Source organism: Streptomyces atratus, assembly GCF_040655115.1.
Lineage (GTDB): Bacteria > Actinomycetota > Actinomycetes > Streptomycetales > Streptomycetaceae > Streptomyces > Streptomyces atratus_D.
Genome location: NZ_JBFAJH010000035.1, coordinates 1 through 83462, shown reverse-complemented (window position 1 = coordinate 83462; position 83462 = coordinate 1). Strand labels below are relative to the sequence as shown.

The window sequence follows — 83462 nt, the reverse complement described above, 5'->3', positions numbered from 1 at the left end:
CGCCCATTCCGTCAGGTTCATACACCAGATCATACGACACTCGTGACACCTGAAGGACACTCATGGACACTTAGTCGAGAGCAGTTCCTGACCCCTGATCAACGTTTTCAACGCGCGTCGAACAGGCCTGTCTGGCTTTGTTCACGACTCGCAGGATCAGGCTCAAATTTCGTGAGGACGCCTGTCAGGAGGGCGAGGGCTCAGAGTCGTCCCATTTCCATCCGGTTTCGGGGAACTGCTCGAGCAGGGCAGAGAACAAAGGTGCCTGGTGGATGGCGGACGACCAGTCTTGAGCGGAGACGTCGAGTAGGAGCAGATACGGGGGTTCCTGCCGAAAGTCGTAGGTGAGCATTTCGCGGCTTCCGTCCCCGTCGATGACGACGCTCCCGGGGAAGCGTTCCTGGAAGTCGCCAGCCTCATTGACTTCGATGAGCTCCGCAACGGCATTGATCATCAGGTAGTCGTCCGCAGGAGGAACGAACCGGGCCATGATCCCGTCCGTGGGCAGGAAGTGTCGGTAGTCCTCGGGAAATCGGACTCCGAAGCGGCACTCGACCTGCGAGATCCGGGCGTCGTTCGAACTCATGAGGCCGTTTCTATCAAGGCCGGTCATGCCTGGTGGTGGCGGCTGCCCCGGTGACCTGCCTGTTCGGCGAAAGTACGCCGCGACAACCAACGTTCTCGCAGTACAGCTGCCGCACCGTCACGGCGTCCTTGGTGCGCGTGCTTGAAAGCGGAGATCCGGAGTACAACGGTGCCCGTGCCGGATGCCACACGACGTCGTAGCGCGTGCCGAGACCACATCCGCTCATTGCCGCCCCACCTGCTGCCGGCGTGCTGTCTCACAACCAGCCGCGGCGGGCGGCGATCACTCCGGCCTGGAAGCGGTTGGCGGCGCCGAGGAGGTCGTGCAGGCGGCTGATGCGGCGGCGCATGGTGCGGACGGACCAGCCGAGTTGGCGGGCTATCGCCTCGTCCTTGAGGCCGCTTACCAGGAGGGTGAGCACGAGTCGGTCCTCCTCGCCGAGGGGGTCCTCGGCGGGGGCGTTGAGGGGCAGAGCCTGCTTCCAGCACATTTCCCAGTAGCCGGTAAGGGCGTCGAGCAGGGTGGACGGGCGGATCACCGCTGCGCGGACGTCGTTGAGGTCGAGGGAGAGCGGCATCAGGGCGAGCTTTCGGTCGGCGATGGCGAGTTTGATGCCCAGGCCGGGCAGGACGCGGGCCTGTTCGCCGTGCCGGACCAACTCGCGGATGTCGTCGAGGACGCCCGGCCATTCCAGGGCCTCGGGGGCGTAGACCGCACGGTACCGTACGCCGCGGCCGAGCGCCGTCGCCTCCACCGGGTTGGAGGTGGTCAGGGCGTACGGCGGCCGGTCCAGGGTCATCACGTCCTCGTGAGCCTCCTGCTGAAGGCGGACGAACCAACGGCCGAGCGCCTCGCTGCCGGTGGTGATCTCCACCTCGTCCTCATAGGTCGCGCCGGTGCGCGCGGCGGCGAACAGCCGGGACAGCTCGTCGGCCGCCGAACGGACTCGCTCCAGCTCATTGCTTCTGGCCCGTACCAACGCCTCGACGGCGGCGCCCGGCTCGATCGCGGCGTACCGGCGACGGGAGCCGGCGAGCCGGCCGACCAGCCCGTGGTCGCGGAGCCGGTCCAGCGCCCTGGCGACGCGCTCGGTCGAACAGTCGAGATCCGCGGTGAGTTCGGCAGGGGCCGCCGTCCGCCGGGTCAGGACGGCGCGGTAGACGCTCTCGTCGAACGGATCGATGCCTGCCGCCGTGAGTTGCGGTGTCTCGGGTGTCATGGAGGGATGGTGGCCCAGTTGTGCCAGCGGCAGCAATGGGCCACGGAGATCAGTTGTGCGGCAAGTGCCCTCACCACTAGGACCTTTACGCATGGCAATGAAGTCACGAAGATCGCGTCATGCCGCCCTCGCCGCCGTTGTTCTCGCCGGCACATTGGCGGCGACACCGGGTGCCGCCAACGCGTCCCCGCCCGACCCGTCGCAACGAGTGCTCGTCGAACTGTCCGGGAACCCGGCGGTCACCGCCGCGCCCGGTGGATCGCTGCTGTCCGCCGAGGCCGCCCGCGGCGTCGGCGCCGCCCGCCGCGCGCTCGACGCGCGGCAGGAGACGTTCCTCGGTTCGGCGAAGAACGCCGGGCTGCACCCTTCGGCGACCCGTAAACTGGGTCTGCTCATCGATGCCGTGGCGATGACGGTGCCCGCGTCCGAAGTGGGGCGGCTGTCCTCGCTGCCGGGCGTCACCGCCGTCCGCCCCGACACCAGGGTGCTGACGAAGACGGACGTGAGCGTGCCGCTGATCGGCGCACCCGGCGTCTGGCAGCGCAAGGACCCGGCCGGAAGCCGCGTCACCGGCAAGGGGACCACCGTCGCGATCCTGGACAGCGGCGTGGACTACACCCACCCCGACCTGGGCGGCGGACTCGGCAAGGGGAACAAGGTCGTCGGCGGACACGACTTCGTCAACGGTGACGAGGACCCGATGGACGACAACGGCCACGGCACCCACGTCGCCGGCATCATCGCGGGCAAGGCGGCTGAGAAGGGCGGCGTCACAGGCGTGGCGCCAGGCGCGAATCTGCTCGCCTACAAGGTGATGGACGCCGACGGCTCCGGCTACACGTCGGACATCATCGCCGGAATCGAGGCGGCCTCCGATCCGGCCAACCCGCACCGCGCCGATGTCGTCAACATGAGCCTCGGCGGCCCCGGCGACGGCACCGACCCGCTGGGCCGCGCCGCGACCGCGGCCGTACGAGCCGGTGTGGTCGTGGTGGCCGCGGCGGGAAACGACGGACCGGGCGCGGGTACGGTCAGCACCCCCGGCACCGCCGACGGTGTGCTCTCGGTCGGCGCATCGACGAGCAATCTGCGGCTGCCCAGCGCCTATCTGGCCGACCAGAAACCCGAGTTGATCCAGACCTACCGCGGCATCCTGTCCGCGAACCCGCCGGAGCACCCTGTCACGGCTCCGGTCGTCGATGTCGGCAAGGGCACTGCCGAGGACTGGAAGCGGGTCGGTGACGTACGCGGAAAGATCGTACGGGCCGAGATGCTCATCGCCTCCGACACCCGGTATCTGACGGCGAGCGCCGTGGAGTGGGCGAAGGAGGCGGAGAGGCGTGGTGCGATCGCTGTGCTGGCAGGCTTGCCCTCCAACGACGGCCCGGTCTTCGTCGCCGGTGCGCCGGACGGGGTCCGGCCGCCGGAGATGAACCCCGAGCCCGGAGTGGCCGAGGTGCCGTCATCGCCCGCGCGGATCGACGCCTCCGGCGACTCGCTGCGCATGGACCACCTGGTGGTCATGGGCATCGACTCGACCCAGTACCAGGAGCTGACCACCCGGCTCGCCGCCGGGAAGGTCTCGGTGACGCTGCGGGGCACCGACACCGTCGACCGGATCGCCTCGTTCTCGTCACGCGGCCCCACGCAGGGCTTCGGTCTGAAGCCCGATCTGGTCGCGCCGGGTGTGGAGATCCGCTCCACCGTACCCAAGTCCCTTTACGGGCCCGGCCAGTACCGCATGTCGGGTACGTCGATGGCTGCCCCGCACGTCGCCGGTGCCGCGGCCCTGCTGCGCCAGCTGCACCCCGGCCGGACGCCCGCCGAGATCAAGGCGGAGCTGATCGGCACCGCGAAGCCGCTGAGCGGCACCGGGCCCACGACGCGGGGCGCGGGCCGGCTCGATGTGGCTGCGGCCGCCTCGGCCACGGTCAGCGCCTCACCGGCCTCGCTGTCGTTCGGGCTCGCCGACCTGTCCGGACGTCAGGTCGGCGGCGCCGCGAAGGTGACGCTGCAGAACCCCGGCAAACGGCCAATCACGACCTCATTGCGGACCGACGGTCCGGCCAAGGTCTGGCCGAGCCGGGTCACCGTACCGGCCGGGAGGACCGCGACCGTCACGGTCTCGCTGCGCGTCACCCGGCCCGCCGCCGACACCGAGATCGGCGGCCATCTCACGGCGACCCCCGACCGGGGACCGGCGATCGGAGTGCCCTACCTGCTCGCCGTCCGGCATCTGGCCGTTCAGGCCGCACCCGACCCGAGCGACGGCCACTCGACCGTGCACATCGCCCCGCCGACCCGGCTGGGGGCACCGCCGGTCGTCACCGTCACCCCGCCGAGCGGCAAATCCGTCGAGCTCACCTCCACCCTCGACCCCGCCAGCGGCTACTACCGGGCCCAGGTGACCGGCAGCGTGGCCGGCGCCTACCGGGTCTCGGTACGCGGCACCGCCGCCACCGGGCAACTGCTCACCGGCACCAGCGCCTTCGAGGTCACCCCGGTCGACAGCCGTGGGGACCGCTGGGAGCCGGTCGGCCCCAACAGCGAGGCGGGTTCCGTAGCCCTCTCGGCGAGCCGGCCGAAGCAGGCCGTCCTCACCCAGTACCAGAAGGCGGCTCCCTGGCTGACCACCGACAACGGGGCCTCCTGGCGCCAGTTGGGCCGACTGCCCGTCGCGGACGGCACGGGTCCGCTCGTGGTGGACGCGAGGAATCCCGACCGCTGGTGGTACGCCGTGAACAGCGTCCACGACGGCAGCCGCAGGGGCGCCATCCTGCGCACCGATGACAACGGGCGTACCTGGCGCACGCTCGACGTCCCGGACACCCGCATCGCGGCGCTCGTCGCCGATGAACGGACCCGCACCCTGGTCGCGGTCACCTCGGACGCACTGCTCGTCAGCACGGACGCGGGTGACCACTGGACGACGTATCCGACCGGTGTGACCGGCGCCGTAACCGCTGCCGCGGTCACCGGTGACACCCTCTACATGACGACGTACCACGGTGTCTGGGCCCGATCCGGCATCGGCTCGGGCAACCCCGGCGAAGCACGCCCGCTCTTCGAACCGTCCGGCGGGACCGTCGGCGGGCTGGCCGCTGACTCCTCGGTCGTGGCGGTGTATGTCCCGGGCCGGGGGATTGTCGGTTCCCGTGACAGCGGGGAGACCTGGACCACCCTGCTGTCCATGACGAACGGCGGCCTCCGCCTGACCATCTCGGGTGACGACCTGTACCTGAGCACGCTGTCCGGCAGCGGCCGTCTCAGCCGCGACCACGGGCGGACATGGACCACGGTCGCCGCGCCGTCGCGCGCAGCGCTACCGATGGACTACGACCGTTGGGCCGACGGTTCCGTCACCGTCTCCAGCGAGCAGGACGGTCTCTACCGGGGTGCCGCGGACGGCACCGGTTATCGGCGGATCGGCGTCCAGGGACTGACCGTCAACGATCTCGCGGTCAGTGACGGCCATCTGCTCGCTGCCACCGACAGCGCGGTCTACCGCACCACCCTTCCCGTCGCGAGCCCGGAGTGGGGCCAGTCGGGCGGCGAGGGCATGAGGGGCGTCACCGTTCCGCAGCTTGCCGTGTCGGCCAAGGATCCGAAGGTGATCTGGAAGGTGCGGCGCACCGCGTTCGGCTCCTTCACCGTCGAGCGCAGCGGCGACGGTGGTGCCACCTGGGAGAAGAGGGGCAGTTCGGCGGAGGTGCCGACGGCGCTCCTGGTTCACCCCGCCGACCCGAACCGGGTCATGGTCAGTTTCCGAAGCCTTCTGGGCCAGGGGCTGTTCGCCACCCGCGACGGCGGTGCGACGTGGAAGAACCTCTACCACGAGCGCTCCTTTGGCACCATTGCGGGCGACCCGGCAAATCCGCTGCGCCTGTGGCTCGGCAACACTGCTGGTCTCTACCGGTCTGATGACGGCGGGGTGACCGTCACTAAGGTCGCCGACGGCCCGGTGACCGCGATCGACCTCGACGGACGGCGTCTCGTCGTCGGCGGCGAGAGCGTGCGCACCAGCACCGACGGCGGCCGGACCTTCCGCACCGCGGACACCGGCGCTCTCGCGATCCATGTCTCCGACCTGCTCCGGGTCAAGGACACGCTCTACGCGGCCACCACCAGTTCCGGGGCCAGCGGCCTCCTGCAGGGCGGCCGCGGCGTACTGCGCAGCACCGACCGCGGTCTGAGCTGGCACAACATCTCCACCGGCCTGCAGAACACCGACACCACCAAACTGGCCGTGAGCCCCGACGGCCGCACGCTCTACGTCGGCACCCTCGACGGCGGCGTGCACCGTCTCAGCCTGCGCCACTGATCACTACGGACCGGGCACCCGGACAGAACCTCTGTCCGGGTGCCCGGTCCACGCGTTGGCGCGGCCGGTGGATCAGCGCAACGACCACGACGGCCGGGCCGCCCGGCGCGTGCGCTTCAGCGGCGGCTTCGGTGCGACTTCCAGCCCGGATGGGGTACTTCGGCCGGCAATGCCTTGGTGTAGAGATGAACCCACAGTGGTACGCGCCGAACGCCTGGGCCAAGGGGAGCGCGCCGACGCCCTGCTGCGGCCGGAAGCCTGAGGGCTGACACCCGCGATCGGGAAGAACCGGCGGCGGGTTTCTGGACGACCTCCTGGGCTGAGCGCTGCGGTTACGCGTACGGACGGCTGAGCAGGCCGCGGCGGCATGAAGCACGAGCAGCGCGTGAACGCATGGCGGGGCCACCCTTCTCTGAAGGCATGGCCTATCCATTCGGGTGTTCGAGTGTCCTCGTCGGGGGCCGCTGACCGCACCCTTCTCGACGTAGAAAAAGGGCGCCTGACCATGACAGTTGCCCGTCAGGCACCCCTTTCGGCGCGCACCTCAGCGGCGAGTCGAAACACGTCAGCACCGGGCATATCGGGGTATACGCGGCCGGCGCGCCAAGGAACCGACGGTGCACGGCGTGGACAACGGATGCATGCCCCGGGCACACACCAACGTGTTCATGACCCGTGGCCGGCTGCACCATTCGGCGAGAGATATTCACTTATGATTCCATTTCACCCAATTGGGGACAATAAAGGGTTTCACTCTCACCTCGCTTGCCTTCCCCGTCGAAGATCAATCTGCGGTATCCGGCACACCAGCACGCATCACGCTGCCCTCGTGAGCCTTCGCCGCACAGGTCAAGCGATGAGCAGGAAGGAGGACTGCATGCACCTGACTCCTCATGAGCAGGAACGCCTGCTGGTCCATGTGGCGGCGGATGTCGCCCAGCGGCGCCGTGAGCGAGGGCTGCTGCTGAACTATCCAGAGGTCATGGCGCTGTTGACGACGCACGTGTACGAAGAGGCACGGGCCGGCGCGACGGTGGACTCGATCATGGAATCCGGCCGCCATGTGCTGACGCGCAGCGAAGTCATGGAAGGCGTCCCGGAGATGATCGCCAGCGTCCAGGTCGAGGCGACGTTCCCGGACGGGACGAAGCTGGTGACCATTCACGATCCCTTCGACGAGCCGGCCGAGGACGTGGACGTCCATCCGGGCAAGCTGGAGCTTCTTCCGGACGACGAGGCATTCGCGGTGGTGTTCAACGAGGGCCAGGAGCCCGTGGGACTGCCCGTGAGCAACCCTTCGGACCGTCCGGTCCAGGTCGGCTCCCACTTTCACTTCGCCGAGGTCAACGATGGCCTCGTCTTCGACCGCGTTGTGGCACGCGGCATGCGGCTGCACATCCCCTCCGGGACGTCGGAACGCTTCGAGCCCGGTGACAAGCACACCGTGTGGCTGGTGCCCATCGCGGGGGACCGCATCGTCAGGGGACTTCAGGCCGGGAAGAGCGAAGAGGAGATGCACCTCGATGAGCAGTCAGACTGAACAGCCTCCGGGGCCGTTGAAGCGGTCCGATTACGCCGACCTCTACGGTCCGACGGCCGGCGACCGGGTCCGGCTCGCCGACACCGAGCTCGTCGTCCGGATCGATGCGGACTGGTGCGGCGGGCCCGGCCGCAGCGGCGACGAGATGATCTTCGGCGGCGGCAAGGTGATCCGCGAGTCGATGGGCCAGTCGCACGTCCCGCGGGACGATCCCCGCGCACCGGTGGACACGGTGATCACCGGTGCGCTCATCCTGGACCACTGGGGCGTGGTGAAGGCCGACGTCGGTCTGCGCGACGGACGGATCCAGGCGATCGGCAAGGCGTACAACCCCGAGACGATGTCGCCGACGCCCCCCAGCGACGCACGTGCGTCGGACTTCGTCGTCGGGCCCGAGACGGAGGTGATCTCCGGCAACGGACGGATCCTGACCGCGGGCGGCGTCGACACCCACGTGCACTTCCTGTGCCCCGAGCAGATCCACGAAGCCCTCGCGTCGGGTGTGACCACGCTGATCGGCGGCGGCACCGGGCCTGCGGAGGGCAGTACGGCCACCACGGTGACGCCCGGCAAGTGGCACCTCCAGCGGATGTTCGAGGCACTGGACTCCTATCCGGTCAACATCGGTCTGCTCGCCAAGGGCAGCACGGTCTCAGAGAAGGCGCTGCGCGACCAGGTCGCCGCCGGCGCCCTCGGTTTCAAGATCCACGAGGACTGGGGTGCCACGCCCGCGGTGATCGATGCGGCGCTGAGGGTCTGCGAGGAGACCGGTGTCCAGGTCGCCCTGCACGCCGACTCGCTGAACGAGTCCGGGTTCGTGCGCCACACACTCGCCGCGACCAAGAAACGCTGCACAACCACGGAGACCAAGTACCACAGCTTGCACGTCTTCCACGTCGAAGGCGCCGGCGGCGGTCATGCCCCCGACATGATCAGTTTGGTGGGCGAGCCGAGTGTGCTGCCCGCCTCGACGAATCCGACCCGGCCCCTGACGGTCAACACCGTCAAGGAACACGTCGACATGATGATCGTCTGTCACCACCTCAACCCCGAGATCAAGGCGGACATGGCGTTCGCCGACTCGCGGATCCGGCCCTCCACCATGGCTGCCGAGGACCTGCTGCACGACATGGGCGCCATCTCGATGATGTCCTCCGACGCGCAGGCCATGGGGCGCATCGGTGAGATGATCATGCGGACCTGGCAAACCGCGCACGTCATGAAGTCCCGCTACGGACACCTGTGCGAGGACGACGCCAAAGCGGACAACTTCCGGGCCCGGCGCTACATCGCCAAGTACACGATCAACCCAGCCATCACCCACGGCATCGACGACGAGGTCGGTTCCGTCGAGGTGGGCAAACTGGCCGACCTGGTGCTGTGGGAACCGAAGTTCTTCGGTGTGAAACCGCACATGGTCATCAAGGCAGGCCAGATCGCGTACGCGCAGGTCGGTGACGCCAACGCCTCGATTCCGACGCCGCAGCCGTTCCTGCCGCGTCCGGTGTGGGGGTTCAGTGGCCGGTCCCCGAAGGCCAACTCCTTCAACTTCGTCTCGGAGCCGGCCGTCGACGGCGAGTTGTCCCGGATCGGCCTGCTCAAGCCGCTGCGCGCGATCAAGTCCACCCGCGAGGTGACCAAGGCCGACATGGTGCACAACGACGGCCTGCCGGAGATCGTCATCGACCCCGACACCTTCGACGTCACCATCGGCGGTGCCACCACCGCGGACGTACGCACCACGGTGGACGGGCAACTGATCGGACGGCACTACGCCAGCGAACTCCCCATGGCTCAGCGGTACTTCCTGTTCTGATCCCCCACGTCGGCCCGGCCGCGCCTTCTCGCCGGGCCGCCTGTCCCTGTGAAAGGCGGGCCGCTGAACTCATGAGCCGTGCTGCACTGCTCGTCCTGGCCGATGGACGCTTTCCCGCCGGTGGGCATGCCCACTCCGGCGGTATGGAGGCCGCGATCGCCTCTCAAAGCGTGTACGACACTGCGAGTCTGGAGGCGTTCTGCCGGGGGCGTCTGCACACCGCCGGGCTGACGGCGGCCGGGCTCGCCGCCGCAGCGGCCACCGGACACGACCCCCTTGCCCTCGACGAGGCCGCCGACGCCCGTACGCCCATGCCCGCGCTGCGGCAGGTCGCGCGCAGGTTGGGCCGACAGATGATGCGCGCGGCCCGTGCCACCTGGCCCTCAGCCGACCTCGAGCGGCTCGCCCGCGACCGGCCGCAGGGAGCGCACCAGCCGGTCGTCCTCGGCGTCGCGGCCCGCGCCGCCGGCCTGACGCCGTTCGACGTCGCGCAGTGCGCCGCGTACGAGAACGTCAGCGGGCCGGCGACCGCGGCGGTACGGCTGCTGAGCCTCGACCCGTTCGACGCGACCGCCCTACTGGCACGGCTCGCCGGTGAACTCGACGACGTCGCCCGATCCGCAGCCGACGCGGCGGATCGGGTCGCCGCCGACGGTACCGGCGTGCTGCCCGCCGCGTCCTCTCCGCTGCTGGACATCACCGGCGAGCAACACGCCGCCTGGAGCCTCCGCCTCTTCGCATCCTGACCTGCCTCTTCCTGCTGGAGCCACCATGCACCTCGACCACCCCACGACCATGCCCCGCCGCTACACCTTCAGCGCCGATGCGGTGCGCCCCGACGGCAACCGCCGCGCGCTGCGGGTCGGGCTCGGCGGGCCCGTAGGCTCAGGCAAGACTGCGACCGTCGCCGCGCTGTGCCGTGCGCTGCGGGACCGGTTGTCCATCGCCGTAGTCACCAACGACATCTACACACGCGAGGATGCCGAGTTCCTGCGCCGCGAGGCTGTGCTGCCGCCGGAACGGATCACCGCCGTGGAGACCGGCGCCTGCCCGCACACCGCGATCCGCGACGACATCTCCGCCAACCTCGAAGCCGTCGAGCAGTTGGAACAGACGCTGCATCCGCTGGACCTGATCCTCATCGAGTCCGGAGGAGACAACCTCACCGCCACCTTCTCGCGCGGACTCGTCGACACTCAAGTGTTCGTGATCGACGTGGCCAGCGGCGACGACATCCCACGCAAGGGCGGTCCCGGCATCACCACTGCCGACCTCCTCGTGGTCAACAAAACCGACCTCGCGCCGTATGTCGGAGCCGACCTGAACACCATGGCGGCCGACGCGAAGAAGCAGCGCGGCGCTCTGCCGGTCGCATTCACCAGCCTCGCCTTGCCCGACGGGATCCGTCCGGTCGCCGACTGGATCACCGGGCAACTTACCGCGTGGCGTGCCGGGGCCGCCGCGTGACCGGCACCACTCAACTGCCGGCCGCGCCCCCGACACCGGCCGGGCCCCGACCGAAGACCGAAGGAGGCACCACGGACAACGGGCTGCCGGTCGAGGCGCCCTGTGCGGTTCGGGCGCACACGCCCGGCACCCACCCGACCGTCCCTCACCCCACCGGCGTCCGCGCCACCGCCCGTATCCGAGCCGCCCACAACGGCCGCGCCACGACGCTCCCGTTCCTGCACAGCGACGGCCCCTTCCACCTGCGCCGGCTGCGAACCCGCGACGGGCAGGCGCGGGTCAGCGTGATCGGGGCCATGAGCGCGCCGCTCGGCGGGGACCGCCTCGCCCTCGACATCGCGGCCGAAGCGCGAGCAGAACTGGAGGTGACCACGGCAGCCGCCACCATCGCCCTGCGCGGTGCCACCACCGCACCCGCCACCTACGACGTCCGGCTCACCGTCGGCGAGGACGCATCCGTGAACTGGCTGCCGAAGCCGTTGATCAGCACCCGAGGCAGCACTCTGCACCAGTCCTACACCGTGGAACTCACCTCCACCTCCCGTCTGCTGTTGCGGGAGGAACAGCTCCTCGGCCGCACAGCGGAGCCCTCCGGTCATCTCTCCACCCGCCTGACAGTGCGGCGCGACGGCCGACTGCTCCTTGACCAGCACACCGCCTACGGTGGCCCCGCGCCGGCCTGGGACGGCCCTGCAGTCCTGGGCGGGCACCGCACCGCCGGACAACTCCTCGTCGTGCACCCCCAACTAGTTGCAGACCAGAAGCCGTTTCTCATCGGTGACGATCCGGAGGAGGGATGCGCCGTCCTCACCCCTCTCGCCAACGGGCCGGCACTGCTTGCCACCGCCGTCGCACCTACACCGGCCCACTTACGCCGCATCCTCGACACGGCTCTCGCACACGCCCTGATCGCGCAGGAGACTATATGAAATCCGGCACCCGGCCGGCCATGGCCGGCGGCTCCAACTCGCCCTGGTCTGGGCACAGGAGGTACTCCATGCGGCGACGCTTCCGATGGCCATCGCAGAGCGCAGGGTGCACCGGCGCGGCCCGGTGGACGGCACCGTGCGGTGTGTACTGCGAGGCCGGAAGGTTCACAGCACGGAGGCGCACTGCGATGCGACGCCGGCGGAGCCGTCCGTCTGGAACTGCTCGGCGTGGAACTCGTCCGCCGCCCCTCCTGAGCCCCGGCCCCTCCGAACCGGCCCCGCCCTGCCGTGAAGTGAGATCTGCATGGAATTCGAACCGATCGCCGTCGTCGGCCTGGGCTGTGTGCTGTCTGACGCGCTCGATCCGGGCACGTTCCGGGACAACATCGCCGGGGGCCGCACCAGCCTCTCGGCCATCCTGGACAGCCGGTGGCGGCTGCCGCACCACTGGGTCATGGGCTCGGTGGACGACCACCTCGACCGCACCTGGACCGATGTCGGCGGGTACGTAAGGGGGTTCGAGTCCGAACAAGGCCACCGGTGAATGCGGACACCACCACGCCGCGCCCGCCACCAGGCGGGCGCTTCTCCTTGGGGGCGCGGATCAGTCGGCCGGGCGGCGGGCCAGGTTCACCAGCACCAGGGCGCACAGGCTCGCCCCTACGGCAACCGCCACGAGCACCGTGCTCACCGCGAGGTGCTCGAACAGCACGCCCGCCACCGCGTAGGCGATCGGGCTCGCCACGAAAACAGCGGCGCCGAACACCGGAAGCACGTGCGGGCGCAGGTGCTCCGGCGGCCGCAATGTCAGCAACGCGACGGCGGGCGCGGTCACCCCGGGCAGGAACATGCAGCTGGCCGCCACCGTCAGCGCCGCCGTGGTGGCCGGCTGGTCCCATGGCAGCAACCACAGCACGACCGCCGCGCCCACACCGCCGTACGCCGCGAAACGGGTCGGTGAGATCCGGCGCGCGAGCCGGGCGACCACCACGGTGCCCAACGCGGTGCCACCGCCCCACGCGGCCAGCAGCAAGCCGGCCACATGGGGGTTGGCGTCGTAGCGGCTCCTGGCCATGACCGGCAACGCGAGCAGCACGACGGGCATGAGCGTGCCGTACCCGAGCGCGGCGAGCGACATCGTTCGCAGCAGCGGGTCCCGGAACAGGTAGCGCACGCCCTCCGCCATTCTGTTCGCCGACAACGGCTCCGGCGCCGCCTCGCGGCGCGGCAGCCCGGTCAGCAGCGCAGCCGACACCGCGAACGAGGCCGCGTCGACCCACAGCACGGTGAGCGCGCCGAACTGGGCGATCAGGAAGCCGGCGATCGCGGGGCCGACCAGCCGCGCCGTCGAGGTCGCCGTCTCGAACAGGGCGTTGCCCGCGGTGACGGTGCCCTCGTCCGAGCCGATGGCCTCGGTCAGCAGCATGCGTTGCGCGGACAGGTAAGCCGACGCGACGCAACCGACGAGGGCCACGATCACCAGCAGCGCCCAGAACGGCAGCATGCCCGCGAAGTACAGGGTGGGCACGGCCGCCAGCAGCACCGTGTTGGCGATGTCTCCGGCGATCGTGACGCGGCGGGCCCCCCACCGGGCCACGAGCAGCCCCGCAGGCATGGCCAACAGCGGCACCGGCAGGATCTGGATGACGAACACCAGCCCCATCCGCGCCGGTGAGCCGCTGGTCATCAGGACGAACCACGGCAACGCCAGCGTCGTCATCTGGGTGCCGACCGAGGAGATGAACTCCGCAGCGATGACCCTGCGGAACTGCCAGCTCCGCAGGGGCGAGCGTTGCGCCGGCGCCGTCGTCACCGAGCCGCCCGCACCGAGGCCGGGCGCATCTCCGTCCAGTGGGCCTCGACGTAGCCGACGCAGGCCTCCCGCGTGTCCGGACCGAACACCGGCGACCAGCCGGCAGGCACGCGGACATCGCGTGGCCAGAGGCTGTGCTGCTGTTTCTCGTTGACCAGAACCTGGTAGACCCTGTCGGGGTCGTCGAACGGATGTAGCATCGCCCTCTCCTCGCCGCAGCGGCTGATTACCACGCCACCGGCAGCTGGTGCACGCCGTAGACGGTCATGTTGGAGCGCATCGGGATCTCGTCCGGGTTCCCGGCGAGGCGCAGGTCCGGGAAGCGCCGGAGCAGTGTGGTGTAGCCGATGCGCAGCTCCAGGCGCGCCAGCTGCTGCCCGAGGCACTGGTGGATTCCGTGGCTGAAGGTGAGGTGGCCGAGCTGGCCCTGGGTGACATCGAGCCGGTCCGGGTCGGTGAACTGCTTCGGGTCGCGGTTCGCGGTGGGGAGGTGGATCAGCACGGTCTCGCCCTTGGGGAGGGTCACGCCGCCGATCTCGATGTCCTCGGTGGCGGTGCGCTGCACGCCCACGTGCACGATGGTGAGGTAGCGCAGCAGCTCCTCGACCGCGCCCTCGACGAGCGACTCGTCCGCGCGCAGCAGGTCCATCTGGTCCGGGTTGCTCAGCAGCGCGTGTGTGCCGAGCGAGAGCATGTTCGCGGTGGTCTCGTGTCCGGCGACGAGCAGCAGCAGGGTGGCGCCGATCGCCTCCGGGAGGCTGATGTCCTCCCCCTCCACCAGCACGCTCAGCACGTCGTCGGCCGGTTCGGCCTTCTTGCGCATGAGCAGCTGGCCGGTGAGGTCGACCAGGTCCATCAGCGCCGCCTGCGCCTCCTGCGGTTCGATGTCCAGGCGCAGCAGCTTCTCCGAGTTGGCCTCGAAGCGGTCCCGGTCGGTGAACGGCACACCGAGCAGCTCGCAGATCACCTGCGAGGACACCGGCACCGAGTAGTCCGCGACCAGGTCCGCGGGCGATCCCTTGTGGAACATCGCCTCGGCGTACTGCGCTGTGATCTCCTCGATCCGCGGGGTGAGCTGCCGCATCCGGCGCAGCGTGAACTGGCCGGCCAGCCGCTTGCGGAACCGGGTGTGCTCCGGCGGGTCCATGTGCTCGAACAGGCCCGGGATGTCCGCTCCGAGGTCCGCGGAGCGGTCTGACGGGAACGCCAGGTGCTTGTTGGTCGGGGCCGAGCTGAACCGCTTGTCGGACAGGATGTCCCGGCCCAGCTGGTAGTCGGTGACGAGCCAACCCTCGTATCCGTCGGGGAAGGTCATCCGGCCGATCGGGCCCTGGGCGCGCAGCGCCTGCGGCGGGTCGAAGGGCCGCTCCCGGAGGGTCGGCAGCCCGTTGGTGATGGGACAGGTGTTCTCAGTCATGTTCTTCCTTACGTTCCGCCGTCGTTCTGGACGACGGCTTTGGTGATTGATGCGGACAGGTCGGGGCCGGCTATCGGCCGGCGCCCTCGTCGGCCCCTTCCGCGTGTTCGGCCTCCGCGGGCCCGGCCCACAGACGCTCGCGCAACTGCGAGACCGTCAGCTCCGGCTGCTGCGCTACGAGTTCCAGCACCCGCGGCCACTGGCGCACCAGCGCGCCCATGACCGGCGGCGCGATGTAGTCCGGCTGGTACACCCACAGGCCGCGCAGCTCGCCCTCGACCTCGCGGGCCACCAGGTAGAGGTCGACGTTGTGCGGCTCGATCGCGAGGATCAGCCCCGGGATCGGGCTCTCGTCGCCGAACTGCACGTCCAGCGGCGCCACTTCGAGCCTGTCCAGGGCCAGCTCGTCGCTCGGCACGCCGAGCAGGTTGAGCATCACGCGCAGGGGCAGCTGGTTGCCGTCCCCGATGATGCCGTCGTTCACCAGCGCGCGCAGCGGCACGTTCTGGTGCGAGTACGCGTCGAGCTCGTTCTGCAGGACCTGCTGGATCAGCTCGTGGACAGTCGGGTCGTCCGCCATCCGCGACCGGTTCAGGATGACGTTGATGAACGGGCCGACCATGCCCTTGGTCTCCGGCCGTTCGCGGCCGGCCAGCGGGTGGCTCACCGCGATGTCCGTCGCGCCCGAGTAGCTGTGCAGCAGCAGATGGAACGCCGACATCAGCATCATGTACAGGGTCACGCCCTCGCGGCGGGCGGCCTCCTTCACCGCCGACATGACCTCCGTGCCGATCACGACGCCGTGGCTGTAGCCCTCGACGAAGTCGTCCAGCTGGTGCGCCGGCGCGTCGAAGTCGAGCGTGCGCGCCGCGCCGTCGAGCTCCTTGCGCCAGTGCTCGACGTGCTCGTCGAGTGCGCCGCTGGTCAGCAGCCCCTGCTCCCACGCCGCGTAGTCCAGGTGCTGGACCATCACGTCGGGCAGTTGCGGCTGCCGCGCCGCCGAGTGGGCCGCGTACAGCTCCGACAGCTCGTTGATGATCACGAGGAAACCCCAGTGGTCCACCAGGATGTGGTGGGCCACGAGGACCAGCGCGTGTTCCTGGTCGGAGAGTTGCACGAGCAGACCGCGGACCAGGTTCCCGTCCTCGATGCGGAACGGCCGCTCGGTCTCCCCGGTGAGCAGCTCGCGCAGCTTCTCGCGCTGGGCCTGCCCCTGGTGCGCGCGCAGGTCGACCGTTTCGATCGGCCACGCGGGCCTGCCGTCGGCGAACTGCAGGGTCGCCGAGCCCCGCTGGACGTAGCGGGTGCGCAGGATGTCGTGCCGCTGCACCAGGTCGTCCAGGCTGCGGCGCAGCGCGGCGGCGTCGAGCTCGCCGCGCATGCGGAACGCGGTGATGACGCCGTGGTGCGCGTGGTTGGGGCCCACCGGCTGGAGCAGGAACTCCAGCTGCCCGAAGGACAGCCCGGCGCCGTCGCCTCGGTCGGCCTTGGGGATCGGCGCGTGCAGCAGGTCGGCCGCGCTGACGGCCGCGGCGTGCTCGTCGTCGTCGCGGACCAGCTCGACGGCGCCGGTCTCGACCGCGCGGGCGCACCGGGCGAGGGCGCGCAGCGCGTCGAACCAGGCGTCCGCGAGCTCGCGGACCTCGTCCTCGGCGAGCAGCGACGTGGCCCAGCTCCAGTTGGCCACCAGCTGTGGGCCGTCCGGGCCGTCCTGGGTGACGGCGTTCACCTCGAGCGGGTAGGGCAACGGCCGGGCGCCGGTGGCGCCGGGCGCGGTGTCGTCCCGCAGCGGCAGCCACGGCGTCTCCTCGTCGGTGACGGGCACCCGGCCGAGGTAGTTGAACAGCACCTGCGGTGCGGGCAGCGACGCGAGCAGCGGCCCGGTCTCCGGGTCGAGGTAGCGCAGCACCCCGTAGCCGAGGCCGCGGTCCGGAATCGCCCGCAGTTGCTTGCCGGTGCGCGCTACCGCGTCCGCCAGTTCGCCGCCCGCGCCGGTCACCTCGTCCCAGGGCAGCGCGCCGCAGTCGAGGCGGACCGGGTGGACGCTGGTGAACCAGCCCACCGTGCGGGACAGGTCGACGTCGTCGAACAGGTGCTCGTGCCTGCCGTGGCTCTCCACGTCCAGCACCACCGGGCCGCCGTCCGCGCCGGCCTTGCCGGACCGGCGCTCGCGCCACCGCCCGAGGGCGAGCCCGAAGGCGGTCAGCAGTACGTCCTGGATGCCACTGCGGAACACCGCGGGCACCTGCCCGACCAGCGGTGTGGTGTCCTCGGCCGGCAGGGCGACCGACAGCCGCCCCTCGGTGCCGGTGACGTCACGGTCGGCGTCCAGTTCCCCGGCCACCAGCGGTGTGGCATCGCGCAGGACTCCCTGCCACACCGGCAGTTCGGCGCGGTGCCGGGCGATGCCCTCGGCGGAGGCCACCCGGGCCGCCCAGCCGCGCAGCGATGTCGCCACCGGCGCGAGGAACGGCTCGCGACCGGCGGTCACCGCGTTCCACGCGGCGGCGAGGTCGGTCAGCAGGATCCGCCACGACACACCGTCGACGGCGAGGTGGTGAACGGCGAGCAGCAGCCTGCCCGCGCGCCCGGCCCCGGCGTCGAACCAGACGGGCTGGAGCATCGCTCCCCGGGCCGGGTCGAGCCGCTGCTTGGCGGCGGCGGTCTCCTCGGCGATGAGCGATCGCGCGTCGGCGTCGGCCAGGGCGCTGGTGTCCACACGGCGCAGGACGTCCGCGACCCGCACCGCGCCGGGCTCGTCCGCGTGCAGCGACCACTGCCCGTCGGGTGTGGTCACCAGCCGGGTGCGCAGCGCGTCGTGCCGGTCGACCACTGCCTGCAGCGCCGCGATCAGCCGGTCCTCGTCCACCTCGGACGGCAGGCCGACGGTCGCGGACAGGTCGAAGCCGGCCGGCGAGCCGCCCAGCTGCCGCTGCCGTTCCACGACGGGCAGCAGCGGGATCTCGCCGGTGCCGACGTCCGCGACGTCGGCACCGGTGTCCTCGCCGACGGGCCTCGCCACCCGGGCGATGCCCTCCACCGTCTGGTGGGTGAACACGTCCCGGACGGTGAACACCAGCCCGGCCGTGCGGGCCTGCGCGACCAGCTGAGTGGCCTGGATGCTGTCCCCGCCCAGGTCGAAGAAGCCTGCCTCGGCGCCGACCTCGGGCGCCCCGAGTATTTCGGCGAACACGGAGCAGAGGGTCTCCTCGGCCGACGTCTCCGCCGGCCGGGACCGGGTACCGAGGTCCGGCGCGGGCAGCGCGCGGCGGTCGATCTTGCCGTTGCCGGTCATCGGGAACGCGTCGAGCACCATCACCACGACCGGCACCATGTACTGCGGCAGCCGTTCGGCCACGAACGAGCGCAACTCGGCGGGATCGGCGTGCGCGCCGTCGGCGAGCACCGCGTAACCGACGAGCTGCTTGCCGCCGGAGGGCTTGTGACGCACCACCACGGCGGCGTCCGCCACGGCCGGGTGCGCGCCGAGCGTGCTCTTGATCTCGTCCGGTTCGATCCGGAAGCCGCGGATCTTGACCTGGTCGTCGGTCCGGCCGACGTACACGAGCTGCCCGTCCGCGTTCCAGCGGACCAGGTCACCGGTCCGGTACATCCGTTCGCCCGGCGCGCCCAGCGGGCAGGCGACGAACCGCTGCGCGGTCAGCCCCGGCTGACCGAGGTAGCCGCGGGCCAGGCCCGAACCGGCGAGGTACAGCTCGCCGGGCACACCGGCCGGCACCGGCCGCAGCGCCTCGTCGAGCACATAGGCGCGGGTGTCGTCCATCGGCGTGCCGATCGGCAGGGTGCCGTCGGCCACCTCGCGGGTGTTCTGCAGCACGACGAACGTCGTCGTCTCCGTCGGCCCGTAGATGTTGAAGAACTCGGTCTCGGGACACGCGGCCTGCGCCTTGGCGAACACGAGGGGCGCATGGGCCTCGCCGCCGGCCATCACCTCGCGCAGCCCGGCCAGCGCCGTGGCGTCGCGCTCGACCAGCAGGTTGAACAGGGCGGTCGTGAAGAACGCGGCGGTGACCCGGTGCTCGCGGATGGTGCGCACCAGCGTGTCGGGGTCGAGTTCGCCGGCCGGTGCGACGACCACCTCTGCGCCTGACAGCAGCGGCACCCACAGCTCGTAGGTGGAGGCGTCGAACGCGGACGGGGAGTGCATCAGTACGCGGGTGTGGTTGCCGCCGCGCCACTGGTGGTCGGCGGCGAGGCTCGCCACGTTCCCCTGGGTGACCATCACGCCCTTGGGCCGGCCGGTGGAGCCGGAGGTGTACATGATGTAGGCGGCCCGGTCAGGTCCGCCCGTCGGCGCGAGGGCGCGGGCGGCGTCCGCCGCACCGTCCGCGGCGGACAGTTCGGCGGCCACGTCGAGCACCCGCATCCCGTCGACGGTGGGGTGTTCTCGTCCCTTCCCGTCCACGAGGAGCACGCTCGCCCCGGTGTCGGCCATGATCAGCCGCATGCGGGACTCGGGGTAGCGGGCGTCCAGCGGCACGTACACGCCGCCTGCCTTGATCACGGCCAGGATCGCCACGGGCAGCCGCACGGAGCGCTCCATCAGCAGGCAGACCGCGTCCTCGCCGCCGTCGGCGCCGATCCCCAGCTCGCGCAGCCGCACGGCCAGCCGGTCGGTTGCCACGGCGAGTTCGCCGTAGGTCAGCCGCTCGTCGCCGCAGCTGACCGCGACGGCGTCCGGGGTGCGGGCCGCCTGCGCCGCGAACAGCTCGGGCAGCCCGGCCGTGGGCACCTCGCCGTCGATGCCGTTCCACTCCGTCAGCACGCGGTGCCGCTCGGCCGGGGTCAGCAGGTCGACGTCGCCGATCGGCCGGTCCGGGTCGGTGATCATCGCCAGCAGCACCTGGCGCAGCCTGCGCACCATGGTGCGCACCGTCTCCGGGTCGAAGACGTCGGCGTTGTACTCGATGCCCCCCTCGATGCCGGCCGGCGTGCCGTCGCCCGCCAGGCGCTCGTGCAGCAGGAAGACCAGGTCCATCCTCGCCGTGCCGGTGCCCATCACCATCGGCGCCGTCTCGACGCCGGGCAGGTCCAGGGTCTCCTCGGTCACGCTCTGCCAGGACAGCATGACCTGGACGAGCGGGTGGTGCGACATCGACCGGGTCGGCCGCAGGCCGTCCACGAGGGCCTCGAACGGGATGTCCCCGTGCGCGAGCGCCTCGAGGGTGTGTTCGCGCACCGCGCCGAGCAGTTCACGGAACGTCTGGCGGTCCGATGTCCGGGTGCGCAGCACAAGGGTGTTGGCGAAGAAGCCGATCAGGTTCTCGGTGGCCTGGTCGTCGCGTCCCGCGGTCGCCACACCGATGGGGATGTCCGCACCGGCACCGAGGCGGCCGAGCAGCACCGCCAGCGCCGCGTCGAGCACCATGAACATGCTGACGTCGCAGCCGCGCGCCAGGCGCGCCAGCCCCTCGTGCAGGTCCACGTCCCACCGGAAGGTGATCGTGTCCCCGTCGTGGGACGCCTCGGCCGGGTGCGGCCGGTCGACCGGAAGGGCGATCCGCTCCGGCAGGCCGTCCAGCGCGTCGCTCCAGTAGTCCAACTGGCGCGACCATGCGCTCTCGGGGTCGCCCTCGGCGCCGAGGTACTGGCGCTGCCACAGGGTGTAGTCGGCGTACTGCACGGGCAGCGGCGCCCAGTCGGGTGCGTGGCCGGCCAGCCGGGCCCGGTAGGCGGTCGCCAGATCGTGCCGCAGCGGTGCCAGCGACCAGCCGTCCGCCGCGATGTGGTGGACGACGACGGCCAGCACGTGCGTGTCGGCGCCGACCGTGAACAGCTCCGCGTGCAGCGGGATTTCCCGGGTCAGGTCGAAAGAGTACCGGACCGCGGCGGCCACCGCGTCGTTCAGGCCGGCGTCGTCGACCTCGGTCACCGGCAGCTCGGGCCGCGCCTGACCGGGGTCGAGAACCTGCTGGCACGCCGTGCCCGTGTCCGGGTAGACGGTCCGCAGCGCCTCGTGGCGGGCGACGACGTCGGCGAGGGCGGCCCGCAGGCAGTCCACGTCCAGCGCGCCGGTCAGACGCAGCACCACCGGGAGGTTGTAGGTGGGCGAGGGGCCCTCCATCTGGTGCAGGAACCACAGCCGTCGCTGGGAGAACGACAGCGGCAGCGGGTCGGGACGGGTCATCGGGACGAGCGCGGGCCGCGCGTCGCCGCCGCCCTGCCGCAGCAGTTCGGCCAGCCCGGCGACGGTCTGCTTCTCGAACAGAGCGCGCACCGGTATCTCGGCGCCGAGCGTGGCGCGGATCCTGGCCACCAGCCGGGTGGCGAGCAGCGAGTGCCCGCCGAGGGCGAAGAAGCCGTCGTCGATGCCCACCCTGGCCACGCCCAGCACCTGGGCGAACAGGTCGCACAGGGCCTTCTCCTCGGCGTCACGGGGCGCGGCGTAGGCCGCCGCCGCGCGGCTCTCCTGCCCCGGCTCGGGCGCGGGCAGCGCGCCGCGGTCGGTCTTGCCGCTCGGGGTCCGAGGCAGCGCGTCGAGGAACACCAACGCGGACGGGACCATGTAGTCGGGAAGCTTCTCGGCCAGCGCGGCCCGCAGTCGGCGGCGCAGCTCGTCGGCCGGACCGGCCGCCGGGTCCGTCACCAGGTAGGCGACCAGCCGCTGGTCGCCCGGCTGGTCCTCGCGGACCACGACGACCGAGTCCCGCACCTGCTCCTGCCACATCAGCACCGACTCGATCTCGCCGAGCTCGATCCGGTAGCCGCGCAGCTTCACCTGGTGGTCGATCCGGCCGAGGTAGTCGACGGTGCCGTCCACCCGGCGCCGCACCAGGTCGCCGGTGCGGTACAGACGGTCGGCAAGGTCGGACTCGAACGGGTTGGCGATGAACTGTCGCGCCGTCAGCTCCGGCCGGTTGATGTAGCCGCGCGCCAGCCCGGCGCCGCCGATGCACAGCTCACCGGGGACGCCCGGCGGCACCGGACGGCCCTCGGGGTCGAGGATGTGCACCTCGGTGTTGGCGATCGGCCTGCCGATGGTGATCGTGTCGTCCACGATCCGGGTGCCCAGCGAGTAGATCGTGGTCTCGCTCGGGCCGTACATGTTCCACAGGTCCACGCCCTTGGCCAGCAGGCGCCGCGCCAGGTCGGGGGGCAGCGCCTCGCCGCAGATCAGCCCGCGCAGGCCCGGGCGGCCCGGCCAGCCGGCGTCGAGCAGCATCCGCCACGTGGACGGGGTCGCCTGCATCATGGTCGCGCCGGTGGCGATCATCTCCTCGGCCAGCAGCTTGCCGTCGGTGGCCACCTCCCGGGTGGCGAGCACCACACGGGCGCCCTCGACCAGCGGCAGCAGCAGCTCCAGCGTCGCGATGTCGAACGAGAGCGTGGTGACCGCGATCAGGCTGTCGTCGGCGTCGATGCCCGGCCACTGCTTCATGGCCCAGAAGAGGTTGCGCAGCGCGCGGTGCGGCAGTTGGACGCCCTTCGGGCGCCCGGTCGAGCCCGAGGTGTAGATCACGTAGGCGAGGTCCTCGCCCTCGACCGGCTCGCCGAGGACCTCGGCGGACTCGGCGGCGATCTCCTCGCGCAGCTCGTCCACGCACAGCGTCGCGGCCCCGGACTCCGGCAGGCTCGGCGCCACCGAACTCTGGGTGATCACGACGGGTAGCCCGGCGTCCTCGATCATGAACGCCACACGGTCGCTGGGCAGCTTCGGGTCGATGGGCACGTAGGCGCCGCCCGCCTTCAGCACGGCCAGCACCGCGACGACCATGTCGATCGAGCGCTCCAGGCAGACACCGACCATCACGTCGCGCCCGACGCCGAGGCTCTTCAGCCTGCGGGCCAGCCGGTTCGCTGACGCGTCGAGCTGGGCGTAGGTGAGCCCCTCCCCCTGGCAGTACACCGCCTCGGCGTCCGGGCGCAGTACCGCCTGCTGCTCGATGCGCTGATGGGTGAGCAGCCGGTCGGGCCACTCGTTGCGGGTGTCCTCCCGCTCCCTGTGCTGTTCGTGCTCCTCGTCCCCGGTCAGCAGCGCGACGTCCAGGACCGGCTGCTCCGGGTCGGCGAGCAGATTGTCCAGCAGCACCTTCAGGTGACCGCCCATGCGGTCGATCGTGGCCGCGTCGAACAGCTCCTTGTTGTACTCGAACCAGCCGCCGAGCGCGTCACCCTGCTCGAACACCTGCAGTTCGAGGTCGAAGCGTGCCGTGGAGCTCGCCACCTCCATCAGCTCGAAGCGCAGCCCGCCGACGTCGATCTGGGGCACCGGGATGTTCTGGAAGACGAACGACACCTGGAAGATGGGCGAGCGCGACAGGTCCCGCTCCGGGGCCAGCTCCTCCACCAGCCGCTCGAACGGCACCTCCTGGTGGGCGAAGGCGTCGAGGGCCGCCTGGCGCACCCGGCCGAGCAGCTCGCTGAACGTCGGATTGCCGGACACGTCGTTGCGGATCGCGAGCGTGTTGACGAAGTAGCCGATGAGCCGTTCGACCTGGGACTGCCCGCGGTTGGCCACCGGCACGCCGACGACGACGTCCTCCTGCCTGCTGTAGCGGTGCAGCAGGACGACGTAGGCGGCGAGCAGGGTCATGAACGGGGTGACGCCGGTGCGCCGACTCAGCTCGCGCACCTCGTTCATCACCGAGGCGGACAGCTCGAAGGGACGTGAACCGCCTGCCGTGCTCAGTACGGCAGGCCGCGGCCGGTCGGTGGGCAGTTCGAGGATCGGCGCGGCGCCCTGGAGCGTCTTCTTCCAGTGCTCGACCTCGTCCGCGAACCCCGGGCCCGCGAGCTTCTTGCGCTGCCAGGCCGCGTAGTCGGCGTACTGGACGGGCAGCTCGGGCAGTTCGGGCTCGCTGCCGCCGAGGTAGCTCTGGTACAGGGTGGCCAGCTCGCCGAAGAGCACCGACGTGGACCACAGGTCGGCGACGATGTGGTGCATGGTGAGCAGCAGGACGTGCTCGTCGGCGGCCAGGCGCAGGAACTTCATCCGCATGAGCGGCCCGCTGCCCAGGTCGAAGGGGCGGGCGAACTCCTGGCGCGCCAGCTCCCTGATGCCCGCCTCGCCGTCGGGGCCGTGCAGGTGCCCGCACTCCACGACGGTCAGCTCCAGCTCACCGGAGTCGTGCACGACCTGCACGGGCTCGCCGTCGACCTCGTCGAACGTGGTGCGCAGCGACTCGTGCCTGCGGACGATCTCGGCGAGGCACCGGCGCCAGACCTCCACGTCGAGCGGGCCGCGCACGCGCACCGCCGCCGGGATGTTGTAGGCGGCGCTACCCGGGTTGAGCTGGTCCAGGAACCACATGCGCTGCTGGGGGAACGAGGCGATGAACCGCCGCTTGCGCGCCGGCGGCCCCTCGCCACCCTTGCGCCGCAACCGCTCCGCCAGAAGCGCGCGCTTCTGCTCCGGAGTGAGGCTGGTCAGGTCGATATCGGTCATGCGCCAGTCTCCTGATCGTTGGTCTCGGCGGCGGACTCCGCAGCGAGGAGTTCTTGCCATCGTGCTTGTGCCTGTGCGTCGGTTTTTCTCGAGGGGTTCCGGGCTTCTCGGGAGTCAGCCGGTCATGCCGCCGTCGATCCGGAAGGTGCTGCCGGTGATGTAGCCGGCGCGGTCCGACACCAGGTAGGAGACAAGGTCGGCGACCTCTTCCGGGCGGCCGAACCGGCCGAGCGCGGTGCGCCGGGCGAAGTCGTCCTGCAGGTCTTTCGGAAGGCTCCGCACCGGGTCGGTGGTGATGAAGCCGGGTGCCACCACGTTCGCGCGGATCCCGTACCGGCCCACCTCACGCGCCAGCGAGGTGGTGAAGCCGATGATCCCCGCCTTGGAGGCGGCGTAGTTGGTCTGTCCTGCGTTCCCGTGGATGCCGGCGATCGAGGACAGCGTGACGATGGTGCCGCGGCGGCGTCCGACCATGCCTTCGATGACGGATCGGCAGACGTGGTAGACACCGTCGAGGTTGGTGCGCAGCACGTCGTGCCAGTCCTCGTCCTCCATCGCGATCAGCGGGTTGTCCCGCAGCACCGCGGCCGAGGCGATGACCGCGTCGAGCGGGCCGAGCGCGTTCTCGGCCTCCTCGACCAGCGCGTCCACGGCGGCAGGGTCGCTGACGTCGGCGCGGCGGACGCAGGTGCGGCGGCCGAGCCCGGTGATCTCCTTCTCGAGCTCCCGGGCGGCGTCGTCGGAGGAGGCGTAGCACAGCGCGATGTCGAAGCCGTCCTGGGCCAGCCGCAGCGCGATCGACCGGCCGATGCCCCGGGAGCCGCCCGTGACGAGTGCCACCGGGGCCTGCGATCCGTTCATCAGTGCTCTCCCTCGGCGGCCAGCAGGGCGCGCAACTGCGCTTCCACTTCCTCGTCGGACAGTTCGGACAGCTCAGACAGCTCGTCGGCCGCGGCCGGGTCCGTACCCTGGTCGTCGCGGGCGAGGATCTCGATGACGTCCTCGGGCCCCTGTCCGCCCGGTCCGGCGGCCAGCAGGGTGACGCTGTGCGCGACGGTGGGGTGGTCGAAGAACGCCCGCAGGTCGAGTTCGACGCCGAGCAAGCTCTTGATCCGGGTGCCGATCTGGACCGCGGCCAGCGAGTGGCCGCCCAGGGCGAAGAAGTCGTCGTCGACGCCGACCCGTTCCAGGCCGAGGATGTCGCACCAGATGGCGGCGACGGCCTGTTCCCGCTCGGTGCGCGGGGCGACGTAGGGGGTGGCCAGGTCGGGGCGCGGGTGGACGGAGCCGGGTGCGGCGAACTGCTCCATCTCCTGGGCCAGCAGCTCGGGCGTCAGGGAGCGGGCCAGATCGCGCAGTTCCGCCACGTCGCGGTGGCAGACCAGCAGGTGGCCGGGCCGGTCCGAAGCGGCCAGGATGCGGGCGAAGGCGTCCTGGCCCTGCTGCTCGCCGATGCCCTCGCCGAGGATCCGCAGGACGCTGTCGGCGGCGTCCACGCTGTCGGAGCCGGCTTCGGCGGGCGGCGCGGCGGAGCGGACAATCTGTTCGCGCAGGCCGTCGAGGTCGTTGATCCGCTTGATCGTGAAGTCCGTGATCTCGACCAGCACCCGGCCCTCCGGGTCGAGGACCTCGAAGTCGCAGGTCATCGTCTCGCCCGTGGCGTCGGTGGACTCCTTGAGCTGTGCGTGGCAGTGGATGGTGGGGGTCAGGCCGTGGTGGACGCGCAGGCTGCGGTAGCTGAAGGGCAGGTAGTACGTGTCCGTGGCATAGATACGGGCGGTTCCGCCGACGGCGTCGAGCAGCGCGGGGTGCAGCAGGTAGTCGTCGAGGTCGGCCTCGTGCTCGGGGCCGAGCCCGAGGGTGGCGAACAGCTGCTGCGGGCCGGCCTCGATCCGGTGCATGCAGTCCCAGCGGGGGCCGAAGGAGAACTCGATCGGCCCGCCGCGCTGGAACCGGTCCAGCCGCAGGCCCTCCTGGATCGTCTCGGGGGTGTCCAGGACGCGGGTGACGCCGCAGTCGGCGGCGAGCGCGGCCAGGTCCCGCACGGTGTCGGGGCCGCGGTCGTGGAAGGCCAGGGACCCCAGGACGTGGTCGGTCCAGGCCGCCGCGCCCGGACCGCCGTTGCGGCTGCGCACCGCGAACCGCCACTGGCCGTCGCGCTCCTCGACGATGGTGAACACCTCACGGGTCTGCCCGTCGGGAACGACGACCGGGGTGAGGTACTGCACGTCGGCGATCTCGATGGTGCGGCCGTCGGCCTGCTCGGCGACTGCGGCCCGCACCAGTTCCAGGTAGGCGGTGCCGGGCACGAGTCCGTGGCCCATGATGCGGTGGTCGCCCACGATCCAGTGGTCCGCGGTGCTGAGCGTGGTCACGTAGGTGCGCGAGTCGGGGCTGTCGTGCACCAGGCGCTGCAGCAGTGGGTGCCCGGTCGCGGAGCCGGTGGCGCCGGTACCGAACCGGTCCGGCAGCCCGGCGGCCATGCCGACATCGCGCCAGGTGTCCCAGCCCACGGCCGTGACCGCAGTGCCGCTCTCCTGCCGCTTGAACTGGGCGAACGCGTCCAGGAAGGCGTTGGCCGCCGCGTAGTCGCTCTGGCCGGGGCCGCCCAGCAGGGCGGTGACGGAGGAGCACAGCAGCAGGAAGTCCAGCCGGTCGTCGCGGCAGACGCGGTCCAGCACCAGGGTGCCGCGCGTCTTGGCGGCGAGCACGTCGTCGGCGTCGGCGCGGGACTTGGTGAGGATCATGCCCTGGGAGGGCCGGCCCGCGGCATGCACGACGCCGTGCAGAGCGCCTGCCAGGTCGCGCACCTGTTGGGCGGCACGGGCGGTCTGTGCCTCGTCGGTGACGTCGGCCTGCAGGACGACGACGCGGGCGCCCAGCTCAGCCAGGTGCCGCAGCCGGCGGATGCGGATGCTGACCGGGTCCTGCTTGTCGTGGTCGGAGAGCCAGGCGTCCCAGGTGTCCTCGGTGGGGAACGGGGAGCGACCGAGCAGGCCGAGCACCGGCCGGGACGCGGTGAGGGCGATGTGTTCGGCCATCGCCAGGCCGATGCCGCCCAGGCCGCCGGTGATCAGGTAGCCGCCACCGTCGCGCAGGCCGGTGCGGTCGGCGTCGTCCAGCGTCACCCGGTCGAAGTCTCGACGCCACCAGTGCCGGCCGCGCAGCGCGAGTTCGGGCTCGTCACGGGGCGACGTCAGCGCGGCGTGCACGGCCCGGACCAGGCCGTCGTGCGGGTCGTGGGGGTCGGCGCCGGTGATGTCCAAGGTGCGGCAGGCGGTGCCGGGTGTCTCCTGCGGGATCACCGTGCAGGCGCCCAGCACGGTGGCGTTCTCCGGCTGCAGCGGTTCGTCCCCGGTGACGGCGAACACGCCGCGGCACAGGACGTCGAGGGTCACCGGGACCTCGGGGCGTGCGTCGGCGATGGCCTGGCCGAGGGCGATCAGGCTGTCGAAGCCGAGCCGCCGTGCGGCGTCCAGTCGCTGCTCGGTCAGCGGGCCGTCGTCCGGGGCGGTCCCCGCGCTCCAGAGGTGCACCAGGTGGACCTGCTGACCTTCCTCGACCTCCTGGACGGCCGGGGACCGCAGGAGCGCGGCCAGGTGCTCGCGGTCGGCCGGATCGGCGGTCCACCCGCCGTCGGCGTCCTCGCCCGGCGCGTCGCCGGCGGTGACCGGGACGACGCGCTCGCCCGCGGCCGTCAGCCGTGCGGCCAGCGCGCGCCCGAGGGGAAGCTCGGCCCCGAGCAGCACCCAGGCGGCTCCGGGGGTGCCGTTCTGCGGCTGCGGCGTGAACGGCAGGCGTTTCCAGCCGGGGCTGGAGAACCAGTCGGCCGGAGAGGCGGCCACGGGTGCCTTCGCACGTGCCGTGGTCCGCTGGTCGGGCTCCACCCAGTAGCGCTGCCGCTGGAAGGCGTAGCCGGGCAGCCGCACCGGGCGTCGGCGCTCGTCGGCGTGGAAGGCCGCCCAGTCCACGACGGCCCCCGCACTCCACAGAGCACCCAGGTTCGCCAGCAGGAGGGTGCCCTCGTCGGTGCGGTCACCGGGGTGCGGCAGCGAGCCGGCAACGGTCCGGCCGGCGGTCCAGGAGCGGTGGGCGCGGATGAAGTTGGCCAGGGTCTGCCCGGGGCCGACCTCCAGGGGCACCAGGGCCGGGTCGGCGAACAGGACGTCGAGGGCGTCGCGGAACCGGACCGGCTGCCGCAGCTGGGTGCCCCAGTACTCGGGGCTGGTGGCCTGCTCGTCGGTGATCCAGGTGCCGGTGACGTTGGACAGGAACGGGATCTCCGGGGCCCGCAGGGCGGCCTTGCGCACCTCGTCGGTGAAGGGCTCGACGGCGCCGGCCATGTCGGGCGAGTGGAAGGCGTGCGAGGTGTGCAGCCGGCGGCAGGCAACAGCGGCGGCCTTCAGCCGTGCTTCCAGACCGTCGATCGCCTGCTCGCTGCCGGAGACCACGGTGAGGGCGGTGGAGTTGACGGCCGCGACCGACAGTCCCTCCTCCAGCCACCCGGCGGTCTCGGCCTCGGGCAGGAAGACGGTGAGCATGGCGCCTTCGGGCATCGCCTGCACCAGACGGCCGCGAGCGGCGACCAGGCGCACCGCGTCCGGCAGGGAGAACACCCCGGCCAGACAGGCGGCGACGAACTCGCCGATGCTGTGTCCCGCCATGGCCTGCGGTGTCACGCCCCAGGAGGACCACAGCCGGGCGAGCGCGTACTCGACGCAGAAGAGGGCTGCCTGGGCGAACTCGGTGCGGGTGAGTCGGGCGGTGGCCTCGGGGTCGCCGTCGGGGGCGAAGACCAGGGTCCGCAGGTCCTGGCCCAGGTGCTCGGCGAACAGGTCGGCGCACCGGTCGAACTCCGCGGCGAACACCGGTTCACGGGCGTACAGCTCGCGGCCCATGCCCACGTACTGGGTGCCCTGACCGGGGAACAGGAAGGCGACCGGGGCCCGCTCGGTGGACGCCGGCGCGGGTGCGACCTCGGCGAGGTCGCGCAGCGCCGCCACGGCGTCCTCGTGACCGCGGCAGACCACGGTGGCGCGGTGGTCGAAGGCGTGCCTGCGGCAGGCCAGGGTGTAGGCGGCGTCGTCGAGGTCGGTGTCCGGGTGGCGTTCGAGGTGGTCGGCCAGGCGGCGCGCGTTGTCGGCCAGTGCCGGGGCGGTCTTCCCCGACAGCGCCAGCAGCCGCAGCGGACGGCCGGGAGCCTGGCCGGCCGTGGCAGCGGCCGGTGCCTCCTCCAGGACGACGTGCACGTTGGTGCCGCCGATCCCGAAGGAGCTGACGCCGGCCCGGCGCGGTTCGTCCGTGCGGGGCCACGGGCGCAGCCCGGTGTTGACGTAGAACGGGCTGGTGTCCAGGGCGAGGTCGGGGCTGGGCCGGTCGCAGTGCAGGGTCGGCGGGATGGCCTGCCGTTCCAGCGCGAGGGCGGCCTTGATCAGGCCGGTGACGCCGGCCGCGGCGTCCAGGTGGCCGACGTTGCTCTTCACAGAGCCGATCGCACAGTAGCCCTGGTCGTCGGTGCCGTCCCGGAACGCCCGGGTGAGGGCGGCGATCTCGATGGGGTCGCCGAGCGGGGTGCCCGTGCCGTGGGTCTCGACGTAGCCGACGGTGGCCGGGTCCACGTCGGCCAGGGCCAGCGCCTCGGCGATGACCTCGGCTTGGCCGTCGACGCTGGGTGCGGTGTAACCGGCCTTCAGGGAGCCGTCGTTGTTGACGGCGGTGGCCAGGATGACGGCGTCGACGATGTCGCCGCCGTGCCGGGCGTCGGCGAGGCGGCGCAGCACCACCACGCCCACGCCGTTGCCGGCGACGGTTCCGGACGCCTGGGCGTCGAAGGCGCGGCACCGCCCGTCGGGTGACAGGATGCCGCCGGGCTCGTACACGTAGCCGCTGCGCAGCGGCGCGGAGACCGACACACCGCCGGCCACGGCGATGTCGCACTCGCCGTTGAGCAGGCTCTGGGAGGCCATGTGCACTGCGGTCAGTGAGGTGGAGCAGGCGGTCTGGACGGTGACGCTGGGCCCCTTGAGGTCGAGCTTGTACGAGGTCCGGGTGGCCAGGAAGTCCTTGTCGCCGCTGAGCAGGATCTGGTACATGCCGGCCGAGTCCAGGACCGGCTGGTTGTTCATCAGGTTGAACAACAGGTACGAGTTGAAGCCGGCCCCGGCGAAGACGCCGATCCGACCGTCGAAGCGGTGGGGATCGACGCCGGCCGACTCCAGGGCCTGCCAGGCGCATTCGAGGAAGACCCGGTGCTGCGGGTCCATGATCTCGGCCTCGCGGGGGCTGTAGCCGAAGAAGCCCTCGTCGAACAGGTCGGCGTCCTCCAGGAACCCCTTGGCCCTGACATAGTCGTCTCGCTCCAGCAGTGCCGGGTCGACGCCACCAGCGATCAGTTCGCTGTCGGAGAAGGTGGTGATGCCCTCCCGGCCCTGTTCGAGGTTGGACCAGAAAGTCTCGATGTCGGGGGAGCCCGGGAAGCGGCCTGCCATGCCGATGACGGCTATACGGTCGAGGTCCCGGTCCCCGTCCCGCTCCTGCTCTCGTTCCTGGTCGTGTCCTGGCTCTGACACGTGATCACCTGTCTTCGCGGGAAAGAGCCCGACGTTCGGCCGCCTGCTGCCGCCGGTTTCGGGACTGATGACGGTTCTCGGCGCGCTTGCGGGCGCCGTTCGGTGAGCCGGCCTTTGCTGCCTGCGCACTGCTGAGGTACTCGGCCAGCGATCCGATCGTGGGGTGCTGGAAGAGCTCGACCATGGTCAGTTCGTGGCCGAGGGAGGCGGCAAGGACGGTCCGGAACTCGGCCATGAGCAGCGAGTGCCCGCCGAGGTCGAAGAAGTTGTCGCGGGTCCCCACGCGTTCCACGCCGAGCAGCTCGCGCCAGATCTCGGCGAGGGCGTGCTCCGTCCTGTCGCGGGGTGCGACGAACCGGGACTCCAGATCCGGTCGGCTGGACTGGGGCTCCGGCAGGGCCTTGCGGTCGGTCTTCCCGCTGGGGGTCAGCGGGAAGCTTTCCAGGACGGTGAAGGAGGCCGGCACCATGTACTCCGGCAGCCGCCGCCGCAGGTGGGTGGCCAGATCGCCGGCCGTCGGCGCGGTGTCGCCGACGCAGTTCACGTACGCCGCGAGCCGGACGTCGCCGGGCGCGTGCTCACGGGCGACCACCACCGCCTCCCGGACCGCCTCGTGCGTGGTCAGCACGGCTTCGATCTCGCCGAGTTCGATGCGCAGACCGCGCAGCTTGATCTGGTGGTCCAGACGGCCGAGGAACTCCAGGGCGCCGTCGGCCCGGTAGCGCACCAGGTCGCCGGTGCGGTAGATGCGCCCGCCGGGGACGAAGGGGTCGTCGATGAACCGCTCGGCGGTCAGGTCCGGGCGGTTCAGGTAGCCGCGGGCCAGGCCCCGCCCGCCGATGTGGAGTTCGCCGGGCACCCCGGCGGGCACGGGGCGCAGCCGCCGGTCGAGCACGTACAGCCGGGTGTTGGCGATGGGGCGGCCGATGGGGACGGGCCGCCGGTCGGCGTCGTCGCGACGGCAGTGCCAGGCGGTGACGTCGATGGCGGCCTCGGTGGGGCCGTAGAGGTTGTGCAGCTCGGCCTGGGAGCGGGCCAGGAACCGGTCGTGCAGGTCTCGGGTCAGCTCCTCACCACTGCAGATGACCCGCCGCAGGCTGGTGCACTTCTCCACCGGTTCGGTGAGGAAGACCTGGAGCATGGAGGGTACGAAGTGCAGGGTCGTGACGGCCTCGTCCTGGATGAGCCCGGCCAGATAGCCGCTGTCGCGGTGGCCGCCCGGGCGGGCGACGACGAGGGTGGCGCCGGTCATCAGCGGCCAGAAGAACTCCCACACCGAGACGTCGAAGGAGAACGGGGTCTTCTGCAACACCCGGTCGGAGGCGTCCAGGCGGTAGGCGTCCTGCATCCACAGCAGTCGGTTGCGCAGGGCGGCGTGGACGTTCATCACGCCCTTGGGCCGGCCGGTCGAGCCCGAGGTGAAGATGACGTAGGCCAGATCCTCGCCGTCCACCGTGACGCCGGGGTCGTCGTCGGGTTCTGCGGCCAGTTCGGCGGCGAGGTCGTCGACGTTGAGTACCGGGCAGTCGAGCGGGGGCAGCCGGTCGGGCACCGAGCCGTGGGTGAGCACCACCGGCGGTCGGGCGTCCTCGGCGATGGCCGCCAGGCGCGCGGCCGGCAGGTCGAGGTCCAGCGGCGTGTACGCTCCGCCGGCCTTGAGCACCGCCAGGAGGCTCACCACCAGGTCGAGGGAGCGTTCCATGGCCACGCCGACGACGACGTTCGGGCCGACGCCATGGCGGAGCAGCCGGTGCGCGAGCCGGTTGGCGCGGCGGTTGAGCGCGTCGTAGGTCAGGGACTGGCCGGCGTATCTGACCGCTTCGGCGTCCGGGTGGCGGCGTACCCTCTCCTCGAAGCACTGGTGAACCCAGCCGCCCGTGCCCCAGTCGTGTTCCGTGGTATTCCAGTCGGTGAGGACCAGTTGCCGCTCGGCGTCGTCCAGCAGTTCGAAGTCGTCCACCGGGGTGTCCGGACGGGCGGCGGCCTGTTCGGCCAGCCGGCAGAAGCGGCCGGCCAGGCGGACGACGGTGGCTTCGTCGAACAGGTCCCGGTCGTACTCGAACCAGCCGGTGAGAGCCCCGTCGCTGTCGAACGCCTGTAGTTCCAGGTCGAAGCGGGCGCCTTCGCTGCGGACCGGCAGCCGGCTCAGGTGCGCACCGCCCAGCGCCCGGGGCGGCACGGGCTCGCGGCCGTAGCTGAAGCTGATCTGGCACAGCGGCGGGCGGCTCAGGTCGCGGGCCAGCTTCAGACCGGCCACCACGAGTTCGAAGGGCACGTCCTGGTGGGCGTACGCGCCCAGGCAGGCGTCCCGGACCCGGGCCAGGACGGTGGTGAACGAGGGGTTGCCGCTCAAGTCGGCTCTGATCGCGAGGGTGTTGACGAAGTAGCCGATCAACGGCTCGACTTCGGCGCGGTCCCGCTGTGCGGTCGGCACGCCGACGACGATGTCGTCCTGACCGCTGTGGCGGTGCAGCAGGACCTGCAGCACGGCGAGCAGCGCCATGTACGGGGTCGCACCGTGCCGGCCGGCCAGCGCGCCCAGCGTGCGCATCAGCGACGCGGGCAGCTCGACGGGGATGGAGCGGCCGTTGAAGCCCTGCACGGCCGGGCGGGGCCAGTCGGTGGGCAGGTCGAGCGCCGAGGGGGCGCCGTCGAGGTGCTGCCGCCAGTACGCCAGATCCTCGTCCCAGGCGTCCTCGGCCAGTTGCTGGTGCTGCCAGTCGGAGAAGTCGCCGTACTGGATCTCCAGCTCGGGCAGCGGCGAGGGCAGGCCGGCGGCGAACGCCTCGTAGAGCTCGGACAGTTCGAAGAGGAACACCGCGGTGGACCAGCGGTCGGAGACCAGGTGGTGCATGGCGGTCACGAGCACCGACTCGTCGGCGCCGGTACGCAGCAGTCGCACCCGCAGCAGCGGTCCGGTGGCGATGTCGAGCGGCTCGGCGAGCGCCTCGTCGATCTGACGCTGCCGCTCGGCGTCCGTGAAACTCTCGTCGCGCAGGTCGATCTCGGGGATGTCCACGGTCAGTTCGTGGTGCACGACCTGGACCGGGACGCCGTCCTCCACCCGGAAGGTGGTGCGCAGCGCCTCGTGACGCCGCACGATCTCGGCGACGGCGGCCCGCAGCACGGCGGCGTCCAGCGGCCCGACGATCCGGGCGGCGCCGGGCACGATGTAGCCGGGGTTGTGTGGCCGGAGCTGTTCGAGAAACCAGGTTCCGCGTTGCAGGACGGACAAGGGAAAGATGTCCTCGGCCGCTGCCCGCTGGGTCATCAGCTCGTCGAACCGGGTCCGCTGTTCTGGGGTCAGGGAGGCCAGACGTGCCTCGAGGTCGTCGGTCACCTCTGGTCCTCTCCCCCCGTGGCCGGCGGTTCCTCGCCGGATACGGAATCGCCCAGCTGCGCCAGCACGTCGGCGGCGGCACTCTCGTCAGTACGCCGCCGACGGCGGATCGGCGCGGTTCTCGCGCCTGTGGTACCCCGGACGGGCGCGCTGTCCTGGGCTGGTGCGGCGTCGTCGCCGGCGGAGAGCTGGGCGATGACGCGTTCCGCGACGGAGCGGATGGTGGCGCCGCCGAGGAAATCGGTGACCTGCAAGGTGACTCGTGTTTGGCTCTGGATGTCGTTGCGCAGCTCCACTGCCATCAGCGAGTCCAAGCCGAAGCTGGTCAGCGGTTCGTCCAGGCCGATGGAGGCGGACGTCGAGCCGAGCACGCCCTTCACGCCCAGCACGAACTGGGCGGTGAGCGTGGGCAGCCGCTCCTGCTCGGACAGGCTCAGCAGTTCTTCGGCCGTGGGGATCGGGCTCTGGCGGCGCCTCCCGCGGCGCCGGGCCGGGGCCGCGGTCTCCTGGCGCGGCGCGGCAGGTGGGGCCTCGTCATCGCCGTCGACAACGGCGTCCCCGTCACCGGAAGCGGGCGCGGCGCCATTCCACGGTCTGGGCGGCTGCCAGCACTCGGTGGGGTCGAAGGGGTAGGTGGGCAGTGCGACCTTCGTACGCGTGTAGTCACGGTCGAAGCCGGCCCAGTCGATGGTGGCGCCGCGCGCGTACAGGGCTGCGACGGTCGGCAGCAGGATCTCCCAGTCGTCGGTCCTCGGGCGCAGACTGGGCAGCAGCAGGTCGTCATGGCCGGGCGGCAGGGCATCGCTGACCAGCCCGAGCAGCGTGGGCGCGGGACCGACCTCCAGGAAGGCGCGGTATCCCATGTCGCGCAATGTCCGCACGCCGTCGGCGAACCGCACGGTCTGCCGGACGTGCCGGCACCAGTAGTCGGCCTCGGGCGCCTGGTCCCACGGCCACAGGTCGCCGGTCACGTTGGACACCAGCGGGATGGACGGGGCAGTGAAGGCGATCTTTCGCGCGGCGTTGCGCAGCGGGTCGAGCACCGGGTCCATGAGCGGTGAGTGGCCCGCGGAGGCGATGCGCAGCAACTTGGTGGTGACACCGCGGTCGGCGAACTCGGCACAGACCTCCTCCACCAGCTCCCGCTCCCCTGAAATGGTGGTGTTGGCCGGGCCGTTGACGGCGGCGATGGAGATCCGGTCGGGGTCGTCGGCGATCCGGGCGGCCACCTCCGCCTCGGGGGCGAACACCGCGGCCATCGTGCCGGGCTTGGAGAACTCCTGGATGATGCGGGCCCGTTCCACGGTGAACGCCAGGCCGTCCTCCAGCGACATCGCACCCGCGACGCAGGCGGCCACGCACTCGCCGAAGCTGTGGCCGAGGACGGCGGCCGGCTCCAGGCCCCAGGACCGCCACAGCTGCGCCATCGCGTACTCCACGGCGAAGGTGGCCGGCTGGGCGTAGGCGGTGTCGTTGATCCGGCCGTCCCCGGGGTCGGCCGGGAACAGCACGGACAGCAGCGGCCGTTCCAGCAGCGGCTCCAGGATCTCGGCACAGGTGTCGACGGCCCGGTGGAAGGTGGGCTGTGTCTGGTACAGGCGGGCCGCCATGCCCGGACGCTGGGCGCCCTGGCCGGTGAAGAGGAAGGCGACCTCGGTGTTCTCGGCCTCGTCGTGGGCCAGGCCCGGGCCGATGTCGCCGCGCAGGAACGCATCCAGCCGGTCCGCCATCTCCTGGCGGGTGGCGCCCACGGCCGCGAGCCGGTGCCGGAAGTGGGAGCGGCCGGTGCCGGCGGAGTGGCACAGGTCGGCCAGGGAGGCGTCGTCCTCGACGGTGAGCCGGTCCCGGTAGCGGTGCGCGAGGTTGGCCAGGGCGGTCTCGCTCCTGGCCGACAGGGCGAGGACCGAGGCGGGGCGGCGCCCCTCGGGGGCGGGCTCGGGGGCCGGCGGGGCCTGCTCCAGGATCAGGTGCGCGTTGGTGCCGCTGAGCCCGAAGCTGCTCACGGCCGCGATGCGCGGTCCGTCCGGCGCGGGCCAGGGGGTCACCTGGGTGGGCACCTCGAAGGTGGTGCCCGCGAAGGAGATGTTCGAGTTCAGCCGGGCGAAGTGCAGGTTGGGCGGGATCTCGCCGTGCGCCAGGCACAGCGCGGCCTTGATCAGTCCGGCAGCGCCGGCCGCGGCCTCCAGGTGACCGAGGTTGGTCTTGACGGCACCGAGGTAGACGGGGTCGCCCTCCGGGCGCCCGTAGACGTCGGCGAGGGACTCGGCCTCGATCGGGTCGCCGAGCCGGGTGCCGGTGCCGTGCGTCTCGACGAGGCCGACCTGGCGCGCCTCGAGGCCGCTCGCGGCGAGGGCGGCCCGGTACACCTCGCGCTGGGCCGCTCCGTTGGGGGCGGTGATGCCGGAGCTGCGGCCGTCCTGGTTGACCGCGCCGCCGCGGACCGTGGCGAGGACGCGGTCGCCGTCGCGCAGCGCGTCGGAGAGCCGCTTGAGCACGACGACACCGCACCCTTCACCGCGCACATAGCCGTCCGCGCTGTCGGAGAAGGACATCGCGCGCCCCTGCTTGGACACCGAGCCGAACTGCGACTGGGAGATCAGCAGCACCGGGGACAGCACCACGTTGACGCCGCCGGCGAGTGCCAGGTCGGACTCCCCCGCGCGCAGGCTCTGGCACGCCTGGTGCACCGCAACCAGGGAGGAAGAACAGGCGGTGTCGACGGCGAGGTTGGGGCCGCGCAGGTCGAGGAGGTAGGCGATACGGCCGGGGATGAAGCTGAGGGCGGCGCCCGAACTGGTGTAGGCGCTGACGTCCTCGGTCTGGCGGATCTGTGCGGTGACGTAGTCCGAGGACGCCACGCCCATGAACACGCCGGTGCGGCTCCCGGCCAGGCCGGAGGGGGCCCGACCGGCGTTCTCCAGCGCTTCCCAGGCCACTTCCAGCGTCAGGCGCTGGTGCGGGTCCATGGCCAGCGCCTCGCGCCGGGAGATGCCGAAGAACTCGTGGTCGAACTGGTCGATGCGGTCCAGGAATCCGCCGGAGCGGGTGTTGATCGTGCCCGGCTTGCCGGGCTCCTCGTCGTAGAAGGAGTCGTTGTCCCAGCGGTCCGTGGGGATGTCCCGGATGGCGTCGACGCCGCTGGTGAGCAGCTGCCAGTAGGTGTCGGTGTCGGTGACACCGCCGGGGAAGCGGCAGCCGACGCCCACGATGGCGATCGGTTCGCTGCGCGCCCGCTCGTACTCCTCGACCTGGCGCTGCAGCCGCTCCATGGTCAGATAGGCGCGCTTGAGCGTGTCGGCCGACACACCCTGCTGTCCCTGTCCCGTCATGACTGACCCCCTTCGTCGAGCTGGTTCGTCTTGGCCAGCAGCAGGGCTTCGAGTTCGGCGGCCGACATCGTGTCGAGGTCCGGCGGCCCTTCGTCTGCGGCGGGTGTCGGTGTGGCGGACCGGGCGGCGGGTACGGGCGTGCGCTCGCGCGGCGGTTCGGGCGCCGCCTGCGCGGCCTCCAGCTCGATCTCCATCCGCTCGGCCAGGAAAGGAACCAGCTGGTCGATGGTGGGGAAGCGCCAGGTGACCGTGGAGGGAAGCGTCACCCCGAGGGAGGACTCCAGGCCCGTACGCAGTTCCAGCGAGAGCAGGGAGTCGAAACCCATGGCGGTGAACGGGGCGCTGGTGTCGATCGCGGCCGGTTCGGTGCCGACGACGCGGGCCGCCGCGGCCCGGCAGTGGTCGAGCAGCACCGCCCTGCGGCGGCGACCGGGTTCGACCGCGAGCATCCTGCGCCGTACGTCGTCCTGTCCCTGCGGGCCCGCCTGGACCTCGCCGGAGCGGTCGACCAGGGTGCGCAACAGGCCCCCGCCGGTGTGGCCGCGCAGCTTGTCGCGGTCCAGCGGCAGGACGCAGACCTGGGCGGCGGAGCCGCGCAGCAGCAGGTCCAGGGTGGCGATGCCCTGTTCGGGGCTGATGCTCTCGACACCGCGGGCGGACAGGGCGCCGCCGCGGTCGGGCCGGGCCGCGAGGCCGATCTCGGACCAGGGGCCCCAGTCGATGCTGAGCGCGGGCAGGCCGCGGGACCTGCGGTGGTGGGCGAGGGTGTCGACGAAGGCGCTCGCGGCGGCGTAGTTGCCCTGGCCGGGCGAGCCGAGCACCGCGGCGGCCGAGGAGTACAGAACGAAGAAGTCCAGTTCGCGCTCGGCGGTGGCGCAGTGCAGATGCCAGGCGGCGATCGACTTCGGGCCGGCGACGGCGCGGAACCGTTTCTGGTCGAGTCCGGTCAGCAGCCCGTCGTCCAGGACGCCGGCGGCGTGCACGACGCCGGCCAGCGGCGGCATCGTGGCGTCGATCCCGGCCAGGACCTCCTCGACGTCCTCGCGCCGGGACAGGTCCGCACGGACGGTGCTGACCTCCGCCGAGGTACGCAGCTCAGCCACGGCCCGTTCGGCGTCGGGCGACGGGGCGCTGCGGCCGGCCAGCACCAGGTGCCGGGCACCCTGCGCCGTCAGGTAGCGGGCGGTCTCCAGGCCGAGGGCGCCCAGGCCGCCGGCGATCAGGTAGGTCGCGTCCGGCCGGACGGGGGCCTGCTCCGGGCCCCTGGCGATCGGTTCGTTCGGCCCGGGGCGCAGCACGAGCTTGCCGGTGTGCTGCGCCCTGGCCATCGTGGTGAAGGCGGAGGTGGCTTCGGCGTAGGGGTGGACGGTCACCGGCAGTGCGGTGAACTCACCTTGTTCGAAGCCCTGGTTGACGTCGTGGAAGAGTTCGCCGATCAGGTCGTCCTGCTCGCGGATGGTCCGCTCCAGGTCGACGGCGAAGAAGGCCCGGTTGTCCTTGAAGAAGCCGAGACCGATGTGGCTGTCATCGTGGATGTCCCGCTTGCCGATCTCCACGAACCGCCCGCCGGGCGCCAGCAGTTGCATGCTGCGGACCAGGGCCTCGCCAGTGGTGGAGTTGAGCACCACGTCGACGCCGCGCCCGTCGGTGGCCCGCATGACCTCGTCGGCGAAGTCCAGAGAGCGGGAGTCCATCACGTGCTCGACGCCGAGCCTGCGCAGCAGGTCCCGCTTCTCCTCGGTGCCGGCGGTGGCGAAGACCTGGGCCCCGCCCCGCCGGGCGACCTGCAGGGCAGCCAGGCCGACACCGCCGGTCGCGGAGTGGATGAGCACCTTCTCGCCCTTACGGAGACGGGCGAGCTGCTCCAGGGCATGGACCGCGGTGAGGAACGCGATGGGCACCGCGGCGGCCTGTTCGAAGGCCAGACCCTGCGGCAGCGGGGCGACCAGGCCACTGGCGACGGTGGTGAAGGCCGCCATTCCGTTCGCTCCGACCGCCATCACCGCGTCCCCGAGCTGGAACTGCGTCACCCCCTCCCCCACGGCGCTGATCCGGCCCGCACACTCGGCGCCCAGCGGCACGATCCCCTCGGCGCCCGGGTAGGCGTTCATGGCCTTGAGCACGTCGCTGAAGTTGAGGCCGGCCGCGGTCACCTCGATCTCCACCTGGCCGGGGCCGGGCGGCGTCCGGTGCCACACGGTGGACTGAAGGCTCGACAGCATGCCCGGACGCGCCGCCAGGAGGCGGTGGTTGCCGTCGCGGGCGGGCTCGAAGGGCCACCGCCGTGCCTGCTGCGCGCCGGTGCCGCCGTCCCTCCAGGGGCGGAGCGCCGGGGTGCGGCGTACGCCGTCGCGCAGGGCGACCTGGTCGTCGTCGCCGGGGCGCAGCAGCTCGTCCACGATCCGGTCGGCCTCGTCGTCCGGGCGGGCCGGGTCGAGGTCGACGATCACCGGGCGAAGTTCGCCGTGCTCCAGCCCGATGACCCGGGCCAGGCCCCACAGCGGCGCCTGGGCGACCGCGAACTGCTCGTCGTCGGCGGCCGGTTGGGCACCGCGCGTGAGCAGCACCAGGCGCGGCGCCGACTCCCGCTCGGCCGAGGCCAGTTCCTGGACCAGGCGGAGTACGGGGACGCAGGTGGCGTCCTGCGCGGCGAGGACCTGCTCGGGGGTGGCGTCCTCGGCGAGGCCGACGTCCAGGACCCGGGCGTCGACGATGCCGTCGATGCCGTCCTCGGGGCTGCCGTTGCCGTGCAGGGCGGACAGCAGGGCGGCGAGGTCGTCCGGGCTCTCGGGGTCGATCTCGTAGCGGCCGGGTTCCGTTTCGCGGTACCCGGCAGCGGCGGTGACGGTCACGCAGGTGCCGCCGCGGGCGGTGAGCGCGGCCTCCAGGCCGGCGCCGACTCCGCCGCGGTCGGCGAACAGCAGCCACCGGCCGGGCCGGGCCGCCGTGACGGGCTCGGCCGGGGCGTCCTGCCAGCTGATCCCGTACAGGTCCCGGCTCGCCGGGTCGCCGGAGTCCGTGCGGTTCACCCGGCGCAGGGCGACCCCCGTCAGCCGGCCGACGACAGCGTCCGACTCGTCGTACAGCACGACCGTGGCGTCGGTGATCTCGTCGGCGTCCGGCTGCGGCCCGGCGACCGAGGCGTGCGCCCAGCGGGGCGTGGCGCGGTCGGTGAAGAGGGTGAAGTCCCCCACCCGCACCGGCAGGTAAGTCCCGTTCGGGGCGGGCTCGTTCGCGCCGCCGAGCGCCGCGGCCAGGGCCTGCAGGGCGCTGTCCAGGACGGCCGGGTGGACAAGGTGTGCGCCGCGGTCGTCGGTGAGTTCCGCCTGGTCGCGCAGCCGGGCGAGGGCCTCGCCGGAACCCCGCCACAGTTCCGCGACTCCCTGGAACGCCGGTCCGTACGACAGCCCCGAGCGGTGCAGGGCGGCGTAGTGGTCGCCGGCCTCGACGGCGTCGGCGCAGCGGGCGCGCAGCGCGGCCGGCGCTTCGGCGGCGGGCCGCTCGGCGGCGCGCCGGTAGGAGCCGCGGGCGGCCTCTGCCCACTCCTCGTCCTCACCGCTGCGGGTGAACACGCGCAGCGAGCCGGTCTCGGAGGTCTCGGGCAGGAGGACCAGTTGGACGGTGTCGTCGTCGCAGCGGTCCGGTATCGCGGTCAGCCGGGTCAGGCGGAGGTCGGTCACGGCCGCGTCGGAGCCGAGGCGGGTGCGGGCCGCGGCGAGCGCGGCGTCCAGCACCAGGCTCGCCGGCAGCACCGCGCTGCCCGCTACCTGGTGGTCCTTGAGGTAGCCGAAGCCCTCCAGGTCCACGGGCGCGGACCAGTGGTCGGCGCGCGGTGCGACCGCGGAGCGTACGAAGGAGCGCAGCACGGGGTGGCCGTCCCACACGGTACGGCGGACGGCGGTGTCCGCCCCGAACCAGCACCGGGTGCGCTGCCACGGATAGGTCGGCAGGGCGGCCACGGGACCGGTCGGGCCGTACACGCGGGTCCAGTCGATCTGGAACCCGGTGCTGTAGAGGCGGCCGAGCCCGGCCAGCACGGCGGCTCGCCCGGACTCGTCGCGGCGCAGCGAGGAGACCGCGACCGTGTCGTCGTACGAGGACAGCCGCTCGGTCATGGCGTCGGTGAGCATCGGGTGCGGCGAGAGCTCGACGAACACGTCGTGCCCGGACTCGGCGAGCGCGGTGACGGCGCTGTCGAAGAGCACCGGCCGGGTGAGGTTGTCGGCCCAGTACTCCGCGTCGAGCCGGTCGCCGGCGATCAGTTCGCCGGTGACCGTGGAGTGCATCGGGACCGCCGTTGCGCGCGGTGTCACCCCGGACAGCAGCCGCCACAGTTCGCCCGCGACGGGTTCCATCAGCGGACAGTGGGAGGCGAACTCGACGGACTCCAGGAGCCGGCAGTAGACGCCCTCGGCCTCCAGGGCGCCGGCCAGCTCCGTCAGGGCGGCGGTCTCGCCGGACAGGACGGTGGAACCGGGGCTGTTGCCCGCCGCCACCCACACCGGTCCGGGCTGCCGCTCGGCGAGGAGCCGCTGCGCCTCGTCCAGCGAGAGGCCGACCACGGCCATGCGGCCCTTGCCGGTGGCCTCGTGCAGGACGGTGCCACGGTGCAGCGCGATGACGAGGGCGTCCTCCAGGGACAGCGCGCCCGAGACGTGGGCCGCGGCGATCTCGCCGACGCTGTGCCCGACGACGGCGGCCGGTTCCACGCCCCAGGACCGCCACAGCGCGGCCAGGGCGACCTGGACGGCGATGAGCGCGGGCTGGCCGACCGCGGTGTCCAGCAGCCGGGACCGGTCGGGGCCGGCGGTGAGCTGGTCCAGCAGCGACCAGTCGGTGTGCCGGCGCAGCAACGCGTCGGCCCTGTCGATGACGGCCCGGAACACGGGTTCGCCGTCGAGCAGGTCCGCGGCCACCGGCCACCAGCGGGGGCCCTGCCCGGAGAAGACGAACACCGGCCGGGGGCGCCGGCCCACGCGCCGGACCCCGGAGCTGAGCCCGGAGGCCTGCTCGCCGCGGCCGAAGGCGGCCAGACCGGCGCGCAGTTCGTCCAGGGTCGAGCCGGTCACGGCCAGCCGGTGCTCGTGCTGGGTGCGGCGCAGGGCGGCTGCCGAGGCGAGGACACCGGGGCTGAGGTCGGGTCCGGCGGTGGTCAGGAGGGACTCGTAGCGGGCGGCCAGGTCGCGCAGCGCCTGCTCGGTGCGGGCCGACACGGGCAGCAGCACCGCACCCTCGGGCGCGGGCCGGCCGGCGGCGGACGGCGCCTCTTCGAGCACCAGGTGGGCGTTGGTGCCGCCGAAGCCGAACGAGCTGACGCCCGCCAGGGCGGTGCCGTCGCCGTCGGGCCACGGCTGCAGGGCGTCCGCCACCCGCAGTGGCAGGTCGTCGAAGGGGATGTGCGGGTTGGGCTCCCGGTAGTGCAGCGTCGGCGGCACCGTGCGGTGGTGCAGCACGAGGGCGGTCTTGATCAGCCCGCCGATGCCGGCCGCGGACTCCATGTGCCCGAGGTTGGACTTCACCGAGCCGATCAGGCACGGCCGGGCCGGGTCGCGGCCCTCGCCGAGGACGGTGCCGAGCGCCTTGGCCTCGATCGGGTCGCCGAGCATGGTGCCTGTGCCGTGCGCCTCGACGTAGCGCACGTCCGCAGGACGCACCCCGGCGCGGACGTAGGCGGCACGCAGGACAGCTTCCTGGGCCTGCGGGTTGGGGGCCATCAGGCCGTTGCTGGCGCCGTCGGAGTTGACCGCGCCGCCGCGGATCACGGCGTACACCCGGTCGCCGTCGGCCAGCGCCCGGCTGAGGGGCTTGAGGACGACGACGCCGGCGCCCTCGGACCGTACGTACCCGTCGGCACTGGCGTCGAAGGGCTTGCACCGCCCGTCGGCGGACATCGCGCCCGCCTTGCTGAAGTTGATGGCCAGCGCCGGGGACAGCACCAGGTTCACCCCGCCCGCCAGGGCGAGATCACACTCGCCCTGAGCCAGACTCGCGGCAGCCTGGAGGACTGTGACCAGCGAGGATGAGCACGCGGTGTCGACGGCCATGCTGGGACCGTGCAGGTCCAGCAGGTACGACAGGCGGTTCGCGGCGATGCTGAGGGCGCTGCCGGTACCGGTGTACGCGTCGATGGCGTCCAGGTCGCGCAGTTGGCGCACAGCGTAGTCGAAGGTGGAGATGCCGACGAAGACGCCGGTCGACGAGCCGGCCAGCCGGTCGGCGGGCAGTCCCGCGTCCTCCAGCGCCTCGAAGGCGACCTCGGCGAGCAGCCGCTGCTGCGGGTCCATGCGCGCGGCCTCCTGGCGCGCGATGCCGAAGAAGCCCGGGTCGAACTGGTCGACGCCGTCGAGGAAGCCGCCCCAGCGGGCGTTGGTCCGGCCGGGGGCCTTGGGGTCCTCGGAGGTGAAGTCCTCGCTCTTCCACCGCTCGGCAGGCACCTCGGTGATCGCGTCGCGGCCCTCGCGCAGCAACTGCCAGAAGCTCTCCGGGCCGTCGGCTCCGCCGGGGAAGCGGCAGCCGATGCCGACGACGGCGACGGGCTCGGCCTCGCCCCGGGCGGGCGCGGCGGGTGCGGGCGCCGCAGTCTCGGTGGCAGCGGTGGCGGTGGCCGGCTCGCCCGCCAGATGCTTGGCGAGCTTCTCCATCGTGGGGTGTTCCCACGCAGCAGTGGCGTTCACCGGGCGGCCTAGGCGGCCTTCGAGGTCACCGGCCAGCGAAACCATGTGCACCGACTGCAGGCCGTACGCGGCGAACGGCAGGGCGGGGTCGACGGCTTCGGGCCGGCTGCCGGTCGCTTCGGCCACCGCTTCCTTCAGCCACCCCTCGATCTCGGCGGCGGTCGCCACGACGGGCGGCGCCAAGTCGGGTGCGGCCGTGGCGGGTTCACTCGCGGCGGCAGCGGCGCGAACTGCGGGCGCGGCGCCGTCGCGGTCGTGGCGCCAGAGGGCCACCGCGTTCAGGCCGTCGTTCATGAAGCTGTCCAGGCAGGCGGAGCGCTGGAGTTTGCCGCTGGAGGTCTTCGGCACAGTGCCGGCCCGTACGAGGGCGACCGCGAAGACCTGCAGGCCGTGTTCCCGGGCGAGTTCCGCCCGGATCTCGCCGATGATCCGGCGGTGTTCCGCGTGGTCCTTGCTGCCGCGGTACTCCTGGACGACGATCAGGCGTTCCTCGCCGTCGATCTCGCGGGAGCCCGCCACTCCGCAGCCCTGCCGCAGGCCGCCGTCCACCGCCTCCACGGTGCGTTCGATGTCCTGCGGGTAGTGGTTGCGCCCCGCGATGATGATGACGTCCTTGCTCCGGCCGGTGACGTAGAGCTCCGGGCCGTCGGCGAAGCCGAGGTCGCCGGTGCGCAGGAAGGGCCCCTCGCCGGTGTCGGCCAGGTGTGCCTGGAAGATCTCCTCGGTCTCCGGGATGCGGCGCCAGTACCCGTGCGCGATGCTCTGCCCGGCCACCCAGATCTCGCCGACGCGGCCGTCGGGCAGCTCGGTGAGGGTCTGCGGGTCAACGATCGCCACCCGCTGGTCGGACAGCGAGGTGCCGCAGCCCAGCAGCGTCCGGGCCGGTTCGCCCGGCGCGGCGTCCTCGGCCGTGCCCGCCTCCAGGGCGTCCGGCGTCAGGTGGCGCCAGACGTGGCCGGTGTCCGGGTCGCCGGAGGAGACCATCAGGGTGCCCTCGGCCAGCCCGTAGGAGGGGGCGTGCGCGGTGGGCCGGAATCCCGACTCGGCGAAGGTGGCGGTGAAGCGCTCCAGGGTCTCCAGCCGCACCGGTTCGGCGCCGTTCGCCGCGCTCCGCCACCTGCTCAGGTCCAGCGTCTCGCGCTGCTGCGGTGTCACCTTGGCCACCGCGAGGTCGTAGGCGAAGTTGGGCGCGGCGCTCGCGGTCGCCCCGGTGTCGGAGATCGCCTTCAGCCAGCGGAAGGGCCGCTTGAGGAAGGAGTACGGCGCCATGAACGTGACGGGGAACCCCGCGTACGCCGGGGTGAGCAGGCTGAAGATCAGTCCCATGTCGTGGAACGGCGGCAGCCAGCTCACCACGTGCTGGTCGGGGTCGTGGGCGAAGAAGGTGCCGAACATCGCGTCGATGTTGTGCAGCAGGTTGCCGTGGCTGACCATCACGCCCTTGGGGCGGCTGGTGGAGCCGGAGGTGTACTGCAGGAAGGCGATGTCGTCCCGGCGGCTGCCCGGGTGGCGCCACCCGTCGGCGGCTGCGGTGTCCAGGTCGTCCACCGCGCACCAGGCGATGCCCCGCAGCGCCGGCGCGTGTTCGTAGAAGGAGTCGGCCAGTGCGACGGTCGCCGCCGGGGCGAGGATCACCGCCGGCTCGGCGTCCTCGATGACGCCGACCAGGCGCGGCAGGGTCCGCTTGAGGAACGCCGGGTCCGGCGGGTAGGCGGGTACGGCGATGATGCCGGCGTACAGACAGGCGAAGAAGGACACCATGTAGTCCAGCCCGGCCGGACACAGGATCAGCGCCCGCTCACCCGCGGGAATGCGCTCCCGGAGCACCGCGGCGATGGTGCGCGCCCGCAGGTCGACCTCGGCGTCGGTCAGGCACTGCGGCTCGCCCTCACCGTCCACGAGGAATCGGAAGGTCTGGTGCTGCGGGTGCTCTCCGAAGGTCACCCGGAAATGATCGACAAGCGATTCGGAATCGTGGCCCTGCATCAAACCGTCCTCTCACACTGGGCAAGCACTCGTTGGATGTCGCAGGAAACCGCAAAATCAGCCGTGCTCACGGATATCCCTGCGAGTTCCGTCGGGCGGCGTCTGCTAAGGCCCGGCCGGCTGCCGCGACACCATTTCTGATCACCTGGACAGAAACCGGTACAACAGCAGCCCGTACGGGCGGTCAACGAATTCGGAATCACCGGGGTCGGGAACATTTTCGGCAAGATCCACCCCGTTCGCCAGTCAGCATCCACGAGCGTGCCCACCCCGTCAAGAAACGGCCGTCGCACCGCTGTTCACCCATGTAGAGAACTCCCGCATGCCGTAGAGCAGCGGAATGGTGGGGCTGCTTGTCACATGGACGACCCGCCCGAAGACCGCCATATGGTCGCCGAACACGACGGTCTCGCTGACCTCGCAGCCGGCCGCGGCGAGGGTTTCCTCGTACAGCCACGGCTGCCGCCGCGGCCCCCGGCCCCCAGACCATCTGCTCGAAGCGGTCGGCGGCCCTGGAGGAGAACTCCGCGGCCGGTATCGGCACCGCTCGTGCAGCGGGTTCACCATGAGCGCGCCGCGCCGCAGCAGCGCGGCCAAGTGCCGCTCGCCGCGTTCAAGTACACCGGCAAGGTGGACGGGGTCAGGGTGACGCTCGTCAGTGAGGCGCAGGTCAGGCAGTGCGCGCGGTCGGCACCGTTGACGGCCGCGACGATGGTCAAGCCGGTGCGGAACGTGCTCATGGACTCGCCGAATTCCCCCGCGAGGTACGGCTCGCACGACTGCTCCAGCACAGTCATTGATGCCGGCGGGATGCTCGTGGCAACCGGGCAGGGCGGCCACCGCTGCCGTCGCTTCCGCTGTGAGCTCGGCGAACTCGCGCTCCGCGGCGGTGGGATCCACGTGCCGGCCGGCCGGGCGGTGGGAAATGCCCCCGGGCCCGAGGTTTACGGCGTTCCACGAGTAGTTCAAAGCCAAAGAGGCGAAATGTCCGGTAAATTCGGGGAAGTGTGAAACGCCCAGGCTTCCGACGTAGGGGTTTCCGCCGTAGCCAACAGCCTGGGTGTTCAACTGACTGTTTTGGACACTTGAACACGCGGCGGTGCGCAACGCATGTCGGCTCGCTGGACTCTTGTGCTCACCGTGTGCAACATGAATGAACCGCGAGCCCCATAATCCGGCTGCGCGATCCTGAGACGGACATCACGGTGACCGATCGCATTACTACCGTGTTCCCGCGTTCCGCCCTCTCGCCTTATCGCATGTCTTTATCGCCGATTGAGCCAGAAAGAGGCCCGAAACATGCAGAAGATCCTCGACGCGATCCTGGCCGGTGAGCCAAACGCCGTCGCGGCCCTTCCGGTGCCCGAGTTCTACCGGGGCATCACCTTGCACGCCGATGAGGTGGCGATGTTCGACGGACTCGCCGGGGAGGAGAAGGACCCGCGCAAGTCCCTGCATCTCGACGAGGTGGCCGCACCCCAGCCCGCCGCCGGCGAGGTGTTGATCGCGGTGATGGCCAGCGGGATCAACCACAACACCGTGTGGTCCTCGATCTTCGATCCGCTGCCGACCTTCCGCTTCCTGTCCCGGTACGGCAAGATGTCGCCGCAGGCGGCCCGGCACGACCTGCCGTACCACGTGCTCGGTTCCGACCTGGCCGGGGTTGTGCTGCGTTGCGGTGACGGCGTGACCGCCTGGCGTCCCGGCGACGAGGTGGTGGCACACTGCCTGTCGGTGGAGCTGCACCATCCCGACGGGCATGCGGACACCATGCTCGACCCGGAACAGCGGATCTGGGGGTTCGAGACCAACTTCGGCGGGCTGGCCGAGTTGGCGCTGGTCAAGGCGAACCAGGTGATGCCGAAGCCGCGCCACCTCACCTGGGAGGAGGCCGCCGCCTCCGGCCTGGTGAACTCCACCGCCTACCGGCAGCTCGTCTCGCCCAACGGGGCGCGCCTCAAGCAAGGGGACACGGTGCTGATCTGGGGAGCTTCCGGCGGCCTCGGCTCGTACGCCACCCAGCTCGTCCTCAACGGCGGGGCCACGCCGGTGTGTGTGGTGTCCAGCCCGCAGAAGGCGGAGGCGTGCCGGCGGATGGGCGCGGAGCTGGTGATCGACCGGTCCGCGGAGGGGTACCGCTTCTGGTCCGACGAACACACCCAGGATGTGCACGAGTGGCGGCGGTTCGGGTCCCGGATCAGAGAACTGACCGGCGGCGAGGACCCGGACATCGTCTTCGAGCACCCCGGCCGGGAGACGTTCGGGGCCAGCGTGTACGTGGCACGCCGCGGCGGCACCATCGTCAGTTGCGCGTCCACCACAGGCTTCGAGCACACCTACGACAACCGCTATCTGTGGATGAACCTCAAGCGGATCATCGGCACCCACTTCGCGAACTACCGGGAGGCGTGGGAGGCGAACCGGCTCATCGCCAGAGGACGCATCCACCCCACACTCTCCCAGGTGGTTCCGCTGGAGCAGACCGCGCAGGCCGTGTACGACGTGCACCACAACCGACACCAGGGCAAGGTCGGCGTGCTATGCCTCGCCCCCCACGAGGGCCTGGGGGTGCGGGACCCGCAACTGCGGGCGAGGCACGAGGCGGCGATCAACCGGTTCCGTATCGATCCCGCGCCCGCGGCCGGATAGCAGGCGTGCGGCGCCCGCCGGGCGCCCCCGTCGGTCCTGGCTGCCGTCGAGGCGAACCGCGCCGCGCAGTGGCTTGCCGTCCACGGCGATCTGGACCAGTTCCTTCTTCTGGGGCTGCTGGGGGGCGCGTTCGCGCAGGTAGCAGCTGATGGCGGTGTCGAGGGCGTCGCCGTCGACCGCGAGAACGACGCAGCCATGGGCCGCTTTGGCGCCCTTCGTCGGCACCCTTGGAGCCCTTGACTGACCCGGCCTCATTCTTGGAAAGTTAGGCCATGCGCACCTGCAACAAAAACGAGTAACAACGGAAGAAATCGCGCACGGAGGGATTCCGTGCGTCGTTTTACGTCCGCTCGTCACGGTTTACCGCTGCTGCGCGAGTTCCCCGACCTGCGGCTGGCCGTAACGCCGGAGGAGATCCCGATGCGGGACAACATGACCATCCACGGCGTGCACCGGCTGCTGGTCGCCTGGTGACCACCTCCCGACAACCTGGAGCGACGACGAGCATGCGCATCGAGGCCGACCCCGATGTATGCGTCAGTTCGGGCATGTGCGCGCTGACCGCGCCCGACCTGTTCGACCAGTCCGACGACGGCACCGTGGTGGTGCTGCGGTCCGACCCGCCGGCCGAACGTGTCGCGGCCGTCCGGGGTGTGGTGTGGCGCTGTCCCTCCCGCGCCCTGAAGCTGGTGGACACCACCACCGGCTGACCGCGCTCACCGCACCGCCATGGAACCGACCCGACCGAATGACCGCCCGCCATGGGCCGCACCGATTCGTACGCCGCCGCTGGGCCGGTGGCCGGCCCGGCCCGGGTCGGGCCGGCCACCGGGGCCGAACTGAGAAGGAGAACCCAAAGTGAACAACCCGTGGTTCGGCCGCTGGATGCCCCAAGAGCATGCCGCCTACCGGCTGTTCTGCCTCCCGTATGCCGGCGGTAGTGCCGCAACGTACCGGGAGTGGCACGCACTCGCGCCCGAGCACATCCAGATATGCCCGCTGGAGCTGCCCGGCCGCGGTGGCCGCATCGGCGAACCCCCGATCAGCAGACTGCGGCCACTGGTGGACGGGCTGGCAGACGCGGTCGGGCCGTTCCTCGACCGGCCGTTCGCGGTCTTCGGCCACAGCATGGGCGGTCTGCTCGCCTTCGAACTGACGCGGGCCCTGCTCCGGCGGGGCCAGATGCTGCCCGCCCACCTGTTCGTGTCCGGCCGCCCCGCGCCCGACGCGCCCCCCAACCGGCCGCGGATCCACAACGCGCCGGACGAACACGTGCTGGAGGAGCTGCGTTACCTCGGCGGCACGCCCCAGGAGATTCTGGACGACGCCGAGTTGATGGAGCTGATGCTGCCCACACTGCGTGCTGACTTCTCGGTGCTGGAGTCCTACGAGTACCTGGACGAACCCCCGCTGCCGCTGCCCCTGACGGTGTTCGGCGGTGATGCCGACACCATGGTCACCCCGGCCCGGCTGCATGGATGGCGCCGGCAGTCATCCGGCGGATCTCAGCTGCGGATGCTGCCCGGCGGACACTTCTTCGTCCACACCTCGACACGCACGATCATGGCGGAGATCGCCCGTGCCCTGCCGGCGCCACGGTCCGGACCCGCCGACCCGCAGGCAGCCGCCGGATCGCTGACGACGGCATCGTGACCGTGCCACACGGCATCGGCGCCCAGGCTGCGCCACGGCCAGGCCGGCGCTGTTCCGTACCCGTCGCACTGCAGCGGCCCGGTCCGCGCCGGGTGCTCGTCAGTACCGCCACCCAAGGGTCCCGAGCTGGAGGCCGCCGTGAAGCTGGCCGGTGAGATGCACTCCTCCGGCATGCGCGTCACCCTCGTCGTCCACGAGCACAAGCGCCTCGGCATCGAACCAGCCATGCCCGCCGAGGAGTTGAAGGCGAGCGACGTCGGCCAGAGTTTCTCAGTCACCGGGGGGCCGAAAGGCTCGCACAACCTGTCCGGCACAGTGTTCACCATGCTCGCCGCCATGTCCGACATGAAGCGCGAGTACATCCGCGACCGCACCCTCGAAGGCCACGAACCCGCCCGCAATCGCAGCAAGAGCATCGGCGGCGTGCGCTTCACCCACGCCGACTTGCTGTCCATGGCCCGCCGCCTGCGCGACGAGGTGATGAGCCTGCGCGACGAGGAGATGCCTGCGCGACATCGCCCGGCGAATCGTCATCACCACGGGCGCGAAGAAGGGACGGCCCCGCTGGGCATTTGCCCGCCCGACGCCCCTCGTTCGGACCGCCTACAGCCGGGCCTGGATTGCGTGGTGACTCCCATTTCCTCCCACAGGTATCCCGCTCATGACCAGCCAGTTCCGGTCTGTTTCCGGTCCAAAGACCGGCTCACTCGGCAGCGTCTGAGCCACGGCTGACGCGATCCCACTCCCGCATCGACTCCTCGATGAGACGGTCGGCCTGCTCCCGGATGCCGTCGAGGAACTTCGCGTGGTGGCGGAACAGGACCTCGATGCTCTGCCCTGCGCGGCGGGCGCACTCCGCCGGGTCCACGCCGGAGTACAGCCGAAACGAAATCCCGGCGTGTCCCGCCCGTCCGCAGGGCCGACTGGAAGCCCAGGGTCCGTGCGGCCTGCTCGACCACGGTCACCGTCCGAGCGCGCAGCCCCTGGCCGGCCCGGCCCGAGTCACGGGCGCGGAGTCCGAAGATGGTGGACCGGATGATCTTGATGGTCTCGTCCAGATCGTCGACCGCGCGTAGCAACCGCTCACTCGCCTGTGGCTGCTCCACGAGCCGCACCACGCTCTGCGGCGGCATCCCCCTCGCGAACAGCCGCTGAATGGCCAAGTCGTGCAGATCTCGTTGACCGGTCGGGCGCCCACCCGATGAGCTGCGAAGAGACCGCTGTACGTCAGTGCGGGCCGATCGGCCCAGTCCAGGGCGACAGCGGTGTTACCCCCGTGGACACTGATATGGGAATACACCTTAAGGAGTTCTCGTGGCGGCGTTCAGGGACTTCCTGATGCGGTTCCGTCCGACCGGCTCGCCGGGCCCGGCGGCACCTACGGGTGTGCCCGCAGATCGTTCGGCGGACCTCGCAGCCGAACTGGTCCCAGTGCTCTCTCGCCTGGAGCAGGCCGAGACCGAGGCACAGCGGATCCGCGAGGAGGCCGCTCAACAGGTGGAACAGAACCGACGGGCCACCGCCGACAAGGCCGAGAAGATCGTGAAGCAAGCCCGGATCCGCGCCCGTGAGGTACGGGCGGAGAGCGCCGCGCAGGCCAGCGGCCTGGCCAAAAGCGAGGCGGCGCGCTGTCTTGCGGAGTCGGAGCGCGAAGCCGCCCTGCTGCAGCGCCGAGCGCAGCAACGCATGGCTTTCCTCGTCAACCGCGTGGTGGCGGACGTCGCACAACTCGGCGCCTCCGCTGAGCCCGCGGGGGGACTCTCCGGGGGGAGGTCCCGGTGGGAGCGGGATGGGTCGCGGGAGTGACCCGGGCCAGAGCCATGGTGTCGCGCCGCCTGGGCCCCCGTGCCGCCCGGGAGGTGGCTGCAGCGACGACGCTCGATGACGCCCTCGGGCGCCTCGCTGTTACGGCGTACCGGCGCGGCCTCGACACGGAGGCCGGGCTGGCGGCCGCCCAGCGCTCCATCGCAGCGACTCTGCTGTGGAATCTGCGAGTGCTCGCGGGCTGGCTGCCGCGTCAGGGGGCGGGCGTAGTCCGCGTGCTGGCGTCCGGGTTCGAGGTCGCCAACGTGGACGCGCACCTGCGCGCGCTGTCGGGCACGAACGCCGACAGACCCGGCCCGTACCGGCTCGGCGGGCTGGCGACGGCCTGGCCTCGGCTCGCCGAAATCAGGTCGCGGGCCGAGCTGCGGAGCGCGCTGGCCGGCTGTGCGTGGGGCGATCCGGGGGACGACTCGGCGGCGGCGGTGGGCGTCGGCCTGCGGATCTCGGCCGCCACCCGCACGGCGGGTGCCGTGCCCGAGGCGGTGTCCTGGGCGGGAGGGCGCCTTGCCCTGCTGGTCGGCCGCGAGCTGTTCATTCACGGTCGTCGGCTGACGGAGCCGTCCGCTCGGCGCGCTGCCCGGGTCCTCGGCCCCGGGGCCCTGCACGCCGGGGCCTTCGCCGACTTCCGTCGGCAACTGCCGGGCACGGCGCGCTGGGTGGTGGACGGTGTCGAGGAGCCGGCCGACCTCTGGCGGGCCGAGGCTCACTGGTGGACGCGGGTCGAGCAGGACGGCTCCGGGCTGCTGACCGGTTCACGGCTGGACGCCGCGCCGGTGGTCGGTGCGGTCGCGTTGCTCTCCACTGACGCCTGGCGGGTACGGGCGGCGCTGGAGTCGGCCGCACGGGGCGGCGGGCCGCTGGAGGCGTTCGATGCGCTGGTCTGAGGCCGCGAAGCCGGTTCCCATGCAACGGGTGGCGATCATCGCGCCGCGCGAGGCACTCCGGGAGACTCTCGTGCGGCTCGCGGACGCCGGGTGCGTCGAAATCGACCGATCCGAGGGCTCCAGGCAGGGCGAGCGTGGACCGGCCGCGCGTCGGCTGCAGCGTCTGCGTGCCGAGCCGCCAAGAGCGGCGCTCTCCGCTGCCCCTCCCGACCTCGACGCCCTGGAACGCGAAGGCCACGCGGATCTGCTGGCGGGCGAGGCGCAACTTGAGGAGCATGTCGTCAGCGCTGTACGGCGCGGAAATGTGGTGGCGCTGGCCGGCTGGTGCCCGGCCGCCCAAGTCCGGGCGACGGCCGCGCGGTTGGTCGATCTCGGCGGTGTACTGGTGCCGTTGACGCCACCGCGAGGCGTCGACCCGCCGACCCTGTTGCGCAGCAGTGGACCGGTGCATCGTTCGTTCACGCCACTGGTGCGCACCTACGGGACAGTACGTCGATGTCGACCCGACGTGGCCGGCCGGGATCGCGTACGTGGTGATGTTCGGCATGATGTTCGGCGACGCGGGGCATGGTGCTCTGCTGCTCCTGATGGCGCTCCTGCTGCGTAGCGGCCGCCCCCGGAGGCTGGTGCAGCTCCGTGCGATGTGGCCCTTCGTTGCGGGGGCCGGGGGCACGAGCATGGCGTTCGGCTTCGCCTACGGGGAGTTCCTCGGTCCGACGAAGGTCCTTCCCGTACTGTGGGTGGCCCCTCTGGACCACCCCGAACGGCTGCTCACGGCTGCCGTCGCAGTCGGCGTGGTGCTGCTCGCGCTGGCGTACGTCGCGGGGATCGTCAACCGCTGGCGGGAGGGCGGCCCGGCGCGGGCGTTGTACGCGGTCTCAGGCATCGCGGGTTCGGCCCTTTTCCTCGGACTCGCCGGCCTCGCCGCGGGTGGTTATCTGCACCACACGCTCCTCACCCTCACGGGAGCCGTGATCGCGGCCGGCGGTCTCGTGCTGGCAGCTTCGGGCCTGTTCGCCGCTTCGGGCGGCGGGGTTCCCGGTGCGACGCAGACCACGATCCAGCTCTTCGACGCGGTGGTGCGCATCTTCTCGAACACCTTCTCCTTCGCGCGGCTGGCCGCCTTCGGTCTGACGCATGCGGCGCTCGGCGACATCGTGTGGAGAGGAACGACCGCACTGGCCCACGCGGGTCCGGTCGGGCTGATAGGGGCTGCGGCGGTCTTCACCGTCGGCAATGCCCTTGCGTTCTCTCTGGAGGCGCTGGTCGCGGGCGTACAGGCCCTGCGGCTGGAGTTCTACGAGCTGTTCTCCCGGGTCTTCGAGAGCTGGGGTCGTCCCTTCCGCCCTTGGCATGTGTCCACGCAACGTACGGAGGTGGCACCGTGATCGCCTGGCTCATCGCCCTTCCTGTCCTCGCAGTGATCTTTCCCGTCACCCGCCGACTGGCGCGGCGTCGCGGCCGTGCCGCCCTCCGGTTGATCATCGCCGCTGACGCGCTGCTCTTCGGCGGCGCACTGGCGCTGCTCATGGTGGCGCTCAACGGCGGCGTCGCGCGGGCGGCATCCAGCACGGCTGCCGCGTCCGGAACCAACTCTGCCGCTCTGATCGGCGCCGCGATCGCGGTCGCCGGGGCCTCGATCGGTGCGTCGATCGCCGTCGCCTACACCGGAGCGGCGGCGCTGGCCGCCATGAGCGAGCGTCCCGAGCTGTTCGGCCGGGCCATGGTCATCGTCGGACTCGCCGAAGGAATCGCCATCTACGGGCTGGTCGTCGCTGTCCTGCTGCTGGGCAAGGCCTGACCATGGGGCAGGTGGCAGCCATCGGGGAACGGGTACGGGTGGCCGGGCTGTCGCTGGCCGGGGTGAAAGTCTTGGTCGCCGAGGAGCCCGAGGCGGTCCGGCGGGCCTGGCGGAGTCTGTCGGGCGACGTCACGCTGGTGATCGTCACCCCGGCCGCGGCTGAGATGCTCGGCCGGACGGCATTGGAGAGCACGCGGCCGCTGACCGCAGTGATGCCGGCATGACGACACCAGCCGCTGGACAGACAGACGCCCTGGCGACGGTGCGCGCCAAGTTGCTGCGCTCGGCGCGGGCCGACGCCGAAACGCTGCTCGCCCAGGCTGCGCGCGATGACGAGGCGGTGCTCGACCGCGCGAGGGCCGAGGCCGAGGAGATCGTGGAACAGGCCCGCCGCGAGGGTGCGGCCGAGGGTGCGGCCGCCGGAGCCGCCGGACTGCTGCGGGCCCGCCGGAGCGCCAGGTCCCGCGAGCTGGCCGTCCGTCGGGAGGCGTACGAGGAGCTTCGCCGTCAGGTGACGGAACGCGTCCGGGCCCTGCGGCACACAACAGGCTACCCCGGTGTACGCGACCGGCTGGAGCGGCGGGCCCGCCAGCTCCTCGGCCCTGACGCCACTGTTACCGAACAGCCCGGCGGCGGGGTGGTCGCCCACGCGGCCGGGCGGCGGGCCGACTTCACCCTTGACGCCCTCGCCGCCCGCGCGCTCGACCGACTGGGTGCGGACACGGAAGCCCTGTGGACACCGTGACCGGCTCGCCCCGAGCCGATGCTCGGATCCTGCGGGTCGCGGGGCCGCTGGTCGAGCTGGAGTACACCGGCGACACCGCCATGAACGACCTGGTTTCCCTCGGCGAGGCCGGGCTGCCCGGCGAGGTGGTGGCGATCACCGACGACGTGGTGACGGCCCAGGCGTACGAGTACACCGGCGGGCTGGCCCCCGGCCACCGCGCCCGCCCCCAGGGCGGCCCGCTGTCGGCGCGCCTCGGCCCCGGCCTGCTCGGCGGGATCTTCGATGGCCTGCTCCGCCCGCTGTCAGGCGGCGAAGACTGGCTGCTGCCCGGAAGCGGAGGGGGCGGAACCGATGGGCGTACCTGGTCCTTCTCCCCTTCCGTGGCAGCGGGCGATCAGGTGACGGAGGGGCAGGTACTCGGCGAGGTGCGGGAGGCGGGTCCTGTGTGGACGCGGATCCTGGTACCGCCCGGCTGCGGCGGTCCGGTGCAGGAGGTCGTCCGGGAAGGGGGCTACCCACAGGATTCGGTGCTGGCCGTCGTCGGCGGCGCCCAGGTGCGGATGACCACCGACTGGCCGATCCGTCGGCCACGCCCTGTGCGTGAACGCCTCGACGCCCGCCAGGCGCTCAACACCGGCCAGCGCGTGATCGACCTGCTCTTCCCCGTGGCCCGGGGCAGTACGGTCGCCGTACCCGGCGGTTTCGGGACCGGCAAGACCATGCTGCTCCAGCAGATCGCCAAATGGTGCGACGCAGACGTCATTGTCTATGTCGGCTGCGGCGAGCGCGGCAACGAGATGGCCGACGTCATCGTCGAACTCTCCGAGCTCGTAGACCCCCGCACCGGAGGCCGGCTGGCCGAGCGCACGGTGGTCATCGCCAACACCTCCAACATGCCGATGATGGCCCGCGAGGCCAGCATCTACACCGGTGCCACGGTCGCCGAGTACTTCCGGGACATGGGGCGAGACGTCGTGGTGATTGCCGACTCCACGTCGCGATGGGCCGAAGCGCTGCGCGAATTCGCCTCCCGCACCGGCGCTCTGCCGGCCGAGGAGGGCTATCCAGCGGGCCTCGCCTCGGCGATCGCCGCGTTCTACGAGCGGGCCGGTGCGGTGACCACCCTCGGCGGGGACCTGGGCTCGGTCACCGTGATCGGCGCGGTGTCCCCGCCCGGAGCGGACATGGCCGAGCCGGTGACCGCCCACACCGAGCGGTTCGTGCGCTGCCTGTGGACGCTGGACCGCGACCTCGCCTACGCCCGCCGCTACCCGGCGATCTCCTGGGCGGGCTCCTTCTCGCGTGACGCCGACGCGCTCGCAGCCGGCCACGCGGAGGCCGGCGACCCGGCCTGGCAAGGCAGGCGGGCCGAGATCAGCGCCCTGCTGGCGGAGGCCGACCGGCTCACCGATCTCGTCGACCTCATCGGCATCACCGCACTCCCCGACCAGGAGCGCATCAGCGTGCTCGGCGGCCAACTGGTACGCGAAGGGGTCCTCCAGCAGAGCGCCCTTTCCGACCAGGATGCCTACTGCGGCCCGGAGAAGGCCTCGGCTCTGGCCGAAGCGGTCCTCACGGTCGTCGCACGGTGTCGGGAACTGGCCGAGGCCGGTGTGCCGGCAGGTTCCATCGAGGAGGCGGACTTCGGCCCCCTGCTGCGCGCCCGCGAGGAAGTCGGCCCGCACGACTCGGCGGGCGTGGCCCTGCGGCGGGACGCCGTGCTCGCCGTACTGCAGGAGCTGATGTGACCACCTGGGGCGAAGTCGAGTACACGGCCATCCGTGAGCTGCGCGGCCCGCTCGCCGTCGTCGAAGGGGTGAGCGAGGTCGGCTGGGACGAGTTCGTCCGGATCACCCTGGAGTCCGGCGAGCAGCGACACGGCCTCGTACTGGAAGTGGACCGCGAGGTTGCTGTGGTGCAGGTCCTGGAGGACACCGCCGGCATGGATCCCTCACGCGTGCGGATGGCCTTCGCCGGAGGGCCGCTGCGCATCCCGGTCGGCCCCGGCTGGCTGGGCCGGGTCTGCAACGGCCGCGGCGAGCCGGCCGACGGCGGGCCCCCGGTCTTCGGACCCACCACCGCGGCCGTCGGCGGCACCCCGATCAACCCGGTGCGACGGGATCCGCCCGGAGAGCCGGTGCTCACTGGTGTCGCCGCTGTCGACGGTCTCACCACCCTGGTGCGCGGGCAGAAGCTGCCGGTGTTCTCCGTCGCCGGTCTGCCACATCTGGAGCTGTCCGTCCAGATCGCCGCCCAGTCCACCACCGGTGGAGAGCCGTTCTGCGTGGTCTTCGCCGGTATGGGGCTCACCCACGCCGACGCCTCCTTCGTCCGGGACGCCCTGGAGGAGCGCTCCGCCGCCCACGAGCTGGTACTGCTGCTCAACATGGCCGACGACCCTGTCATCGAACGGATCCTCACCCCGCGCCTGGCACTCACCATCGCCGAGAACCTCGCATTCGACGGTGGCAGGCACGTCCTCGTGGTCATGACCGACATGACCAGCTATGCCGAGGCGCTGCGCGAGGTGTCCGCGGCGCGCGGCGAGATCCCGGCCCGTCGTGCCTACCCCGGGTACCTGTACAGCGACCTCGCCTCCCTGTACGAGCGCTGCGGGCGGATCCAGGGCCGTCCCGGCTCCGTGACTGTCCTGCCGGTGCTCACCATGCCCGCGGGCGACATCACCCACCCGGTTCCCGATCTGACCGGATACATCACCGAAGGCCAGATCGTGCTCTCCCGCGAGACCCACGCCCAGGGTGTCTACCCGCCTGTGGACGCGCTCGCCTCGCTCTCCCGTCTGATGCGCAAGGGCGCGGGCCCCGGCCGCACCCGCGACGACCATCTCGATGTCGCGGCGCAGCTGCTGGCCGCCCTCGCCCGCGCCCGCCAGGTCCGTGAACTCACCGACCTGGTCGGACAGGCGGCCCTGAGCCCGACCGACCGCCGGTACCTGGAGTTCGACCGGGCCTTCCTGCACCGCTTCGTGGACCAGCGGCCCAACGAACTGCGCACCCTCGACCAGACCCTGGACCGTGCCTGGCAGGTGCTTCTCGCCCTCCCCCGCAGTCAGCTCGCCATGCTGCCGACCGCCCTCCTCGACGCGCACGGATCGGGACCATGAGCACCTTTCGGGTTCCGCCCGGGCGTGCCGGACGCCTCCGTCTGCGGCACGGCCTGGACATCGCCGAGCGCGGCGCGGACCTCCTCGAACAGAAGCTCCGCATCCTGCACGCCGAGCACCAGCGTCTGCAACGGGCCGAGGAGGAAGCCACCCGTGCCTGGCACGAGTGGCTGCGCGAGGCCGAAGCCTGGTTGCTGCGCGGGCTCCTGCTGAGCGGAGAGGGGGCCCTGGAGGCGGCAGCAGAGGCACTGGACCCCACCGATGTCGAGGTCCACCGGGCCGGTTTCATGGGCGTCCGGTACCCGGCGAACGTCTCCTGCACCGTGCCCGACCGCTCACCCACCGCAGCCGCCCCGGCCAACACCGCCCTGGTGCACGCCGAGGCCGCATACCGGGAAGCGGTCCGGGCTGCCGCCGAGCACGCCGCCGCCGCTGCCGCCATCCGCATCATCGGCGCGGAGGTGCTGAGCACTCGTCAGCGGGTCCGCGCCTTGCGACGCCACTGGATTCCACACCTGCGCGAGGCACTCACCCACACCGAGCTCGCCCTGGAACAGAGCGAACACGAAGACGCCGTTCGACGACGCTGGGCCTCCGGCGTGCTGCGGGAAGAAGGACCGCGCCCGCCATGACACACCATCTGTCCGCGGCACGGAAGGCCGCATGCGGCCCTGCCTTCGGACGGGCCCCGCAGGACGTGCTCGCGGGGCCGGCCCACAGTGCGTGCCGGACGGACCTGTCCGGCACGCACTGTGGGCCAGTAGGCCCAAGCCCGGGACAGCCCGCACCGCGCAGTATGGAGGCCGGAGCAATTCGAGAAGGCCCCGTTGTCGTGCCGCATCCGGGAGTCGGTCGTGCTTCGACGGCGTGGAAACCCGGTGCGCCGACGGCGGCCGCGTCCCCGGCGGCCTGGACCGTTCAACGGAAGGAAATCCTGGCCATGACCCGGCACACCAGCACCGAGAAGCCACGCAGCAAGCAGTGGAGCGTGCGTCTGGACCTCTTCGAGGAAGGTGACCTCACCAAGGTTCACGCCGTCCTCGACACCGGTGACACCACCCTTCGGAGTCGCGCCTCCGCCCAGCGCAACCCTCACGACACACCCGTTCCCGAGATCGGCGACGAGTACGCCGTCGGCCGGGCCCTGATCGACCTCGGCAACCAACTGCTCCGCGCCGGAGAAACCGACTCCGTGTCGGGTGACCTGGCCGCGCCCGGTTGAACGGGCGTCGAGAGCGGCCGCCCCGGCTGGTGGGCAGGAAGGGACCGGCCGTGGCCGAGCCGTCCCTGCCCCTGGAAGAGCCGCTTCTGCGGGGTTCGGCCGGAGTTGTGGCACCGCCACTGCACAACAGTCGGCCGTGGGATTTCCGCCCGATGTCCGACACGCTCGGGATGCGCCTGTACGCGGCCGCGATGCGTGCCGTGCCGCACTCTCCTGCCGGCTGCGCAGTTCGCGGGCGCGACTGACTTCCAACGAGGTGCAGGCACGGCCGTTGCGTAGGGGCGCACCGAGCTGCGTCGGCGCGGCGGCCGACGTCGGACCGGTGAGCCGGCACGCGATGCGCACACCCCTCTTTCGGCTTTCAGGTTCGATCGACGGTGAGGTCGAGGAAGTGGGCCGAGCATGAGATGCACGGGTCGTGATTGCGGATCGCCCGTTCGCACAGGGTGGTCAGCTCCGCGTCGGTGGGGTCGCCGTCTCCCAGGCGTTCCTGCACGATACGGCGGAGGTCCTCCTCGACCGCGCCAAGGTTCTGCGCTGTCGGCGGGACAAGGCCGGCGTCGGTGACGGTCCCTTCGGAGTCGAGGGTGTAGCGGTGGTACAAGAGACCGCGTGGCGCCTCAGTCGCCCCGTGCCCGGTACCTGCTCGTGAGGGCACGTCGACGTAGGGGTGCGGCGGGGGTTCGTAGGCGCCGATGATCCGCAGTGCCTCGTCGACCGCGTAGAGCACTTCGACCGCTCGGACGATGATGCTGCGGAAGGGGTTTCGACAGACGGTGCCCTGCCGGGGGTCGCCGAGTCCGGCGTCGTGGGCGGCCTGGAGGGCGATCGGGGACAGTCGGCGACCGCTGATGGCGTACCGGGCGAGTGAGCCGGTGAGATGGCGGCGGTCGTCCAGCCGGGAGTGGAGGGCGGTGGAGTGGGGTACCTGGCTCTCGGCGACGTGGGCGCCGAAATCGTGGACCCCAAAGGTACGGGTGGGCAGCGCGCGGTCGGATTCGGGGCGAAGGCCGGCGGTGTGCGGCGCGGCCATGACGGTCGGGGTGCCGGACTCGATGGCGTAGGTGCCGGGCTCGGACAGGGCGAACAGGTCGTTGTCACAGCCGGCGTCGGGGAACTCGAAGCCGGCCACCCAGCGTACGGTCTCGGCCGCGTCGTCGCGGGCCCGGCGCAACCGCTCGGTCAGCGGGCGCAGTTCGTTCGCGGTCGGGACGCGGTGGAAGCCACCGAGTCGCACATTGACCGGGTGAATCGCCCGGCCGCCCAGCAGTTCCAGGATCGCGTTGCCGGCCTGCTTGAGCCGAAGCCCGCGTTCGACGTCGGCACGTCGGGTGCGAGCCATGTCGATGACACTGTCGCAGCCGAGGAAGTCGGGCGCGTGGAGGAGGTGGATGTGCAGCGTCTGGCTCTCGATCCACTCACCGCAGTAGAGCAGTCTGCGTAACGCGGCCAGCTGTCCTTCCACGACGACGCCGCAGGCGTCCTCGATCGCTCGGCAGGCGCTCAGCTGGTACGCGACCGGGCAGATCCCGCACACCCGGGAGGTGATGTCGGGCGGCTCGGTGTAGGAACGTCCGCGCAGGAATGCCTCGAAGAAGCGTGGCGGTTCGTAGATCGCCAGTCGGGCCTCGGCGACCTCGGCGCCGTCCATGCGCAAGTACAGCGCGCCCTCACCCTCGACGCGGGCGAGCGATCCGACGTGCAACACCCTTGAGCCACGGTGGGTCACCCTTCCAGTTCCTTCCGGGAGGCCGCGTCGAACTCGGGAGCGGCGGTATTGAAGGTGCGCAGCACCCGCACCACGTCGAGGGTGTCCATGCCGTCACGGCGCAGAAGGGGGATGAACGAGGGGAAGTTGGTCGAGTTCGACGGGCCGAAGCAGCCGTAGCAGCCTCGTCCGTACGCCGGGCAGAGCGCCCCGCATCCGGCGTGGGTGACCGGGCCCAGGCAGGGCGTGCCGCGGGCTACCGTCACGCAGACCGTGCCGCGCTGCTTGCACTCGAAGCAGACACTGTGCGCGGGGACGTCCGGTTTACGGCCGGCCAGGTAGGCGGTGATGACCTCCACCAGTTGGCCGCGGTCGATGGGGCAGCCGCGCAGCTCGAAGTCCACGGGAACATGGGCGCTGATGGGTGTGGAGGTGGCGAGCGTCTCGATGTAGTCCGGTCCGGCGTAGACGACGGCCTGGAAGTCGGCGACGTCCGCGTAGTTGCGCAGCGCCTGGACGCCGCCTGCGGTCGCACACGCCCCGATGGTCACCAACCGCTTGGAGGCGGCCCGGATGTGCTGGATCCTGTCGGCGTCCTCCCGGGTGGTGACCGATCCCTCGACCAGTGACAGGTCGTACGGGCCCGGCGCGTCGGCGCTGGAAGCCTCCAGGAAGTGGGAGATCTCCACCTTCTCGGCGATGCCGAGGAGTTCGTCCTCGCAGTCCAGCAAAGTGAGCTGGCATCCGTCGCAGGAGGCGAACTTCCAGACTGCGAGTTTGGGTCGATCGCTCGCGGTCATGTCACAACTCCCTGACCATGAGAAGGGGTTGGGCCCTTGTCCAGCTGACGACGGGGCCGTCGCGGCAGAGCAGGAGGGGACCGAGCTGGCAATGTCCGCAGTGGCCGGTGGCACAGTGCATATTGCGTTCCAGCGAGACCCGGATCCGTTCCGGATCGACACCGCGGTGCACCAGTTCGCCGGCGGTGGCGCGAATCATCGGCTCGGGGCCGCAGATGAACGCCGCCGACGCCCCGGGGCCGAAGGCGGCCCGGTCGAGCAGGGTCGTGACGACGCCGACCTCGCCCTGCCACAGCGGGTCCGCGCGGTCCACGGTGGTCAAGATCCGGGCAGCCGACTGCCAGCCGCGAACGTCCTCGGCGTAGAGCAGCTCGTGGGGCGTGCGCGCTCCGATGAGAACGTTCAGCCGTCCGTAACGCTCGGGGGCGTCGAGCACGTCGCGTACGAGCGGGCGCAGCGGCGCCAGACCGATACCGCCGGCCACGACGAGCAGGTCGTTCCCCACTGCGGCGGGGAGTTCCCAGCCGGTGCCGAACGGACCGCGAACTCCGACCGTGTCACCACGCCGCAGCCCGTGCAGCGCGCCGGATACCGCTCCGACCGTGCGGACGGTGTGCGTCAGCCGGTGCCCGTCGATCCCGGAGACCGACAACGGGATGTCGCCGACGCCGAAGGCGTACACCATCGCAAACTGCCCAGGAGCGAAGGGCTGCAGGGCCGAGCGGACCGGTTCCAGGACGATCGTTGCGGTGTCGGACGTCTCGCCCTCGCGTTCCACCACCCGGTACGGAACAGGGACAGTTCCCGGCGTAGCAGTCAATGGTGCGGCAGCCGTCATCACGACTCACCGGCGTCGGGGGGCCCGTACAGGTCGAGCAGGCGGATTCGGGTGGACCTCAGCCGCCGTGCGATCACCTGCGCAACGCAGTTGGTCAACGCCAAGCCGAACGACGGATCCTTCTCACACGCGGCTCGGACCCGCTCCGCGTCGAACTCTGACGCCGACACGGTGCTGCGAGCCTGCGCGCCGAGGTGCCAGCGATACGGCTCGAACAACCAGGACCAGCCCACCAGATCGCCTTCACCAAGGGTCTCCACGACTGCCTCGCGCCGGCCCGGGACGTGGATGTCGAGCGCAACGAGCCCGGAACGGATGATCCAGAACCGGTCGGCGACACCGTCCTCCTCGAAGATGCGGGTGCCATCGGGGAAGGAGACATCGTGGGCGAACGTGAACAGCCGCTCGCGGTGGCCGGGCGACAGGGCCCCGAGAAACCCGTGGCGAACAACGGTCATTGCGGGCCCTCCCCCGGCTCCTGCCCAGCGGCCTCCCGTTCCCGGTTCAGCGCATGGGCCTCCTCGGTGATGTCGATACCGACCGGGCACCACACGATGCAGCGCCCGCAGCCGACACACCCGGAGCTGTCGAACTGGTCGTACCAGGTGCCGAGCTTGTGGGTGGCCCACTGCCGGTAGCGACTACGCGAGGTGCTGCGGACCGGACCTGCCTGCAGGTGGGAGAAATCCAGGTCGAAGCAGGACTCCCAGCGCCGCCACCGCTCGGCGTGGTCACCGGTGAGATCCGTGACGTCCTCGGTGGTGGTGCAGAAACAGGTCGGGCAGACCATGGTGCAGTTTCCGCAGGTCAGGCAGCGGGCCGCGACGTCGTCCCAGCGCTCGGCCGTGAGGGTCTCGCGCATCAGCACCTGCAGGTCCACCAGCGGCATGCTGCGGCCCATGCGATCCGCCGCGTCGGCGACACGCTCACTCGCCGCGGTCCGAGTCGCGGCGTCGGCGGGACGGCGGGGCAGCTCGGCCAGGACCGACTCTCCCTCCTCGCTCCCGCTCCGCACCAGGAAGCGGTGGCCGTCGGAATCCAGCACCTCGGTCAGCGCCAGATCGTAGCCGGGCCCCACGGCCGGCCCCGTGCCCATGGACACGCAGAAGCAGGTGGCACCCGGCTCGGTACACTCCGCCGCCACCAGGAAGGCCCGCTCACGACGCCCACGGTACGCCGGGTCGTTGTACGTCCCGCCGGTCAGCACCCGGTCCTGGATAGCGATGGCCCGCAGGTCGCAGGGGCGCACACCGAGGAACGCGTACGACGGCGGTGATGTCCGGTCCTCGGTCACCAGCAGCTCGCCGTCGGCACCGCGATCGGCGGTCCACTGCCGCTCCCGCGGCGGGTGCAGGAACGTCTTCCAGGACTGAGGGCCCGCGCTGTGCGCGAACACGGCGCCGTCCTCGCGGGCACGCAGCCGGTAGACGCCTGCCTCCAACTCGACTCCCCAGCCGTAGGGGAGTTCCGCACCGCCGGAGATCTCGGACAGGACGATCGCCCCGTCGCGTACGGTCGGTCCCACGACCGTACGGCCACGCCCGGCCAGGACCGTGATCAGCGCGTCCAGGCCGTCCTTGCCGATCACCGCGGCCGTGCCGCCGTCGTCCGCCATCGCCAACCTTCCGACGCCGCCGATGATGCCTTCCCGGCCAGTATGCGCACGGACCTGCTGCCCGGCATGGGCCGACCGGCCCGTGCGTGGTCCAGGTGGCTGTGTCCGTCACCCCATACGGACCCTGCGCGGACCCGGCACAACTGGCGAGCCTGTCCGGCGGGAAGGGGCAAGCGCGTGAACCTCACTACGCGGATCGCCGTCATCGGCGTCGGGAACGAGTTCCGCCACGACGACGGGGTGGGCTGGGCCGTCGTGGCCCAGCTGGCAGAACGAGCCGAGGAACGGCCACTGCCGAGTGGAACCGCCCTTCTTGTGTGCGACGGCGACCCCGCCCGTCTGATCACCCTGTGGGAAGACGCCGACCTCGCCATCGTGGTGGACGCCGCACACGCACACCCCGCCCATCCCGGTCGGCTGCATCGCCTGAGACTGGATGGTGGGCGGCTGTCGCCGACAGGCAGTGCGACGAGTTCCCACGGGCTCGGGCTCGGCGACGCCGTCGAACTCGCCCGCGTACTGGACCGCCTGCCCGGACAACTGGTCGTCTACGCCATCGAGGGAGCCAACAGCAGCCTGGGCACCGGCCTGTCAGCACCCGTCGCAGCCATCGTGGAGCCGCTCACCGAGCGGATCGCGGAAGAGATCGCGCTGCACGTGGGTTCTGCCGGCAGCCGATAGGCGCGAACTGGCCGCGTGCGACGTGTACGTTCCCTTTCGCGCCGCCATGTCCTACGCCGGAGCACGTCCGCGCGCCGGTTCACCCGGCGCAGCGCCTGCCACGCTCCCACACCGTTCCTGGGCGGTGGTCAGGAGTGAGTCCTGTCTCACCGGTACGCCCCGAACGGTCTTGGGCGCACTGGCCCTCCGCTTTCGACGTATGCGGTCCGTCCCGGGCGGGCGGAATTTCCTACGACCCGGCCATATGGGTGTGGCCAGAGGCAAGGGGGAGGCCCCGAACCATCTCTCCCGTGACACGGGGCCCCACTGCTGACACCACACCCGGCGTCCCGGACCGCACCGAGAACACTACGCACACCCCGCCAGGCATACCCGCAGCTCGTCACACCGTTCACCCCATCGTGTCCATGTTCGCCACAACGATGCGTCTGCCCAGCAGTTGTGAACCCCTCAGCGGGCGGACGCATCACACCCACCGGTCCTGCGGCCACGATGACACCCGCCGTCCGTTCTCTGCCCGAGTCCCACGCGGACCTGTCCGCGCAGCGAAGCCCGTTCGGCGCTGACACTTGACTTCGCGCATGGTCTCGTCCGTAACGTCATCCCATGTCGGACGAGAAAAGCTCGGTACAGCTGCCGCGCTCGCTGTATGCGCGGGAGCTGTATCGGCTCCAGACCGAGCTCGTGAAGCTCCAGGAGTGGGTTCGGGCCGAAGGCGCACGGCTCGTCGTGGTGTTCGAGGGGCGTGACGCGGCGGGCAAGGGCAGCACGATCAAGCGCGTCACCGAGCTCCTCAATCCCCGGGTAGCACGCATCGTCGCGCTGCCGCGGCCCACTGAACGCGAGCGCAGCCAGTGGTACTTCCAGCGCTACGTCGAGCATCTTCCAGCCGCAGGGGAAGTGGTCCTGCTCGACCGGAGCTGGTACAACCGCGCGGGCGTCGAGCGCGTCATGGGTTTTTGCACCATGGAGGAACACCAGCGGTTCCTTCGCCAGTGCCCGATCTTCGAGCGGATACTGGTCGAGGACGGCATCCTCTTGCGCAAGTACTGGTTCTCGGTGAGTGACGCCGTGCAGGAGCAGCGTTTCCGGCGGCGGCTGCAGGATCCCACCCGCCGGTGGAAACTCTCGCCGCTGGACCTGGAATCGATCACCCGCTGGGAGGCCTATTCGCGGGCGAAGGACGAGATGTTCGTCCATACCGACATCGTGGAGGCTCCGTGGTACGTCGTCGAGAGTGACGACAAACGCCGGGCCCGGCTGAACATGATCGCCCATCTGCTGTCGACCGTGCCGTACGAGGCAGTCGTTCCGCCGATGATCGAACTGCCTCGGCGGCCTCCGGCCACCGGGTACCAACGGCCACCGAGAAACCTTCAGACGTACGTCCCCGACCACGCGTCACAACTCAGGAAGTGAGGCGAGGGGTCTCACACGACAAGGCCGCCAGAGGTACGACGGCCACCGGACAATCGGCGTGGTGGAGCAGGGTATGGGTGTATGGGCACCTCGGCCCAGTTGGAGTCCGAGGTGGCCGCGGCGGCGATGCACTCCGACAACGGTCAGGTCCACAGCGGTCGAGCGCTGGACCAGCACTTTTGTGGCCGTCCCCTCGACCGCAGCCGAGTGCAGCCGGACCGTCGGGTGATTGCGTACGGACTCAGCCACCGCTTCGTCGATCAGGGTCGCCGCACGTTCCTTACAGAAGAGATGCGGCTCACCGGCAGTCCGCCGATGATCGGCGCGATCGTGCGGGGGACAGCGCCAGGCATGTACGGCATCCAGGTCGCAGCCCCTTGCCCCGGCCCCACAGAAGGCGAACCGCACCGCTGCCCCTCCCCTCTCCGCTTCCTCGACACCCACGAGGATTCGCCCGTACGCGCCTGCGATTCCGGCCCTGTCACCGCGCACGACGATGACGGGACAAGGGCCCGCGCGGCCACAGCCAGGCTGACCGAGCCGAGCAGAAGTCCGGTGAGCCCGCCACGGCCTCGCGCCGGGGAAGCGCCTGTGCGATACCCCACTGGGGGCCGCTGCTCATGGCCCCGTACGGGGTGAGGTGCCACGGCGGCTGCGGTGCCGGGACCGAACACTCACCACTGGGACGTACCCGAGAGCCGTCTCTTCGGGCAGGACCGGGGCGTCGCCACCGGTGGTCACTTCGTGGCGCAAATGACCTCGACGAAGTGGCCCACCTGCTCCTCCGGCAGGTGACGTGCGAGGTCCGCCTCGCTGATCATGCCGACCAGGCGGTGTTTCTCGATGACCGGCAGCCGCCGGATCTTGTGCTCCTCCATGGTCCGCAGAACGTCATCCGTGTCGGCCCCGGCGTCAATGCTGATCGGCTTTCCCTGCTCGAGCATGCCCGCGGTCATGCTCTTCGGGTCCTTGCCCTTGGCGAGACACTTCACCACGATGTCGCGGTCAGTGATGATCCCGTGGAGCCTGTCGTCCGGCCCGCAGACCGGGAGGGCTCCGACGCCCAGCTCACTCATCCGGCGCGCCGCGTCCTCCAGCGTCTCGTTCTCCTGGATGCAGTTTGCACCGGCGTGCATGATCTCCCGTGCAATGGTCATGGCCGTCTCCTTCGAGCCTCAGGATCTACGCGGGCAGAGCCCATAGTTCGGGCACGCCCAGCATCGGTCCTCCTTGAAGCCAGTGTGGATTCTTCGTATCCCGTACGCATGCCGGCGAAGAGGATCCACCACTTGGGCCCTCGCTGCGAGAAGGTCTTTGGCCAGGTCACGGCTGCCGCTGTACGGCCCGGCCGGATGCGGCTGACCGGACCCGCCGCCGGCCCTGGGGTGACCGGCGAGGGACCGAACAGCCACCGTGTGGACACCAGAGGGCCCGAACGGCCCGAGGAGCGAGACCAATGGCATGATGCCCGCTTCGACCCCGGTCAGCAGCGGTCGGCCCTGCCCGGAGTCCTGACGACGACATCACCGCAGCCCGCGTCCGCAGCAGCGCGGGTGGCGTCGAGCCCAGCGCCAGGGCATGCCGCGCAAGGCGCACGCACCGCCAGCCATCGACGGGGAACTGAACACCTGAGACCGCAGGCGGGCGAATGAGAAAGCGCGGGACCTCGCCTGCGTGCTCGGGCCCGGACGGACCTGACGCCGACGTCAGGTGGCACCAGGACAGCCTTACCAGGTGTCACCTCGGAAGCGCGCCTCAGCTCAGTGGTGGGCGCTCAGGGAACCGCCACTCCACGGTAGCCCCGCCGAGGCGGGAGCCCAGGCAACACCGTGGACGGGGCCCGCGGCCGCGTGTCGGCGGGTTCCTTCTGCACCGGACGACCGGCGAGGGCCGCGACGATGTCGGCTGCGGTCAGCACCCCGGCGAGACGCCCGTTTTCCTCCAGCACCGGCAGGGCGTCGGCTTCGGTACAGCTCATGAGGTCGGCTGCGTGGCGTACGGTCTGCTCGACATGTACGAGCGCCGACCTGCGGGCGGGCAGGATGTCGCCCACGCGCAGGCCGGACAGCGAGGCGGCCGGTGCCGCACAGACGACCGCCACGTCGGCCCTGTCCAGCAGGCCGGCACAGCGACCATCCGGATGCACGACCGGAAGGTGACGGGAGCCGGAACGCTCCAGCAACTCCCAGGCCACGAGCACGGTTTCGTCGACATCGATCGTGACCACAGCGGTGCGCATCACGACAGCGACCGTCCGCGCCAAGACCTCCTGCTCACCGTGGACCGCCCCCGGCTGCTGCTCCTCCATGGTCGCCTCCTTCTGTTTTGCGAGCGTCGCCGCGGCGTCACGGGGAGGGCGTCGGCTTCCCATTCGCCGCGGTGTGGTGGTCGTCCGACCGCCGTTGCTGCTGTTGGAGTACGTCGAGGACCACGGATCCGTCGACGGTCTCGCGGGTGGTGAGCAGTCCGGCAAGGGTGTCCAGCGCCTCCCGGTGGTCGCGCAGCAGAACCACCGCGCGTTCCTCGGCCTCCCGCAGCAGGCGGGCGGTCTCCTCGTCGACGATGCGTTGGGTCTGCTCGGAATAGGGCCGGTGCAGTGTCTCTTCGGTGCTCTCGCCGCCAAGGTAGCGGGAAGCTCCGGAGCCGTATCCGATGGGGCCGAGGGCCGGGGACAGGCCGAACTCGCGGACCATGCGGGCGGCGAGCTGGGTGGCGCCGGCCAGGTCGTCGGCGGCACCGGTCGAGCCCTCGCCGAAGACGACCAGCTCGGCCGCTCGGCCGCCGAGCCGGACGGTCAGCAGGTCGGTCAGATAGCCCTCGCTGTACAGGTGCCGTTCGGCCTCCGGGAGCTGCTCAGTGGCACCCAGCGAAGGCCCGGCGGGCAGAATGGTGACCTTGGCGACCGGGTCGGCGTGCTCGCACAGGGCCGCCATGAGCGCGTGTCCGGATTCGTGGACGGCCACGGAGTGCCGTTCCTCGGGCAGCAGGGCGTTGGTGGACTCCCGCCGCCCCAGCAGCAGCCGGTCGCGGGCGTCGCCGAGACCCTGGGCATCGATGACTGCACCCCCTGCCCGGACCGCGTTGATGGCAGCCTCATTGACCAGATTGGCGAGGTCAGCGCCGGAGAAGCCGGGCGTGGCCCGGGCGACGGTGTCCCATTCGACATCCGGCGCCAGGGTCTTGCCGCGGGCGTGGACGGCCAGGATGGCCGCCCGTTCGGCCTGGTTGGGCAGTGGCACGGTCACGTGCCGGTCGAAGCGGCCCGGGCGCAGCAGCGCCGGGTCGAGGGCCTCGGGCCGGTTGGTCGCGGCCAGGACGACGATGCCACTGGCCTGGTCGAAGCCGTCCATCTCGGCGAGGAGCTGGTTGAGGGTCTGCTCGCGTTCGTCGTTGCCGCCCAGCCGGGCAGCCCCGCCGCGACGGCTGCCGACGGCGTCGATCTCGTCGATGAAGATGATCGAGGGGGCCCGTTTGCGCGCCTCGGCGAACAGGTCGCGCACCCGGGAGGCCCCGACACCGACGAACATCTCCACGAACGCCGAGCCGGTCACCGACAGGAACGGGACCTCCGCCTCACCGGCCACCGCGCGGGCGATGAGGGTCTTACCGGTGCCCGGCGGGCCCACCATGATCACACCACGTGGTCCCTTGGCTCCCGCTACCGCGTAGCGCTCGGGGCTGCGCAGGAAGTCGACGATCTCGCTGATCTCCTGCTTGACGCCCCCGTAGCCCGCGACGTCCTCGAAGCGGGTGGTCGGCCGCTCGGTCTCGATGATCTTGGCGCGGGCCCGCCCGATGGCACTGAGCCCCCCGCCCAGCGTCCTTGCCGCCTGGCGGCCGGTCCACGCGAACAGAGCGACGATGAACAGAAGCGGCAGGAACAGCACCAGCAGTGTCCCGAGGGGGCTGCCGCTGCTGCTCCGGGACGCGGTGATCTCCACGTTCTTGGACTGCAACTGCTGCTCCAGGCGACTGTTGTCCAAAGCGGTGGGTATCCGCGTGGTGAATTTCTTACCGTCCTTGAGGGTTCCCTTGATGGCGCCCTTGTCGTCGATATCGACCGTCTTGACCTGACCGACGCTCACCTTGCCGACGAACTCGCTGTACGACAGCGACGCGCCCCCCTGGGGGGAGGGAGTTCGCATCAGCACCACGAGCAGCAAGACCAACGCAGCGACGGGCAGCAGCCAGCGAGACCAGGTAGGCCCCGGCGAAGGCGCCGGCGGCTTGGGCGCCTCGCGCGGGGGCCCCGGTTTGACCGAGCGTGACAGATGCCGGCCTGACAGACGAACTGATGTGATCACCGGACGGCTCCCTTGACGGAAGGACGAACCTCGACGAGACCGTTCCCGCAATTCGAAGAGACATCGCAGGTGGGCGTCCCACTTCCAGGATCAACGCCTTCTCCGGCAGGAGCGAACGCACCGTGTCGGGGCCTGGTCACCGCGCGGTCCCGACCGGAGGAACCGGCCGACCGGGACCAGGAGTCCTCCCACACCCCGGCAGGCCCCCGAGGTCCAGGTGGAGACCCTCGGGCAGCTGCCACCGGACGCGGCCGGGTACGCGCGGGACAAGGTACAGGCCGTCCTCGGCCAGACGCGGGAACCGGTTCTGTTCGCCCGGTAAGACTGACCCGCACAGCGAACCCGGCGGTGGAGCGGTCGGCGATCACCCAGGCCGATGTGGACGCCAACGGCCGACCTGCCCCCGCGCACGTTGCAGGGCAGACCGTCACCCAGGCTGTCGACCTGCTCCAGAACCGGCTGGCAGAGCGGCTGGCCCAGCACCGGGAGGCCCGCCGCGGCCGGATGCCCGTCCCCGGCCAGGCACGGCAGTGAACCCACCCACCGCCCCGACAACTATGGCAATCGTCAGTCTGCACGGCCTGGGCGGAAAACTTGCTGATCGTCTCGATCGTCCTGACGGCGATCGCGGCCGCCCTACTGGCACTGCTCGTGCTTCCCCACCAGAGCGCAGAATTGGCCACGCTCGCGCCGCCGCGACCACTCCTGCCGCCGACTCCAAGCCGGTCCGGAGCGCGACCCGCACGGCAGGCGAGAAGCCGTTGCGCGCTCGACAGGCCCCGCCACTCATAGGTGCGGCGATCCCTCCATGGACGTAAGCGCGATCCCGGCGGCGCGTACGGCGTTGAGGCTATCCCTGTTGGGGAGAAAGGGAGTTGCGCCGTCGGATCAGGTAGCGGCGGAATTCGTCGGCGCCCCAGATGATGAAGGGGTAGGGAAGCAGGAACAGCAGATCACTCGCTGGGAGGGCGGCGGTTCCCAGCAGTTTCTGGAACGGCGGGGCGTAGACGAAGACGGCCGCGAGCAGGAGTTCGCCGACGATGGCGGCGAGGAGGTAGCGGTTGGACAGGACGCCTACGGAGCGGAGCGAGGAGTGGGTCGTGCGGACGGCGAAGGCGGTGCCGATCTGTCCTGCGATCATGCCGAGGAAGGTCATGGTCGTGGCCTGCTGGTAGGCGTGGTGCAGGGGCTGTCCTGGCCCGGTTGGGTCGCCGAGGGTCCAGCCGGCTCTGGTGAGCACGTAGAAGAAGCCTGTCATCTGGAGTAACGCGACGAGGGCGCCGAGGAAGAGCCATGCGCGGATCAGTATGGAGGCCTGGATGACGCCTTCGGATCGGGCCCGGGGCGGGCGGTCCATGAGCCCGGGCTCGGCGGGTTCGCGGCTGAGGGCGAGGGCGGGAAGGGTCTCGCTGCCGACGTCGAAGGCGAGGAGCTGCAGGATTGTCAGGGGAAGTGGGATGTGACCGCCGCCGAGCGCGAAGACGAGGAACGGCGTCACCTCGGGTGTCGCGTGGGCGAAGATGTAGATGATGAATTTGCGGACGTTGTCGTAGATCCGTCGGCCGTCGCATACCGCAGTGGCGATCGAGGCGAAGTTGTCGTCGGTGAGAACCATGGTGGAGGCTTCGCGGGCAACGTCGGTGCCGGAGCAGCCCATGGCGACGCCGATGTCGGCGCGGCGCAGCGCGGGGGCGTCGTTGACCCCGTCGCCGGTCATGGCGACGACGTGTCCCTCCTCGCGCAGTGCGTCGGCGATGCGGAGCTTGGCCTCCGGAGAGGCGCGGGCGAAGACGATGTCGTGCGTCCGGCTGACGAGGGTGCGTAGTTCGCTCTCGCCGAGCTCCTCCAGCTGCTGGCTGCTGACCACGGTGGGGTTGCTGCCGGTGATGCCGACGCGTTGGGCGATCGCGGTGGCGGTAAGCGGGTGGTCGCCGGTGATCATGATGATGCGGATGCCGGCGGTGTGGCAGTTGCGTACGGCTTCGGCGACTTCCGGGCGCGGCGGGTCGAGCATGGCGATCAGACCGGCGAAGCACAGTTCGATCTCGGCGTCGCCTCGTCGGTGCGGCGGTCTGCTGTCGGGGGGCAGTTCCCGTTCGGCCAGGGCAAGTACGCGCAGGCCGTCGGCCGCGAACGAGTCGATCTGGGCGGTGATGCGCTGATGGTCGGGATCGGTGAGCGGCAGCTGCTGCCCATGGGGGCCGAGGAAGGTGGTGCAGCGCGGCAGGAGTGCTTCGGGTGCTCCTTTGGTGCGGATGACGAGCCGACCGTGGTACCGGTCGATGGTCGACATCAGCTTGAGTTCGGGGTCGAAGTGGAACTGCCAGCAGCGGTCGGCCTCCCGCTCGGTGGCTGCGAGCCCGGCACCCAGCTTGCGGGCGGCAAGCAGGACGGCGATCTCGGTGGGATCGCCGCTGGGTTCCTCGCCGGGTTCGAGGCGGGCGTTGTTGCAGGTGGCGGCGATCCGCCCGACCGCGGCCTGAACCGGGTCGGCCGGGGTGCCGTGCTGGAGCGCCGACACGTCGTCCAGTTCGAGGAGTCCTGAGGCGGTCCACACATGGGTGGGGCGCATGCGGTTCTCGGTGATGGTGCCCGTCTTGTCGGTGCAGATGACGTCCGTCGAGCCCAGGGTTTCCACGGCGCTGAGCCGTTTGACGAGGGCGCCGCGGGCGGCGAGCGCCCGGACGGCCACGGCGAGGGCGAGGGTGATGACGGGCAGGAGCCCCTCGGGGACCATGCCGGCCAGCAGGCCGGCGGCGAATACCACGGAGTTGACCAGCGACAGTCCGATGCCGAGTGTGGCCAGGGGGATGAAGGCGAGTGCCAGGGCCAGGGAGACGATCGCAATCAGCCAGGCGACCCGCCGCACCTGGCGCTCGAGTGGACTGGGCTCCTGCTTGACTCGCTCGGAGAGCGCGGCGATGCGGCCGAGCTCGGTGCTCATACCGGTGGCGAAGACCACGCCGTGGGCCTCGCCACCGGTGCAGCTGGTGCCGCTGAAGACGAGGTCGTGCGCTGTGAGCACGGGGACGTCCACGTCCAGGATCGAGGCCGAGCGCAGCGTGGTCACCGACTCCCCGGTCAACGCCGACATGTCGACCTCGATGGCCCCTTTCAGGAGGCGGATGTCGGCGGCGATCCGGTCGCCCGCCTCGATGACGATGATGTCGCCCGGGACCAGTTCGGTGGCTTCGATCTCCTGCGGGACACCGTCGCGGTGGACCTTCGCCCGTTGAGGGATGTAGGCGGCCAGTGCCTCGACCGCGTGTTCGGCGTGCACCTCCTGGATGAACGCGAACGCGGCGTTGAGGAAGATGATGAGGACGACCGCGGCAGCCACGACGTTCGAGCCCACGGCGGCGAGCAGGGCTGCGGCGAGCCACAGCAGCAGGGCCAGCGGGTGCGTGAACTGGCGCGCCAGTTCACGAGGCCAGCGTCGGCCGCCGCGTCGGCGCAGCTCGTTGCGGCCGTACTGCAGCAGTCGCCGCCCGGCCTCGACGGAGGTCAAACCGGCTCGCGAACTGTGCAGATCGCGCAGGAGCAGCTCCGCCGCCTCCTCGGGATCGAGCCCCGGCGGCCGCACCCACGCCTCGTGTCGACTCCTCACTCAGCAGAGGTTAGGTCCGGTTCGGAGTCCGCCGGCGGAACGACACCTCGGCTGGGGCCCGTGCCTGCCTGCCTGCCCGCCCCGGTGCGGGCAGGCAGGCCCATGCGCGTTCCGACTGCACGTTCCTCAGGTGAGTGGTCCGTCCCGGCGCCTCCGGCGGACAGCTGCGCGCACGACGGGACCGCCGGCGGCCCACAGGACCGTTCGCTTACGGCTCATCTCGTCGGGCGGTGTGGCGCCGTACGGTGGCCGACATGGACGGCGCGGACGAGAACGTCGAGCATGGCGAGGGCTTCGTTGCCGCACCCTTCAGGGCGCCGCGTCGGCTGTGGTGGCTCGGCTCCGTCGCCCTGTTGGTGATCGCGGCGGTCGTCGCGCTGTACCGGCGGCACGACCTGGCTGCGGCCTCGCATCTGATCGCCGCGGTCCGGCTGCCCCGGCTGATCCTGGTGGCCGGGTTCGAGGCAGCGTCTCTCGGCGCTCTGATCGCACTGCAGCAGTGGCTGCTGCGGACGGGCGGGGCTCGCTTGCGCCTCAGGGTCGTCGGGACCATCGTGCTGGCGGCCAACGCCGTCGCCGGGGCACTGCCGGGCGGGGCGGCGTTCGCGGCCGCATGGATGTTCACGCAGATGCGGCGCAGGGGGGTCGGGCAGGTACTCGCGGGAGCGGTGCTTGCCGTCTCGGGTGTGCTGTCGGTGGCCGCACTCTTTGCGCTGCTGGTGGCCGGTGCGCTGGCGAGCGGCTCCGCGGGGCTCGGCGCGCTGCGGCCCGTCGTGCTCGGGCTCGTGGCGGTCCTCAGCGTGATGGTGGGCGCTGTGGCCGGTCTCTCCCGTTTCGGGCTGGTACGCCGTCGGCTCTGGCGGCTCTGGCGGCGACTCGGGGTACGTTCCAAGCAGCTGCGGAACATCGAGGACGGCCTACTCGCCCTCGTCCGGCACGTCCATGCCGTTCGACCGGGGCTGCGCCCATGGTGGCGGCCCTTCACGTTCGCGCTGCTCAACTGGGGGTGCGACGCGGCCTGCCTCCTCGCCTGCGCGTGGGGGCTGGGCATCGGCGTTCCCTGGCGCGGGATCCTCGTGGCGTACACGCTCACCCAGATGACGGGCAGCCTGCGGCTGACGCCGGGCGGTCTCGGTGTGGTGGAGGCCAGCCTGACAGCGCTGCTCGTGCTGTACGGGCTGCGCACCGACCAGGCAATCGCGCTCATGCTGCTCTACCGGATCGTGAGCTACTGGGCGCTGCAACCCATCGGCTGGATGTGCTGGCTCGGTCTGACCTTCAGCTCGCGACGCGCGGACCGCCGCGCCGGACCTGACCGGCACACCGGATGAGAGCGCCGCTGGGTCCTCTCCCCGGGGCTCCACGAGAACCTCGTCCGCCCTGGTTACCCAGGCACCCGACCGGCCCTCCCGTTGCCTGGCGCCGGTGGTTCACCGGGGCACGGACCCGGTGAACCACCGGCGAAGCGGTGCTGATCACACGGTCTCGGTCACTCCTTTCGGGCACGGAGCAGGTATTGCACAGCATGGAGGAGCACCGGCCCCGGCGGCTGCCGGTCATCGACGAGCACCGGCCGGTCGGCAAGATCGCTGGCCATCCGATTGCCGACCAAGCCTCATAGTGCGCGGCGCCAGTCGGTGCGTTCGCCGTCCGGACGCTCTGGGACCGTGACCTCCGTTGGGCACAACCGTGCACGTCACACGCCTGAAACCCGGGACGGGGACCCGCCGAGGTCGGTCAGTCGTCGAACCCGGTGTCCGCGTACGGATCGGACTCGCCTCTCCAAGGGTCGATGCCCTCGTCCCTCAGGCGTTTCTCCTCGCGCCAGTGGAGGAACCGTCCGGTGCCCGAGCAGAGCAGCAGTGCACGTCGGCCGAGTGGTTGTCGCATGCGATGCCCCGTTCCCGTTCGGGGTCCTCGTCCGCAGGGATTCGGACCCGTACAGATTTCGATGGTCAGGCATGAATAGCTTCATCATCTTCCATTCACCCGGGCGCGACTGCCAGCATCGGCGCACCGCCACCCCGTGAGGGAGAAATGCAATGAATCGTCCCCATTCTCTGCGCTGTCTGGCAGCCCTGGTCGTGGTAGCTCTCGCGGCCACCGCGTGCGGACGCTCCGGCCAGGGCGACGCCCCGTCCGGCAGTTCCTCGCAGGCCGCCGCCGGCCGGACCGCAGCCGAGCTGCTCCCCGCGCAGTACCGGCAGAAGGGAGTATTGCGGGTGGCCACCGCGGTGGGATACCCGCCGATGGAGATGTACGAGCCAGGGACCACCCGGCTCACAGGCGTCGACCCCGACCTGGCCGAGGCCATCGCCGAACGGCTGAAGCTGAAGCTCGAACTCACCAACGCCGCCTTCGACGGGCTGATCCCCGGTCTGGAGTCCGGACGCTTCGACCTGGTCATGTCGTCCATGACGGACAGTGCCCAACGGCGCCAGGCGGTCGACTTCGTCGACTACTTCCGTACCGGCGGCGTCATCATGACGAAGAAGGGCAACCCGCAGGGCATCAAGTCCCTCACGGACCTGTGCGGAAAGGCCGTCGTCCTCGCCAAGGGCAGCTCGAACCTCCACATCGGCGAGGAGCAGAACACCAAGTGCAAGCAGAAGATGCGGATCTCGCAGAGCGAGGACGCGCCGACCGGACTGCTGCAACTGGACAGCGGACGCGCGGTCGCGACCATCGTCGACTACCCCGTCGCCAGGATGTTCACAAAGAAGAGCAGCGCGTACGAGGTTCTGCCTAGTCAGTACGGCACCGCCCCCTGGGGCATCGCGGCCGCGAAGAGCCAGGGCGGACTGCGCGACGCCGTCCGAAAGGCCCTGCAGGAACTGATCGACAACGGCGGCTACCGGAAGATCCTCGACACCTGGGGAGTCGCCGACAGCGCCGTGCCCGAGGCCTCCGTCAACGACGGTCAGTGAGTGCGGACATGACCCACCGGAAGATACCCGGCGCCACCCTCGGCGCGGCAACGGCAGCCACCACCTCCGCTACGCCACCGGAGGACGACCTCTCCCCCCAGGTGACCCGGCGCCCCCGCCCCGGGCGTTGGCTGGCGGTCCTCGCCGCCGCACTGTTCGCGGTGTGGCTCGCCTGCACCGTCATCGTCAATCCCAACCTGCACTGGGACATCGTCGCCAAATACCAGTTCGACGGCGTGATCCTCAAGGGTCTCGGGGTGACCATTCAGCTCACGCTCGTCTCGATGGCTCTCGGCATCGTCATCGGGGTACTCGTCGCGGTGATGCAGCTCTCCGACAGTCCGGTTCTGCGTCTCACCGCCGGCGCCTACACCTGGTTCTTCCGGGGCACCCCGCTGCTGGTCCAGCTCATCTTCTGGTTCAACCTGGCCCTGTTGTTCCCGGTGATCAGCATCGGTGTCCCGTTCGACGGCCCGAAACTCATCAGCTGGCAGTGCAACCAGGTCATCACCGGCTTCGTGGCGGCCCTGCTCGGCCTCTCCATCAACGAGGGCGCCTACATGGCGGAGATCGTGCGGGCAGGCACTCAGAGCGTGGACCCCGGCCAGCGCGAGGCGGGGGCGTCCATCGGCATGTCGAACCGTCAGATCCTGTCCCGGATCATCCTTCCGCAGGCGATGAGGGTCATCATCCCGCCGTTCGGCAACCAGTTCATCTCCATGCTCAAGACGACCTCGCTGGTCTCTGTCATCGCTGGCGCCGATCTGATGACCGTCTCCCAGCACCTCTACCTCGCCAATTTCGAGGTGGTGGCGCTGCTGCTGGTGGCTTCCCTCTGGTACCTGGTGCTCACCACGATCGCCAGCATCGGCCAGCATGCCGTCGAACGCCGCTACAGCCCGGGCGCCGCCCCGCCGCTGGGGCGCAGGGTCCTGGCGAATCTCGTGCCCGGGCGTGACAGGAAGGGGGCGGCGGCATGAACGAGGTGATCCTCAGGGCCCGCGGGGTCCGTAAGCGATTCGGTGACACCGAGGTGCTGAAAGGCATCGATCTCGATGTCCGCAGTGGTGAGGTGCTGTGTGTCATAGGCCCCTCCGGGTCCGGGAAGTCGACGCTGCTGCGCTGCTTCAACCACCTTGAGCAGACCGACGCGGGGCGGGTGTGGATGGACGGTGAGCTGATCGGCTACGAGCAGCACGGCCCGTCCGGGCGCGTCCTGCGGGAGCGGCGCCCCCGGGACATCCGACGCCAGCGTGAGCGCATCGGCATGGTGTTCCAGCGGTTCCATCTGTTCCCGCACCGCACGGCGGTGCAGAACGTGATGGAGGGACCCGTCGCCGTCAAGGGCCTCTCCTGTGCGCAGGCCGAGAAGCAGGCCCGGGAGCTGCTGAACCATGTCGGTCTTGCCGACCGGGCGGACCACTACCCGGGGCAGCTGTCAGGTGGACAGCAGCAGCGCGTGGCGATCGCCCGCGCATTGGCCATGGAGCCGACCCTCATGCTCTTCGACGAACCCACCTCCGCTCTCGATCCCGAGCTCGTCGGCGAGGTCCTGGGCGTCATGCGCGACCTGGCCCGCAGCGGTATGACGATGGTCGTGGTCACCCACGAGATGGGTTTCGCCCGCGAGGTCGCCGACCGTGTCCTGTTCATGGATCAGGGGGCCGTCGTCGAAGCCGGGAGCCCCGAGCTTGTGTTCACCGATCCGCGGCACGAACGCACGCGGGCCTTCCTGTCGACCGTGCTGTGATGGGCCGCCCTGTCGATCTGCTGCTGCGCGGCGGCACACTGGTCGACGGAACCGGCGCGCCCGCCAGGGAGGCGGACATCGCGATGGTGGACGGACGGGTCGCCGTGCTTCCCCCGGGCACCGCGGCCGCGGCGGCCGAGACGCTGAATGTGGCCGGCCAGGTCATCGCGCCCGGCTTCATCGATGTGCACACGCACTCCGACGCCCTCGCGGCATCCCACGGCGCCGACGGCACCGACTGCACCGCGGAGCCGGTCGACGGCCTTCGCCTCGCACCGCTGCTCCAGGGCGTCACCACGGAGATCTGCGGCAACTGCGGGACGAGCCTGTTCCCTTCGCTACCGGAACGGCTGCCTTCACTCGCCGAGCATCTCAGGGTGACGTTCGGGCTCGGACCTGTCCGGCCCGCAGTGGACTTCGACGCATTCGCCGCCGGACAGAATCCTGCCCTGCGCCGCACCCACATCGCCTCGCTCGTCGGCCACGGCACGCTGCGCGCCGGGGTGATGGGCTTCGAGGCACGCCCGCCCCGGCCCGACGAGCTGGACACCATGTGCGCGCTGCTCGACCGGGCGCTCGGCCAAGGTGCGGCCGGCCTGTCCACCGGGCTGATCTACCCGCCCGGCACCTACGCCGACACCGAGGAGATCGTCGCGCTGGCCAGAGTCGCCGCACGTCACGACAAGCCCTACGTCACCCATCTCCGCGACGAGATGTCACAGGTGGAGACCGCCCTGGAGGAAGCCCTGGAGATCGCGGTGCGCTCCGGTGCCCCGCTGCAGATCTCCCACCACAAGACCGCGGGCCGGCACGCCTGGGGTGCCACGCTGCGCACCCTGCCCCGGCTGGAACAGGCCCGAGCCGAAGGGGTGGACGTGCTGTGCGACGTCTACCCGTACACCGCGGGCAGCACCGTCCTGCACGCCATGCTGCCACCATGGACGAGCGAGGGCGGCGTCGGCGCCCTGCTGGAACGGCTGCGCCGGGCCGATACGCGCGACCGGATCCGGACGGACATCGCTCAGGGCGTCAAGGGGTGGGAGAACACCGTGGGCAACGGTGGCTGGGACCTCATCACCGTGGCCGCCGCACAGGCGCACCCGGAGGCCGAGGGCCGCAGCATCGACGACCTCGCCGCCGGGCGCGGTGTCCACCCGGTCGACTACGCGTGCGACCTGCTGCTGGCCGAGCAGGGCGAGGTGACCATCATCAGCCACTCCATGCGCGAGGACGACGTGCGGCGGGTGCTCGCCAGCCCGTTGTCGATGATCGGCTCGGACGGCGTCCCCAAACCCGGTCGCCCGCACCCTCGTTGGGCGGGAAGTTTCGCTCGCGTACTCGGCCACTACGGCCGCGACCAGCAGTTGATGCCGCTGGAGGACGCGGTGCACAAGATGACCGGTCTGCCGGCCCGGCGGTTCGGGCTCACCGGCCGCGGTGTGGTCCGCGACGGCGCCCTCGCTGATCTGGTCGTCCTCGACCCGGCGTCGGTACGTGACACCGCCACCTTCGACCGACCGCTCCTTGCGCCCGAGGGCATCGATACCGTCGTGGTGGCGGGGCGGGTCGCGGTGAGGGGCGGCTGCCCGACCACGACGCGGGCGGGGGAAGTGGTGAGGATCCGATGAGTCTGGCCCACGTGACCGCGGCGGCACGGCGTTCAGCCGCGCTGCCGCTCACCCTGGCCGTCGCCGCCGTCGACATCGACGACGGCGAGACAGCGGGTGTCGACGAGCGCACCGTGCTGCCGGTCGCGTCCGCCTCGAAGCTGCTGCTGCTGGCCGAGGTCTCACGCCGGCTGGACACCGGGGAGCTGCTCGCCGACCGGCCCGTCGAGGTCCTGGACGAGGACATGGCGGACGGCACCGGGCTGCTGCGCCAGATGAGCAGGCGCGGCTGGACCGTCGAGGATCTGGCCTGGCTGACCGCTTCGGTCAGCGACAACACCGCCACCAACGCGCTGCTCCGCCTGGTGGGGCGCGAGTCCACGGCCCGGCTGGCGGAGGAACTGGGACTCGACCGCCTCACACTGCACGACAAGGTTCGTGACATCCGGGGCCCTGATGTGCCGCCCGTCTTCGCCACCGGCACGGCACGGGACCTGGCACGGCTGGTGACACATGCGGTGCGCGGCACGATGGGCTCCCGGGCAGCCTCCGCACGGCTCCTGCAATGGATGCGCGCCAACACCGACCACGGCCTGGTTCCCGCCCTGGTGGATCACGACCCGTACGCCCCCGGCTTCCCGAATCCCCTGCCGGACGGGCTTCTGGTGGCCAACAAGACCGGCACCGACACCGGGGTCCGCGCCGACGCCGGTGTCATGGTCGGTGCGCGCCGGCTGGCGTACGCGGTGGTGGCGCACTGGGACCCGGTGCTGGGCCCCAGCACGGAGCGGGCCGCGGTGCATGCCATCCGGGACGTCGGCCACACCCTCGCGGTGTGTGCCCGACGCCGCGCCGCCGAATGAGAGCGGTACGTCCCGCCCGTCAGGACCACTGCATATCCAGCAGCGACCGGATCTCCCCGGCCGCCGACCGCAGCTCCGCGAGGAAGATCCGCAGCAGCGGGTTGCGGTTGGAGGGCCGGGTGGCGACCCCGATCCGCCGGTGCAGTCGGGGGTGGTCCAGTCGGCAGACGTGCACGCCCGTGGTGTCGCCCAGCCCGAGGGCCGGGACGAGTGCGATACCCATGCCCACGCGGGCCAGGTTGATCGTGACCTGGTAGTGATCGCTGCGGCAGCGGACTCGCGGCCGGAACCCCTCGGCCGCACAGGCGCGTTCGAGGACCGGTTCGCCGGTGTGGCCGCCGTGCGTACCGATCCAGCTCTCCCCCTCCAGAGCGGCGAGCCGGACCGCGGTGCGCCGCCCAAGGCGGTGCCGCAAAGGGAGGACCACCAGCTGCGGCTCGTCGAAGAACATCTCCACGTCCACGGCCGCCTGTCGGCACCAGGGGTCCAGCGGATGTTCGAAGACGACCGCCGCATCCAGTCGGCCCGCCTCCAGATCGGGCAACAGCTCGTGCGGCTGCCCCAGGATCAGCTCCAGCTCGACCTGGGGTCGTTCGGCCGCGAAGGCCGACAACGCCCGAGGCAACAGTTCCAGGCCGGAGGTAGCGAAGAAGCCCAGCCGAAGGACCCCGGCGTCGCCTTCGGAGTGCGCCCGCAGGTCGTCCTGTGCGACAGCCATCAGATCGGCGACGGCCTGTGCGTGCTCGGCCAGTCGCACACCGGCCGCCGTCAGCCGCAGGCTCTGCGGCTGACGTTCCGCCAAAGCCACCCCGAGTTCCTGCTCCAGCCGGGCAAGTTGATGGGAGACAGCGGACGGGCTCAGATGCAGCGTCTGGGCCGCTGCCACGATGGTGCCCGTGCGGGCTATTTCCAGCAGGACGAGCAGTCGAGCACTGTTCAGCATCGGGTCAGACTAGGGCGTGTTCCAGGTTCGGATCATGTGGGGCGGAGACTCCGGAGCCAGATGATCGATCCGCGTAGGTGGAGTCCGGCGAGGTAGCTGGTAGG

The 83462-nt window shown here is 71.1% G+C and carries 57 protein-coding genes and 1 pseudogene; 31 read left to right on the top strand and 27 right to left on the bottom strand.

Annotated features, from left to right (window positions below; translation table 11 throughout):
• Nucleotides 1-184: 184 nt before the first annotated feature.
• Nucleotides 185-586: an SMI1/KNR4 family protein gene (locus AB0I23_RS29005; protein ID WP_359113642.1), complete on the bottom strand. Its 402-nt coding sequence runs from the start codon at nt 584-586 to the stop codon at nt 185-187.
• 256 nt (nt 587-842) lie between these two features.
• Nucleotides 843-1805 carry a helix-turn-helix domain-containing protein gene (locus AB0I23_RS29000; RefSeq protein ID WP_359113640.1) on the bottom strand — a complete coding sequence of 321 codons (963 nt, stop codon included), beginning with the start codon at nt 1803-1805 and terminating at the stop codon, nt 843-845.
• Between the two features lie 91 nt (nt 1806-1896).
• On the opposite strand from AB0I23_RS29000, the gene AB0I23_RS28995 reads away from it, so the two are divergent.
• From AB0I23_RS28995 to AB0I23_RS28965, 7 genes are all read left to right on the top strand, one after another.
• Nucleotides 1897-6126 (top strand): S8 family serine peptidase, encoded by a 4230-nt coding sequence (locus AB0I23_RS28995; RefSeq protein ID WP_359113638.1) that lies wholly within the window; start codon nt 1897-1899, stop codon nt 6124-6126.
• A gap of 877 nt (nt 6127-7003) precedes the next feature.
• On the top strand, nt 7004-7666 hold the full coding sequence (locus AB0I23_RS28990; protein ID WP_359113636.1) for an urease subunit gamma: 663 nt from the start codon (nt 7004-7006) through the stop codon (nt 7664-7666).
• Entirely contained in the window at nt 7650-9482 is a 1833-nt protein-coding gene (locus AB0I23_RS28985) for an urease subunit alpha (protein ID WP_359113634.1), read from the top strand. Before AB0I23_RS28990 ends, AB0I23_RS28985 begins: the two co-directional genes overlap by 17 nt.
• 71 nt (nt 9483-9553) lie before the next feature.
• On the top strand, nt 9554-10228 hold the full coding sequence (locus tag AB0I23_RS28980; RefSeq protein ID WP_359113632.1) for an urease accessory protein UreF: 675 nt from the start codon (nt 9554-9556) through the stop codon (nt 10226-10228).
• Nucleotides 10229-10253: 25 nt separating this feature from the next.
• Nucleotides 10254-10949, top strand: coding sequence for an urease accessory protein UreG (gene ureG / locus AB0I23_RS28975; protein WP_359113630.1), 696 nt, complete (start codon nt 10254-10256; stop codon nt 10947-10949).
• Nucleotides 10946-11878, top strand: coding sequence for an urease accessory protein UreD (locus tag AB0I23_RS28970; protein ID WP_359113628.1), 933 nt, complete (start codon nt 10946-10948; stop codon nt 11876-11878). Before ureG ends, AB0I23_RS28970 begins: the two co-directional genes overlap by 4 nt.
• A 304-nt stretch (nt 11879-12182) precedes the next feature.
• Entirely contained in the window at nt 12183-12422 is a 240-nt protein-coding gene (locus tag AB0I23_RS28965; protein ID WP_359113626.1) for a beta-ketoacyl synthase N-terminal-like domain-containing protein, read from the top strand.
• A gap of 60 nt (nt 12423-12482) precedes the next feature.
• On the opposite strand, the gene AB0I23_RS28960 is transcribed toward AB0I23_RS28965, so the two are convergent.
• From AB0I23_RS28960 to AB0I23_RS28910, 11 genes are all read right to left on the bottom strand, one after another.
• The gene (locus AB0I23_RS28960) at nt 12483-13691 is read right to left on the bottom strand and encodes an MFS transporter (RefSeq protein ID WP_359113624.1); all 1209 of its coding nucleotides are present in this window, start codon (nt 13689-13691) and stop codon (nt 12483-12485) included.
• The gene (locus AB0I23_RS28955) at nt 13688-13891 is read right to left on the bottom strand and encodes an MbtH family protein (RefSeq protein WP_359113622.1); all 204 of its coding nucleotides are present in this window, start codon (nt 13889-13891) and stop codon (nt 13688-13690) included. The genes AB0I23_RS28960 and AB0I23_RS28955 overlap by 4 nt, the downstream gene beginning before the upstream one ends.
• A gap of 26 nt (nt 13892-13917) precedes the next feature.
• Complete coding sequence (locus AB0I23_RS28950; RefSeq protein WP_359113620.1) at nt 13918-15108, bottom strand: cytochrome P450; 1191 nt, start codon at nt 15106-15108, stop codon at nt 13918-13920.
• Nucleotides 15109-15178: 70 nt separating this feature from the next.
• The gene (locus AB0I23_RS28945; RefSeq protein WP_359113618.1) at nt 15179-24514 is read right to left on the bottom strand and encodes an amino acid adenylation domain-containing protein; all 9336 of its coding nucleotides are present in this window, start codon (nt 24512-24514) and stop codon (nt 15179-15181) included.
• Between the two features lie 114 nt (nt 24515-24628).
• Complete coding sequence (gene fabG / locus AB0I23_RS28940) at nt 24629-25375, bottom strand: 3-oxoacyl-ACP reductase FabG (protein ID WP_359113616.1); 747 nt, start codon at nt 25373-25375, stop codon at nt 24629-24631.
• On the bottom strand, nt 25375-31083 hold the full coding sequence (locus AB0I23_RS28935) for an SDR family NAD(P)-dependent oxidoreductase (RefSeq protein WP_359113614.1): 5709 nt from the start codon (nt 31081-31083) through the stop codon (nt 25375-25377). Before AB0I23_RS28935 ends, fabG begins: the two co-directional genes overlap by 1 nt.
• Before the next feature lie 4 nt (nt 31084-31087).
• Nucleotides 31088-34423 carry a non-ribosomal peptide synthetase gene (locus AB0I23_RS28930; RefSeq protein WP_359113612.1) on the bottom strand — a complete coding sequence of 1112 codons (3336 nt, stop codon included), beginning with the start codon at nt 34421-34423 and terminating at the stop codon, nt 31088-31090.
• Nucleotides 34420-37752: a type I polyketide synthase gene (locus tag AB0I23_RS28925; RefSeq protein WP_359113610.1), complete on the bottom strand. Its 3333-nt coding sequence runs from the start codon at nt 37750-37752 to the stop codon at nt 34420-34422. Before AB0I23_RS28925 ends, AB0I23_RS28930 begins: the two co-directional genes overlap by 4 nt.
• The gene (locus tag AB0I23_RS28920) at nt 37749-46370 is read right to left on the bottom strand and encodes an SDR family NAD(P)-dependent oxidoreductase (protein ID WP_359113609.1); all 8622 of its coding nucleotides are present in this window, start codon (nt 46368-46370) and stop codon (nt 37749-37751) included. Before AB0I23_RS28920 ends, AB0I23_RS28925 begins: the two co-directional genes overlap by 4 nt.
• A 315-nt stretch (nt 46371-46685) precedes the next feature.
• The gene (locus tag AB0I23_RS28915; protein WP_359113646.1) at nt 46686-47009 is read right to left on the bottom strand and encodes a flavin reductase; all 324 of its coding nucleotides are present in this window, start codon (nt 47007-47009) and stop codon (nt 46686-46688) included.
• Nucleotides 46973-47209, bottom strand: coding sequence for a flavin reductase family protein (locus AB0I23_RS28910; RefSeq protein ID WP_359113647.1), 237 nt, complete (start codon nt 47207-47209; stop codon nt 46973-46975). The genes AB0I23_RS28915 and AB0I23_RS28910 overlap by 37 nt, the downstream gene beginning before the upstream one ends.
• A 502-nt stretch (nt 47210-47711) precedes the next feature.
• Between AB0I23_RS28910 and ccrA the strand changes: the two genes are divergently transcribed.
• The 5 genes from ccrA (at nt 47712) to AB0I23_RS28885 (ending at nt 51446) form a co-directional block, all read left to right on the top strand.
• Complete coding sequence (ccrA, locus tag AB0I23_RS28905; protein ID WP_359113607.1) at nt 47712-49061, top strand: crotonyl-CoA carboxylase/reductase; 1350 nt, start codon at nt 47712-47714, stop codon at nt 49059-49061.
• A 330-nt stretch (nt 49062-49391) separates the two neighbouring features.
• On the top strand, nt 49392-49535 hold the full coding sequence (locus AB0I23_RS28900; protein WP_359113605.1) for a hypothetical protein: 144 nt from the start codon (nt 49392-49394) through the stop codon (nt 49533-49535).
• Between the two features lie 32 nt (nt 49536-49567).
• On the top strand, nt 49568-49771 hold the full coding sequence (locus tag AB0I23_RS28895; RefSeq protein ID WP_359113603.1) for a ferredoxin: 204 nt from the start codon (nt 49568-49570) through the stop codon (nt 49769-49771).
• Nucleotides 49772-49919: 148 nt separating this feature from the next.
• Nucleotides 49920-50714 (top strand): thioesterase II family protein, encoded by a 795-nt coding sequence (locus AB0I23_RS28890; RefSeq protein ID WP_359113601.1) that lies wholly within the window; start codon nt 49920-49922, stop codon nt 50712-50714.
• 138 nt (nt 50715-50852) lie between these two features.
• The gene (locus AB0I23_RS28885) at nt 50853-51446 is read left to right on the top strand and encodes a hypothetical protein (RefSeq protein WP_359113599.1); all 594 of its coding nucleotides are present in this window, start codon (nt 50853-50855) and stop codon (nt 51444-51446) included.
• On the opposite strand, the gene AB0I23_RS28880 is transcribed toward AB0I23_RS28885, so the two are convergent.
• Both AB0I23_RS28880 and AB0I23_RS28875 read right to left on the bottom strand, forming a co-directional pair.
• Entirely contained in the window at nt 51418-51582 is a 165-nt protein-coding gene (locus AB0I23_RS28880; RefSeq protein WP_359113597.1) for an integrase, read from the bottom strand. The genes AB0I23_RS28885 and AB0I23_RS28880 overlap by 29 nt on opposite strands.
• 34 nt (nt 51583-51616) lie before the next feature.
• Nucleotides 51617-51892 (bottom strand): annotated as a pseudogene (locus tag AB0I23_RS28875) (histidine kinase); the annotation flags it as partial.
• 136 nt (nt 51893-52028) lie between these two features.
• On the opposite strand from AB0I23_RS28875, the gene AB0I23_RS28870 reads away from it, so the two are divergent.
• The 10 genes from AB0I23_RS28870 (at nt 52029) to AB0I23_RS28825 (ending at nt 60296) form a co-directional block, all read left to right on the top strand.
• A complete protein-coding gene (locus AB0I23_RS28870; RefSeq protein WP_359113596.1) occupies nt 52029-52520 on the top strand; it encodes a hypothetical protein in 492 nt (163 codons plus the stop codon).
• On the top strand, nt 52493-53422 hold the full coding sequence (locus tag AB0I23_RS28865; RefSeq protein ID WP_359113594.1) for a hypothetical protein: 930 nt from the start codon (nt 52493-52495) through the stop codon (nt 53420-53422). The genes AB0I23_RS28870 and AB0I23_RS28865 overlap by 28 nt, the downstream gene beginning before the upstream one ends.
• Nucleotides 53423-53952: 530 nt before the next feature.
• Nucleotides 53953-54810: a hypothetical protein gene (locus tag AB0I23_RS28860; protein WP_359113592.1), complete on the top strand. Its 858-nt coding sequence runs from the start codon at nt 53953-53955 to the stop codon at nt 54808-54810.
• Nucleotides 54807-55223 (top strand): ATP synthase subunit C, encoded by a 417-nt coding sequence (locus AB0I23_RS28855; protein WP_359113590.1) that lies wholly within the window; start codon nt 54807-54809, stop codon nt 55221-55223. Before AB0I23_RS28860 ends, AB0I23_RS28855 begins: the two co-directional genes overlap by 4 nt.
• A gap of 2 nt (nt 55224-55225) precedes the next feature.
• Complete coding sequence (locus AB0I23_RS28850) at nt 55226-55447, top strand: V-type ATP synthase subunit F (protein ID WP_359113588.1); 222 nt, start codon at nt 55226-55228, stop codon at nt 55445-55447.
• Complete coding sequence (locus AB0I23_RS28845) at nt 55444-55968, top strand: hypothetical protein (protein WP_359113586.1); 525 nt, start codon at nt 55444-55446, stop codon at nt 55966-55968. Before AB0I23_RS28850 ends, AB0I23_RS28845 begins: the two co-directional genes overlap by 4 nt.
• A complete protein-coding gene (locus AB0I23_RS28840; RefSeq protein ID WP_359113584.1) occupies nt 55956-57698 on the top strand; it encodes a V-type ATP synthase subunit A in 1743 nt (580 codons plus the stop codon). Before AB0I23_RS28845 ends, AB0I23_RS28840 begins: the two co-directional genes overlap by 13 nt.
• Nucleotides 57695-59074 (top strand): V-type ATP synthase subunit B, encoded by a 1380-nt coding sequence (locus tag AB0I23_RS28835; protein WP_359113582.1) that lies wholly within the window; start codon nt 57695-57697, stop codon nt 59072-59074. The genes AB0I23_RS28840 and AB0I23_RS28835 overlap by 4 nt, the downstream gene beginning before the upstream one ends.
• Complete coding sequence (locus AB0I23_RS28830) at nt 59071-59706, top strand: V-type ATP synthase subunit D (RefSeq protein WP_359113580.1); 636 nt, start codon at nt 59071-59073, stop codon at nt 59704-59706. Before AB0I23_RS28835 ends, AB0I23_RS28830 begins: the two co-directional genes overlap by 4 nt.
• A gap of 308 nt (nt 59707-60014) precedes the next feature.
• Entirely contained in the window at nt 60015-60296 is a 282-nt protein-coding gene (locus AB0I23_RS28825) for a DUF1876 domain-containing protein (protein WP_359113578.1), read from the top strand.
• Between the two features lie 361 nt (nt 60297-60657).
• Here the strand turns inward: AB0I23_RS28825 and AB0I23_RS28820 are convergent, their stop codons facing one another.
• From AB0I23_RS28820 to AB0I23_RS28800, 5 genes are read right to left on the bottom strand one after another with little or no spacing between them, the layout of a single operon-like run.
• Nucleotides 60658-62025: a Ni/Fe hydrogenase subunit alpha gene (locus tag AB0I23_RS28820; RefSeq protein ID WP_359113576.1), complete on the bottom strand. Its 1368-nt coding sequence runs from the start codon at nt 62023-62025 to the stop codon at nt 60658-60660.
• Complete coding sequence (locus AB0I23_RS28815) at nt 62022-62804, bottom strand: oxidoreductase (protein ID WP_359113574.1); 783 nt, start codon at nt 62802-62804, stop codon at nt 62022-62024. Before AB0I23_RS28815 ends, AB0I23_RS28820 begins: the two co-directional genes overlap by 4 nt.
• Nucleotide 62805: 1 nt before the next feature.
• The gene (locus AB0I23_RS28810) at nt 62806-63642 is read right to left on the bottom strand and encodes an FAD/NAD(P)-binding protein (protein ID WP_359113572.1); all 837 of its coding nucleotides are present in this window, start codon (nt 63640-63642) and stop codon (nt 62806-62808) included.
• Complete coding sequence (locus tag AB0I23_RS28805) at nt 63642-64100, bottom strand: Crp/Fnr family transcriptional regulator (RefSeq protein WP_359113570.1); 459 nt, start codon at nt 64098-64100, stop codon at nt 63642-63644. Before AB0I23_RS28805 ends, AB0I23_RS28810 begins: the two co-directional genes overlap by 1 nt.
• A complete protein-coding gene (locus tag AB0I23_RS28800; protein ID WP_359113568.1) occupies nt 64097-65257 on the bottom strand; it encodes a 4Fe-4S dicluster domain-containing protein in 1161 nt (386 codons plus the stop codon). The genes AB0I23_RS28805 and AB0I23_RS28800 overlap by 4 nt, the downstream gene beginning before the upstream one ends.
• Nucleotides 65258-65434: 177 nt before the next feature.
• On the opposite strand from AB0I23_RS28800, the gene AB0I23_RS28795 reads away from it, so the two are divergent.
• Entirely contained in the window at nt 65435-65938 is a 504-nt protein-coding gene (locus AB0I23_RS28795; RefSeq protein ID WP_359113566.1) for a hydrogenase maturation protease, read from the top strand.
• A gap of 606 nt (nt 65939-66544) precedes the next feature.
• Nucleotides 66545-67357, top strand: a complete 813-nt coding sequence (gene ppk2 / locus AB0I23_RS28790) for a polyphosphate kinase 2 (protein ID WP_359113564.1) — start codon at nt 66545-66547, stop codon at nt 67355-67357.
• Here ppk2 and AB0I23_RS28785 read toward each other — a convergent pair.
• The 4 genes from AB0I23_RS28785 to ftsH all read right to left on the bottom strand — a co-directional run bounded on the left by AB0I23_RS28785 (nt 67340) and on the right by ftsH (nt 71661).
• Nucleotides 67340-67765: a universal stress protein gene (locus AB0I23_RS28785; protein ID WP_359113644.1), complete on the bottom strand. Its 426-nt coding sequence runs from the start codon at nt 67763-67765 to the stop codon at nt 67340-67342. The two genes, ppk2 and AB0I23_RS28785, sit on opposite strands and share 18 nt — an antisense overlap.
• A gap of 329 nt (nt 67766-68094) precedes the next feature.
• A complete protein-coding gene (locus tag AB0I23_RS28780) occupies nt 68095-68514 on the bottom strand; it encodes a CBS domain-containing protein (protein ID WP_359113562.1) in 420 nt (139 codons plus the stop codon).
• A 617-nt stretch (nt 68515-69131) separates the two neighbouring features.
• Entirely contained in the window at nt 69132-69665 is a 534-nt protein-coding gene (locus tag AB0I23_RS28775) for a CBS domain-containing protein (protein WP_359113560.1), read from the bottom strand.
• 37 nt (nt 69666-69702) lie between these two features.
• Complete coding sequence (ftsH, locus tag AB0I23_RS28770) at nt 69703-71661, bottom strand: ATP-dependent zinc metalloprotease FtsH (RefSeq protein WP_359113558.1); 1959 nt, start codon at nt 71659-71661, stop codon at nt 69703-69705.
• A gap of 348 nt (nt 71662-72009) precedes the next feature.
• Between ftsH and AB0I23_RS28765 the strand changes: the two genes are divergently transcribed.
• Nucleotides 72010-72195: a hypothetical protein gene (locus AB0I23_RS28765; protein WP_359113556.1), complete on the top strand. Its 186-nt coding sequence runs from the start codon at nt 72010-72012 to the stop codon at nt 72193-72195.
• Between the two features lie 316 nt (nt 72196-72511).
• Here the strand turns inward: AB0I23_RS28765 and AB0I23_RS28760 are convergent, their stop codons facing one another.
• A complete protein-coding gene (locus AB0I23_RS28760; RefSeq protein ID WP_359113554.1) occupies nt 72512-75268 on the bottom strand; it encodes a cation-translocating P-type ATPase in 2757 nt (918 codons plus the stop codon).
• A gap of 254 nt (nt 75269-75522) precedes the next feature.
• Between AB0I23_RS28760 and AB0I23_RS28755 the strand changes: the two genes are divergently transcribed.
• A complete protein-coding gene (locus tag AB0I23_RS28755) occupies nt 75523-76599 on the top strand; it encodes a lysylphosphatidylglycerol synthase transmembrane domain-containing protein (RefSeq protein WP_359113552.1) in 1077 nt (358 codons plus the stop codon).
• A gap of 406 nt (nt 76600-77005) precedes the next feature.
• Here the strand turns inward: AB0I23_RS28755 and AB0I23_RS28750 are convergent, their stop codons facing one another.
• Complete coding sequence (locus AB0I23_RS28750) at nt 77006-77158, bottom strand: hypothetical protein (RefSeq protein WP_359113550.1); 153 nt, start codon at nt 77156-77158, stop codon at nt 77006-77008.
• Between the two features lie 152 nt (nt 77159-77310).
• On the opposite strand from AB0I23_RS28750, the gene AB0I23_RS28745 reads away from it, so the two are divergent.
• Genes AB0I23_RS28745 through AB0I23_RS28725 form a run of 5 tightly spaced genes read left to right on the top strand, consistent with a single transcriptional unit; the run spans nt 77311 to nt 82415 of the window.
• Complete coding sequence (locus AB0I23_RS28745; protein WP_359113548.1) at nt 77311-78195, top strand: ABC transporter substrate-binding protein; 885 nt, start codon at nt 77311-77313, stop codon at nt 78193-78195.
• A gap of 8 nt (nt 78196-78203) precedes the next feature.
• Nucleotides 78204-79175, top strand: a complete 972-nt coding sequence (locus AB0I23_RS28740; RefSeq protein ID WP_359113546.1) for an amino acid ABC transporter permease — start codon at nt 78204-78206, stop codon at nt 79173-79175.
• On the top strand, nt 79172-79945 hold the full coding sequence (locus AB0I23_RS28735; RefSeq protein ID WP_359113544.1) for an amino acid ABC transporter ATP-binding protein: 774 nt from the start codon (nt 79172-79174) through the stop codon (nt 79943-79945). The genes AB0I23_RS28740 and AB0I23_RS28735 overlap by 4 nt, the downstream gene beginning before the upstream one ends.
• Nucleotides 79945-81573, top strand: a complete 1629-nt coding sequence (locus AB0I23_RS28730) for an N-acyl-D-amino-acid deacylase family protein (RefSeq protein WP_359113542.1) — start codon at nt 79945-79947, stop codon at nt 81571-81573. The genes AB0I23_RS28735 and AB0I23_RS28730 overlap by 1 nt, the downstream gene beginning before the upstream one ends.
• Entirely contained in the window at nt 81570-82415 is an 846-nt protein-coding gene (locus tag AB0I23_RS28725) for a serine hydrolase (RefSeq protein ID WP_359113540.1), read from the top strand. The genes AB0I23_RS28730 and AB0I23_RS28725 overlap by 4 nt, the downstream gene beginning before the upstream one ends.
• Nucleotides 82416-82434: 19 nt before the next feature.
• Here AB0I23_RS28725 and AB0I23_RS28720 read toward each other — a convergent pair whose 3' ends face one another.
• Nucleotides 82435-83358: a LysR family transcriptional regulator gene (locus tag AB0I23_RS28720; protein ID WP_359113538.1), complete on the bottom strand. Its 924-nt coding sequence runs from the start codon at nt 83356-83358 to the stop codon at nt 82435-82437.
• Nucleotides 83359-83462: the final 104 nt, after the last annotated feature.

What these genes read in the sequence shown, in the direction of transcription:
- AB0I23_RS28850 (WP_359113588.1), top strand. Translation starts at nt 55,226, where the DNA reads ATGGGGCAGGTGGCAGCCATCGGGGAACGGGTACGGGTGGCCGGGCTG.
- AB0I23_RS28775 (WP_359113560.1), bottom strand. Translation starts at nt 69,665, where the DNA reads ATGGAGGAGCAGCAGCCGGGGGCGGTCCACGGTGAGCAGGAGGTCTTG.
- AB0I23_RS28830 (WP_359113580.1), top strand. Translation starts at nt 59,071, where the DNA reads ATGAGCACCTTTCGGGTTCCGCCCGGGCGTGCCGGACGCCTCCGTCTG.
- AB0I23_RS28955 (WP_359113622.1), bottom strand. Translation starts at nt 13,891, where the DNA reads ATGCTACATCCGTTCGACGACCCCGACAGGGTCTACCAGGTTCTGGTC.
- AB0I23_RS28965 (WP_359113626.1), top strand. Translation starts at nt 12,183, where the DNA reads ATGGAATTCGAACCGATCGCCGTCGTCGGCCTGGGCTGTGTGCTGTCT.
- AB0I23_RS28805 (WP_359113570.1), bottom strand. Translation starts at nt 64,100, where the DNA reads ATGACCGTTGTTCGCCACGGGTTTCTCGGGGCCCTGTCGCCCGGCCAC.
- ureG (WP_359113630.1), top strand. Translation starts at nt 10,254, where the DNA reads ATGCACCTCGACCACCCCACGACCATGCCCCGCCGCTACACCTTCAGC.
- AB0I23_RS28815 (WP_359113574.1), bottom strand. Translation starts at nt 62,804, where the DNA reads ATGACCGCGAGCGATCGACCCAAACTCGCAGTCTGGAAGTTCGCCTCC.
- AB0I23_RS28725 (WP_359113540.1), top strand. Translation starts at nt 81,570, where the DNA reads ATGAGTCTGGCCCACGTGACCGCGGCGGCACGGCGTTCAGCCGCGCTG.
- AB0I23_RS28745 (WP_359113548.1), top strand. Translation starts at nt 77,311, where the DNA reads ATGAATCGTCCCCATTCTCTGCGCTGTCTGGCAGCCCTGGTCGTGGTA.
- AB0I23_RS28990 (WP_359113636.1), top strand. Translation starts at nt 7,004, where the DNA reads ATGCACCTGACTCCTCATGAGCAGGAACGCCTGCTGGTCCATGTGGCG.
- AB0I23_RS28810 (WP_359113572.1), bottom strand. Translation starts at nt 63,642, where the DNA reads ATGACGGCTGCCGCACCATTGACTGCTACGCCGGGAACTGTCCCTGTT.
- AB0I23_RS28945 (WP_359113618.1), bottom strand. Translation starts at nt 24,514, where the DNA reads ATGACCGATATCGACCTGACCAGCCTCACTCCGGAGCAGAAGCGCGCG.
- AB0I23_RS28800 (WP_359113568.1), bottom strand. Translation starts at nt 65,257, where the DNA reads ATGGCGGACGACGGCGGCACGGCCGCGGTGATCGGCAAGGACGGCCTG.
- AB0I23_RS28985 (WP_359113634.1), top strand. Translation starts at nt 7,650, where the DNA reads ATGAGCAGTCAGACTGAACAGCCTCCGGGGCCGTTGAAGCGGTCCGAT.
- fabG (WP_359113616.1), bottom strand. Translation starts at nt 25,375, where the DNA reads ATGAACGGATCGCAGGCCCCGGTGGCACTCGTCACGGGCGGCTCCCGG.
- AB0I23_RS28780 (WP_359113562.1), bottom strand. Translation starts at nt 68,514, where the DNA reads ATGACCATTGCACGGGAGATCATGCACGCCGGTGCAAACTGCATCCAG.
- AB0I23_RS28730 (WP_359113542.1), top strand. Translation starts at nt 79,945, where the DNA reads ATGGGCCGCCCTGTCGATCTGCTGCTGCGCGGCGGCACACTGGTCGAC.
- AB0I23_RS28950 (WP_359113620.1), bottom strand. Translation starts at nt 15,108, where the DNA reads ATGACTGAGAACACCTGTCCCATCACCAACGGGCTGCCGACCCTCCGG.
- AB0I23_RS28755 (WP_359113552.1), top strand. Translation starts at nt 75,523, where the DNA reads ATGGACGGCGCGGACGAGAACGTCGAGCATGGCGAGGGCTTCGTTGCC.
- AB0I23_RS29000 (WP_359113640.1), bottom strand. Translation starts at nt 1,805, where the DNA reads ATGACACCCGAGACACCGCAACTCACGGCGGCAGGCATCGATCCGTTC.
- AB0I23_RS28750 (WP_359113550.1), bottom strand. Translation starts at nt 77,158, where the DNA reads ATGCGACAACCACTCGGCCGACGTGCACTGCTGCTCTGCTCGGGCACC.
- AB0I23_RS28845 (WP_359113586.1), top strand. Translation starts at nt 55,444, where the DNA reads ATGACGACACCAGCCGCTGGACAGACAGACGCCCTGGCGACGGTGCGC.
- AB0I23_RS28740 (WP_359113546.1), top strand. Translation starts at nt 78,204, where the DNA reads ATGACCCACCGGAAGATACCCGGCGCCACCCTCGGCGCGGCAACGGCA.
- AB0I23_RS28925 (WP_359113610.1), bottom strand. Translation starts at nt 37,752, where the DNA reads ATGACGGGACAGGGACAGCAGGGTGTGTCGGCCGACACGCTCAAGCGC.
- AB0I23_RS28825 (WP_359113578.1), top strand. Translation starts at nt 60,015, where the DNA reads ATGACCCGGCACACCAGCACCGAGAAGCCACGCAGCAAGCAGTGGAGC.
- AB0I23_RS28720 (WP_359113538.1), bottom strand. Translation starts at nt 83,358, where the DNA reads ATGCTGAACAGTGCTCGACTGCTCGTCCTGCTGGAAATAGCCCGCACG.
- AB0I23_RS28980 (WP_359113632.1), top strand. Translation starts at nt 9,554, where the DNA reads ATGAGCCGTGCTGCACTGCTCGTCCTGGCCGATGGACGCTTTCCCGCC.
- ppk2 (WP_359113564.1), top strand. Translation starts at nt 66,545, where the DNA reads ATGTCGGACGAGAAAAGCTCGGTACAGCTGCCGCGCTCGCTGTATGCG.
- ccrA (WP_359113607.1), top strand. Translation starts at nt 47,712, where the DNA reads ATGCAGAAGATCCTCGACGCGATCCTGGCCGGTGAGCCAAACGCCGTC.
- AB0I23_RS28895 (WP_359113603.1), top strand. Translation starts at nt 49,568, where the DNA reads ATGCGCATCGAGGCCGACCCCGATGTATGCGTCAGTTCGGGCATGTGC.
- AB0I23_RS28735 (WP_359113544.1), top strand. Translation starts at nt 79,172, where the DNA reads ATGAACGAGGTGATCCTCAGGGCCCGCGGGGTCCGTAAGCGATTCGGT.
- AB0I23_RS28910 (WP_359113647.1), bottom strand. Translation starts at nt 47,209, where the DNA reads ATGACTGTGCTGGAGCAGTCGTGCGAGCCGTACCTCGCGGGGGAATTC.
- AB0I23_RS28995 (WP_359113638.1), top strand. Translation starts at nt 1,897, where the DNA reads ATGGCAATGAAGTCACGAAGATCGCGTCATGCCGCCCTCGCCGCCGTT.
- AB0I23_RS29005 (WP_359113642.1), bottom strand. Translation starts at nt 586, where the DNA reads ATGAGTTCGAACGACGCCCGGATCTCGCAGGTCGAGTGCCGCTTCGGA.